A 115,343-nucleotide genomic window follows, 5' to 3' on the forward strand; every position below is an offset into this window, starting at 1 on the left:
GATCAACGTCAAGCTGTCCGATGAAGAGCTCGAACGCCGGAAAGCGAACTGGAAAGGCTTTGAACCAAAAGTGAAAACCGGGTATCTCGCCCGCTACTCGAAACACGTCACATCGGCGAGCACGGGGGGGATTATGAAGATTTAGCGGATTTCTGTAAGAGCGTTGTCCCCTTCCAAGCGCGCGAGGGACGCCATTAGACGATCAGGATCAAAAGAGGCGGTTTTTCCGCCTCTTTCATTTATTTTGGAAAGGAGCGTCCATCGCCTCCTTTTTTTACAGCTTTGTCGGTCTGAAAATATGTTGACATTTTCAAATATTTAGCCTATTTTAAAATTAGATATCATGATAAAACTATATAACGTTTGTATAACGTTATATAGTTTTGTATTTTCCATTTTTATGAAAGCGCTTTAAAAGAGGGGGCGGAAACGATGATTTTGCATGACATTGAGACGGCCGCACGCAGCGAACTGGAGGCGATCCAGCTTGTGAGGCTGCGGGCGACGGCGGAGCGTGTGTATGAGCGGGTGCCGTTTTACCGGCAACGGTTTGATGAAAAGGGAGTGAAGCCGGAGGATATTCGCACGCTTGAGGATGTACGCAAACTCCCGTTTACGACAAAGCGGGATTTGCGGGACCATTATCCGTTTGGTTTGCTCGCGGTCGATCTTTCCCAATGCGTCCGTGTGCACGCTTCAAGCGGCACAAGCGGCAAACCGACGGTGGTCGCTTACACGAAGCAGGACATTGAGCGCTGGGCCGACATTGTGGCGCGGGCGATTGTCATCGCCGGCGGGAAACCGGGAGATGTGATTCACAACGCTTATGGATACGGGCTGTTTACCGGCGGGCTCGGGCTGCATTATGGCAGCGAGCGGCTTGGGGCGGTGACGGTGCCGGTATCCGGAGGCAACACCGACCGGCAAGTGATGATCATTGAAGACTTTCAGCCGACCGTCATTTGCGCCACGCCGTCCTATGTATTGAACATTGCCGAGCGGATGAAAGAACTGGGCAAAGATCCGCGGCAAACATCGCTGAAATACGGCATCTTCGGTGCGGAACCGTGGTCCGAGGAAATGCGGCGCACGCTTGAAGAGACGTTTGATATGAAGGCATGTGATATTTACGGACTGAGTGAAGTGATCGGCCCGGGGGTGGCGATGGAGTGCCATGAAGCGCAAAACGGCCTCCATATCGCCGAGGACCATTTCCTTGTCGAAGTGATCGACCCGAAAACGCTCGAGCCGGTGGCGGAAGGGGAAGAAGGAGAGCTTGTTTTTACGAGCTTGACGAAAGAGGCGTTCCCGGTCATCCGCTACCGGACAGGCGATATCGCTTCCGTGACGAGAGAGCGTTGTGCTTGCGGGCGGACGACGGCGCGCATGTCGCGGGTCAAGGGGCGGGTTGATGATATGATCATCATCCGCGGCGTCAATGTGTTCCCGTCGGAAATTGAGCACCATCTGCTTCGCGTCTCGGAACTGGCTCCGCACTATCAGCTGCATCGTCTCCGCCACGGCCATTTGGAAGCGCTCGAGCTGCATGCGGAAGTGACCGATCGTTTTTACAGCGAGGTCGGCGGAGATTTGCAAAGCGAGCAGGCCGCTCTGCTTGCCCGGCGCATTCAGTCATTGTTGAAAACGCACTGTCTCATTTCGATTGACGTCCGTCTCCATTCGCCGAAAACGCTCCCGCGCTCGGAAGGGAAAGCGGTTCGCATCGTTGACCGCCGCCATCTTGAAGCGCCGCAATCCATCTGATAGAGAAAAAAACGATTGCAAAATATATGACATTAAAATATAATAACGTTAAACAAACGTTATATATTTTAAACGAGAGGTGGATGGGGGATGGCGGCTATGATGACGTTCACCCGCCTGTCAGATGAGGAGAAATACGAACGGTTTATGCAGCGCATCGAGGCGGGGGAAAAAATCGAAGCCGATGACTGGATGCCGGATGAGTATCGGGTGACGCTGATCAAGCTCATTGCGATGCATGCGGTGAGTGAAATTATGGGAGCGCTTCCGGAAAAAGAATGGGTGCCGAAAGCGCCGTCGCTGCGCCGCAAGCTTGGCATCATGGCGAAAGTGCAGGATGAGATGGGGCACGGCCAGCTGCTGCTTCGGGTGGCGGAAGATTTGATGGCCCCGCTCGGCAAAACGCGGGAAGATATTATCGAAGATTTATTGAACGAACGGTTGAAGTTTCATAACGTGTTTCATATGCCAGCGCCGACATGGGCGGACGCCGGGTTGATCGGCTGGCTCGTCGACGGAGCGGCGATTATGACGCAGACGAACATGCTGGATGCCTCATACGGACCGTACGCGCGGGCGCTGAAGCGCATTTGCGCCGAGGAAGTGTTTCACGCCCAGCACGGCGAGTCCATCATTTTGGCGCTCGCCGAAGGGACGAAGGAGCAGAAAGAGATGCTGCAAGAGGCGCTCAACCGTTGGTGGGAGGCGTTGCTCATGTTTTTTGGCCCGCCGACGGCCGATACGACGGGAACTTCGAAGCAAGACATCACGATCAAATACCGCATCCGCACGAAAACGAATGAACAACTGCGCCAAGACTTCTTTACGAAATATGTGCCGCGCATTTGGGCGCTCGGACTGAAGATTCCTGATGAGACAATGCATTTTGACAAAGAGAAGGGTCAATGGATTTACCGGCAGCCGGATTGGGAGCGGTTTAAAGAAATCATCCGCAACAACGGGCCGAAGTCGCAGGAGCGGCTTGAGCTTCGGCGGACGGCGTATAAGCAGAACGCGTGGGTGCGGGAGGCGCTCAGCGCCGTACGGACGGCCGGATGAGGAGGGATGGCCATGGCGGGGAAAGAACAAGGATTTTATCAAGTGTTTGAAGTGTTCAGCCGCAAAGCGCCGGATGCGCCGATGCAGCATCAATTCAGTCTGCTTGCCCCCAATGAGGAGATCGCGCTCGTGATGGCGCAGGAAAACTTTATGCGCCGCGAGCCGGTCGCGGACCTTTGGGTCGTGAAGCGGGACTATATCCGGCGAATGAGTGAGGAGGAAAAAGCAGCGCTCAAGCGGCTTGACAACAAAGATTACCGGTTGACGCGAGGATATGGGGATTTAAAGAAACGATGGCGCAAATATGAGCAAAACGTGCTTGACGAGAAGGAAATTTTGTCATGGAAAGGCGAGATTCGGCGATGAGCGAAAAACCGATTCACTTCCATCCAGACGGTCAAGAGGCGCTTGTCGAGCTATTGTTTCAGCTCGCGGATGATGATTTTTTGCTTGCCTACCGCGGCTCGGAATGGCTTGGGTTGGCGCCGCATATCGAGGAGGATATTGCGTTTTCTTCCATCAGCCAAGATACGATGGGGCATGCGGCCATGTATTATCAGCTGCTTGAAGATCTTGGCTGTGGATCAGCCGACGAACTGGCGCACGCACGTCCGGCTTCGGCCCGGCGCAATGCGGTTTTGCTCGAACGGGCGAACGGCCCGGGGCATTATTTGCGTGAGCCTCGCTATGATTGGGCGTTTACCGTTGTTCGCCAATATTTTTATACGCAGGCGAAGCGCGTCCGTCTCGAGTCGCTGACCAAAAGCAGCTATGCCCCGCTCGCGGAAGTGGCAGCGAAAATTCAAGTAGAGCTGCACTACCATTTGCTTCATTGGCATACGTGGTTTGTCCAGCTGACGAATGCCCCTTTGGAAGCGCGGACGCGAATGACCAAAGCCATTCAGGATGTGGCCGCTGATTTTGCCGGCGTATTGACGCTCGGGGCGAAAGGAACGGAAATGGTGCGGTGGGGGCTGATTGATGAGGAAAAGGTGCTGACGGAAAACACGATTGCCGCGCTGGCGCCGGCGTTTGCCGAAGTGGGGCTTGATTGGCCGATGCCGTTTGGCATGAAACATGGCAACGGCCGCAACGGCGAACATACGCCGGATTTGGACGAAGCGCTGGCGACGTTGTCAGAAGTATACCGCGCCGTCCCGCATGCGATATGGTAATGTCCGCGCCGCTGTTGGCCAACGTGCGGCGTTGGGCATGACGCCTCTTTGTGACGGCGAAGTGTTTGTTGAAGGAGCAAAACGGCGCAGCATTGGCGGCACTAGGCAGCCCAAGCGGGAAAACGGCAGCGGGTTGGAAACTGTGAGGGAGAACCATGACAAATGAAGAGGTTTGGAAAGCGTTAGAAACGGTGAAAGACCCAGAAATTCATTCGATTAGCATTGTCGATCTTGGGATGGTGGAACAGGTTGACGTTCGGGATGGAGCGGTCTCGGTCTGTCTGCTGCCGACGTTTCTCGGGTGTCCGGCGCTTGATATCATCCGCACTCGGGTTGAGGAAGCGGTGAAGCAAGCAGGGGCCTCGGCGGTGACGGTTGAGTTTCTCCGCCATCCGCCGTGGACGTCCGACCGGATCAGCGAAGCCGGACGGGAGCGGCTGAAGCAGTTTGGCATCGCTCCGCCGCCGCGGCAAATGCCGTCAGGGGCATGGCAAGTGGCGTGTCCATATTGCGGGGCGGAGCGGACCGTCATGGAAAATTTGTTTGGCCCGACCGCCTGCCGCAGCATTTTCTACTGCAAACAATGCAAAAATCCGTTTGAGGCGATGAAGCCCGTATTAATTTCAGGATAAGAAAAGGGAAAGGGGACGTTCGTGATGTTTAAAATGATCGCCTTGTACAAACAGCCGAAAGATAAGGAGCAGTTTGACGCCCATTATTATGGGACGCATGTGCCGTTGACGGAAAAAATTCCTGGCCTCCGAAAAATCAAGGTGACGAAAATTACGGGGACTCCGATGGGGACGGAAAGCGAGTATTATTTGTTGTGTGAAATGTATTACGATAGTCAAGAGGCGTTTCAAGAGGCGATGAAAACGAAAGAAGCGAAGGCATCGGCAAAAGATGTCATGTCATTTGCCGGCGACCTCGTCACCTTTATGGTCGGTGAGGAAGTGGAACATGAGTGAGTTTGTTTCCATTGCGGCGCGTCAAGAGGGAGCGGTCGGCATCATCGAGCTCGCCCGTCCTGATGTATTGAATGCGCTGAGCCGTCAAATGGTGGCGGAAATCGTTGCGGCAGTGGAAGCGTTTGATCGGAATGAGAAGGTGCGTGTCATTGTGTTGACCGGGCGTGGACGGGCGTTTGCGGCTGGGGCGGATATTCAAGAGATGGCAAAAGATGACCCCATTCGTCTTGAGTGGCTGAACCAGTTTGCCGATTGGGATCGCCTGTCCATCGTGAAAACGCCGATGATCGCCGCTGTGAACGGGTTGGCGCTAGGGGGAGGTTTTGAGCTGGCGCTTTCGTGCGACTTGATTGTCGCGTCGTCGGCGGCCGAATTTGGCTTTCCAGAAGTGAACCTTGGCGTCATGCCAGGTGCGGGAGGCACGCAGCGGCTGACAAAGCTCATCGGTCCGAAGCGGGCGCTCGAGTGGCTTTGGACTGGGGCGCGTATGTCGGCGAAAGAAGCCGAGCAGCTGGGGATTGTCAACCGCGTCGTCAGCCCGGAGCTTTTAATGGAAGAAACGATGAGGCTGGCCGGGCGTCTCGCTGAACAGCCGCCTTTGGCTCTCCGGCTGATCAAAGAGGCGGTGCAGAAAGCGGTCGACTATCCGCTGTATGAAGGCATGCAATTTGAGCGGAAAAACTTTTACCTATTGTTCGCCTCGGAAGACCAAAAAGAAGGAATGGCGGCATTCCTCGAAAAACGAAAGCCGCGCTTCCAAGGAAAATAAGGGGGGCGTTCGATGTACGAAACGATCCGTTATGAAGTGAAGGGACAAGTCGCCTGGCTGACGCTCAACCGCCCTGATCAGCTCAATGCGTTTACGGAGCAGATGAATGCGGAAGTGACAAAGGCGCTAAAACAAGCAGGGGCGGATCCAAACGTCCGCTGCGTGGTGATCACAGGCGCCGGCCGGGCGTTTTGTGCGGGGGAAGATTTGAGCGGCGTGACGGAAGAAATGGACCATGGCGACGTGTTGCGCTCCCGATACGCGCCGATGATGAAAACGCTTCATCATCTTGAAAAACCGGTTGTCGCAGCGGTGAACGGGGCGGCGGCCGGCGCGGGCATGAGCTTGGCGCTGGCGTGTGATTTCCGGCTTCTCTCGGAAAAGGCGAGTTTCGCTCCCGCGTTTATTCACGTCGGTCTTGTGCCGGACGCGGGCCATCTCTACTATTTGCCGCGTCTTGTCGGGAGGGCGAAGGCGCTTGAGCTTGCGGTGCTCGGGGAAAAAGTGACCGCCGAGGAAGCAGCTGCGCTCGGACTGGCGACAAAGGTGATTCCTCTCTCTGATTGGGAGGAGGAAGTAAAGCAGTTTGCCGAGCGGCTCTCTGCCATGCCAACGAAGGCGATTGGACTCATCAAACGGCTGCTTCGCGAAAGCGAGGAAACGACGTTTGACCGCTACCTCGAACGGGAAGCGGAATGCCAGCGCATTGCGGGATTGACATCCGACCACCGCGAAGGCGTCAAGGCGTTCTTTGAAAAACGAAAACCTCTATTCCAAGGAAACTAAGCAAGGGGGAAAAAACGATGGCGACTGTCAAACAAAAGAAAATGGAACCGATGCCGACCAAACGTGATTTCTATCATTTGATTGTGAACGGGGAGCGGGTCGAAAGCGCCTCGGGCGAAACATTTGTGGTGACCAATCCGGCCACTGGCGAACCGGTCGCCCGCGTCGCCAAAGGGACGCGCGAGGATGCCGAACGGGCGGTGCAGGCGGCAAGGCAAGCGTTTGACCGTGGGAAATGGCGTCATTTTCCGGTGCAAAAACGGGCGCGCATCTTGTACCAAATTGCGGCCATCATGCGCGAACGTTTTAATGAATTGGTGGAATTGGAAATTTTGAATACCGGCAAAGCGTTGTCGGCTGCTCAAGGGCAAGTGATGCAGGCGATTGAAGACTTTGAATTTTTCGCCGGGGCGATCATTGGGCACCGCGGGGCGGTCAACCCGATGCCGGGCGCGTTTCACAACTATACAGAAAAAGAGCCTGTCGGTGTGTGCGCCCAAATCATTCCTTGGAACTATCCGCTCATGATGGCGGCTTGGAAAATCGCGCCTGCCATTGCCGCTGGATGCTCGGTCGTCGTTAAACCGGCGTCGCTGACGCCGCTCACCTGCCTTGTGCTGGCGGAAATTTGCCATGAGGCCGGCGTGCCGGAAGGGGTCGTCAATGTGGTGACGGGCGCCGGAGCGGAAGTTGGGGACTATTTGGTCGAACATCCGCTCGTCGACAAAGTGGCGTTTACCGGATCGACGCCGGTGGGGAAGGAAATTATGGAGAAGGCGTCGAAAACATTAAAACGGGTGACGCTCGAGCTGGGGGGCAAATCGCCAAGCCTTGTGTTTGCGGACGCTGATTTAGAAGCCGCTGTCGCCGGCTCATTGTTCGGCATTTTCTACAACAGCGGCCAATCGTGCGAGGCGCGTTCCCGCTTGTATGTGCATGAAAGCATCTATGACGCGTTTATGGAAGCGTTCGTGGCCAAAACGAAGCAGCTGAAACTCGGCGACCCGTTTGATGCCGGCACGCATGTTGGGGCGATCATCAGCCGCGGGCAGCTGGAAGTGATTGACGAATACGTGCAATCGGCTGTCGCCGACGGAGCGACGGTCGCCGCCGGGGGAAAAGAGGCAGTTGTCGCTGGGTTTGAAAACGGTTACTGGTATGAACCGACGATTTTGACGAACGTGAACCATCAAATGAAAGCGGTTCGTGAAGAAATTTTTGGACCGGTTGTCGTCGTGATGAAATTCCGCGATGAAGCCGAAGCCATTGAATTGGCGAACGACAGCGACTATGGACTGGCCGCCGCGATTTGGACGAAAGATCATGGCCGCGCCGTTCGCGTAGCGAAACAGCTGCGCTCCGGCATTGTCATGGTCAACAGCCCATTCTCCGCTTTCCCAGGCACGCCGTTTGGCGGCTACAAACAGTCCGGATTTGGGCGTGAGCTGTCTGTCGAGGCGCTTGATTTGTACACAGAAACGAAAAGCGTGCTGTCGTATTACGGTCCGCGTCCGCTTAATCCGTTTGGCGTCTAAGATTTTCTCCGTTTTGCGTTTGCTACTATACGAGAGCGGGTCGCGTCCTTGGAAGCAACGTTCAGTTTGCCGCCCTTGAAGGCAAGAGCCGGTTAGGGCAAGCGTGGAGAGACACGCCCGCTCGTTTGCCGAGCACCCCGTCGCTCGTGATGGGGTGCCCATTCATTTGACGGCGTCCGCTGCTTGGCGAAAGGCACGCCGGCTTGATGCATCAGCCGTCATATGCGAAAGCAGGAGAGGGGGAAGACGATGATCGAACGCCTTGTTGTCGTCGGCAGCGGCGTGATGGGGAGAGGCATTGCTTATGTCGGCGCTGTCGGCGGGTTCCAGACGACCTTAGTGGACATTAAGCAAGAACAATTGGAGAGCGCCCAGAAGGAGATTGCTTCGATTTTTGAACAAGCGGTCGCTCGAGGGAAATTGACCGACAGCGAGCGGCAAGAAGCCGAGGCGCGCCTGTCGTATTCACTTGATTTGGCGGCCGCTGTGCGCGATGCCGATTTGGTGATCGAGGCGGTGCCGGAAAAGCTTGAATTGAAAAAGCAAGTGTTCGAGACGATTGACGCCCATGCACCGGCGTCGTGCTATTTTGCGACGAATACATCCACCATGAGTCCGACCGAAATCGGTTCGTTCACGAAGCGGCCGGAGCGGGTGATCGCCATGCATTTTTTCAATCCGGTTCATAAAATGAAGCTTGTGGAAATCATCCGTGGCCTTGAGACGAGCGACGAAACGGCGCAAGTGGCCAAAGAAGCGGCCGAGCGAATGGGAAAAGAGACAGTGGTTGTCAATGAATTTCCTGGATTTGTCACGAGCCGGATCAGCGCCCTTGTCGGCAATGAAGCGTTTTACATGCTGCAAGAAGGGGTCGGGACGCCCGAAGAGATCGACAAGGCGATCAAGCTCGGCCTCAATTTCCCGATGGGGCCGTTTGAGCTCGCTGATTTAGTTGGGCTTGATACGAGATTGAACAACTTAAAATATTTGCACGAAAAACTCGGAGAAAAATACCGCCCGGCGCCGCTTTTGGAGCAATACGTCAAAGCGGGGCGGCTTGGCCGCAAAACCGGCCGCGGCGTCTATGACTATACGAATCGGGAAAACAGCTGATTCGCTAGAAAAGGAAGGGAGAGAACATGGGCAGAGAAGTCGTGATTGTGGATGCGGTGCGCACACCGATTGGCCGCTACAAGGGCGCGCTAAAAGAAGTCAGGCCGGATGATTTGGCGGCTGTTGTCATTCGAGCGCTCATCGAGCGAAATCCGAATGTGCCGGTCGAGCAAATTGATGACGTTGTCTTTGGAAACGCCAACCAAGCCGGCGAGGACAACCGAAACGTCGCCCGCATGGCGGCGCTGTTGGCCGGGCTGCCGATTGAGGTCGCAGGGGTGACGGTCAATCGGCTGTGCGGTTCAGGGCTTGATGCGGTCAATTATGCGGCGCGGGCGATTTTGGCCAATGAGGCCGATATCATGATCGCCGGCGGCGTGGAAAGCATGACGCGCGCCCCGTTTGTCATGGCCAAACCGTCAAGCGATTTTCCGCGCGGCAACATCGAGATGTATGACACAACGATCGGTTGGCGCTTTATCAATCCGAAAATGCACGAAATGTATGGCACCGACAGCATGCCGCAAACGGCGGAAAATGTGGCGAAGCGATTCGGCATTACGCGCGAGGCGCAAGATGAGTTTGCTTACGAAAGCCAAATGAAAGCGAAACAAGCGATCGAAACGAATCGGTTTGCCGATGAACTCGTGCCGGTCGTTTATCACGATCGAAAAGGCAACCGCGTTGTCGTCGATAAAGACGAGCATCCGCGTCCGGATACGACGCTTGAGAAACTGGCGAAGCTGCCCCCATTGTTTGAAAACGGCACGGTGACGGCCGGCAACTCTTCCGGCGTCAACGACGGGGCGGCGGCGCTGCTAGTCATGAGCGCAGAGAAGGCGAAGGAACTCGGCCTCAAGCCGCTGGCGGTTTATGTCACTTCGGCTGTCGCCGGCGTCGAACCGGCGGTGATGGGGATAGGCCCGATTTTTGCGACACGCAAAGCGTTGCGCCGCGCAGGGTTGTCGCTTGACGACATCGGACTTGTCGAGCTGAACGAGGCGTTTGCCTCGCAAGCGCTGGAATGCATCCGGCAGCTTGAGCTCGATCGGGCGAAAGTGAACGTCAACGGGGGAGCGATTGCCCTTGGCCATCCGCTTGGCGCGAGCGGCGCCCGCATTTTGACGACATTGATTTACGAAATGCGAAAACGCGGCGTCACCTATGGCTTGGCAACGATGTGCATCGGCGTCGGCCAAGGAATCGCGACGATTGTGAAAAACGCGGACGAACGGTGAGAGCGCCTTGTCTTCGTTCGGCGGAAAGGATGGTTATGTTCAGACGACGGCCCGTCATACAGCCGGTCTGGTTGAATGACGTCTGCCTAAGTTGATGAAGCTGCCGAAGCTGCGGCCGCATGTTTGCATGCCGTTGAGAGCCGCCTGCTTTTTTAGCGGTGCGGCTCTTTTTTATTCCTTTTGTTTTTTCGTCCGTCTTGCCAGCGTGATAAAAGTTTGTTACGATTATATTTCGAAAACAAGATAAAGGGAGCCCATTCACAATGAACACACGCTCAATGATCTTTACGATTTACGGCGACTACATCCGCCATTACGGCGGTGAAATTTGGATCGGGAGCCTAATCCGCCTCCTCCGCGAGTTCGGCCATAACGACCAGGCGGTGCGGGCGGCGGTGTCGCGCATGAGCAAACAAGGCTGGATTCGCGCGGAAAAACGCGGCAATAAAAGCTACTATTCGCTCACGGAACGCGGCGTCAAGCGGATGGAAGAAGCGGCGCGGCGCATTTACAAAACGCGCCCCGAGCATTGGGACGGGAAATGGCGCATTCTCATCTATACGATTCCTGAGGATAAGCGGCATTTGCGCGATGAACTGCGAAAGGAGCTTGTTTGGAGCGGTTTCGGCACGATTTCCAACAGCTGCTGGATTTCACCGAATAATTTGGAGCAACAAGTGTACGACTTGATCGACAAGTATGACATCCGCCCGTATGTCGACTTCTTTCTTGCCGAATACGATGGACCGCATACGAATAAGCAGCTTGTGGAAAAGTGCTGGAACTTAGAAGAGATCAACCAAAAATACGAGCAGTTTATTGCGGTCTACAGTCAAAAATATGTGATTGACAAACATAAAATCGAGCGCGGCGAAATGTCGGACGCGGAATGTTTTGTCGAGCGGACGAAGCTCGTCCATGAATACCGAAAATTTTTGTTCATCGACCCCGGCTTGCCGGAAGAGCTGTTGCCGAATGAGTGGATGGGAAGCCATGCGGCCGCCTTGTTCAACGACTATTATCAACAACTCGCGGCACCGGCCAGCCGTTTCTTTGAAGCGGTGTCTCAAGAAGGGGCAGAGCTTGACAAAAAAGAAGAGGAAGAGATATCGGTGGAATGAACCGGGATGCACGGCGCAACAACAGCTGTGCATCCTGTTTGACGTTCATGGAACGTTCGGTACGGCAACGTGGAAGAAGCATGTTGTCGTCCAAACGATCATCATTGGTGTGGACGCCCACCAATCGTTGTCGATTTTTCATCGCTGTGGGGCGCGGTGTTGACTTACGGCAGTCTTCACTGGTGAAAATAGGCTTCAAAGGAAATTCATACGGTTTAATTGGTGTTCGTTTTTTCTTCGTTATATAAATCAACCATTCGCATCTTCTAAAAAATATGGTATCGTTTATATATAACGTATTTTTCACGGGGTGTGAATATAATGAATGATGTTTGTCGTTTGCTTGATCTTCGTTATCCGATCATTCAAGGGGGGATGGGCAACATCAGCAACGCCGAGCTGGCGAGCGCCGTATCGGAAGCGGGGGGCTTGGAACGATCGGAGCCGGAACGATGACGCCCGATGAGGTGGAGGCGCTGATTATTGAAACGAAGCGGCGCACCAACCGTCCGTTTGCTGTGAACATCCCGCTGCAGGTGACGCCGCACGCCGCGGAGATCGCCGAACTTGTCATCCGCCATCAAGTGCCGGTCGTTTCGCTTTCAGCTGGCAATCCGGCGCCGTGGATTCCACGTTTTGCGGAACATGGCATCAAGGTGATCGTCGTCGTCGCCTCGGTCAGCCAAGCGAAAAAAGCGGAAGCGGCTGGAGCGGATCTCGTCGTCGCTGAGGGGTATGAGGCGGCGGGAATCAACTCGCCGCTCGAGCTGACGACGATGACGCTCATTCCGCAAGTCGTCAGCGCCGTCCGCATTCCTGTCATCGCTGCCGGCGGCATCGGCGATGGGCGCGGGCTGCTTGCCGCGCTGGCTCTCGGCGCCCAAGGGGTGCAGCTCGGCACCAGGCTTGTGGCCACGAAGGAAGCGCCGTTTCATGAAGCGTATAAACAGCGGCTTGTCGAGGCAAAGGAAAATGAAACGGTCATTGTCGGCCGTTCGGTCGGGCGCATCCGCCGCGTCATGCGCACGCCGTATGTCGAGAAGCTGCTGGAGTATGAACAGCAAGGCATGCCGCTCGAGCAGTTTCAAGAATATACATCGGAGGATCGTCATCGCCGCGGCGCCCTCCTCGGCGATTTCCATGAAGGATTTATCAACGCGGGGCAAATCGCTGGCCTCATCGATGGCGTGCCAACGGTGGCCGAGCTGTTTGAACAAATGATGACAGAAGCCAAAACGCAGTGGCAATCATTATCCACACTATTTCGCTGATCGAACGAAGACGCCTGTCAAACGGCGTCTTTTTTTGGCGATGAAAAATTGGTTGATAGAGGATTGATACTAACAATGGACATCGTTACTATAAAAATAGTATTACGTTATTTTAACGTGATAATATTTTTTGTTATATTAACTTGAAAACGCTTTCAAGCGGTGAAGCAAAGGAGAGGGGAAGCGATGAATGTCATGCTATCGCCAAACATGTCACAAAGATTGGATTTGTTTTTCCAAATGCGTGAACATGAACAGGTGGTGTTTTGTCTCGATGAAGCGACCGGCCTAAGGGCGATCATCGCCATTCATAGCACGGCTCTTGGGCCGGCGCTCGGCGGCTGTCGGATGCATCCGTATGCCACGACGGAAGAGGCGCTCGCCGATGCGCTTCGGCTGTCGAAAGGGATGACGTATAAATGCTTGGCTGCCGATGTCGATTTTGGCGGCGGCAAGGCGGTGATCATCGGCGATCCGCGCAAAGACAAATCGCCGGAATTGTTTCGCGCTTTCGGCCAGTTCGTGGAGTCATTAGGCGGCCGGTTTTACACGGGCACGGATATGGGGACGACGCCGGACGATTTTGTGCACGCGCTGAAAGAGACGAATTGCATCGTCGGCGTTCCGGAAGCGTATGGCGGAAGCGGCGACTCATCCGTGCCGACCGCCGAGGGCGTTGTTTACGGCATTCAGGCGACGAACGATGTTGTGTTTGGCAGCAAGCATTTGCATGGCAAAACGTATGCGGTGCAAGGGCTCGGAAAAGTCGGAAAAAAAGTGGCGCTTCGTTTGCTTGAAGAAGGGGCGGATCTGTATGTGTGCGATTTGAACGAAGCGGCAGTCAAAGAGGTCGTGGCGTACGGCAAGCAAATCGGGGCGTCCGTCAAGCCGGTGAACGGAACGGATATTTATCGCGTCGAAGCCGATGTGTTCGTCCCGTGCGCATTTGGCGGCGTCATCAACGATGAAACGATCGCCGAGCTGCGAGTGAAAGCGGTCGTCGGTTCGGCGAACAATCAGCTGGCTGACAAACGCCACGCCCGTATGTTGAAAGAAAAGGGCATCATGTATGCCCCCGATTATATCGTCAACGCCGGCGGCCTCATTCAAGTGGCCGATGAACTGTACGGAGCGAACAAAGAGCGGGTGTTGGCGAAAACGAAAGCGATTTATGATACGCTGCTCGCCATTTATGCGCGGGCTGAATCGGAAGGAATAACGACGATCGAGGCAGCCGATCAATTTTGCGAAGAGCGGCTCGAGAAACGCAAACGCCGCAATCATTTTTTCACGCACCAAAAGCGGCCGAAGTGGGATATTCGACGTTAATGCCGAGTCTATCCATATGAAAAAATGTCTGAAAATACGTAATATAATACCTTATTTTTTAATTCAGAGAAAAACCCTTTTGGAAAGCAGCGATCAAAGAGGCGAGGAGGAATCATTCATGAAACAAGCGATCAAACGATTCGCGATACCGGTCGTTTTCGGAGTTTTGGCGCTCTCAGGCTGTGGGGGAGAAGAGAAGGCCGCGACGAACGGTGCGAAAGAAGATGGAAAGCAGAAAACGTTTACGATTGGCGTCACCCAAATCATTCAACATCCATCGTTAGATGCTGCCTTCAATGGATTTAAAAAGGCGCTCGAAGACGGGGGATTTAAAGAGGGGAAAAATGTTCGGTACAATATCCAAAATGCCCAAGGCGACATGAACAACAGCCAAACGATCGCCAATAACTTTGTATCGGATGGGGTTGACCTCATTTTTGCCAACTCGACTCCGAGCGCGCAAAGTGCGCTCAATGCGACGAAAGACATTCCCATTGTGTTTACATCCGTGACGGATCCGGTCGGCGCCGGTTTAGTTCCATCGATGGACAAGGCAGGGGAAAACATCACGGGAACAACGGACAGCCATCCCGATGCGATTCGCAAAACGATTCAATTCATCGATGAGCAAACGGATGCGAAAACCGTTGGGCTTATTTATAACGCGGGCGAACAAAACTCGTTGGCGCAAATTGAAAAAGTGAAGGAAGCGGCGAAACATACGGATTTGAAGTTGGTGGAAGCCTCCGTTTCGACCACAGCCGAGGTGAAACAGGCGGCAGAGTCGTTAGTTGGCAAGGCAGATGTGTTTTACATCGTGACGGACAACACCGTTGTATCTGCCATTGAATCGGTTGTCAGCGTTGCCAACGAGAAAAAAATCCCTGTTTTTACGGGAGAGCTCGATTCATTAAAACGAGGCTGTTTTGCGGCGTATGGGTTTGATTACTACGATATCGGCTATCAAGCGGGGCAAATGGCAGTCGCCATTTTAAAAGGAGAAGCCAAACCATCAGAGATCAAACCAGAATATCCGAAAAAATTAAAATTGGTGATCAATAAACAAGCAGCGGAAAAACAAGGAATCAAACTGAAGCCTGAATGGGATCAAATGGCGGAATACATCGAATGAAAGGATGAGTGCTGTTGCTGGCGTCCATCACGGGAGCAGTGGAATCGGGACTGATTTACGCCATTATGGCGCTGGGAGTGTATTTGTCGTTTCGTGTGTTGGATTTCCCTGATTTAACCGTGGACGGCAGCTTTGTGACAGGAGCTGCTGTGGCGGCGACGTTGATTGTCAACGGGATCAATCCGTTTGTGGCGACGTGTCTGGCGCTTTTCGTTGGATTCGCTGCCGGGTGTATGACCGGGCTTCTTCATACAGCAGGGAAGGTCAATCCGCTTTTGTCGGGCATTTTAATGATGATTGCGCTTTATTCGATCAATCTTCGCATCATGGGGCGTTCGAACGTGCCGCTTTTGAATGAGAAGACGGTTTTTACAACCATTCAAGAATGGGGGACGAAAATCGGACTTGACTCGGCCGCGGCGAAAACATGGGGAATTCTCCTGTCGATGACGTTGCTTGCTCTTTTGTTTAAATGGTTCACAGACTGGTTTTTACAGACGGAAATTGGGCTTGCGATTCGGGCGACGGGCGATAATCCGCGCATGATTCGCAGCCTGTCGGCGAACACCAATTTGCTCATTGTCTTAGGGTTGGGCCTTTCCAATGCCATGGTCGCGTTCTCGGGGGCGCTTGTTGCCCAGTACGGCGCGTTTGCCGATGTCGGGATGGGAATTGGCATGATCATTATCGGTCTGGCTTCTGTCATTATCGGCGAAGCGGTATTTGGAACGAAAACGATCGCGCGAGCCACGCTTGCCGTGATCGGTGGAGCGATCATTTACCGCATTGTTGTGAGTCTCGCTTTGCGCGTCCAATTTCTCGAAACAGGGGATGTGAAGCTCATTACGGCATGCATTGTCATTTTGGCGCTCGTTGTTCCGCAAATGGTTCGTCAACAAAAAGAGAAAAAACGCAAAGAAGAAAAAAGATGGAATCGAGCGCAGGTGATGGACGTTGCCGCAACGGGAAAGGGTGAGGCGGATGTTGCAGTTAAAAGGGATTTATAAAGTGTTTCATGAGGGAACGCCTGACGAAAAGATCGCGCTCCAAAACATTCATTTAACGCTTCGAAAAGGAGATTTTGTCACTGTGATCGGCAGCAACGGAGCAGGAAAATCAACCTTGATGAATTTGATTTCAGGAGTGTTGTTTCCTGATGAAGGGACGATTTGGATTGACGGTCAAGATGTCACCATGATGCCGGAATACGTCCGCTCCCGCTATATCGGAAGGGTGTTTCAAGATCCGATGGCCGGAACGGCGCCAAACATGACGATTGAGGAGAATTTGGCGATGGCGTATACACGCAATCAAAAGCGCACGCTCCGCCGCGGAGTGACGAAAAAACGGCGCGATGATTTTCGCGAGTTGCTCTCCACCCTTCATCTCGGTTTAGAAAACCGTCTTCAGGCGAAAGTCGGCTTGCTCTCGGGCGGAGAGCGGCAGGCGTTGTCTTTGCTTATGGCGACCTTCACCGAACCTGCCATTTTGCTGCTCGATGAACATACAGCGGCTCTCGATCCAGCCAGAGCGGAGTTGATCACCAACTTAACAAAAGAGATTGTGGAGCGATATCGATTGACGACCTTGATGGTCACCCATAATATGCAGCAGGCCATCGATTTAGGAAACCGCCTCATCATGATGGATAAAGGGCAGATCATTTTCGAAGTGGATGAGAATGAAAAGAAAAGCTTAACGGTAGAAAAGTTGCTCGCAGAATTCCAACGCATTCGCGGGGAACAGCTCGCAAGCGATCGTGCGGTATTGAGCTGATCGATCAGCCATTCAAATACCATGGGGAGGAGGAATGGCATGGAACTCGATTTTCCGATTGTGCAAGTATTGAATGAAGAAGGAACGATTGTGCAGCCTGAATATCGTGAACAAATCACGAAAGAATTGACGATGACGATGTACCGCCATCTGATTCGCACGAGAATGGTTGACCGAAAATGTATCAGCCTGCAGCGGCAAGGGCGCATCGGGACGTATGTGCCGTACGAAGGGCAAGAGGCGTGTCAAGTCGGAAGCGCGCTTGCACTCAACGATGGTGATTGGATGTTTCCGACCTATCGCGATCATGGGGCGATGATGACATTCGGCCGTTCCTTAACGCAAACGCTTTTATACTGGAAAGGGCGGACGGAAGGGTGTGTTCCACCTGAGGGAAAAAAAATCGTTCCGCCGAGCGTTCCGATTGCCACGCAACTCCCTCATGCAGCGGGGGCGGCGTGCGCCGAAAAATGGAAGGGGACGAAAAATGCGGTGATTGTGTACTTCGGTGATGGAGCGACATCAGAAGGAGATTTCCATGAGGGATTGAATTTCGCGAGCGTTTTTGACGCACCTGTCGTCTTTTTCAACCAAAACAACCAATATGCGATTTCCGTTCCGATCACCCGTCAGATGAAGACAAAAACGATCGCGCAAAAAGCGTTGGCGTACGATATTCCCGGTCTTCGCATCGATGGAAATGACGTGTTTGCCGTGTATTTCAAAACAACTGAGGCGCTCGAGCGGGCGAGAAACGGAGGGGGGCCGACGTTAATCGAAGCGGTGACATGGCGTTATGGCGCCCATACGACGTCGGATGACCCGTCCAGATATCGCGACCAGGAGGAAAGCAAGAAACGGCGCGAAACGACCGATCCGATCAAGCGGGTCGAGCGGTTGATGCAGCGGGAAGGCTGGTGGGATGAAGAGTGGGCAAATCAAGTGCAAGCGGAAGTGGACGCGGAAATCGAGCAGGCGGTTGTGGAAATGGAGAGCTATCCAAAAGCGAATGTATCTGACATGTTTGACTTTGTGTTCGCCCAACCGACATGGACGATTGCGGAGCAGAAAGAAGCGTATCTTCAGTGGAAGCGGGGGATGGAAAGGTGATCACCAAAGTAGGCGTCAAATCGCTCACCATCGTGCAAGCGGTCAATGATGCGCTTCGTACCATGCTAAAAGAGCATGAAGATGTCATCCTGCTCGGGGAAGATATTGGAAAAAATGGTGGTGTGTTTCGCGCCACCGAAGGATTGCTTGAGGAATTTGGTGAGGAGAGGGTGATGGACACGCCGTTAAGCGAGGCAGGATTTACTGGTGCAGCGATTGGAATGGCGCTTGGTGGATTTCGTCCTGTCGTAGAAATTCAGTTTTTAGGTTTTATCTATCCAGCCTATGAACAAATCATGACCCATGCGGCACGCATGCGTGCGCGGACGAGAGGGCATTTTACCGTGCCCTTGGTCATTCGCGCCCCGTACGGCGCAGGGGTGCGGGCCCCGGAAATTCATTCCGACAGCACGGAAGCGCTGTTTACCCATATGCCAGGCATCAAAGTCGTCTGTCCCGCGTCGCCGTATGACGCCAAAGGGTTGCTCATCGCCGCGATTGAAGACCCGGACCCTGTTCTCTTCTTAGAACCGATGCGCAGTTATCGTGCGTTTCGCGAAGACGTTCCGGAAGGAAAATATACGATTGAAATTGGCAAAGGGAAAAAACTACGTGAAGGGGACGACGTGACCGTCATTGCATGGGGAGCCATGGTGCCGGTCGCCATAAAGGCGGCGGAAGAAGCGAAGAAAAAAGGGATTGATGCCGATGTCATCGACTTGCGTACGCTTTACCCGCTTGACAAGGACATCATCGCCGAGTCGGTGCAAAAGACAGGGAGAACCGTGATCGTTCAGGAAGCGCATGCGACGGGTGGATTGGCCAATGATATTCTCGCTGTCATCAACGATACTTCGTTTTTCTATCAAAAAGCGCCGGTCGAACGGGTGACGGGATTTGACGTTCCTGTGCCGTTTTTCGCTTATGAAGACGATTATTTGCCAACGCCAGCGCGCGTTTTGCATGCCATCGAAAAAGTGATGAATTTCTAGCGGCGCGAGAGGAAGACATGAAATTCCCTTTTTGTCCGCACCCAAGCAGCAACGAATGTTTGTTAGAAGCGGTAGAAGCATTGAGATCAGGAATCATTCATCTTTTGCCAATGAAACAGAAAGCAAGTTCGGAAAACACCGCCTCGCCGCATTGAAACGGTTTTTCGAGTGTGGAAGATGATTGTGCAAAACACGGATGAATCATAAACGAAGAGCCATGCCCTCTGGCTGGCTCTTTTTCTTTTAAAAGCTGTACGAACAGATGGCCGCGAATATCGTTTTTTCGTGCAACCATCTGTTCTCTGATGATTTTGTTTTGATCATCTCGCGCCGAGAAGCCCCCCCACTTGAAGTGGGCGGGGATGGCTTGGTTAACAGCTTGCTGTGAGGCGGGTGTTCTCAAGAATCTCCCACCTTTAAGCGTTTAGCGTAGGTGGGAGAGCGTTCAAGGCGTTATTACCGATGATTGGCCAGCTGTTCGCGATACTCTTTTCCTTTTTGCACGTATGTATCAATCGACAGCTGGATGAGCTCAAGGTCTTTGTCCGTCAGTTCACGCACCACTTTTCCAGGCGAGCCAATGACGAGTGAGCGGGGCGGAATCTTTTTGCCGGACGGAATCAACGTGTTGGCGCCGATGATGCATTCTTCACCGATTTCGGCCCCATCCAAAATCGTCGACCCCATGCCGATGATCGAGCGCCGGCGGATCGTGCAGCCGTGAAGGATCACATTATGCCCGACCGTCACTTCATCTTCAACAATGAGCGGCGACCCTTCGTACAAATGGCAGGTCGTATTGTCTTGAATGCTCGTTCGAGCGCCGATCGTAATCGGTCCTTCATCGCCGCGCAGCACGGCATTGAACCAAATGGTCGATTCCGGACCGACGGTGACGTCTCCGATCAAATAGGCTCCCGGGGCAATGAATGCGGTTTCATGAACATTCGGACGTTTTCCGTTATACGGGTATAGCATCCCCACATCCCCCTTCATTTTATGTGTCATGATCAGTATAACACATTTTGCACGGGGGAGAAAATGGACGGAATGAACAATGTCTTTTCCCATCATCAATAAGCATAGATTCATGCACAATGCCTCGCGGAGCGAAAGCGGCAATGAGGCGGGCATCAGCCTTTGAGGGCAAGGCGAAGATCTGAAATTGCCGCTTCATGTTCAAGCGACCGGCGGCATAACATATCGATGATCCGCTCTTGGCGCAGCAATAGTTGCATTTGTTGCTCTTGATTCTGTTCAAGCCGTTTCACGATCACATCGATTTCCCGAATGGCTTGATGAACAGCGGCAACTCCTTTTTGCCATTTCAGCTTTGACTTCATTCAGCTCTGCTTTTGTCGCCGCATTGGTTTTGATGTCCTCGAGCTCCTGCTTGGTCGCCAGATTGTTTCTCATCTCTGACATTTCTTGCTGTATGACCCAATCTTGTCCAAAACAAGACGCCACGGTTCGCTCATTGGCAACATCCGTTCTGAATTGGCAATGAAGATAAGGAATTTGCGGTGGGCGCAAAGATGCAGGTGAAATGGAAGAGAGGAAATGGTGCTGTTGCGGAAGCGACGATTCCCTGTCATTGATTATACATGAATCAACAAGACGCGGAAAAGATTTTTTCTGTACGATGAAAAGATGTATTTTTTATTTGAATAATATTATTTTTCTTAATGTTTCTTTATTATAACCCGTGGTGCTAGATAAAACTCAGACAAGCATAAAAATAGCCCTTGCTGGCGGATCTCCAGTAGAATGAAAGTGTCACCCAACATTCGAAAGGAGAGATCCCCCATGCAAGAGCACTTTCATTTTACTACAGATCCAGCCAAACTTCAAAAACAATATGCCGCTATTTTCTATTTTGTTTCTGCCCAACTGTCGTTGATTCAAATGTATCTTCATCGCCGCAACCGTCACTTGGTCAAGCAAGAAGACGAAGTGGTCATGGCGGTTCACCTTTTGGGGAAGCTGCTGGGCTTTTCTTCCGAACGAGCCTGGCATCGTTTTGTCACGGGAAATTTGTTCACAAACGGCTCGTTTCTTGAACGCTCCCGATACAACCGCCGCTGCCGAGCGCTTGGTTTCGCCATCAAATGGATCCGTCATGAGCTGGCGAAACGTGGCCAACACCATGCTTATGCGGTCGTCGACAGCTTGCCTCTTCCGTTGTGCCATCCCGCAAGAATGCAGCGCGTCAAGCGGTTTCGAGGGATCGCGGATATGGGGTATTGTGCTTCCAAAAAGCAATGGTACTACGGTTTCAAGCTGCATCTTCAAGTGACCAATCAAGGGCTGGCCATGGGCTATGTCGTGACGGAAGCGTCCTGCCACGACGTCAAAGCCGCTGAAACGGTGATGACTCAAATCCCTCATCCCTACAACTTTGGGGACAAAGGGTACATCAGCCACGCTCTTCGAGAAAAGCTGTACGAAGAACACCAAGCCGCGTTCTGGACACCGTCTCGACACAATCAAAAGCACGGCCCATCCAAGGCATGGGAAGAATGGATCAGGAAAAAACGCAAAGTCATCGAGACGGTGTTTTCGATTCTCGTAGACCAATACCGGATCACCGACATTCGAGCGAATTCCATGGCCGGGTTTGAAGTGGCACTCGATGGCATCTTGTTGGCTTATTCCTTGGTCACACTAGGGCTGGTTGAGCGCTGACGCTCAACTAGCACCACGGGTTATTATAATATGAAATTATGAATCATGCAAAATTTTTTTGACAATATAAACATAATGAATTATTATATTAAAAGAATTTAAAGGAGGTAAGTAGTGGTTATGTCATCCATTGACAAGCAACAAATCGCTGCCAGCGTTCCCCAGCGCGGCTTTTTCGGCCATCCGAAAGGGTTGTTTACGCTCTTTTTCACGGAATTTTGGGAACGCTTTTCGTATTACGGTATGCGCGCCATTTTAGTGTATTACATGTATTATGAAGTATCGAAAGGCGGGCTCGGGCTTGATGAGCATCTGGCGCTCGCGATTATGTCGATTTATGGGGCGCTGGTGTACATGTCCGGAATCATTGGCGGTTGGCTTGCTGACCGGGTGTTTGGCACGTCGCGCGCGGTCTTTTACGGCGGCCTTCTCATTATGGCCGGTCATATCGCCTTGGCGATTCCAGGCGGGGTGGCGGCGCTGTTTGTGTCCATGGCGCTCATTGTCTTGGGAACTGGGTTGTTAAAACCGAACGTTTCGAGCATTGTCGGCGATATGTACAAGCCTGGCGATGACCGCCGCGACGCCGGATTCAGCATTTTTTACATGGGGATTAACCTTGGCGCCTTTTTGGCTCCGCTTGTTGTCGGTACCGCGGGGATGAAGTATAACTTCCACCTCGGCTTCGGACTTGCGGCCGTCGGGATGTTTCTCGGATTGATTGTCTTCATCGCGACAAGAAAGAAAAACCTCGGGTTGGCCGGGACGTATGTGCCGAATCCATTGACGCCAGCGGAAAAGAAAAAAGCGGCTTCCATCATGGCCGTAGGGGCGGTCGTGATTGCCGTGCTGCTAGCCATCTTGATTCCAAACGGCTGGTTCACTGTGGAAACGTTTATTTCTCTTGTCGGCATCTTAGGCATCATCATCCCGATCATCTATTTTGTCGTCATGTACCGCAGCCCGAAAACGACGGCTGAAGAGCGGTCGCGCGTGATCGCGTACATTCCGTTGTTCATCGCTTCAGCGATGTTTTGGGCCATTCAAGAACAAGGATCGACCATTTTGGCGAACTATGCGGACAAGCGGACACAGCTGGATGTCGCCGGCATTCACCTTTCACCGGCTTGGTTCCAATCGCTGAACCCGTTGTTTATCATCCTCTTAGCGCCGGTGTTCGCGTGGATGTGGGTGAAGCTTGGCAAACGGCAGCCGACGATCCCGCAAAAATTCGCGCTCGGCTTGTTGTTCGCCGGCCTGTCGTTCATCGTTATCCTCGTGCCGGGCCATTTAAGCGGCGGAGGGCTCGTCCATCCGATCTGGCTTGTGTTAAGCTATTTCATCGTCGTGCTTGGTGAACTTTGCCTGTCCCCGGTCGGCCTGTCGGCGACGACGAAACTTGCGCCTGCGGCCTTCTCAGCGCAAACGATGAGCCTTTGGTTTCTATCGAACGCCGCCGCGCAAGCGATCAACGCTCAGCTTGTGCGCTTCTATACGCCCGAAAACGAAACGGCCTATTTCGGCACGATCGGCGGGGCGGCGGTTGTGTTAAGCGTCATCTTGTTTTTGCTCGCCCCGAGCATTCAGCGGCTCATGAAGGGCGTTCGTTAATATCACGCTGATGTTTGTATCAACAGGGAAAACAGATGATCCAAAAGATTACAAATCTGTGACAGGATGCTCTGCGTTGGCAGAGCTTCTTTTTTTATTCAAAAAATATTTACATAAATCAAAAAATAAGTTCAGATGGTGTTTACAAAAATGGATTACGATGGAATAGAAAAAGAGGAAAGGGGAGAAAAGCGGATGGCGTTTCTTGAGCTGGTTGAGGTGACGAAATCGTATGGAGGCAAAAAGAGCGCGGTCGAGAATGTGAATGTCGCGATTGAATCAGGGGAGTTTTTTGTTCTTGTCGGCCCATCGGGATGCGGCAAAAGCACGATTTTGCGGCTGATCGCTGGCCTTGAGCCGCTGACATCAGGATATGTATTGATCGATGGACAAGTGGCGAATGATTGGCCCCCTCACGCCCGCCGGTTATCGATGGTCTTTCAAAATTATGCGCTATATCCCCATTTGACGGTGGAGCAAAATATGCGGATTGTCTTGCAGGCGCAAAAGGTGCCGAAAGAAGAACAAGTGAAACGTTGCATGGAAGCGGCGGAATTGCTTGGATTGACCGATGTGCTACATAGGAAGCCGCGGGAATTGTCAGGGGGGCAGCGTCAACGCGTCGCCTTAGGGCGGGCGATCGTGGCGAGAACGCCGCTTTGTTTGATGGATGAACCGCTCTCCAATTTAGATGCCAAGCTGCGTGCGAAAATGAGGAGCGAGCTTCGACGCTTGCAGCGTCAGCTCGGCATGACCGTTATTTATGTCACTCACGATCAAACGGAAGCGATGACCATGGCTGATCGGATGATGATTTTGCATGACGGCCGTCCGCAACAAATCGGCAGTCCGCTTGATGTATACAATAGCCCAGATAACACGTTTGTCGCTTCATTTATTGGAACACCGCCGATGAATTTGGCGGAAGCGCATGTGCTGGAACATTCGCTCTTATTGCAAAACGAGCGGCCCATCCGTCTTCTGCGTCGTTCTTTGCCGAAGGCTGAACGGGTGATCGTCGGACTGCGGCCGGAACATATTGAGCCGGCGGAATCAGGAGAAGAATCTATGGCCGTCAAAGTCAGCCATGTCGAGTGGCTCGGCAATGAAACGTTAGTGACGTTTGAGTTGGCAAAAAATCTTTATTGGACAGCACGATGGAATGGACAATGGCGCATCCGTTTGGGAGAAGTGGTGCCATTGACGTTTGATGAGCAGGATTTCCTGTTTTTCGATGCGTCTGGAAAGCGAATTGGAGCCCCGTCCATCAAGCGGGAGGAGGTGTGGGTTCACCAATGAATGAGCGTGTTTCAACGGTTCCCTCCCCAGCGCCATGGTCGGTCCGGACGAAGCGGGAGGCGCGGCAGGCCGCAATAAAATCGTGGTTGGAAGGGATGGTGTATCTTTGTCCTTCGCTCCTACTGTTTGGCGTGTTTCTCTTTTACCCGTTGGGGAGAACGATGTATTTAAGCGTGTTTCACACCGATTATCAAGGGCACCCGACGGAATTTGTCGGTTTGGCGCATTTTGTTGCTCTTCTTCAAGATGCATCGTTTTGGCATAGTTTGAAGGCGACGGTTCTATTTGCGGCGCTCACTGTCCCGACGACGGTCGCCGTTTCGTTCGGTTTAGCGTTGCTCGCTCATGAAACACGGAAAGGAATCGGGATCTTTCGGACGATTTTTGCCTCTACGATGGGGATGAGCGTGGGAGTCGCTTCGGTGATTTGGATGTTTATGTACAATCCGGCGATCGGGATCATCAATCGTTTGGTGTCCGCGATCGGCGGGACTCCTGTTTCATGGCTTCTTGACCAGGACACGGCATTGTATGCGGTGGCGGCGGCGACGATCTGGATGAATATCGGACTGACCTTTTTATTGTTGCTGGCCGGTCTGCAAAACATCGATCCATCCTTGTACGAAAGCGCCCGCATCGCTGGAATGAGCTATTGGCGCCAGCTGTGGACAGTGACTGTGCCGCTGTTGTCGCCAACGTTGTTTTTTGTCACGACGGTCTCGCTTATTCAAGCGCTGCAAACGTTTGGACAAATTGACTTTTTAACGAAAGGCGGGCCGGTGGAGGCTACGAATGTGTTCGTTTACGCGATTTACCGGGAAGCGTTCGTCAACTATCAGTTTGGTTCCGCGAGCGCGCAAGCCCTTGTCCTTTTTCTCATCATCGCCATCGTCACGTTTTTGCAGTTTCGGTTTGCTGAGAGGAAGGTGCACTACCAATGAAAATAGCGCGGGCAACGGCTCACTATGTGTTGTTATGCCTATGCTCGGTTGTAATCTTGTTTCCAGTGGCTTATGCTCTTCTGATGAGTTTGATGGATGGAGCCGCTATTTTGTCAGGACGCCTATGGCCTGAGAAGGGGACATTGGTCAATTATGAGGCCGCGTTTCAACAGGCTCCGCTTGGGAGATATTTATGGAACAGCTTTTTTGTGGCTTTCATGATTACAGTGGGGCGCCTCATCGTGTCAAGTCTCGCCGCTTTCGCTTTTGTGTTTCTCCGCTTTCCCGGTCGGGATCGGTGGTTTTACGTGTGCATTGCCACGATGCTCGTTCCGTGGGAAGCGACTGTGATCCCAAATTTTTTGACCATCCAAGCGCTTGGCTGGACAAACCATTACGCAGGACTCATCGTGCCGTTTTGGGCGATGGCGTTTGGCATCTTTTTATTGCGGCAACAGTTTAAGCAAATTCCGCACGAGCTGTATGAGGCGGCGCAGTTATCTGGGATGGGGAATTTCCGCTTTTTTTGCCGCGTCGTGCTGCCGCTTTCAAAAACGAGTTTGGTGACGCTGGCTGTTTACAGTTTTTTGGACGCTTGGAATATGTATTTATGGCCGCTGCTCGTTACAAACGATGACCGCGTCCGCACCGTGCAGATCGGGCTCAAGCAGCTGCAGACGCAAGAGATCGCCAGCAGCTGGGGCGTCGTTATGGCAGCGGCGGTTATCGCGATGCTTCCAACTTTGTTGCTGTTGTTTGCTGGACAGAAGCAATTGCGAAAAGGGCTTATGCAAGGAGCGATTCAATAGCGAGGAGGAGAAACAAGATGAGAAAGGTTTTAGCCAGTTTCTTAGCTTTAATGTTTATTGGATTTGCCGCGGGATGCTCAAGCGAAGATGCGGGCGAAGCGGCGGGAGGCAAAACAGAAGTGGTGTTTTGGCATTCGATGAGCGGGGATTTGGAGCCGGTCTTAAATGACATTGTCGCTGATTTTAACCAAACCCATCCAGAGATTGAGGTGAAGCCAGTATTTCAAGGCACCTATGAGGAGGCGCTGACGAAATGGAATGCGGCAGCAGGGACAAAAGACGCCCCGACGATCATGCAGACGTTTGAAGTCGGAACAAAGCATATGATCGACAGTGGAAAGATTGTTCCAGTGCAAACGTGGATCGATAAAGACAAGTATGATGTCTCACAATGGGAGAAAAACATTGTCAATTATTATACCGTGAACGGGCGGATTTACTCGATGCCATTTAACTCATCCACCCCTGTACTCATTTATAACAAAGATGCGTTCCGAGAAGCCGGGCTTGATCCGGAAAAACCGCCTCTCACCTATAGCGAGTTGAAGGAAGCGGCGAAAAAGCTGACAAAGAAAAAAGGAAAAGAAACCGAACGGTACGGATTCTCGATTTTGAACTACGGCTGGTTTTTTGAAGAAATGGTGGCCGTACAAGGCGGACTGTATGTGAACAACAACAATGGACGGAGCAGTGATGCGACAAAAGCAGTATTCAATGGAGATGAGGGGAAGCGCGTATTTGAGCTGATCAGCGACATGTACCGAGACGGCACGTTTTACAACGCCGGTCAAAACTGGGACGACATGCGCGCCGCCTTCCAAGCAGGAAAAATCGCCATGTATTTGGATTCGTCCGCTGGTGTAAAAACGTTGATCGATAACTCGCCATTTGACGTTGGCGTTTCGTATTTGCCTGTCCCGGATGGCGTGGAACGTCAAGGCGTCGTAATTGGCGGCGCTTCGCTCTGGATGATGAAAGGAAGCAGCGAAAAGGAGCAAAAAGCGGCGTGGGAGTTCATGAAATACTTGACAACCGCTCCTGTCCAAGCTGAGTGGCATGTGCGCACAGGGTATTTTGCCATTAACCCGGCTGCGTACGATGAGCCGCTCGTCAAAGAGGAGTGGGCGAAATACCCACAATTAAAAGTGACGGTGGATCAGCTGCATGAAACAAAATCAACCCCTGCTACCCAAGGGGCGCTCATCACCGTCTTCCCTGAATCTCGGCAACATGTCGTGAAAGCGATGGAACGGTTGTACGAAGGAATCGATCCGCAAAACGCGCTCGATCAGGCGGCGGAAGAGACAAATCGGGTGTTGCAGGAGGCCGGAAACTGACCTGACCAACCGGACAAGCGTCCAGGTGGAGCTGCCGGATAGGCAAATCCAATGCTCGTTCGGGAAACCGATCTCCTTAATCAGTGAAGGGTTCTGCAAGGACCAGGCATGGAGGTACCGTCAAGAATTTTGTGTAATGTAAGATAGATAGGGTATCTCTGAAATGGATTTGGAATGGATAGGGAACCGGTTTCCTTCACACAAGAGACTGAATATTCAGTCTCTTGTGTGGAAAGGGAAAATCCCCTTATTTTGTTTATTTACAATATTTGGTTAACAATAACGTTCTTCAAACATTCGTTGAAGGGCTTCTTGCGCTTCGGCAAATCCTCGCAACTTTCGCCCTGCCCATTTCTCGTTAAAGTCCTGTATCGTCAAATATACGACTTTTTCAGCGGCTTCTAAACTGCTCAAACTGTTCATCGGTTTTAGGCGTTTCCGAATCTCCTTGATCGTTCGTTCGATGGCATTGGTCGTATAAATCACACTTCGAATACTGCTTGGATAGTCCATAAAGGTGAGAAGGACATCCAACTCATTTGCCCAAGATTGGACTTCCCTTGGGTATTTGTGAGACCATTTGGATTGAAACTGTTGAAACATCTCCAATGCGATTTCTTTATTCGGAGAACGATAAATGAGTTTCAGGTCCTCCGCCATTTCGAATTGATCTTTTTTCCGAACACGGCTGAGGGTGTTGCGGACTTTGTGCACGACACAGCGCTGCACATCGGCTTTCGGATACACCGCCTTAAAGGCTTCCTCCAACCCCGGAAGGCCATCGAAGACGCCAAGAAGCACTTCCTTGACGCCTCTTTTGTAGAGCTGTTGGAGAATCTCCTGCCATACATAGGCGCTTTCTTGTCCTCCTACGAAGAAATCAAGAATTTCACGATACCCTTCTTCGTTCACCCCCAATACCACATAAATAACTTCTTTCTCTACCGTATCCCGGCGAAGTTTCACGTACAAGCCGTCCAAATATAAGACCGAATAACGCTGGTGTAGTGGACGAGCGTGCCATTTCTCGATGTCTTCCTTCACGACATCGGTAATCCGGCTGATCGTCGCAGGAGAATAGGTGCTTCCTAGAATTCGTTCGATAAACTTGCCAATTTCACGCGTGCTCATGCCACTTTGGTACATCCTAATGATTGCTTCCTCCAGCCAGCCCGTGTGCCGTTGGTAAGGGGCAAACAACTGTGTTTGAAATTCCCCGTTTCGGTCTCTTGGAACCAAAAGACCCTCAATCCGGCCATATTGTGTATCTAGATTTCGCTGATAGTAGCCGTTTCTCATATTCGGCGTTCCAGCCTGTTCGATTTCGAGGAAATTTTTGATTTCTTCCCGCATAATCAGTTCTAATTTTTCTTTTACAAACTGACGAATGGCATTTTCCAGTTGATTTGCCCAGTCGACATTCGGTATACTTCTTTTAGACATAGGTAGGGTACTCCTTTCTCTGGAATGTGTTGTGGTCCAAATCAGAGAATACCCTACCTTTTTTCTTTTGTTCTAGCAAAATGCTTTACACAAAATTTTATACATCATCGGCATGGACAAGGGCATTTACGTGTAATGTCATACGGAACGATTAGCGATGGCAAAAAAGATTGCCATCGCTAATCGTGTTGATCGGAAAGTTATTCTAAAAAATCAAATAAATAATTTTTTCCAAACTGTAGGGTGCGAAATGTAAGTTGTATCGATTTTATTTTCTTAAATATTGCTTTTTTATTGAGTATGTTATAATCCAAAAAACACAAGGGGTATACACAAATAAAAATACATTATAGGCTATTTCAGGCTCCCCTATATATATTATTTTATCTACTCCAAAATTGATCACCCAATATATTATTACGATAATAAAATAGGCTATAGCATGCAGGAGAAATGATATAGGAGGATTCATTTGATTTATTCTTTGTAATACGTAGTCTATCAATAAGGAGATTGGTATACCGAACAAAATAACTAGCGGAAGTACACATATTATAGAGTAGAGTAAGGACTTGACAAGAACTTCTAATAGTCCCTCTAAAATATTTAATTCCTTTGATACAGTGACACCTTTGGATTCAATTAGATAATATAAAAAACCTGAATTAATTGAAGTTAGTATCCCTGATATCAATTTTATCTTTATATCCCTAAACAATGAAATCCTCCCTCTAGAAATGTTTCCTTGATGAAAAGTCGTTAACGTCGTCTTCTTTTATCGTATCAACAGTTTGCGACTATTGTAAAGATGTTTTGTCACGGATTTAGGGAAGATATTGAAGATATTAAAGCGCCAAAATCATAGAGTTTTCTTCGTGATACACCGGTGGCTATGTCGTTGACAATGGTGCTGTTATTTTTTGTCGTTGCTCCGTTTGCCGGAAAATCGTTTATCGAGAAGGAGTTAAGCGGCGGTGTCAATTTTCTTGTCTTCTCTCTTATGCAAGGAATCACGTTTGCTGCAGGAGTCTATGTCGTACTAGCAGGCGCACTGGTCACAGGTGCGCCGCCCATGGGGTACATCCTAACCCGATGGGACGGGGTGATGACACCCCCCTAAACTTGGGCGTTGTCCGAACCAGAAATGGATGAGGACGCAAACGATCCAAGAATCCCATGCCTTTAAGCGTGTGGAGTGTCAATCTACTTTCTTCAGCAAATACATCTCCTCCTCCACTTTCGCGATGCGGCTAAGTTGATAATCAAGCCGCTGATGAATGAGGGAGATGTCTTCTTTTGTCGCCATTTGCTCGCGAAGGCGGGAAAGATCGTCTTTTGTTGCCATCTGCTCGCGAATGCCGGCCATTTCTCCGCGGAGGTTGGCGATTTCATGGCGCATGCCGTCTTGAATGCTGCGCTGTTCGAGTTGATTGTCGCGGATCGCTTTGATCATGTCCGTGTTTTCTTTCATCTGCTCTTTCAGCCAGCGCAACTCTTCTTCCTGCTTGTCCATCCGCTGTTCCAGTTTGTCCATTCGTTGTTCAAGTTGGCCCAATTTTTGCTTCACCGTTTGCATGTCTTGCTTCAGGACGGACATGTCATCGACAAGTCCTTGAACAAGTGTGGTTAACTGCCGCAACAGCTCTTCCGTCAACTACCCCCACTTAGCTAACGCTTGAAGTGGGGGCTTGCAACTCCCCAGAAGTACAAGCGGACTTCGTCCTCCTTCCTTGACTTGGGGTTGCATCAGGGCAGGTTGACAACTACCCAACGACGCAGGTCATGCCTGCATCGTTACCGATTCTCTCGGTGTGTCTGTTGGCAGTACTTGGCTTCCACACACAACAGACGGATCTACGCTCGATGTTTTACGGTTACAACGTTTCCTGTAACCAACTCCATACATCGAGTAGCAGTTATTGGAGTGCCTTTATTAAACGGTTTTCTCCACGCCTTTATTATATCATACACAAAAGAAAAGGGGAACGCGCATTCCTCTCCCACTTACTCCCTTTGGTCGTTGAAGTGGGAGTCTCCTGCGCGAAATAGGATGAAGAAACCTCCCTATCGAGAGGGGATTTTGCTTGGGGCGTTTCAACCATGAAACGTGAGGAGTCCGAGATGTGGAAATAGGAGAGGAAACGCCTACAAGCTCATTATATCATGGCTTGGCTAGGCCATCATTCCTAAATTGAGGGAAAGAAAAGGGATAAAGAGGGGGTGTGTTGAATACGTCATTAGCAGAAGTTTTGGCAGTTTGAAGAAAATAGATGGATGGGAGAGGGAGCATGAACGCATGGATCAAGGGAAGAAATGCGGCGCTTCTGTGTATGGCGTCGATCTTTTTATTTTCCTGCGGCAACGCAGCTGATCGCGGCGTCGAGGAAGTGCTGGCAGCGCCAAACGAACTGGCGGGGCAAACAATCGAGCATCCGCCGCTGCCGAGTGCGGCTGACAAAGCGGCGATGGCGCTCGCTGCAAGGAAACAAGCGGCGCCGAAACCGAGCGAGGTGCGCATCACCATCAGCGCAGCGGGGGATGTGACGCTCGGGCGCGATGAAAATTATGGCTATGCGTATTCGTTTGATGAAGAAGCAAAGAAGCACGGCTTGCGCTATTTTACGAAATACATTGAGCCGATCTTCAAAAAGGACGATTTTACGACCGTCAATTTGGAAACGACGCTGACGACCTCGACGCGCAAGGCAAGCAAGACATTTCGTTTCCGCGGCCACCCGAGTTATGCGAAAATCTTAACTTATGGCGGCATTGAGGCGGTGAATCTGGCCAATAATCATACATACGATTATTTGCAAAAAGGATATAACGATACGATCGCCAGTCTAAAAAAAGAAAAGATCGGTTATTTCGGCCGTACGCTTCGGCTCATGAAAACGGTCAAAGGCATTCAAGTCGGGGCGCTCGGCTATGAAGGTTGGAGCAATACCAGCACGTTGCGCAAGCAAATCGCCAACGATATTCGCACGCTTCGGAAACAAGGAGCCGACATCATTCTAGTCCATTTCCATTGGGGAGTGGAACGAAGCTATGTGCCAAACAGCACGCAAAAGGTGCTCGGCCGCTTTGCGATTGACAGCGGCGCCGATTTGGTCGTCGGCCATCACCCGCACGTCGTGCAAGGGATCGAGGAGTACAAAGGCAAATTTATTGTCTACAGTTTAGGGAATTTTATGTTTGGCGGAAACAAAAACCCGAGCGACAAAGATACGTTTGTTTTCCAGCAGGTGTTTTCTTTTCAAAACGGCAAGCGGACGGCCAAAAAAGAAATCCGCGTCATCCCGTTTCGCATTTCATCGGTGACGACAAGGAACAACTACCAGCCGGTGCCGTTAGCGGGAGGGGAAGCAGCCCGAGTGAAACGGAAAATTGTTTCGCTGTCGGCGAAAATCAAAAAGCCGACTTGGACCGCGTACGAAGTGAAGTAAAAAAGGATGGCCCTTGTTTCGGCCATCCTTTCGCTTTTTGCAAGGTTAAGAGCGATCATTGATTAAGTTGGCGACGAGCACGTACCGCTGCGGAGCAGGGCCGACGTAGCGGAACGGATAGCACGTGGAAACGGTGAGTGTCGCTTTCGGCTTTGGAACGATGACCGTCCGGTCGTCGGCGTCGACGATGCGCACTTTGCGCACTTTATAGGTGAATGTGCCGGCGGACGTACGGACGATCAAGATATCGCCTTGGCCGACTTCGCCAAGACGGCGGAAGACCGTGTCGCGATGGCCAGAAAGCACGCAGTTGTCCGCCTCTCCTGGCAGGACACTGCCGGCGTAATGGCCGACCCCTTTTTTCAACTCGTCTTCATCTGTACCGTGGTAAATCGCTAGGCTCATGTTGAGCTTCGGGATGATGAGTTCGCCGATTTGTTCGCCGATTTTGGGCTGTTTTGGGTAGAGTGAACTTTGGATTTGCATCGGCGCAGCGCCTGTTTGTCTCTCTATTTCAACAGACAGCGGCTTGACCGCTTCCAAGCCGTTTTTCCACTTCAAGCCGCTAACGGCGGCTACGGCGATTCCTGCTGCGATCAAGCTTGCTCCAAAAAAGCGCACGAGCCGTTTCCGGTTCATTTATTTCGCCTCGGCTCCTTGGCGGAAGCGGACAAGGAATGCGCCGGCACCGATTAAGGTCAAACCAAAAAGCATATAAGCGGCATACGGGGATGCCGTCTTCGGCAGTTTCGCTCCGGCTTCGGTCCGCTTCAGCGGTTTCGGCGGCGCCGGTTTCACCACTTTTTCGATTTTCGCTGCCTGGCCGCTCTGTTGCAAGTCTTCGCCGATTTCATCGAATATGTCGGAGGCAAACATCTCTTCGGTCACGACAAAATCAGCCAGCAGCTCGCCTTCGGTGCTGTAAATTTCAACAAGCAAATCGTAGCCGTTCGCTGATTCCATTGTCAGCAGCGTCGACAGGCTGAGCGGCTTTTTCTCGCCACCTTTTGTCAAATAAAACTTCGCTTCCAGCTGAAATGTGGAAAGCAGGTCGGTCCATACATTGGCGATCTCAGCGATTTGCGTTGGCGATAGCTCCGTCACGCTCGTAAAATCGTACGCACCGATCGCCTCAAGCCGTTGGCCGATTTCTTCCATTTTCTCGGCGAATTGCGGATCTTCCATATTAAGCGATTCAAAATGGTTATAGAGCTTTTCCAACTCTGCGTCCGTCAAACCAAGCTCGTCTAAATCCGGAAGCAAGTAGTCGATGACGGCCTCCGACAGTTCCTCGACCGTCGCATAATTGTCAAGCGAATCGCCGTTTTTAGACAGCAGTTTTTCCAATTGCGTTTTCGTCATGCCAATTTCTTGTAAAAATTTGTTTAATGTTTCTTCGGTCAACGGCGTCAAATTTCGATAATAATCGACGATATCTTTCAGCTCGCCGATCGAGTGGTAATCGGCCAACGATTCGCCGTGCCGATCAAGAAGGGCGATGAGCTCTTCCTTTGTCATTCCGCGTTCGTTTAGAAAGGCGGCCAGCGTTTCATCCGTGATTGGAACGGAGTAATCTTTAAACAGTTCGATATATTCTTCCAGATCATTGTAAAATAAAAACACATCAGTAATGGCCTGTGACTCTTCCATTTCTCCATTGTCGATGAGCATTTGTCGAAGCTGTTGTTCGGTCAATCCGTGTTTGGCGAGCAACTGAGCTAAATTTTCTTCCGTGAGCGGCTCGCCGAACTCACGGCGCATTTCGTCCACGCTGTCAAACTCATCGAGCGAATAGCCTTCATAGTCCAAATAATTTTCCAGCTCTTCGACTGTGATCCCTGCTTCATTTAAATACTGCTCTAAAGCTGGATCGTTGCGTTCAATGGCGAACGCTGAAGCTGGCCATACAGTGGCTATGGATGCGGCCAAGGCAAAAGGAACGATGTTTTTCATGTCGTGACCTCCGTTTGTTTGTATATACGAATTCAGTATATAGGAACATGAAAGGGACGAAAATAGTGAAATATATGGAAATTTTTATATAGAACACCCTCCCTGTTTACATCTAATGTTTTCCACGTATGACTTTTTAGAGGCAACGTATGCTAACCGTTGAACGGGAGCTGTCGAGCAAAAGGAGGTGGAGGTACAATGGATCGCTTATTCCGTCTGTTCCGCGTTCAGCGCGGCCGCGGGTTGTGGAATCCATGGTTGGGGGTTGTTAGACGGCGAAGAAACCATAACGCCATTTGGACGCTCGTCAGCGTAAGCTTAGGAGCGGTGGCAGCCGCGATGTTGGGGGCGAGACAAGGGAGACGCATGGCGCCGATGACGCAAGGACCGATGCGAAACGTGATTCGCGGCCTCAACCGCTGGATGAGCCGGCGGATGGGAACGATGCAGCCTGCTGCAATGGATTTTCCTGCAAAATCATCCAAAAGTAATGAGATGTAGCCGCTTGTGATAGTATTGGATGACCGATGGGATCATGGAAAAGGGTGTTCCAAAATGATGGATGGGCACCCTTTTGTTTTGTCCTAATGATTTTGAAGGTTGAAAAAGATAGAAGATTGTAGCATAATATTTTTATTAACTAAATATTCAGAAATATAAAATAAAAGTGAAGCGTTCTTGGTACATGAAAAAAGATTTGATGCAAAAAAGGGGGGAGAATGGATGACGCAGATCGAAATGGAGTGGATAGGAGATGAAATGTACCGCGTTCCAATCCCAGTTCCATTTCCGATGAAGTATGTCTATTGTTACGTAGGTCGGGAAGCGGATGGATGGAGCATTGTTGACGTCGGCTTTCGCTATCCAGAGGCGATTAGCGCTTGGGAAGCAGTGTTTCGGCAGCTTGGAATCAAACCGCGGCATGTTCAGGCCATTTACATCACTCACTTTCATCCGGATCATTTTGGCTTGGCTGGGTGGATGCAACAGCAGACGGAGGCGCCTGTCTGGATCAGCGAGCCGGATTATGCGATGGCGGAACGAGTGTGGGGGGAAGAGAGCGTTCAGGCGAGCGAAGTGGGTGCCATGTTTCGCCGCCATGGTGTGCCGGATGAGTTGGTAACGGACATTGAGGAGAGCATGTGGAAGCTGTCGTTGCGCGTTAGCCCGTTTCCGGTGCTAACCGTTTTGGATCGTTCGGAAATTGTGCTGGGGCAGCGGCGATGGGCGGTCATCCCGGTCCCGGGGCACAGCGATGGATTGATCAGCTTTTATCAGCCGGAATCGCGCCAGTTGCTTGCATCGGACCATGTGCTTGACCGCATCACTCCGAACATTAGTGTATGGCCGGGCGCCCATCCGAACCCGCTCGAGCAATATTTTGCCTCGCTTCGCAAAGTGGAGGAACTGGAGGTGGATGTGGCTCTGCCTGCCCATGGCGCGGTCATTCGCCAATTTCGCGAGCGGATCGGTGATCTTTTCCGCCACCACGAACAACGGTTGCAAAAAATGAAAGCGCTAGCAGGAACGGGGCGCACCGCCTATGAAGTCGCCCATTGTGTGTTCGGCCATAAGCCGCTGACCGTGCACCAATGGCGGTTTGCAGTGGCTGAGACATTGGCGCATTTGGAATATTTGGTGTCTGTCGGTGAATTGCAAAAAGAGGAGCATCGACATGCAATCGTTTATCGGCAATGACCGATGTCCAGCTGCTAGAGAGTTGGAATCTTTTTGTATTATTGTGTGGCGCATGGACGAACAAAGAAAGGCTTGAACGGATGGAAAAAGCAATGACTGGGCTGTATGATGTGAAGCGAGGCGATGTCGTTTTGTTGCTGAATGGTGAGGGGGAAAAGCAGCGAAATAGCCTAAGGAGCTGGCTGGTCAACCGTTGTCCATCGGTTTCATGAAAATTTGTCGCTCCAATGGGGCGATTACGGTGTATAATGGGGGAGGTGTAGGCATAGCAAAAGAGCCCTTGAATGGTGAGACAGGGAGATGAAACCGATGTGGCAATCGATCAACCGTCGGCTTGAGAAGGCGCTGCCGTTTCTTACGCCGGCGAGCGTGGCGGCCGGCATCTGGCTGGCGGACGAACTGCACGGCTATGCCGCGCTTGTGCCGTGGCTGTTTGCGTTGATGACGTTTAGCGGCAGTTTGCGCTTGCGTTTGGCCAATTTGAAAGAGGCGCTCATTCACCCTGGCCCGATCGCTGCGGCGCTATGTCTGCTCCATTTCATCATCCCGCTGTGGGCGTTTGGGCTTGGACATCTGTTTTTTGGCAGCGACCGTTGGACGGTGATCGGGTTTGTGTTGGCGGCCGCTATTCCGACCGGGGTGACAAGCTTTATCTGGGTGTCGCTCGGCCGCGGAAACTTGGCGCTTGCCCTTTCTGTCATTTTGATTGATACGTTTTTATCGCCCATCGTTGTGCCGCTGACGTTGCTTGTATTGGCCGGAAGCGTGGTCGAGCTCGACGTGGGCCAGATGATGCTCGGCTTGTTTTTTATGATTATTTTGCCGTCACTAGCCGGCATGTTCGTGGGCGAACGGCTGTCTGCTCAAGCGAACGAGCAGCTGGCGGTGGTGCTGTCCCCGTTTTCCAAGCTGGCGCTGGCGCTTGTCGTCATGATCAACAGCGCAGTCGTCGCCCCGTATTTTGGCCGTGTTGACGCCCGGCTGTTTTTCATGGCGCTGCTTGTCTTGGCGATCGCGAGCTCCGGCTATTTTCTTTCTTGGATGGCGGCCCGATGGCTCAGGTTTGCCCCGTCGGATATTATTGCGTTAACGTTTACCGGCGGGATGCGCAACATCAGCGCCGGCGCGGTGCTTGCCATGACCTATTTTCCGCCGCCAGTGAGCGTGCCGGTCGTGCTCGGCATGCTGTTTCAGCAAGTGCTCGCGTCCCTATACCACCGCTTGTTGAACAAAACGTACCATTCACCAACGAGCGGCAGAGCGCCATACGCCGGAAGAGCCCGGTAGGGATGGAAAGGGCAGGCGGTATGCAGCGCCTGGCGGGAGCAAAAAGCGAAAAAACGCCCGTCCTAGGCGGGCGGGCAGGTGCGGGGAAAGCAAGCGGGGTGCTCGACGTCACGGCGTTTCGTCGCTGAGGCGGTCTCGTATAGGTTCTCGTTTCGGTGAACGGATGAGGTGGCGGCGGAGGGGGAGGTTGAGCTCCATAATCCCCTCGACGACTAGCCGGGCGATTTCTTTCGCTCCTCGTTTGTGAAAATGCGTGTTGTCTTCGATTCCGTGCGGATAATTTGCATGCTCGCCGGGCGCAAGCCATAGAAACAGCTGTTTCGTCTGTTCCGGGCCGAGCTGTTCAAACCGTTGTCTGCTTTTTGCCGTCAAATCGATGACGGGAACGTGCTCTCTCTCCCCAAGCGCCTTCATGGCCGCAGGATAAAGTCCATGCGAGTTGAGCGCTCGTCCGTCGGCAGAAAAGCGCCGCCGCTCGACCGGAGTGATGAGGACAGGGGTTGCTCCTTTCGTGCGGGCGCCGTCAATATACCGTTTCAAGTATGATTGGTAGGAGGTGAATGGTTCGGTGTAGCGTGCCGGATCGTTCACCTTTTCATCGTTGTGACCGAATTGGATGAACAAGTAATCCCCTTTTTTCATTTCCCGCAAAATGCGGGAGAGCCGTCCTTCTTCGACAAAACTTTTCGCGCTGCGGCCGGAAGCGGCCATATTTTTCACCATGACGTTGTCATCAAACCAATCATCGAGCATTTCACCCCATCCGGCCCGGGGAGCGCGGGAGCGGGGGGCGGCGGCGACGGTCGAATCGCCTGCCAAGTAGATCGTTATGACGGCCCGTCCGCCCGTTTTGGATGCTTTTCCATCCGTGTCCGGTTGGGCGATGAGGGCAACGCTGGCGGCGATGACAGCCAAGCAAAGGAATGCGGCTTTTTTTCTTCTCAATCGGATTCCTCCTATCCGGCAGCTGCTCGTCTTTTCGGTTTGTTCCCCGTTATCGTTGCTCGCTGCCATTGCCTTTATGCGCTATTCGTGCTAGTCCACCGTTTGGAATCGGCGGTAAAATTCCCATATTATTGAAAGAAAAAGACCGTAACCGGCAACTGAATACCAATGGCTCCATTCGGCCGTGTGGGTGAACAAACCGTACGTCTCGGCTTTGGCCTCCAATGCGGCCGCCAATGCCGACAATGCAGCGATGAGCCCCATGCGCCCAAGGCGGCTAAGCCGCTCCATGAGGGCAAGAAAGAAGACGGTGCCGAGCGGAAGAACGACGGCCGTAAAGAAAATATCGATCGAAAAGACAGAAGGAAAGGGCCGTTTCGGGAACGCATACAGCCCTTTTCCCACGAAATACAAATCCAAATACGTCCCCGTCCAAGACGCAAGCAGCGCTGAAGCCACGTAGGCGCGGCGGCTAGCGCGCATGAAAGAAGAATAGCCAACCGTCCGTACGAGGCGGTGATGGAACGCTGCCATGACATAGTGCATCACCCTCTCGCTGTCGGCGAGAAACGAAATATGACGGCACAAAAGTGCATTTTTCTCTTTCCCTCATCAGAAAACCCGACAATTGCCGGGATTGAATAGCCTGGTTATTTAGTATAGAATATTCAGGTAATTCGGAATAAAGGGGTTCAGTCGATTCGAGGGGAGGAGAAGGAGAGCGTGATGAAATGCTGTCGGGTTATGTTTGTGTTGCTCGGATTATGGCTTGTATTCGGCCTATCGGTCCCGGGAGGGCGAGCTGAAGCGGCAGCTTCACGCGCCAACGATGCACCCATCGTGCTTCTCCATGGTTTTACCGGCTGGGGAAGAGAAGAAATGTTTGGGTTCAAGTACTGGGGCGGCGTGCGCGGCGATATCGAACAATGGCTGAACGACAACGGTTATCGAACTTATACGCTGGCGGTCGGACCGCTCTCGAGCAACTGGGACCGGGCGTGTGAAGCGTATGCTCAGCTTGTCGGCGGGACGGTCGATTATGGGGCAGCCCATGCGGCAAAGCACGGCCATGCGCGGTTTGGCCGCACGTATCCGGGGTTGCTGCCGGAATTGAAAAGAGGAGGCCGCGTCCATATCATCGCCCACAGCCAAGGAGGGCAGACGGCCCGTATGCTTGTCTCGCTCCTAGAGAACGGAAGCCAAGAAGAGCGGGAGTACGCCAAGGAGCACAACGTGTCGTTGTCGCCGTTGTTTGAAGGCGGACATCGTTTTGTGTTGAGCGTGACGACCATCGCCACTCCTCATGACGGGACGACGCTTGTCAACATGGTTGATTTCACCGATCGCTTTTTTGACTTGCAAAAAGCGGTGTTGGAAGCGGCGGCTGTCGCCAGCAACGTGCCGTACACGAGTCAAGTATACGATTTTAAGCTCGACCAATGGGGACTGCGCCGCCAGCCGGGTGAATCGTTCGACCATTATTTTGAACGGCTCAAGCGCTCCCCTGTCTGGACATCGACAGATACCGCCCGCTACGATTTATCCGTTTCCGGAGCTGAGAAGTTGAATCAATGGGTGCAAGCAAGCCCGAATACGTATTATTTGAGCTTTTCTACCGAACGGACGTATCGCGGAGCGCTCACAGGCAACTATTATCCCGAACTCGGAATGAATGCATTCAGCGCGGTCGTATGCGCTCCGTTTCTCGGTTCGTACCGCAATCCGACGCTCGGCATTGACGACCGCTGGCTTGAAAACGATGGTATTGTCAATACGGTTTCCATGAACGGTCCAAAGCGTGGATCAAGCGATCGGATCGTACCGTATGACGGGGCGTTGAAAAAAGGGGTTTGGAATGACATGGGAACGTACAATGTCGACCATTTGGAAATCATCGGCGTTGACCCGAATCCGTCATTTGATATTCGCGCCTTTTATTTGCGGCTTGCCGAGCAACTGGCGAGCTTGCGGCCTTAAAACGAGTATTTTGCGAAAAAGCCATCTCGATCGGATGGCTCTTTTTTGAGGAGCAAGCTCTTGAGTTGTATGACGGCCGCGGATGTCCGATGGTATAATAGGGGCAAAGCAAGCGGGTGGGGGAATGGACGTGAAGCCGACCGAGCGGCAAAAGGAACGGTATACGTATCAAGATTATGTCAAGTGGGACGGACGGTGGGAGCTGATCAACGGCGTACCTTACAACATGGCACCGGCCCCTTCATTTGTCTACCAGTCGATCGTCGGTGAATGGTATGTCGCTTTGCGGGCATTTTTTCGTGAAAAAGGATGCACGGTTGTCATGGCGCCATTTGATGTACGCCTTGATGAGCAGGCGGACTATGAACAGGCGAAGCATGTCGTGCAGCCAGACATCTCGGTCATTTGCGATCAAAGCAAAATCGGCAGCCGAGGCTGCGATGGTCCGCCTGACTTGGTGGTGGAAGTGCTTTCGCCGAGCACTGCGCTGAAAGATCGAAACGAAAAGTATATGTTGTACGAACAGTTTGGCGTCAAGGAATATTGGATCGTGGATCCGCTGCATCGAACGGTGGAAGTGTACGGCCGCGGCGAAAAAGGGTATGAGAAGCGGAGCGTCTTTGGCGAAGGCGATGTGCTCGTCTCGTTTTTGTTCGCTGATTTGACGGTTTCGCTGGCTGGCATATTTCAAAATATAGAGGGTGAGGGATAACGGTGCGGTTAACGGAAGAGGAAGTGCAAGCACTGCTTGAAAAAGCGGACGGCTGGAAGCTGGTCGATGAGCGGTGGATTGTGAAAAAATACCGTTTTCAAGACTACTTGCAAGGAATCGAGTTTGTCCGGCGAATCGCCGCGATTTCGGAAAACACAAACCACCACCCGTTCATTTCGATCGACTACAAGCTCATTACAGTGAAACTGTCCTCATGGCGGGCGAAAGGGCTGACGAAGCTCGATTTTGACTTGGCGAAGCAGTATGATGAGGTGTATAACCAGATGAAGCAGGGGGAAGGGGAATGATGGCGCATCGCACAGCCCTCGTCACCGGAGCGGCGCGGGGGATCGGTTATGAAGTAGCGAAAACGTTGGCAACCAACGGCGTGAACGTCGTGCTTGCCGACTTGAAGCAGGAAGAGGTGGAACAGGCGGCAGAGTCGTTGCGGCAGCTAGGCTGCGAGGCCGTCGGCGTCAAGTGTGATGTGACGGCGGAAGAAGAGGTGAAACAAACGATCCATGAAGCGGTCAAACGGTGGGAGCGTCTCGATATTGTCGTGAACAACGCCGGTTTGCAATATGTCGCCAATATTGAAGACTTTCCGACCGAGAAGTTCGAGCAGTTGATCCGCGTCATGCTCGTCGGCCCGTTTTTGGCCATTAAGCATGCGTTTCCGCTGATGAAGGAGCAGCGCTACGGCCGCATTATCAACATGGCGTCGATTAACGGATTGATCGGGTTTGCCGGAAAAGCCGCCTACAACAGCGCAAAACACGGGGTGATCGGCTTAACGAAAGTGGCGGCGCTAGAAGGGGCACCGTACGGCATTACGGTGAACGCACTTTGTCCGGGGTATGTCGACACAGAACTCGTCCGCAATCAGCTCGCTGATTTGGCGGCGACGAGAAAGGTGCCGCTTGAGAAGGTGCTCGAGGAAGTGATTTACCCGCTCGTGCCGCAGCGGCGGCTCTTGTCCGTTGAAGAAGTCGCCCATTATGTTCTCTTTTTGGCAGGCGAACAAGCGAAAGGAATCACCGGCCAGGCGGTCGTGATCGATGGCGGGTATACGGCGCAATGAAGCGCAATAAGCCCTTAGCCTCGCAAATGGCTAAGGGCTTGTTGCTTGGTCGTTCAGCTGAGAGCGAATTCAAAGCTCGCGAGGATTTTGACTTCTTTCCCGACGAGGAATCCGCCGGTTTCGAGCGCGACGTTCCATACCAACCCGTAGTCTTCGCGGTTGATCGTTCCTTCGACATCAAAACCGACCGAGATGCCGCCGGTGAGCGGGTTTTTCACTTGGCCGTTGTATTCGACTTTGAACGTTTCCGTTCTCGTCACGCCGCGGATCGTCAGCTTCCCGGTCACTTCATATTCCGTGTCGGAAAGCTTGCGCACGGACTCACTGACAAACGTAATGGTTGGATAGTTCTCGACATCGAAAAAGTCGGCCGAGCGGAGATGATTGTCGCGGTCGGCGTTTTTCGTATCGATCGAGGCGGCGTCGATCGTCGCTTTCACGTTCAGCGACTCGAGTTCGTTGATGTCGCCTTGCACCTCAACGTCAAAGTTGGTGAATTCCCCTTTCGCTTTGGAGATCATCATATGTCTCACTTGGAAGGCGACAGAGCTGTGCGCTTTGTCGAGTTGAAAGGTCGTCATGGTTCTCCTCCTCTTGTTCACGTAATGATCACATCATTATCATAGCAGATATATATCTTGAATTCAAACATTTTTTATTCAAGTTTTTTGTAGTGTAGAGTCCAAAGGGATATCCGTGATAAGATGGGGATAGCAACAGCGGCCGGAAAGGATGGGATCCATGATGAATGAAATAGGGATCTTAGCGAAAATCGAACAGCAGCTCGAGCAATTGTCGCCAGCGGAACAAAAAGTGGCTGCCTATCTTCTTCGCCATGCCGAGCTGATTCCAACGATGACCACCAAAGAACTGGCGCGGGCGGCTGATACAAGCGAGGCGAGTGTCGTTCGCTTTTGCAAGGCGATCGGCATCGGCAGCTTTCCAGGATTGAAGCTGGCGCTTGTTCGCGAGTTGGCGATGGCGGATATGAACATTAACGATTTTTCCATCATTGACAAGCCGAATGCGCCGTATGAGCTGTTTATGAAAGTGACCTATGTGAATAAGGCGGCCATTGAGGCAACGACGACAACACTCGATAAGCGCGAGTTAGAAAAAGCCGCTGAGGCGATGATCAAAGCCAAGAAGGTGGTTTTTTACGGAGTAGGCGGCTCGGCAGCGGCAGCGGTGGATGCTAGTTATAAGTTTACGAAACTTGGCTACATGGCGGCAACATCGCCTGATTTTCATATGATGCTGCCACTGGTGGCCCATTTGAAAGAAGGAGATGTGTTCGTGGCCATATCGACGTCAGGGCGGACGAAAGATGTATTGGAGATTGCCCGGTTTGCAAAAAAGCAGCAGGCGACAGTCATTGCCATTACAAAGCTTGATCCTTCATCACCGTTATATAAGGAAGCGGATATTCGACTTGCGCTGCCGGATGTTGAGCAAGACCATCGCATTGGCAGTATGGCATCGAGAATGGTGCAGCTCAACGTGATCGATGCCTTGTATTTGATTACGTTCCATCGAGTGGGAAGCCGGATCATTGAACGATTTCATCAAACAAGAGAAGAAGTGGTGCGGTTGCGGAGGTAAAGCGGGCCTGTGACGGGCCCGCTTTTTTGTAGGAATGTTTCAAACAAAAAAGAATAGATTGATATTTTATTTCATAAATTTATAATATAATTATGAAATATAATTTCTTAAAACATGCAAAGAGGTGACAAAATTGCTTGAACATCTTGCGACAGAGCAACGAAACGAAAAGACGAAACATTTGGATGGAATGACGACAAGAGAAATTTTAGACGTCATGAATGAAGAAGACCAGGCTGCGGTCATTGCAGTATCCAAGCAACTGGATTGTATTGAAAAAGTCGTCCATCTTGTCATCGCCGCATTTCGGCGTGGGGGGCGGTTGATTTACGTCGGGGCGGGGACGAGCGGCCGGCTCGGATTGCTTGATGCGGTCGAATGCCCGCCGACGTTTGGAACCGAACCGTCCATGGTGCAGGCGATTCTTGCCGGAGGACTGGAAGCGATTGCGAAGGCGGTGGAAGGAGCGGAAGATGATGAAGAGGCTGCTGTTCGCGATCTGCAGGCAGTCGGCTTGACGGAAAACGATGTCGTTATTGGCATTGCAGCGAGCGGTCGAACGCCATATGTCGTTAGCGCCCTTCGTTACGCCAAACAAATCGGGGCATCGACCGGAAGCATCGCCTGCAATAAAGGAGCCGTCATTAGCGAGTATGCCGATGCGGCGGTGGAAATCGAAACAGGGCCGGAAGTGTTGGCCGGTTCAACGAGGTTAAAAGCTGGGACAGCACAAAAAATGGTGCTCAACATGATTTCTACGGCAGCGATGGTCGGGATCGGCAAAGTGTATGGGAACTGGATGGTCGATGTACAAGCGACAAATGAAAAGTTAAAAGAGCGGGCAAAGCGCATTTTAATAGAGGCGACAGGAGTCAGCGCCGAAGAGGCGTCCCGTTATTATGAACAGGCTAAAGGGGAGGTGAAAACAGCGATCGTGATGATTTTGCGCCAATGCGGTTATGAAGAGGCAAAAAAACGACTGCAGCAAGCCGAAGGGTTTGTGCGTAAAGCGCTTGAATAACGAAATAAGGGGGAGAGAAATATCATGACTCGAGAACAACAAATAGCAATATCGATACTTCAGTACGTTGGGGGAAAAGAAAACATCACCCGCGTTGCCCATTGCATGACGCGGGTGCGCGTGTCGTTGCGCGATCCGGGCAAAGCGAACATGGACGCCTTAACACAGATCGAAGGGGTCATGGGAGTCATTGAGGATGAGACTTTGCAAATCGTTGTTGGCCCGGGCGTTGTCAATAAAGTAGCGGCTGCGTTATGCGAGCTTGCCGGTTTAGAACTTGGGGAAGTAATTGAAGATGGGATGGAGGATATCGCGGAGCGGACAAAAGCGGAAGTCAAAGCGCGTCAGCAAACGCCGCTAAAGCGATTGCTTCGTAAAATCGGCAGCATCTTCATTCCGCTTATTCCTGGGTTGGTTGCATCGGGGATTATTAACGGAATCGCCAACTTTGCGAAAAACGCCGGCGTTGATCCGCAGACGACGTGGCTGCAGCTGTTATTGTTGATAGGCGGGGGGATTTTTGCCTCACTTGGCGTGTTAGTCGGATATAATACAGCGAAAGAGTTTGGCGGCACTCCTGTATTAGGAGCGATTGCCGGTATTCTCGTCTTCAACCCGGCATTGGCTGATATAAAACTATTTGGGGAAGCGCTTACACCTGGGAGGGGAGGACTGTTTGCCGTTTTGCTTGCCGCTTGGCTCATGGCGGCGGTCGAAAAACGGGTGCGTTCGTTTGTGCCGAATACGGTCGACATTATTGTCACGCCGCTCGTTACCGTATTAATCGTCTGTCTATTCACTTTGATCGCGGTACAGCCGCTTGCCGGTTGGTTGTCGTTAGCGATTACAAGCGGGCTGAAAGCGGTGCTTGACATCGGTGGAGTAGTCGCTGGCGCTGTGTTGGCCGGAACGTTTTTGCCGCTCGTGATGGTCGGACTGCATCACGGATTAACCCCGATTCATATGGAATTGATTCAAAAATTAGGCTCGACACCGCTACTGCCGGTATTGGCGATGGCTGGAGCCGGTCAAGTTGGAGCAGCGATGGCCGTGTATGTCAAAACAAAAAACAAGCGGCTTCGCAACATTATCAAAGGGGCATTGCCGGTTGGATTTTTAGGCATCGGGGAGCCGCTGTTGTACGGGGTGACATTGCCGCTTGGGCGGCCGTTTGTTACCGCGTGCTTGGGAGCGGCGGTCGGCGGTGCATTTCAAGCGGTGATGAAAACAGCGGCGCTTGGCATCGGCGTGTCTGGGCTGTCATTGATTCCGCTCATTGCTGATGCGAAATATATGACGTATTTCATCGGATTGGTCATTTCCTATGCGTTTGGGTTCCTGTTTACCTATTGGTTCGGGTTTAAAGAGGAAATGGCAGAAAATATATAGAGAGGGATGGCGATGCTTTCCTTTTCCTTTTATCTTTTTCAACCGTTTGAACAAATCGAAGAAGCGTTTCGGAAAGCGGCGAGTTGTGGAGCGAGGGAACTGTTTACTTCGCTGCACCTTTTGAAGGGAAAAGAACTAGGCGAGCAAGAGAAGTTGGAATGGATCGGCCGGCTCGCCCGCCACTACGGGGTGGGGGTGGTAGCAGACGCCACCCCCGCCGTGCTTTCGTACTTGCCAACCGGCGTTGGCGTTGCCAGGGCGCTCAACGAGTGGGGGATGGTCGGGCTGCGGCTTGACGACGGCTTCTCGTGGGACGAAACGGTGCAGCTTTCCAAGCAGATGAAAGTCGTATTGAACGCCAGTACGATCACAGAAAGCGAAATTCAGGAGTTGACATCGCGACAAATCGACTGGGCGGGTGTGGAAGCATGGCATAACTTTTACCCGCGCCCGGAAACTGGTCTTTCGGGCGACACGCTCATGAAACAAAACCGAATGTTGCGCCAATGCGGCATAGCATCAATCGGCACCTTTGTCCCTGGCAATGCCCAAAAGCGCGGTCCGCTTTACAAAGGGCTGCCAACGTTAGAGGATCATCGGGAAGCTGATCCGGTCTACGCCTATATCGAGTCGATCAAAACGTATAAGGTGGAAAAAGTGTTTGTTGGAGACTTATCGGTGTCGGACGATGTGCTTAGGCGAATGGAGTGGGTGCGGCAAGAAATCATTCCCATTCGCTACCGGCCAATCGTATCAGCCCGCTGGCTGTCTCTTATCGAAACAGTGCACACGAATCGGCGTGACGCTGCCCGTGATGTGATTCGCTCAGTTGAATCTCGCTGCACCCTTGCATGGCCGCAGGAAGCGTTGCATTCCATCGATCCGGCGCCGCGGCCGATCGGAAGCGTGACGATTGACAACGAACGCTACGGTCGTTATGCTGGGGAACTGCAAATCACCTTAACGGATCTTCCCGCTGATGACAAAGTCAACGTCATCGGCAGGGTGATTAAGGAAGATGTGCCGCTGCTTCAGCACATCCATGGCGGCCGTCCGTTTTGTCTCATTCGTTGCTAGCGAAGAGCGGCGCAGTTGGCATAAGGAATGAAAAAGGTTGACCTGTCCTAAAGGCAGCCCCATCATCATGTAGAAGACTGGCCATTTAACAGGAAACGCAACTTCATCATCCCGAGTTCCAAGTTTTTCGCATTTGCGGGTCGTGAAGTGAAGGGGATGGTGGATTCCCCACCCCTAGAAGCCTAGTGAAAAACGGGGCGTCGCGCGCAAATCAACGGCGTTGGATCAGAATCGCAAGTCCGTCCGGCAAGGTTTCTCTAATTGAAAAATAGGCGGGGCCATCAGCCTTCTTCACTAAATCACCAGCTTTCTAGACGCGCTTCAGCTCGAGAAAAAAAGCCGTTAAAAACTTCCGCACATTCATCCGGCATTCCGTCTCAGCTTGGCCGCGTTCGAGCTCTTTCATCCGTCGACGGATGTCACCGAAATCAAACAGCCTAGGTGCGAAATGCTCAAACGTCGGGTTCGTGTAGTCAGTCAGGCCGAGGGAAGCGAGATGGGTGAACGCCTGCAAGACGAGCCGACGGATGCGCTGTTCCATCGCCCGCGCTTCCTTGGCCGTTTCAGTCGGGGACAGGCCGTATTCCCGCTGGACGAGTCCTGCATACAGTTCTTTCAGCGGCGGCAGTTCGCGGACGGGAAGGCCTTTTGCTTCTTGCTCGGCCAACCAGCGCACCACGAGAAGCACATCCGCGCTGCCCGCCTCGCCGGCGACGCCAAGAAGAAGCAGAAGCTGTTGCGCCTGTTGCTCAATGGCGGACGGTTTGGAGACGGCGGCATCGGCCGTTTGCGTCTCAAACCCTTTGAGCACCTGGCGGATCGACTCGAGCGAGCGGACGGCGGACATGTGATCGGCGACGCGTTTCAGCACGGACAGCACTTCATAGCGGTTGATCGGTTTTTGAATGTACGTGTCAATGCCATGCAAATAGGCTTGGCCGATCATTTCTTTGTTTTCAACTTGAGAAATCATGATAAAGGTTCCGGCAAATCCTTCTTCCCGCAACGCCTTGATCGTCTGAATGCCATCACGCCCCGGCATTAACAAGTCAATGAGCACCACATCCACGTGAAGCAAGTCGGCCGCGCGAACGTGCAGTCCATCTTCGGCACAGCCGACCACCTCGCCAAGTTCGGATTCATCAATTAACTTTTCCAACATCTTCCTTACGGCGGGATCGTCTTCGATGAGAAAAAAGCGAAGCCCCATGTCCTTTGTTCTCTCCTTTCTTTGGAAGTTCCAGAATGGGTGCCATTGCCTACATCACGGCATTTTCTTGCTGGTCAGCCTCGTGATCGGACATTTCGGCTGTGATCGGCGTGCTTTGCAGGAGGTGGGCTGTCGGCACGGCAAGACGAAACACCGTCTGCCCCGGCTCGCTTTTGACGAGCTGTAGATGCCCCCCAAGTGTTTGGGCGATATCGCGTGCATGGGTAAGACCGATGCCTGTTGACGGATTGCCTTGGCGGTCGTATTTTGTTGTGAATCCGGGCTGAAAAATCCAAGTGATGTCATCAGCCGCAATGCCGGGGCCGGTATCCTCCACTTCGATGATTAACTCGTTTCCGCGAAGACGTGCATGCAAAGTGACGGCGCCCGTTTTCTCAATCGCCTCGACGGCATTCGATACCAAGTTGTTAAGCACGGAAAGAAGCGGATACAGTTGGTCGGTCATGAGATCGATATGGCCGTTGTACAAAAATGTGATCGTTTTTCCGGATAAGTTGGCGTATTTTTCATTGGCGCGAATGACCATGGCGCACAGTTCGGCAATCGAAATGCGCCCGCGCACCGATTGGCGGCCGATAAGCTTAGAAAGGCCGGCGAAAATGCGTTGCATATCTTTTTTCGTCTCGTGAATATGTTCGGCAAGCTCCAGGGCGACGCGCGGTTCAACGTGTTTTCTTTCGATCAGCCGCGAGTAAAGGTCATAGCTTTGGCGCGTCATGTCTTCCATGAGAGCCATTGATTTTTGCAAGTAAAACATTTCTTCGTATAATCCGCTGCTCACCATAATGAGACGCTCGAGTTCTTGCTTTCTCGCTTCAGCGAGCGAGCGGACATGCTTCGTCACCCACATATTGTAAACGCCAATCACGCAGAAACTGCGCAAAATGGCGAATAACCATAAGACGATGACTGTTTGGCCGCTGAAGGCAAACGGCTCCCCCATCCAATACCGGATCCCTAGTTCACAGGCGTTAGCAAAAAAGTCGAGCGCCGCTCCAACCACTCCAGCTCGAATCGGTGCGGCCATTCGATGGCGAAAACGAACGGCAGCCGCCATCGCTGAAAAGCTGATATAATACCCGGCTGCCGGAATGTGGGTCAGCACACTTTCTGAAGCGGACATTTCGCCCGTCAATGAGTCAAGAAAGACGCGAAACCCAACGACCACCGCTCCGGTGCTTGCGCCGATGACAAGCGGGGGCAGGGAAGTAAAAGCGACAAGCCCGAGAAAAAAGACGGCGCTGCCGAGTGAGACGCGAAACGGGCTGTCAAACGGATTCATTTTCATTTCGCCCAGAAACGCAGTAGCAGAAAGCAAAAGCAAAAGAAGCCAAAGCGGTTCTTTTTTCGTTTGGAACAGTGGACGTCACCGCCTTTGTGAAAGTCATGGCCTAATCTATAATTCTATTATATAACAGGGAAGCGAAAACAACGGATCTTTTTTAACGAAAAGAGATGGCAAGAAAAAACCGTATGCCCCGGCTGAAGAAGGGGATACGGTTCCATCATCGCTGACGGTATTCCAACCGGCGAGATAATAACGACAGCGAATAGTTGACGATAAAGTACATGAACGCCACAAGAATGAAGATCGGGATGACAAAATTGACGTTGCGGCCGTTAATGATTTGCGCATGGTTCATCAATTCCGGCAAGGAAATGACAATGGCCAGCGACGTATCTTTCAATAAGGAAATAAACTGGCTGACGATCGGCGGCACCATGCGCCGCAATGCTTGCGGCAAAATGATGTACCATAGCGTCTGCCCATACGTAAGCCCTGATGAGCGAGCCGCTTCGATTTGCCCTTTATCGATCGACTGCAGGCCGCTGCGGACGATTTCTGACAACATGGCCGATTCAAAAATGACCAAGGCCGAAATGGCGGCGTATAGTTTATCAAGCTTTAATCCGACTTCCGGAAGGGCGAAATACGTAAAGAAAATGATTAATAACAGCGGCAAATTCCGGATCGTTTCGACCAGCACGGCCAGCAATTGGGAAAGCACCGGGATTTTCGTATAGCGAATGACTCCGATGATAATGCCAAAGACAAAACTCAAGACAATCGAAATGAACGCCACTTCCAATGTGACGAGAAACCCTTGAAGCAAAAACTTCAAATGGGCGGGCGCGTAAGCACCGGCAAAATCCATCATTTGGCCTCCTTTCCTACCGCGCCTTGAGCAGCCGGCGCTCTAAGTAGCCGACGCCAAGGCTGAGCGGGATCGTTAAGACGAGGTAAAACAAGGCGACGAAAATATAAACGTCAAAGGTGACGAACGTTTTCGAGGAAATCAAGTCGCCGTAATACATTAAATCCAATCCGGCGATGACGCCAAGCACCGAAGAGTTTTTCACCAAGTTGATGAACTGGTTGCCAAGCGGCGGAATGACGATTTTCACCGCCTGCGGCAAGATGACGTAACGCATCGCCTGTAAGTAGGTCAACCCGGAGGAACGGGCCGCTTCCATTTGTCCTTTCGGAACGGCTTGAATGCCCGAGCGGATCGCTTCGGCGATAAAAGCAGCGGTATACACCATCAGTCCGAGCGTTCCGGCGGTAAACGAGTCAAACCGGATGCCGACGGCGGGCAAGCCCATAAAAAAAACAAAGACGATCAACACAAGCGGGATGTTGCGGATAAATTCCACGTACGCCGTTCCGATCCAATTGAGCGGGCGAATCGGCGCGATGCGGAAAATGGCGATGATAGTCCCCAGGGCCAAGCTGCCGATCAGCGCCAGCACGCTGGCCTTGATCGTATGGCCAAACCCTTGCATGTACAAATCCCAATGTTCAACTAAAATAGAATAGCGCAACAAGGCTAAACGCCTCCTTTCCTCGCTGACTCATGGCCTGTCCTTTGGGCAAACAGGTGGGCGGATATTGTTCCGCCCACCGTTTCGCCTGTTATTGTTGCGGCTTTTTGCCGATCCATTTTTCGTAGATCTTATCGTATTCGCCGTTTTCTTTAATTTCTTTCAAGTATTCGTTGATGACTTGCAGCAGTTCTTTGTCTCCTTTGCGGACGGCGATGCCGTACGGTTCTTCGGTGAACGTTTCATCAAGGACGCGATAGTTCGGATCTTGTTTGGCCATCCCCCAAAGCAGCGCGTTGTCGGTCGTAAGCGCATCGCCTTGGCCGGCTTTCAATGCGGTAAACGCTTCCGCGTAGTTTTCAAATTCAAGCACGTTGACTTGCGGCGCGACTTTGCGGATGTTTTCCGCCGATGTCGATCCTTTCGCTGTCAGAACGGTCATGCCTTTTTTCAAGTCTTTCACGCTGTTGATCGGGCTGTCTTTTTTGACGAGCAGCGATTGCCCGGCCATAAAGTACACATCCGAGAAATCCACTTCTTTTTTCCGTTCCTCGGTGATCGTCATGGTGGCGATAATGGCGTCAATTTCCCCGTTGTTCAGCATCGGGATGCGCGTTTTTGACGTCACTTCTTTCAATTCAATTTTGTTTTCATCGCCGAGAATTTTTTTCGCCAACCCTTTGGCAATATCAATGTCAAATCCTTCGACTTTTCCGGTTTCCGGGTTTTTCAACCCGAATAAGTTCAAATCATATTTGACGCCAACGATGAGTTTGCCGCGTTGTTTAATTTTTTCAAGCGTATTGGTCGCTTTGGCGGTTTCTGACGATGTTCCGCCTTCTCCTTTGTCCGTTGTGCTGCAGCCCGTTAAAGCAACAGCGCTCAATAAGGCCGTCAAGGCGACGGCGATCCACCATTTCCATGCTTTCTTTCTCATGAACAAAACCCCCTTTGATTGACCGGAATTAATGGTTTAAAATGCGGCTTAAAAAGACGCGCGCCCGTTCTTCTTTCGGGGCCGCGAAAAACTCCTCAGGCGGCGCTTCCTCTAAAATGCGCCCTTGATCCATAAAGACGATGCGATCGGCCACCTCGCGGGCAAACCCCATCTCGTGGGTGACGACAACCATCGTCATCCCTTCTTTCGCCAGCTGCTTCATGACATCGAGCACTTCGCCGATCGTTTCCGGGTCAAGTGCTGATGTCGGCTCGTCAAACAGCATGATTTTCGGTTTCATCGCCAATCCGCGGGCGATGGCGACGCGCTGCTGCTGGCCGCCGGACAGCGCGGACGGATAGGCGTTCGCTTTGTCCGGAATGCCGACTTTCTCCAAGTAATACATGGCGATCTCGTTCGCTTCTTTTTCAGACATGCCGAGCACTTTGCGCGGCGCCAACGTGATGTTTTGCAAGACGGTCATGTGCGGGTATAAGTTGAAATGTTGAAACACCATGCCGATATTGCGCCGCAGTTCGTTAATGTTGATGTGTTTGTCGTTCACTTTGATGCCGTCTACGATCAATTCGCCGCTTGAGATCGTCTCGAGCCGGTTGATGCAGCGCACGAGCGTACTTTTGCCCGAACCGGATGGCCCGATAATGACGACGACTTCCCCTTGGTTGATCGTCAAGTTAATGTCTTTCAACACATGAAAATCGCCGTAGTATTTGTTGACTTGGTGGAAATAAATCAATAGCCCCCCTCCTTTGTGACAAATTTGTGAATGTTTTTCGAATTGATTGTAAATGCGCATCTACGAAAATCTACGGAAATCTACAAAAATTTTGTGAATCGATTGAAAAAGACGATGATGGACGCAAAGAAGGGGAAGTCATTTTTTGAATAGTAAGGCAAATCTCTTTGCAAATCAGCGATCGAGGATTATAATGAGGACATGAAGAATTTGGCATTGATTGCCGTCAAAAGGAGAGGGGAGCGAAGGTGAAGTATCGAAAACTCGGCCGCACGGGGCTGAAAGTCAGTGAGATTAGTTTAGGCAGCTGGCTTACATATGGAAATTCGGTGGAAAAAGAAACCGCGATCCGCGTCATTGACAAGGCGTACGAACTTGGCATCAACTCGTTTGACACAGCGAACGTCTACGCGCGCGGGGAAGCGGAAAAAATCGTCGGCGAGGCGCTGCGCAAATATCCGCGCGAATCGTATGTCATCGCGACGAAAGTGTTTTGGCCGATGGGCGACGGCCCGAACGACCGCGGCCTGTCGCGCAAGCATGTGTTTGAGCAGCTCCATGCGAGCTTAAAGCGGCTGCAACTGGATTATGTCGATATCTACTACTGCCACCGCTATGACAAAGAAACGCCGGTCGATGAGACGTTGCGTACGATCGATGATCTCGTCCGCCAAGGAAAAGTGCTGTATGTCGGCGTGAGCGAATGGACGGCCCAGCAAATTCAAGAGGCGCTCGGCGTGGCCGACCGCTACTTGCTCGATCGGATCGTCGTCAATCAGCCGCAATACAACATGTTTCACCGTTATATTGAAAAGGAAGTCATCCCGGTGTGCGAACAAAACGGCATCAGTCAAATCGTCTTTTCGCCGCTCGCCCAAGGGGTGCTGACCGGCAAATACAAACGAGGTCAAGCGTTGCCGGCTGACAGCCGCGCCGCTGATCCAAGAGCGAATACGTTTATCCAAGGATTGCTCAATGACGAAGTGTTAACGAAAGTGGAACAACTCGAAAAAATCGCGGCTGAGCTTGGCATTACGTTGTCCCAGCTTGCCCTCGCTTGGGTGCTGCGCCAGCCGAACGTCGCCAGCGCCTTAATCGGCGCCAGCCGCCCGGAACAAGTCGAAGAGAACGTCAAAGCGGTCGATGTCGTGCTCAGCGAAGATGTGCTCGAGAAAATTGAGGGGATTTTGGCGTAAAAGAGGTGAGGGTGTCCCAAAAGGATCGGGACACCCTTTCTTATTTACTTTTACCGCATATAAGGTATAAAACAAATCATTAAGAAACAATATGTTGTGTTTTGTTTAAGGAAAATTACCCTTTTGGGTCAGCCCCATTTTTTGTCATTGGTACGTGTTTCCCTAGAAGGCTGGTGAAAATCAGCCATTTTTCCTAAATCAACGGTTCTCGAGTGAAGAGAAAGATAGCCTTTTATGGAGCTTTCTAATTTGAGAAATCCCATTGTTGAGCCGTATTTCCTGTTCAATCACCATCCTTCTACAGCATTTCCAAGGAAGGAACAGAAGGATTTTTTCACGCCAACGGCGAACGGTACGGAAAGAGGGAAGAACGAAAGGGGAATGGGGAATGGCGAGTGATTGCAGTGCTTTGCCAACCGTCGTTTGTCGCCAAACGTTGCAAGAAGTCATGCAACGGATGGCGGCTCGTGGGCTTGAGTCGGTGAACGTGATCGATGAGCATGGCCGGACGGTGGGGCGGTGCACGTGGCGGATGATGCTGCGGGCGGCGGCGGATGGGCTCGATCGTTCCATGCCGATAGGGGAAGTATTGATGGCATTTTCCGACAAGTGGGAAACGAAACAGGAAGGCGTCTGCGCTGCAATGCCAATGTCCGAAAGCGATTCCAAAGCAACGAATGAGCTCGAGCGACTGCAGCGTGAGTTGGAGGAAACGCACCGTCTGGCTGAGACGATGAAAACGGTGCTGGATGCGGCGTACGAAGGGGTGGTTGTCGTCGATGAGGACGGCGTGGTTCGTGAAATCAACCGGGCGTATTGCCAGTTTCTCGGCATTCGCCGGGAAGAAGCGATCGGAAAACATGTGACGGAAGTGATCGAAAACACCCGTCTGCACATTTGTGTTCAATCGGGCATTCCAGAAAGAGGATATATTCAAAAAATTTACGGCCAGCCGATGGTTGTGCACCGCATCCCGATTTGGCGGGACGGCAAGGTGATCGGGGCGATCGGGATGCTTATTTTCCAAGGGGTATCGGAAGTATATGAAATTTTCCGGCGCCTGCAGGAGCTGTCGCGTGAGGCAAGCCGGAAGGAGAAGAAAGAAGCGAAACCACAGGAGACGGCCGCTTCCGCCCCGAAAGGAATCGAGCGGATCATTGGCCGCCACCCGTCGATCGCCGCTGTGAAGCAGATGATTCGTCGGGCGGCGCGCGTGCCGTCGACGGTGCTCATTACCGGTGAAAGCGGAACGGGGAAAGAGGTGGTGGCGCGGGCGATCCATGAAGCTGGGCCGCATGCGGACGGACCGTTTGTCAGCGTGAATTGCGCCGCCATCCCTGAGTCGTTGTTGGAAGCGGAACTGTTCGGCTATGAAGATGGGGCGTTCACCGGTGCGAAAAAAGGGGGCAAGCCCGGCAAGTTTCAACTCGCCCATGGAGGGACGCTGTTTTTGGATGAAATCGGCGATATGCCGCTTGCCATGCAGGCGAAAATTTTGCGCGTCTTGGAAGAAAAGAAAGTGGAAAAAGTCGGCGGACTATACGAAACCAAGGTGGACGTGCGCATTATTGCCGCGACGAACAAGCCGCTCGAGGAGATGGTGCGGAATGGAACCTTTCGCGAAGATTTGTTTTATCGGTTGAATATCATTCGCATTCATCTTCCGCTATTGCGCGAGCGGAAAACGGATATTCCCGCGCTGTTGGCTTACCATATGGATCGGATGTGCCGGCAGTTTGGCGTCGCGTTGAAGTCGTTTACCAAAGAGGCCATGGAAGTGCTTGTCCACTATTCATGGCCGGGGAACGTCCGCGAGCTGGTCAACGTCGTCGAGTGGCTCATTAGTATGGTGGAAGGGGAGAACATTGAGCGCGAACATTTGCCTGCCTATTTGTCCGCCATTCAGCCGATGGCGGCATCTATGCAATATGGCGGTGTGAACATCGCCGACCGGTGGAAAGAAATGGTCTACCAATCCGAACGCGAACGCATCGCTGCCGCCCTTGTCGCGGCGAACGGCAATAAGGCGGAAGCAGCGAGGAGACTCGGCATTCACCGATCTACATTATATGAGAAATTAAAAAAGTATGGATTTTGAACGCTCCCCGCTGAGAAGGAGGGCTTCTCGTCCGTGATGATCAACAACGGCAGACTGACCGTTGTTTCTTTTTTTGTTGAGGGGAAAAGGATGTCGGGAGAATGTCGGATAATGTAGGGGATATGTAGGTGAAGTGTAGGGGGCATTCCGTTAAAGAGATGGAAAATTCGTAATTGTAACGCTTTTCTAGTTTGGCACAAAGTTTGCATATAGAAGATATTGAAAACGGTATCAAATGAAAAGGGAGGCGGAATGATGTACGAGTTGTTGGTGCCGAGTCGGGTCATTTATGGGCGCGAAACGTTTCGTGAAGTCGGCAGGCAAGCGAAAGCGCTTGGGTCGAAAGCGCTCATTGTGAGCGACCCGGTGATGGAGAACATCCGCCTTGTCGCCCGGTGTGAACACTATTTGCAAGAGGCGGGGGTGCCATTTGCCAAGTACACAGGGGTCGACAAGGAACCGACGGATGTTCATGTAAAAGAAGCGCTTGACGTCTGCCGGAGTGAGCAATGCGATGTCATCATCGCTCTTGGCGGCGGCAGCAGCATCGATGCCGCGAAGGCGGTGGCAGTGATGATGACGAATGAGGGAACGATCAGCGACTATGTTGGCAACGCTAGGATGTTCACGGAAAAACCGGTGCCGCTCATCGCCATTCCGACGACGGCCGGCACCGGTTCCGAAGTGACGAAAGTGACGGTCATTATTGATACGAAGACAGACGTCAAAATGATGATTTCCCAGCCGGCGCTCCTTCCGGCCGTGGCGATCGTTGACCCGCTTCTTACTGTCTCATGCCCGCCATCCGTTACCGCGGCAACCGGTGTCGATGCGCTTTGTCACGCGATCGAAGCGTATATTTCCCGACGCGCCCATCCCGTGACCGATGTGCTGGCGCTATCCGCCATTGAGGCGATCATCGGCCATTTGCGCCGGGCGTACGAAAACGGTCAAGACATCGAAGCGCGGGAGAAAATGGCGATCGCGGCCATGAAGGCCGGCATGGCGTTCTCGAATGCCTCGGTAACACTTGTGCACGGCATGTCGCGGCCGATCGGAGCGCTCTTCCACGTGCCGCACGGCGTGTCCAATGCGATGCTGTTGCCAGGGGTGCTTGAATTTACAAAAGACAGCGCCGGAGAACGATTGGCAGTGATTGCCCGGCTCATCAACCCGCAGCTGAAGGACGTTTCCGATGCCGAAGCGGCCGATGCGCTTGTTGAAGAAGTGAAACAGCTTTGCCGTGATTTGCACATCCCGAATATGAAAACATGGGGCATTGACAAAGCGGCATTCGACAAAGCAGTCGATAAAATGGCGGCTGATGCGCTGGCAAGCGGCAGTCCGGCGAATAACCCAAGGGTGCCGACTCATGAGGAAATTGTCGCGCTGTATCATATTTGTTACGACTATCAGTATGGCACCAATACGGTCAGCCGTTAAATGAAGCAACGGTCAAAAGAGGGGGAAAAGTATGCTGGGGATGATTGGTTTATTGGCCTCATTGGGATTGTTGATCTTTTTGACAATGAGGGGGATCAATATCATTATTGCCGCGTTGATCAGTTCTGTTCTTGTTGCGCTGACAGGCGGATTAAACTTGGAAAAAGCTTTGATGGAAAGCTATATGACGGGCTTTACCGGCTATTTCGCCAGCTGGTTTCTTATCTTCTTAGCCGGGGCGATTTTTGGCAAAGTGATGGAGGACACCGGGTCAGCTGACTCCATCGCTCATTGGGTAAAAGAAAAGTTTGGCGCTAAACATGCTGTATTGGCGGTCGTTGCTGCCTGCGCCATTATGACATACGGCGGTGTCAGCTTGTTTGTCGTCGGCTTTTCTGTTTACCCGATCGCCGTGTCACTGTTCCGTCAGTCGAATACGCCGCATCGTTTTATTCCGGCCGCCATGGTGTTCGGCTCGGTTTCGTTTACAATGACATCTCCGTATTCACCGGAGATTCAAAACATCATTCCAACGCAATTTTTCCATACAACGCCGGGGGCTGGGGGATGGGTAGGCATTTTCGTCGGCGCAACGATTGCTGTGGCTGGTTCCCTCTATTTAACGCGTGTTGTCCAAAAAGCGAAACAAAACGGCGAAACGTTTTCCTTGCCATACCGAACCGGCGACGTTTCCGGTGCGGTGAGTGAAATTGCTGCTTCGCTCGAGCGCGGCGCCGGCCGTCCGCTGCCGAACATTGTTTGTGCCATCCTTCCGTTAGTGGCGGTGATTGTTTCATTAAACATTTTGGCAAAATTCATTTCTTCGACTTCAGCAGGGGTCTTGTCACTTGTCCTTGGTATTGTGCTTTGCTGGGTGTTAAATGCGAAATTCGTCCGCAAATTTTGGGAGGCCATGGCGTCCGGCGCCCAAGATGCGTTAGTCGCTGCCGCTAATACGTGCGCCGTCGTCGGCTTCGGAGCGGTGGCGAAAAATGTGCCGGCCTTTCAAAAAGCGGTTGACGTCCTTGTGAACATTCCTGGACCGGAACTGCTCGGATTGGGGTTGGCCGTCACGATTATTTGCGGCATGACCGGATCGGCTTCCGGCGGTCTCGGTATTGCCTTGCCAATCCTAGCGCCGATTTATCTGGCGAAAGGGCTTGACCCCGGCGCCATGCATCGGGTAGCAACGCTTGCTTCCGGTGGCCTTGATTCGCTGCCGCACAACGGATACATTGTGACGACGATTCGCGCCGTCTGCCATGAAACGCACGAGCGGACGTATAAGCCGATATTCGTTCTGTCGGTTATCATTCCGCTTGCCGGCATGTTCTTAGCCATTCTCTTATACTCGATTTTCTAGAAAGGTGGTTTCATTCATGAGCTCTGTAACCGAAACAAAAACATTGAAAAACTTTATTGGCGGCCAATGGGTCGCCTCGACATCCGGAAAAGAAGAAATCGTGCCGAACCCGGCAACGGGGGAAGTATTGGCGAAAGTGCCGCTCTCCTCGCGCGAGGAGCTGGATGCGGCGGTGGCGGCCGCGAAAGAAGCGTTCCGCGAATGGCGCAAAGTCCCGGTTCCGCGTCGCGCCCGCATTTTGTTCCGCTACCAGCAGCTGCTTGTCGAGCATTGGGAAGAACTTGCCCGTCTCGTGACATTGGAAAACGGCAAAGTGTACGAGGACGCCTACGGTGAAGTGCAGCGCGGCATTGAATGCGTCGAGTTTGCAGCGGGGATTCCGACGCTCATGATGGGGCAGCAGCTGCCCGATATTGCGACGAATATCGAATCGGGGATGTACCGCTACCCGCTCGGTGTCGTCGCCGGGATTACGCCGTTTAACTTCCCGATGATGGTGCCGTGCTGGATGTTCCCGCTCGCCATCGCTTGCGGCAATACGTTCGTGCTGAAGCCGTCTGAGCGGACGCCCATGCTCGCCAACCGCTTGGCTGAACTGTTCACCGAAGCCGGACTGCCTGCAGGAGTGTTGAATATTGTTCACGGAGCGCACGAGGTCGTGAACGGCATTTTAGAACATAAAGATATTAAAGCCGTTTCGTTCGTCGGCTCGCAGCCGGTCGCCGAGTATGTATACAAAACAGCCGCCGCCCACGGCAAGCGGGTGCAGGCGCTCGCCGGTGCGAAAAACCATTCGATCGTCATGCCGGACGCCGACCTCGATATGGCGGTGACGAACATCATCAACGCCGCGTTCGGTTCGGCGGGCGAGCGGTGCATGGCGTGCTCGGTCGTCGTTGCAGTCGGCGATATCGCCGATGAGTTGGTCGAACGGCTCAAAGAAGCCGCCGACCGCATCCAAATTGGCAATGGGCTCGACAAAGGCGTCTTTTTAGGCCCGGTCATCCGCGAGTCGCATAAAGAGCGGACGATCAAATACATCGAAATCGGCGAAAAAGAGGGGGCGCTCCTTGTCCGCGACGGACGCCGCGACTCGGCGACAAGCGGAAAAGGGTATTTCATCGGTCCAACGATTTTTGACCATGTCAAGCCGGGCATGGCGATTTGGACGGATGAAATTTTCGCCCCGGTCTTGTCGGTCGTCCGCGCCCGAGACTTGGACGAAGCGATTGAGATCGCCAACCGGTCGGAGTTTGCCAACGGCGCCTGCATTTACACCGACAGCGCCAAAGCGATCCGCCAGTTCCGCGAAGAAATCGACGCCGGCATGCTTGGCGTCAACGTCGCCGTCCCGGCGCCGATGGCCTTCTTCCCGTTCTCGGGCTACAAAAACTCGTTCTATGGCGACCTTCATGCCAACGGCCGCGACGGCGTCGAATTTTACACGAGAAAGAAAATGGTGACGGCGAGATACCAATAGAATAGAATGGACTGAAAAGCAGCCCGTTTAGACAAGGGCTGCTTTTTATCTTAATTAGGCGAGAAGACTCCCACTTCAACGAAGCGAAGCGGAGTAAGTGGGAAATGAATCGCCTTAACTATATTTTGCTGAAAATAGGATAGATTCAGTAAAATATAGTATCATATAGTTAGATGGGAGGTGAAAACATGTATTTTTGTATCAAACAACAGCTAAATGGTTTGACCAAAGAAGAATACTTGACTCTTCGAGAACTGTGCCATATTGCCAAGAACATGTACAACGTCGGATTGTACAATGTCAGACAATACTATTTTGAACACAAGGAATTTCTTAATTATGAGAAAAATTATCATCTTGCCAAAACTAACGAAAACTATAAGCTGTTAAACAGCAACATGGCACAGCAAATTTTAAAAAAGGTCAATGAAGCCTTTAAATCTTTCTTTGGTTTGATCAGTCTTGCCAAACAAGGAAAATATGACCACAAGGCTATCAGTATTCCAAAATATCTTAAAAAAGATGGCTTTCATTCACTGATCATTGGCCAGATTCGTATAGACGGCAACAAATTCACGATACCGTATTCTCGCCTATTTAAAAAGACTCACAAGCCTATCACGATAACGATTCCGCCTGTGTTACTGGACAAAAAGATTAAGCAGATTGAAATCATTCCTAAGCATCATGCCAGGTTCTTTGAGATTCAGTACAAATATGAAATGCCTGAAGATCAAAGAGAATTAAATGACCAAAAAGCACTGGCAATTGATTTAGGATTAAACAATTTTGCCACTTGTGTCACATCAGACGGCAGATCATTCATCATTGATGGGCGGAGATTAAAAAGTATAAATCAATGGTTTAACAAAGAAAATGCCAGACTTCAAAGCATAAAAGATAAGCAAAAAATCAAAGGCACCACTCGTAAACAGGCTTTGCTTGCTATGAATCGCAATAATAAAGTGAATGATTATATCAACAAGACTTGCCGTTACATCATTAACTACTGTATTGAAAATCAAATTGGCAAACTTGTCATTGGCTATGCGGAAACATGGCAACGCAATATTAATCTAGGAAAAAAGACAAATCAAAACTTTGTCAATATTCCTCTCGGTAACATAAAAGAAAAACTAGAATATCTTTGTGAATTTTACGGCATTGAATTCTTGAAACAGGAAGAATCCTATACGTCTCAAGCCAGCTTTTTTGACGGCGATGAGATTCCTGAATATAATGCCGACAATCCAAAAGAATATAAGTTCAGCGGCAAACGTATTAAGCGCGGCTTGTATCGAACAAAGTCTGGCAAACTAATTAATGCTGATGTCAATGGCGCATTAAACATCTTAAAGAAAAGTAAAGCTGTAGACCTGAGTGTCTTATGCTCTAGCGGCGAAGTGGACACGCCTCAAAGAATAAGGATTGCTTGAAGCAGTCAAACTTCTTTGGAAGCCCCCACTTCAAATTTTCGCTAGAAAATTAAGTGGGGGTAGTTCACCACCTCGAACCGAGAATCCCTTCACTTCCAAGTAGGAACATAAGTAGGGATGAACCGGCGTCTGCCACTAACATCTTCCTCTTGTGCCAAAAAAACAATGGAAGGGTTTCGATTGCGATCGTTTTGAGGAAGTTCAAAGGTGGATGCACAGGGATGGCTTAGCTGACAGCTTACCGTAGAGGTTGTTTCCAATAACCCCCTAATTCTCTACGTGAGCGCGGGTGGGGAATGTTCAGTTGAGTCGGTTTCATTTCCAGCTTGTTGAGCGTGTAGTAAAAATTTAGGGGATACTATTCGTTCTGTGACAGCATCCAAAAGGCGCGAAGTGTGATAGAATAAAATAAAAAAGGGTGTGAGTTCAATGGCCATGGACTACTTTCAGGTGAACTTGCCGAAAGAGTTTTTGCCCGCCATTAATGAATTGGAAGGCAACACAGTTGAGGCAAAAATAAAGCTTTCATTGGCGATTGGTTTGTTTGTTGGGAAACAGGTGACGCTGGCGAAAGCGGCTGAATTGGCAGGAAAATCCTTAGGGGAATTTATCGATGTATTGCGTTCGAAGGCGATTCCTTGGATGGAATATACGGAGGAACACATCAAAGATGATTGGGACACGGTGCAAAAATTGAGCAAAGAAAATAGGGATCACAATGAGTAGGGTTACGGTTAATTCTACACCGATTATAGGTCTGTCGATCGTTGGTCAATTGACTCTTTTGTCTGAACTATTTGATGAAGTATATGTTCCGGAAGCTGTCTATCAAGAAATTGTTCATAACCATGCCCCACGCCATTATGGAAAAGAGGAGCTCAAACGATTGGTCAGCGAGGGGGTGTTTAGGCTATACCATGTAAAAAATCGCAGCCTTGTTGAAAGTTTATATGGAAAATTCCATGCCGGGGAGTTAGAAGTTATTATTGGAGCGAAAGAACTTGGTGCTCAAGTCGTTGTGATTGATGAGCATGCTGCCAGATCCTTGTCGAAACAATTCCTTTTACGGCCTATCGGTACAATCGGAGTTTTGATTCTGGGAAAGAAAAACAGGAAAATAGCGGAAGTCAAGCCGCTGTTAGACACTTTGCTTGAAAATGGATTTTATCTTTCCCGACGTCTTTATCAAGAGGCTTTGTTACTAGCGGAAGAAACGCTGTAGCCCTGCCCGCCATGCTGGGCTTTTTTCTTTTTTAAAACCTGTCAACAACCCCCTTGACAAAATCGCGTTTACTTATCATTGAAGGGCCGGTTGTAAGCGTTTTAAGATAAAGGTACAGTCAAGCAAAAGGAGGAACAGACTTATGACGCATACAACCGGAAATGAAACAGGTTTCCGTGTGAAGATTCAACGGTTTGGCAGTTATTTGAGCGGCATGATTATGCCAAACATCGGAGCGTTTATCGCTTGGGGGCTGATTACGGCGTTATTTATTCCGACCGGCTGGCTGCCGAATGAGACGTTTGCCAAGCTTGTCGGACCGATGATTACGTACTTGTTGCCGCTATTGATCGGGTATACGGGCGGCAAAATGATTTATGACGTCCGCGGTGGCGTCGTCGGGGCGACGGCGACGATGGGGGTCATCGTCGGTTCGGACATTCCGATGTTTTTAGGCGCGATGATCATGGGGCCGCTTGGCGGTTATGTGATCAAAAAGGTAGACGGGCTCTTCCAAGGAAAAGTGAAACAAGGGTTTGAGATGCTCGTCAACAACTTTTCGGCCGGGATCGTCGGCGGCGTGTTGACGCTGCTCGCCTTTAAAGGAGTCGGCCCGGTCATTTCTGTGATCAGTAAAACGTTAGCGGCAGGAGTGGAAAAAATCATTGATTGGCACTTGTTGCCGCTGGCGAACTTGTTCATCGAGCCGGGGAAAGTGCTGTTCTTGAACAATGCGATCAACCATGGAATTTTAAGCCCGCTTGGCGTCGAACAAGCGGCGAAAACCGGGAAATCGATTTTGTTCTTGCTGGAAACGAACCCTGGTCCAGGGTTGGGGATTTTGCTGGCGTATTGGCTGTTTGGCAAGGGGATGGCGAAACAATCGGCGCCGGGGGCAGTCATTATCCACTTCCTTGGCGGGATTCATGAAATTTACTTCCCGTACATTCTCATGCGACCGATTTTGATTTTGGCAGCCATGGCGGGCGGCGTGAGCGGCGTGTTCACGTTTACGGTGCTCCATGCCGGGCTGGTGGCGGTGCCGTCGCCGGGAAGCATTTTCGCCTTGCTGGCGATGACGCCGAAAGGGAATTATTTCGGCGTGCTAGCCGGCGTGTTCGTCGCTGCAGCGGTGTCGTTCCTCGTCGCTTCGATTTTCTTAAAAGCGGCGAAACAATCTGAAGAGGAAGAAGAGTTGACGAAAGCAACGGAAAAAATGGAACAGCTGAAAGGAAAAAAGAGCCAAGTGGCTGCCGCATTGCAACAGAAAGAAGCCGCTTCGGCAACTGTGGCCCAAGCGGTTCCTGGCCGCGTGAAGAAAATTGTGTTCGCGTGTGATGCGGGAATGGGCTCGAGCGCGATGGGAGCATCGATTTTGCGCAACAAAGTACAAAAGGCCGGGCTCGATATCGAAGTGACGAATACAGCGATCAACCAGCTTCCGGCCGACGCCGACATCGTCGTCACCCATCAAAACTTGACCGACCGGGCGAAGGCGAAGTTGCCCAATGCGTACCATGTATCGGTCGAAAACTTCTTAAACAGCCCGAAATACGATGAATTGATCGAGCAATTGAAAAAGAACGCGTAAATCGGCATGAGACGCAGGGGAAATGGCGTTCCCCCTGCGTTTTGCTTTGTGATTTCCCGTTTACCTCGACGGCTAGGGGCACTTTCCTCCGCTCCCATCCGCATGGATGTGCCCGACCGCGGTGAACTTCGTCAAACGACGAAAGAGAAAAATACATGCAAAATTAAAATCTGTCAACAATAACAATGACGAAAACGAAACATCTATTCATTGTCAAATCAAGAAAAAAGCCCTTACAATAAGGATGGAAGAGGCAAAGATTTATTTCAAAAATGTCAATAATGCTGTTCCGTGATGGGAGGTGAACGGCGATGTACGTATCGGCACGGGAGCGGAAGTTGCTTGAACGGTTGTTGGCGGACGATAGGGACATAACAGTCGGCGAATTGGCGGAGGAACTGAATGTCAGCGCCCGCACGGTTCATCGTGATTTGCAAGGTTTGGAATCGGTCTTCCGCCGCTATGGGCTTAAGCTCGCGAAAAGAGCAGGAGTCGGCATCCGCCTCGTCGGGGAAGAGGAAAAGAAGCAGGCGCTGGCCGCAGAGCTGTTTCGCCTTTCTCATCATGAATACACCCCCGAAGAGCGGCAGCTCATGATTTTAATTGCGCTGTTGGAAGCCAACGAGCCAGTGAAACTCGTCACATTGGCCCATGACTTGAACGTCACGGTCGCCACTGTCAGCTTGGATTTGGACAAATTGGAACAAACGGTAGAAGCGTACGGGCTTTCGCTCATCCGCAAGCGTGGATACGGGGTGGAGCTTGCCGGTTCGGAATCGGTGAAACGGCGCTTGATGAGCGACTTGTTGTTCCGCCATGTTGATGAACACGAATTTTTGGCATTGATGAAAGAGACGATCCAAAAACGGACGGACGCTCCGCTTGACACCGTGGCGGAGAAGCTGCTCGGGCTTGTGGACAGAAAAAAGCTCGCTGTCATTGAGCAGCAAATCGAGCAAGTGAAAGAAAAGCTTCCGTTTACGATGGCCGACAGCTCGTACATCGCCTTCGTCGTCCATTTGGCGCTCGCCATGGAGCGCATCAAGCGGGGAGAAGCGATCCACTTCGATCCGCGGGATCTGCAGGCGTTGCAAGCGACGAAAGAATATGAGATCGCGCATGAGCTCGCTGAATCGTTAGAAAAAGTCTTTGACGTTGACATCCCTAACGAAGAAGTCGGCTATATGACGATGCACTTGATGGGAGCGAAATGGCGCAGCCGCCAAGGAATGGTGATGGAGGAGCCGAGTTTGGCCGTCGGCATGAAGGCGCAACAACTCATCCGCTTTGTCAGTGATAAGCTCGGCGTTGATTTATCCGCCGACCGTACGTTATACGAAGACCTTGTCGTCCATTTAAAGCCGGCTCTGTATCGCCTCGAACACGGAATGGGGGTCGCCAATCCGCTGCTTGATCCAATCAAACAAGACTATGCGGAGCTGTTCGCCATTGTCTCAGATGGGGCGCGGCAGCTGTTTGGCGGCATTCCGATCCCGGATGAGGAGATTGGCTATTTGGTGCTCCATTTTGCGGCCGCGCTCATGCGGGAGAAAAAAGGCTGGCGGGTGTTAGTCATTTGTTCGAGCGGGCTTGGGACGGCGAAAATTTTAGCGACGAGGCTGAAAAAAGAGATTCCGGACATTGTTTCGCTGGAACAAGCTTCCGCGTTTGAATGGAAAGGAAAAGATGTCAGCGCGTACGATCTCGTCATCTCGACCGTGCCGCTTCCTGAGGAGTATGGGCCGCATATCGTCGTCAGCCCGATGCTGACCGAGGAGGAAGCGCGGAAGATTCGCGAGTGTTTAGAGCGAAAATCGGCCGCTGAAAAGCGGATGAGGAAAGAGTCAACCGCACGGCGAAACAGGCCAGCCATCGACACGATGAAGGCGGTTCGGCGCATCAGCGAGACGATCGTCCACATTTTGGACGGTTTTTCCCTCGAGGTGGTCAAGAGGCGCTCTGTTCATGAAATATTGACGGACGCGTGCCGCCGCCTCGAACGAAGTGGCGTCGTTGTCGATGCCGATGTCGTCATCGAGGAGCTGCGGCGCCGCGAGTCGCTTGGCGGGCTTGGCGTCCCTGGCACGACGCTGGCGCTTTACCACGCTCGAAGCTTCGCTGTCCTTCGTCCGTCTCTGACGATGTACCGACTTGATTCGCCGCAAACGGTGGCGGGGATGGACGGGGAGCCGATGGAGATCAACACGGTCGTGTTGCTTCTCGGTCCTGCTGATGCGGATGAAGAGGTGCTTTCAGTATTAAGCCATGTGAGCACGTTGCTCGTAAAGAACGAGCAAAGCGCGGCCACGTTGGCTTATGGCGGCGAAGACGAAGTGTATTCGCTTATTAGCGGCCATTTGGAACAATTTTTCGATGATTATTGGATATCGATGAAGGAGTGACACGGATGTTGACCCATTCGATTTTAAACAAAGAAAACATTGTGCTCAATGCGCAACCAAAAACGAAAGAAGAGGCGATCCGCCTCGCCGGCGAGGTGTTGGTCAAGCAAGGATATGTCGCCCCGGCATATGTTGATGCGATGCTTGAACGGGAAGAACTGACATCAACGTATATCGGCAACAACGTCGCCATTCCGCACGGAACGGAAGCGGCAAAAGCGCTCGTGAAACAGTCCGGCATTTCGATCGTGCAAGTTCCGGACGGCGTCGATTTTGGAGGCGGCAACATGGCCACGATCGTCATCGGCATTGCCGGCAAAGACGGGGAACATTTGGATATTCTTTCGAAACTCGCACTCGTCTGCGCCGAAGCAGACAATGTGGCCGCCATGGCGAACGCCAAAACGGCCGAGGAAATTCTTGCGCTGCTCCATGAGGTGAACGGCTGATGAGGGCCGTCCACTTTGGCGCCGGCAACATCGGCCGCGGCTTTATCGGCAGCCTGCTGGCGGCGTCGGGATATGACGTCGTGTTCGTTGATGTCAATGAACAAATCGTCCGTTTGCTGAAAGAGCGGGGGGAGTATCGCGTCATTGTTGCCGGCGAGCGGCGCGAAGAACAATGGGTGCGCGGCGTTTCGGCCCTGAACAGCCAAACGGAGCGGGAAGCGGTCATCGAGGCGATCGCAGACGCTGATTTGGTGACGACCGCGGTCGGCCCGCACATTTTGCCGGCTATTGCGCCAGTCATCGCCGCTGGGCTTGAGCGGCGCTTCACGGTTCATCAGAAGCCGCTTCACGTCATTGCCTGTGAAAACATGATCGGCGGCACGGAAACGCTGAAAACGCACGTCTTTGCCCATCTTTCCACGGCTGGGCAGCAGCTGGCAGATGAAAACGTTGGTTTTCTCAACTGCGCGGTCGACCGTATCGTGCCGAATCAGACGAATGACGATCCACTCGCTGTCACGGTGGAACCGTTTTTCGAATGGACGATTGAAACGCGAAACGTCATCGGCACTGTTCCGCCGATTCAAGGGGCTCATTTTGTCGCTGACTTAGAGCCGTATATCGAGCGCAAATTGTTTACGGTCAATACCGGCCATGCGTTGGCCGCTTACTTAGGGTATCTGCGAAACTACAAAACCGTCCAGGAAGCGATGAACGATGAAGGTATTCGATTGAATGTCGAGCAAGCGCTCAGTGAGTCGGGAGCCGTCTTATTGAAAAAGCACGGATGGCATGAGGAAGAGCACCGTTCCTATATCAAAACGACGATCGGGCGTTTCACCAACCCGTCCCTTTCCGACGATATCGTCCGTGTCGCCCGTTCGCCGATCCGCAAGCTCGGGCCGAACGACCGGCTCATCGCTCCGGCGACGCAATACTGCACACTATTTGGCAGCGTTCCTGCTGGTCTCGCCAAAGGAATTGCCGCGCTGTTGCGCTTTGATGATGCGAGCGATGCAGAAGCCGCCGCTCTGCAACAAACGATCGCACACCACGGAATCGAAGGAGCGCTTCGGCAATACGCGGGGCTTGAGAGTGCGCACCCGCTTGTGGCCGCGGTGAGGGAAGAGTACGGGAGAATGGAGAAAAACAAAAGCTGACCGCCTTTCAAATGTCGTCGACCTCCAATCGTGCAAAAACCCCGGGGGATCGACGACAATATTTTTTTTGCGTCAAAATCCTACAACCAACACGGCTCAACAGTATTGACAGAATTTTTGAAACGTGATATTCTGAAAACAGTCAAAAGGGGAAAAGCTTGATTTTATGCGAATGGTTTGGGTTTTTATCGTACCTATGAGGGATTGAAACAGTGAAAAAATTGGCTATGCAGCTGCCAGTCGACTGCGTTTTTATCGTACCTATGAGGGATTGAAACACAAGTTATCAATGTAGTTGAGTTGCTTCTCGCTCGGTTTTTATCGTACCTATGAGGGATTGAAACTCAACCGAGACCCTAGCGAAATCGAAGCGGAGATGGGTTTTTATCGTACCTATGAGGGATTGAAACTCAAGTCAATACGTCACGATTGTGGTGGATGATCGTTTTTATCGTACCTATGAGGGATTGAAACAAAAATGTTTTTTGCCATATCAATCGCCAACTTCATTGAGTTTTTATCGTACCTATGAGGGATTGAAACGACGACGAGTTCCGCAAACGAGATGTGGAACTTGTGTTTTTATCGTACCTATGAGGGATTGAAACGCAATATCGCTAGCATTGAAGTCACCTTCTCCGACGTTTTTATCGTACCTATGAGGGATTGAAACACCAAAAATGAACGGATTTCCACCGAGGAAAAGAGTTTTTATCGTACCTATGAGGGATTGAAACAGTTGTGAATATGCGTCAAGGCCATTCCTGTGCATGGAGTGAATCCTTTGACACATAGTACGATGACTGGCTTTTCATAGAAGAAGAAACAAGAATGCTTCTTCTTTACGCCAAAATAAAGGTTTTTATCGTACCTATGAGGGATTGAAACTATGCAGAAACTCAGCGCATAAATCAGAGTGATTAGTTTTTATCGTACCTATGAGGGATTGAAACATCTGTTCAACAGTTAAATCACGTGGTACAGGAATACGTTTTTATCGTACCTGTGGGGGACTGAAGCGCTATACAGTACGGTACAACTTTTTCTGTCCCCGATGCAGGATTTTCACCCCCTGCTTGCGAATGGATAGAATTGAACACGTTCAAAGAGGGGTGATGGAATGGCTATTGACCACGACCGGTTGTTTAAAGAACTGATCCAAACGTTCTTCGAAGAGTTTCTTCTCCTCTTTTTTCCCGACATGCATGAACACATTGATTTCAGCCATTTGTCCTTTCTGTCCGAAGAACTGTTTACCGATGTCACGGCAGGTGAAAAATACCGCGTCGATCTATTAGTCGAGACGAAGCTGAAAGGGGAGGATGGGCTGATCATCGTTCATGTGGAGAATCAAAGCTACGTGCAACCATCGTTTCCAGAGCGCATGTTTATCTATTTCAGCCGTTTGTTTGAAAAATACCGCACCCGCATCGTTCCGATCGCTGTCTTCAGCCATGACACCCTCCGCGAAGAACCGTCCGTGTTCTCAATCGAGTTTCCCTTTGGCGACGTGCTGCAGTTTCGCTTTTTCCCGGTGGAGTTGCGCAAGAAACATTGGAGAGACTATATCCGGCATGACAATCCGATTGCGGCTGCCCTCCTTGGCAAAATGGGGTATACTGAAAGTGAGAAAATTGAGTTGAAAAAAGAGTTTTTGCGCATGTTGGTGCGATTGGAGCTGGATGAAGCGAGGCAACGGCTCTTGTTGGGCTTTTTTGAAACGTATGTGAAGCTGTCGGAGGAGGAAGAGCAACAACTGCAAAGAGAGGTGAAGGAGATGGAAACGACAGAAAAAGAGAAAATGTTGGAGCTGATCATTTCCTATGAGCAAAGGGGAAGAAAACAGGGGTTGGAAGAAGGAATTAAACGCGGGATTGAACAAGGGATCAAACAGGGAATGAAACAAGGAATGAAGCAAGGAATGAAGCAAGGAATGAAACAACTGATCCGCAACATGGCGCGCAAAGGAATGAAGGTGGAAGATATTGCTCGGTTGGTGGATCTTCCAGAGCAAGATGTTCGGGAATTGCTTGAAGAGCAGGGAAATTAAACACAAGAGGCGGCTATCTAACGAGGACGGTTGGCGGCGACAAAAGAGGCAGATGAAATCATTGATTCGTAAGTGATAGATTGTAAAAAAACGGATGATTGTCCTGTCACATAAAATATGTACTGTACCAAAGTTTTATCTTAATTAGGCGAGAAGACTCCCACTTCAACGAAGCGAAGCGGAGTAAGTGGGAAATGAATCGCCTTAACTATATTTTGCTGAAAATAGGATAGATTCAGTAAAATATAGTATCATATAGTTAGATGGGAGGTGAAAACATGTATTTTTGTATCAAACAACAGCTAAATGGTTTGACCAAAGAAGAATACTTGACTCTTCGAGAACTGTGCCATATTGCCAAGAACATGTACAACGTCGGATTGTACAATGTCAGACAATACTATTTTGAACACAAGGAATTTCTTAATTATGAGAAAAATTATCATCTTGCCAAAACTAACGAAAACTATAAGCTGTTAAACAGCAACATGGCACAGCAAATTTTAAAAAAGGTCAATGAAGCCTTTAAATCTTTCTTTGGTTTGATCAGTCTTGCCAAACAAGGAAAATATGACCACAAGGCTATCAGTATTCCAAAATATCTTAAAAAAGATGGCTTTCATTCACTGATCATTGGCCAGATTCGTATAGACGGCAACAAATTCACGATACCGTATTCTCGCCTATTTAAAAAGACTCACAAGCCTATCACGATAACGATTCCGCCTGTGTTACTGGACAAAAAGATTAAGCAGATTGAAATCATTCCTAAGCATCATGCCAGGTTCTTTGAGATTCAGTACAAATATGAAATGCCTGAAGATCAAAGAGAATTAAATGACCAAAAAGCACTGGCAATTGATTTAGGATTAAACAATTTTGCCACTTGTGTCACATCAGACGGCAGATCATTCATCATTGATGGGCGGAGATTAAAAAGTATAAATCAATGGTTTAACAAAGAAAATGCCAGACTTCAAAGCATAAAAGATAAGCAAAAAATCAAAGGCACCACTCGTAAACAGGCTTTGCTTGCTATGAATCGCAATAATAAAGTGAATGATTATATCAACAAGACTTGCCGTTACATCATTAACTACTGTATTGAAAATCAAATTGGCAAACTTGTCATTGGCTATGCGGAAACATGGCAACGCAATATTAATCTAGGAAAAAAGACAAATCAAAACTTTGTCAATATTCCTCTCGGTAACATAAAAGAAAAACTAGAATATCTTTGTGAATTTTACGGCATTGAATTCTTGAAACAGGAAGAATCCTATACGTCTCAAGCCAGCTTTTTTGACGGCGATGAGATTCCTGAATATAATGCCGACAATCCAAAAGAATATAAGTTCAGCGGCAAACGTATTAAGCGCGGCTTGTATCGAACAAAGTCTGGCAAACTAATTAATGCTGATGTCAATGGCGCATTAAACATCTTAAAGAAAAGTAAAGCTGTAGACCTGAGTGTCTTATGCTCTAGCGGCGAAGTGGACACGCCTCAAAGAATAAGGATTGCTTGAAGCAGTCAAACTTCTTTGGAAGCCCCCACTTCAAATTTTCGCTAGAAAATTAAGTGGGGGTAGTTCACGTACCGTCTGCTTTGAAGGCTGGCGGTCTTTTTTTGCTTTGAGACTCCAGCGTTCCGCTAGGTGCTTGATATCAGGTCTGATTATACCTCCATGAACAAAATGCACAAAATTCATTTTATTTTCAAAAACTTCACGCTCATCCCGCGGCATGGTAAGGTTGTGATTGAAAACGTTATCAAAAAACAAGGGGGCAAGGGAGAAATGAAGAAAACGAAATGGTGGGGATTGCTCGCCGCAGGGATGATGACACTGGCTTTGGCGGCCTGTGGGGGCAATGAATCGGCGGGGTCGAAATCATCCGGTTCGAACTCTGGCTCATCGGCCTCAAACTATCCGACGAAGCCGATTACGATTGTTGCTCCGTCTGGGGCGGGCGGCGGTTGGGATTTAACGGCCCGCGCGATTACGAAGGTGTTGGATGAGACGGGGCTCGTCAAACAGACCATGACGGTTGAAAACAAACCAGGCGGCGGCGGGGCGGTCTTTATGGCCGAATACGCCACCCAAGATGTGAAAAACGATTACAAACTATTTGTCAACTCCCCGCCAATTATTATCAACAACTTGAAAAAAGAAGGGAACAGCCCGTTTGGCTACAAAGACACGACACCGCTCGCCCAGTTGACGAAGGACTTTGGCGCGATTGTTGTGAAGGCGGATTCGAAATTTCAAACGTTAACCGACTTGCTTAATACCATTAAACAAGATCCGAAATCGGTCACGGTAGCCGGGGGATCGGCGCCAGGTTCGATGGATCATTTAGTCGCGATTTTGCCGATCTATAAGTCGGGCATCGATCCGAAATCAGTCAAGTATGTTTCGTACGATGGCGGCGGGGAAGCGATGGCTGCGCTGCTTGGCGGCAATGCCGATGTGATTGCAACGGATGCCTCTTCTGTTGGCGAATATCTCAAAGCCGGCAAAGTGCGGGTGTTGGCGGTTTCCGCTCCAGAACGCCTCGGCGGAGTGCTGAAAGACGTGCCGACGTTGAAAGAGCTTGGCATTGATGCGGAATTTACGATTTGGCGCGGGGTTTTTGGGCCGAAGCAAATGTCCCGAGAGGCAAAAGCGTTTTGGGAAGAAACATTGAAAAAGTTGTCTGAACACGAGAAGTGGAAAGAAGAACTGCAAAAACAAGGCTGGGCGGCGGAATATCGCAATTCGGACGAATTTACGAAGTTTTTGCAAGAGCAGGAGCAGCAAATCGGCGACCTTCTGAAGTCGCTTGGCATGCATAAATGAAGCAAGGGGGAAGAACATTCTTCCCCTTTTTTGTAAAGAACAGGAGGAAGAACCATGAACAAAACGGCTGATCGTATCGCGGCGGTGGCATTCTTGGCGGTTGGTTCCTTGTTTATGGCGGAAAGCTTGCGCCTATCGAAAAGCGCCTACGGCAGTGCGGTAGGACCGAACGTATTTCCGTTTTTGCTTGGACTTGTTCTGGCATTATTAAGCATCAAGCTGTTGTTTGAAACGAGAGGCTATAAGGATTATAAGGATTCAGTGGGAGAGAAGCCGCCGCGGCAGTACAAAAAGTTTCTCATCATTTTCATTGCTGCTGTTTTCTATGCGACGTTGCTTGAAACGGTTGGGTATGTAATCACGACGTTTCTGTTTCTTGTTATCGGCTTTCAAACGATGGAAAGAGGGGCGCTATGGAAGTCGATCGCCATTGCGGCTGGCTTTTCGCTTGGCGTATATGGCCTTTATGTGAAGCTGCTGCAAGGAACATTGCCAAGCTGGCCGATTTGGTTCCAATGAAGGGAGGGGCATCATGAGCACACTATCGTTTTTGCTTGACGGATTTCAGACAGCGCTTCAGCCGCATAACTTGCTGTTTGCCTTTATCGGGGTGTTGATCGGCACAGCGGTCGGTGTGCTTCCTGGGATTGGCCCGATGAGCGGGGTGGCGTTGCTTATTCCGGTGACGGCGTCGATGACGTCCGGCCTTAGTTCGGAACAGGCGGCAGCCAGTTCGATTATTTTGCTCGCCGGCGTGTATTACGGGGCGATGTATGGCGGTTCGACGACATCGATTTTGTTAAATACGCCTGGGGAATCGTCATCGGTTGTCACGACACTGGACGGTTATCAAATGGCCCGGCAAGGAAGGGCGGGGGCGGCGCTTGCCATTGCCGCGATCGGTTCCTTTGTCGCCGGAATTGTTTCGCTAATCGGCCTCGTCTTATTGGCCCAACCGTTGTCGAATGTGGCGCTGAAGTTCGGCCCGGCTGAATATTTTTCACTCATGCTGCTCGGGTTGGCGGCGGTGAGCGGACTGGCCGGCAAATCGATGACAAAAGCGTGGATCATGACCGTGTTCGGTTTGTTGCTTTCTACGATTGGGCTCGACAACGTTTCCGGCGTGGCCCGCTTTACGTACGACATTTCCTATTTATATGGAGGTCTCGAGTTTTTAACCGTAGCGGTCGGGCTATTTGCGTTAGGAGAGGTATTCAAGTCTATTCTCTGTAATGAGACGAACGACGGGGACATCGCTAAAATCGGGCGCGTGTTGCCGACGAAAGCGGATTTGAAAGAAAGCGCGGGGCCGATCGCCCGTGGGTCGCTGCTCGGTTTTTTCATCGGGGTGCTGCCGGGAGCCGGGGCCACGTTGGCATCGTTTTTCTCCTATATTCTTGAAAAGAAAGTGAGCAAACATCCGGAAAAGTTCGGGCAAGGGACGATCGCCGGTGTGGCGGCGCCGGAGTCGGCGAACAACGGGGCTTCTGGGGGCGCAATGATTCCGCTTTTGACGCTGGGCATTCCTGGTTCAGGGACGACAGCGATCCTCATGGGTGCACTCATTATGTACAACGTCCAGCCAGGTCCACTGTTGTTCGATGAGCATCCAGCTGTCGCCTGGGGATTGATCGCCAGCATGTTTATCGGCAACGTCATGTTGCTCATTCTCAACATGCCGCTCGTCAAAGTGTTCGCGAAAATTATTCAGACGCCGACGAAATATTTGTTGCCGCTTATTATTGCCATTTCCGTGTTCGGTGTGTATGCGGTGCAAGTGACGACGTTTGATGTGTTCCTGCTGTTGGCGTTTGGTCTGCTTGGCTACTGGCTTGCAGAGCACGACTATCCATTGGCACCGCTCGTGCTAGGGCTTGTTCTCGGGCCGATGATTGAAAACAATATGCGTCGGGCCTTGACGGCATCGAATGGCGATTATCTCGTTTTCGTTGAAAAGCCGATTTCGCTCGTCTTGTTGGTCATTGCCTTTTTATGGATTGCCGTGCCGTTTGTCATGAAACTAAGAGGAAAATCGGTCGTCATCAACGAAGATATGTAATAATAGAAAGAAAGACGTTCCGCCTAACAGGCGGACTGTCTTTCTTTATTTGCTGTTTGGGGAGCGAGCCCTATGAAGCTTCAGACACGGTTAATGGTCATTATTTGTTCATTGTTGCTGCTGGTGATCGTGGTTTTAACGTTTTTGTTTCAGCATATGTTTGCGACGACGCTCAAACAACAAATTGGCATGCGAGCGCTGAATGTGGCCGAGACGGTCGCGTCGACTCCGCTCGTGCGCGAGGCGTTCCGCGACCCGAATCCGTCAGTGCGCTTGCAGCCGTTTGCCGAACATATTCGCCGAAAGACAGGGGCGGAGTACGTAGTGATTGGCAACCGTAAGGGAATCCGCTACGCTCACCCACTGCCAGATCGGATTGGAAAGCATATGGTAGGGGGCGACAACGGCGAAGTGCTGAAAGGCAAAGCGATTATTTCCGAGGCGGTCGGTTCGCTTGGTCCGGCGATCCGGGGAAAAGCGCCGATTTTTGATGAAAACGGACATGTGATCGGCATTGTTTCGGTTGGTTTTTTGCTAGAGGATATTCAGCGTACAGTATGGTCGTATCGTATGAAGATGTTTCTCTTCTCCGTTTTTGCCCTCTTTCTCGGAGCGGTGGGTGCAATGGCGATCGCCAGCACGGTGAAAAAATCGATTCATGGTCTTGAACCGGAAGAAATCGGTTTGCTCTACCAAGAAAAGCAGGCGATTTTAGAAGCGATTCGCGAAGGAATTGTGGCCATCAATCAAGAGGGAACGATTACAATGGTCAATCAAACCGCGTTGAAGTTGCTTGGGTATGAGAACGAACGCGGTGTATTGGGAATGCCTATCTTACAGCTTATTCCCCACTCGAGGTTGCCTGAAGTCATTCGGACGGGACAGGCGGAATTTGACGATGAAATGGTGTTAGGTGAAGAAACGGTCATTGCGAACCGAATCCCGATTAAGGATAAAACTGGGCGCGTCATTGGAGCGGTATCGACGTTTCGCAACAAATCGGAGCTGTATCGCCTCACAAAAGAGCTGTCCCAGCTCCGGGTGTACGCGGATGCGCTGCGGGCGCAAACACATGAATTTTCCAATAAGCTGTATTTGATCTCTGGGTTGATTCAACTTGAGTCGTATGAAGAAGCGCTTGAGCTTATTACGAAAGAAACGAACTTACAACAAAATATCATTCGTTTTGTCATGAAAGAAATCCCGGATCCGATCATCGGCGGGCTGCTGATTGGCAAGTTCAACCGCGCCCATGAGCTGAAAATCACCTTTGAAATTGATCGGGAAAGCAGTTTTCGCGATGTGCCGCCATGGATCGATCGCGACCATTTGGTGACGATTATCGGGAATTTGTTGGATAACGCCATGGAAGCGGTCCTCCACAACGGAAAAGAAGAGAAACGAGTGACCATTTTTTTGACCGACCTCGGCGATGACTTGATTATTGAGGTCGAGGATAACGGATTAGGCGTTGATCCGGATGTGGCGGAACGGATATACGACCGCGGCTTTTCGACCAAAGCCAACGGCCTCCGTGGGTATGGGCTTGATCTTGTCAAGAAGGCGCTGGCGATGCTTGGTGGGCAAATCACCTACCAGTCGAAACAAGGAGAGGGAACGGTGTTTACCGTCATTATTCCGAAGCGGTCGGGCCGTGCCAACCCATGCTGAAAGAAAGCATTTCCCATAAAAGGCCTCTACACCTTTATGCATCAATATTTCGGAGGGAGGGAAGCAGGGGGGATGATTCGTGTACTTATTATTGAAGACGACCGCCGCATCGCTGAAATTAATCGGCGCTTTGTCGAGAAAGTGAATGGGTATGAAGTGGTCGGCATTGCCACGAACGCCGAAGAGGCAAGGGAATTGACAGAGGTGCTGCAACCCGACGTGTTGTTGCTTGATGTCTATTTTCCGGATATGAACGGCCTCTCTTTTTTAAAATGGGTTCGGGAACACTTTTCCAATATCGATATTATTATGATCACAGCAGCACGAGAAGTGGATGCCTTGAAACAAGCGCTGCATGGCGGGGTGTTTGATTATATTATCAAGCCGATTATGTTTGATCGATTTGCCGAAACCTTGCATCGATATAAAGAATATTATGATAAAATGCAGCAGTGGATGAAAGAAAAAGAGTGGATCGATCAAGAGGATGTCGACAAACTGATCGGGCGGGAGGCCCCGGTTAGGGATCAGCCTATGCTTCCAAAAGGCATCCAACCGCTAACCCTTGAAAAAGTGCTGATGGTTGTGAAACGGTGTCAAGATGGTGTGACGGCGGAAGAAGTGGGACGGCAAATCGGCACAAGCCGGACGACCGCCCGTCGATATTTAGAATACCTTGTCTCCACGGGACAAGTGCTAGCCGATATTGTCTATGGATCGGTCGGACGTCCAGAGCGGATCTATAAGAAAAGAGCATTCCCGTTAGGAGCTTTTCCGGGGACTTGATCAAAAAAAGCCCTCTTGGTATGATGCAGGGGTGTCAACCACATCACTCACCATACCAAGGAGGACTTCAGATGAATTGTACACAAAACTATAAAATTGATCAAGTAACCGAACAAACGCTTGTCGTGGGTATTGATATCGCGAAACGAACCCACTACGCCTGCTTCGTGGATGACCGGGGGCGCGTGCTTCGCAAATCGTTCCCGATCTTCCAGTCGAAAGAGGGGTTTCAACAGCTGTATAAAGCGATTCAGGGGGCGATGCAAGCGTTCGGGAAGTCAGAGGTGATCGTCGCCGTGGAGCCGACCGGGCACTACTGGTTGAACCTGGCCTACTTCCTCGAGGAGCACGGGATCCCGTTGGTCATGGTCAACCCGGCGCATGTGTGCCGGTCGAAAGAACTTGATGACAACCTGCCGACGAAACACGACGCCAAAGACGCCCTGGTCATTGCCAGACTGGCAAAAGACGGACGATTCCTCGTTCCCCGGCTGCTGCACGAGATTGAAGCCGATTTGCGCGTGGGGAGCACGCTCAAAGAGAAGCTCCGCAAGGAACAGACGGCGGTGAAAAACGCGATCGTCCGCTGGACGGATCGGTATTTTCCAGAGTTTTGGACCGTGTTTCGTGACTTGGGGAAAACGGCGCTTTCGGTGTTGGAGTGGACGCCGCTTCCGGCTGATATGGCCGGCCGGACGGTGGAGGAGCTTCTTGAGGTGTACCGGCAAAGCGAAGGGATGAAATGCCCGCAGAAGGCCAAAATTCAGGCGTTGATCAACACCGCGAAGGACTCGATTGGGGTGACGGAAGGGACAGCGATGGCCCGGTTTGAGATCGCCGCGCTCGTCCGCCGATACCGCCAATTGGAGGCGGAGATCGCTGCACTGGACGCCGAGTTGAAGGCATTGGTTCAAACGACGATGGAGTACCAATGGTTGAAAACGGTCGACGGGTTGGGAGACGCCACGATCATCGATCTGCTGGCGGAGATCGGCAGCTTCGCCCATTATCGGGACCCGCGCCAATTGGTGAAGTTGGCGGGCCTGACGCTCAAGGAGAACTCCTCCGGCCAGCGCAAAGGGCAAAAGCACATCTCCAAACGGGGACGGAAACGGTTGCGCTCGGTGCTGTTTCGGGCGATGATTCCGCTGATTCGGCATAACGAGGCGTTTCGCGAGCTGCATGAGTATTATACGACCCGATCCGTCAATCCGCTGACCGGAAAGCAGTCCATCGTCGCCTTGTGCCGGAAGCTGTTGAATGTGCTGTTTGCGATTTGTACGAAGAAACAAGCGTTTGACGCGGAGCGAATGAAACAGGACGTCTTGTCCCAGGTGCAACGGGCGGCCTAAGGCCTCCCCCCTGCGAACGGAAGAATCGTTGGACAACGAGATGACACCGGAGAAGCTGGCGTGATTTCATCCATTCGACCTTGAGTCCCTAAAGGAGCTTGGCCGGCCTCCGCCTGATGACGAGACCGAACGAGGGAATGTTGGCGCGAAGACGCCCGGAGACATGGGAGGGTTCGTCCTCATCAGCGACGCGGAGATCCAAAGGGTGCATCGAATATGCTTCCCCCCGCGGCAGGAAAATATAACCAGCCGTGGCCGCGAAGCGCACCCTAGGTCTGTAAGATATCCACAAAACTGAAAAAGGATGTAAGGGATTTTGTCGAAAAATATTTTTTGGACACCCCTGAGAGGCCGAAAAGCCTTGATAGATCAACATTTCTAGAGGGAGGATGAGCGAGATCCGTTTCAGAGAATAGCGGCTTCCGTATGCATAAAGAAAGCGGGGGAAAACATCTTGTACATTTTTGTGAGTATCTTGCTTCAAGTCATGATTCCGATGTTGCTGATCGTCGGCTTGGGAGCAGGGCTTCACCGTTTCTTTCGTCTTGACCTCAATACATTATCCAAATTGAACATGTATGTCCTGCTGCCGGCAGTCGCATTCATCAACGTGTACGACAGTGAGTTGAATGGAAAGGTGTTAGCGGCTATCTTAGGGTTTCTTCTGTTGCAAAACGGCGGGCTGATGGTTTTGAGTAGGATCATGGCGAAACTATTCAAACTGGAGCGAAGTATGGCAGCGGTGTTTCAAAATACGGTTGTGCTGAACAATTCTGGCAACTTCGGCATTCCTGTCAGCCAGCTGGTGTTTCACCAACATCCGCTCGGGGCGACGATTCAAATCATCGTGACCATTTTTCAAAACTTCTTGACCAATACATATGGAGTGTATCAGTTCGTGTCAGGAAACGGGAAAAGTGGGAAATGGGCTGCTGAGATATGGAAAAATCCCGTTCTTCACGCGCTGTTGTTCGGTGTGGTCTGCCGATGGCTTCACGTCCCAATCCCATCATTTTTATGGACGCCGCTTCGGCGGGTTGCCGACGCGTTTTTAGCCATCGCCCTCTTTACGTTGGGAGCGCAAATCGCCTACACCCGTTTTAACGCCTTGCCGCCGCTTGTGTATGCAAGTGTGTTTGGGCGTCTCGTTTTGTCGCCGCTGTTGGCTGCGTCTTTGATCTTTCTATTAGGAATTGATGGAGTGACGGCTCAGGCGTTGCTCATTGCTAGTTCCTATCCGTGCTCGCGCAATACGGCGCTGTATGCACTCGAGTATGACTGCCACCCAGATTACGCCGCCCAAGCGGTGTTGGTGTCGACCTTGTTGAGCGCCATTACCGTTACAGGCGTTGTGTATGCGGCCCGGCTGTTGTTTCCGATCGCTGGATGAAAACGAGGGCAAGCTGTCGTCGACTCCCAATCATGCAAAAATCATGGGGGGATCGACGACAATGTGCTTTCGTGTCAAAACCCTACAGCTTACATTGCAGGTTCAGTTAGAAACAGCTACCATACTTTAATGGGCAGGTGCAAGTACATCTTTTGGTGATGAACCAATATCGGCTCTTCACCACAAGTTGTACTTGAGATTTTAAGATAGGTATGCATAGGAAAAATAGAGGGTGCAAAAAATGCGAATGTTCCTGTATGGTAAAGGTGACCAAACCAACCCATTGGAGGAACATTCGCATGTATTCTCCGTTTATCAAAGAACTCATCGATTGACCAGACGTTTTGATTCAAAAGGTGCGAAAACGAAGAAGAACATTGGATTTTCGAACTTTCTCTGACGCTTTAGGATTTCAATCCAAAACTATTGTAAACCGCTTTCACTTGGTTTATAATAAAGCTAAACCGGTTTATGAAAACGCTTTGAACTAAATCGATTTAGTACGAGAGAGGGATCCCTTTTGAAAAAAGTAACGATGGCCGATGTCGCGAAATTGGCCAACGTTTCGAAAAGCACCGTGTCGCAATACTTAAATAAGCGCTATGAATATATGAGCGAGGAGACGAGAAAACGCATCGCCGAGGCGATTGAAGAGCTTGGGTATCAGCCGAACATCATCGCCCGCAGTTTGAAGCAAAAGACGACAGCGACCATTGGCGTGATTGTTTTTAATATGCTTCATATGATGACAACGCAAGTGCTGCACGCCATTGAAGAGGAATGCCAAAAGCGCGGGTTTCAAGTCATTGTCTGCAATTCCGGCGATGATCCGGATAAGGAAAAAACATATGTTGATACGCTGCTGGCGAAGCAAGTGGACGGGTTGATCGTGTTTCCAACAGGGAAGAACGAGGACGTCTATCGCCGTCTTGTCGAGGAACGGTTTCCACTTGTGTTTGTCGACCGGATGGTGCCGGGAGTGGAGGCAGACAGCGTGCTACTTGATAATGCAGGTGCAGCGGAAATGGCGGTTCAGTATTTCGCTTCCCAGGGCCGCGATCGGATTGCGATTGTCACCCCGCCGCTTGTCTCTTACAACGTGCCGCGGATGGAGCGGTTGGAAGGGTTTCGGGCGGCCATGGAGAAAAGGGGATTTGAAGTCGGCGATCAAAACGTCATCGCCGCTGAACCTGCCGCGCTGCCTGGGGAGCTGAAGAAGCGGTTCATGGAATCGGAGCGGCCGAACGCCTTGTTTGCGATTAACGACTTGACGTTAATGGGCGTTTTGCGGTTTGTGAAGGAGACGGGCATCCGTATGCCGGATGAACTGGCGATCATCAATATTGACGATGTGCCGTTTGCCGATATTTATACACCGGCGTTGACGACGATCGCCCAGCCAACGTTTGCGATGGGAAAAAAAGCGGCGGAGCGCGTGTTTGAACAAATGGATTCGAATCATGCCGACAGCCCGCGCGTGTTTCGTTTCTCCCCGGTGTTGATGGAAAGGACAGCGATCAGACGGGAGAAGGCATGAGGAAGGGAGGAGAAACGATGGCGATTCATGAGGACGTCGTCATTGGAATTGATATTGGAACGACAAGCACAAAAGCGGTTGTGTTTGACGGGCGGGGGAAGGTGCTGGCTTCTCACGCCGTCGACTATCCGATCATCCAGCCGCATCCGGGGTTTGCCGAGCAGGATCCCGATGAACTGTTCGCGGCGGTCATTCAAGTGGTCGGAGCGGTGATAGTCCGGTATGGCATCCACCCTAAGCAAGTGAAAGCTATGGGTTTAAGCGCGGCGATGCACTCGATCATGGCGCTTGACGAGTCGGGGCGGCCGCTCACCCGCCTCCTCATCTGGGCGGACAACCGAAGCGTGGCTCAAACGGAGCGGCTGTGGAAAGAGCAAAACGGGCTTGCCATTTACCGGCGGACGGGGACGCCGATCCATCCGATGTCGCCGCTATCGAAATTGCTTTGGCTCAAGGAAGAGCAGCCGGACGTATTTCAGCAAGCACGGCGGTTTGTGTCGGTGAAAGATTACGTGTTGCACCGTCTGTATGGCGACTATGTCGCTGACCATTCCATGGCATCGGCGACGGGTTTATTCCGATTGGACACGCTCGATTGGGACGAGGAGGCGCTCGCCCTTGTCGGCATCCGCCGCGACCAGCTGCCGCGGCTCGTTCCCGCCACGCATATCATGACTGGCATGAAAAGAGAATGGGCGGAAAAAATGGGAGTCGCTCCGGATGTGCCTGTTGTCGTCGGAGCAAGCGACGGCGTGCTCGCCAACGTCGGCGTCGGGGCGGTGCTCCCAGGTGAAGCGGCCATCACGATCGGAACGAGCGGGGCGGTGCGGACGATTGCGGCAAAACCGACGACCGATGAAAAAGGGCGGACGTTTTGTTATGCGTTGACGCCCGGCTATTGGGTCGTCGGCGGACCGACGAACAACGGCGGCATTTTGCTTCGCTGGCTGCGCGACGAGTTCGGCGCCCACGAGCGGGAAGTGGCGAAAAAGCTCGGCATGGATCCGTATGACTTGTTGACGAAATACGCGGAACGCGTCCCGCCGGGGGCGGAAGGGCTTGTGTTTTTGCCGTTTTTGTCGGGCGAGCGGGCGCCGTACTGGAATGCGAACGCGCGTGGGACGTTTTTTGGCCTTGGCCTTCATCATAAGCGCGAGCATTTCATCCGCGCTGTCATGGAAGGCGTCTGCTTCAGCATTCTCTCGGTCGCTTTAGCCATTCGCGATGTCACGGGGCCGATGTCGGAAATCCGCGTCTCGGGCGGATTCGCCAAGTCGCCGTTTTGGCGGCAAATGCTTTCTGATATGCTCGGCAAACCGCTCATCGTGCCGCAGACGCACGAGGCGTCGGCGCTGGGGGCGGCTGCGGTGGCGCTTTACGCGTTAGGCGAGCTGCCGTCGCTGGAAACGGTGAAAACGTGGATCGACACAACGGCCCGCCATGAGCCGAAGGAAGAACATACGCTCATTTACGCTGAACTGTTTGATTTGTATGCCCGCTTGTATGAGCGATTGAAAGAGGAATTTGACATCATCGCTGCGTTTCAGCGGCGGAGTGGGGAAAGGGAGGAAGACTAAATCGATTTAGCTGGCTATGATCGGGCGCTAAATCGATTTAGCCCTTTCCTTCAAAGATCTGAAAACGTTTGCTTTGTTCACTAAATCGATTTATCTCAAAGATAAAGGGGGAGCTTGTGATGGAAATCGCCATTGTTGTTGCTGCTATTATCGTGTTATTATTGCTCATTAGCTTGTGCAGCATAAAGAAGCACGTGAGCTTCCTGGCTTTGGCAATACGCTGTTCACGATTTTGCTTCCGGTCATTTTGATGTTGATTGCCTCTGTGGCAAACGTGACGCTTGATCAAAAGTCAGAAGCGGCGAAAGTGTTGCGCTTTATCGGCGACCCGATTGTTGCGCTCTTGATCGCGACGGTTTATTCGTTCTTCAGCTTAGGCTACGCCCGCGGCTTCAACCGCGACGCTGTCTTGAAATTTGCCAACGACTGCCTCGGCCCGGTCGCGAACATCCTGCTTGTCATCGGGGCGGGCGGCGCATTCAACAAAGTGCTGCTTGATTCCGGCATCGGCGAACAAATCGCGGAAGTGGCGAAACACTCGCACTTCTCTCCGCTCCTGTTAGGCTGGGGCATTGCGGCGCTCATTCGCGTAGCGACGGGATCGGCGACCGTCTCGATGATGACCGCTGCCGGCATCGTTGCCCCCATCGCGGCTACCATGCCGGGAACGAATATGGAACTGCTTGTCTTGGCGACCGGCGCGGGTTCGTTGATCTTGTCGCACGTCAATGACTCCGGCTTCTGGATGATCAAAGAATATTTCGGCATGACGGTGAAAGAAACGCTCATGACATGGACAGTCATGGAAACGATTATTTCGGTGGTGGCGTTTGTCTTCATTTTGTTATTGAATATGGTTCTCTAGCCTTTTCCAGGCAAGACGCTCGTTTTTAGAAGAACGGGCGTCTTATTTTTATATGTCCTTTTGTTATATTTTATATTATAATTATGTAATAAAAAATGACATAAGGAGTGACGCCTGTTGATTTTTGCGAGACGTGCGGAACGAAAAATAAAGCGCGAACTGGATCAGCCTCGACGTGAGGAAACGCAGGGAGGACCGCAACAAATTGCAAGGCAAATTGTTGTGGCGGTTGATCAGCTCAAAGCAGCGATGGAACAGATGAAGATGGCGGCACTTTCGCTGAATGACATTTCCGATTCAAGCCGGAATAGTGCGGCAGAGCTGATGGACCATAGCGAGAAAACGGTGGAGTATACGGAAAAAGTGGCGAACAAAATGCGAACAATCGAGGAGGCGGCTAGGGAAATCGCTGCATCTTCGCGTGATATGTATGCGAGCAGCCAGCAGTTTTCCGAACATTGGCTGCATTCATGGAATTCATTGGAGACGTTGCAAAAAGAAATTCGAACACTGCGCTCCCACCATGAAACGTTATTGGAACAAATGGACCATCTCGTTCATCATTCGCGACGCATCAATGAAATTATATCAGCGATCGGCGAGATTTCGCAGAAAACGAAAATTTTGTCGCTCAATGCCAATATTGAGGCGGCTCGTGCGGGAGAACATGGGCGCGGGTTTGCGGTCGTCGCGCGCGAAATCGGCATGCTGGCGAGCCAAACGTCCGAAGCCGTCCAGCAAACGCAAGACATTTTGTCGCTCATTCAACGCGAAATCGCAGCGACGACCGATATCGTTCGCGAAGAAACAAAGCAAATCGATGTCGAAGAAAAAGAGATGGAAGCGATTATGGCGTTCCTTCATTCGTTGCAGCGGCAGCTGAATGATATGACGGACCTCGTCTCCTCTTCTGTCCAGTCGGCGTCTGGACAGTCGGACAGCGTGAAAGAAATCGCCGGCCTGCTTGAAGAAATCGTGCAATTGAGCCGGGAAAATCAACGGTTTGTCGAGCGAGTGACTGCGGATATGAACGAACAGCACGAGAGCGTCGGACAGATTTTACGCATTAACGAAGCGTTGCAAAAGACAGCGGAGGAGCTGCAACAAACGGTCGGGCGTGATTGGATGAGGGAAACGATTTCTGTAGATGATGCGGTGGTGAAAAACACGATTCATAAATTATCGGCTTTGCTTCAGTCAGCTCCGTTGGAACAAATGGATGAGGCCATGCACCGACGAGTGTTGGACCAATTTTTATCCCAGAACGGAGAAATTGAGGCCGTCTGGTCGAATCGTCTTGATGGCACGTTTGTGTATTCGAACCCGCCAGCCGGATTGGTCAACGCCAAAGTCCGGTCGTGGTTTCAGGAAGCTTGTAGAGGAACAGTGTATGTTTCCGATCCGTATGTATCGGCATTGACGAAACATCTTTGCGTCACGGTGTCCGCTCCCATTAGGGATCATAACGGTCAAATTGTCGGGGTCATTGGAGTGGATTTGTCGCTTGTGAAATGAACGCTGCCCCAAAAAGGTGCATGTGTGCCTTTTTGGGGCATGTTTTGTTTTTCGAGCTGGCTGATTGGTCGAAAGATGATTGATAATAAATATAACAAAAATATGTAATAAAATATGACAAATATGTTGAGTCCGTGAAACGTGGGCCTTATACTGCTAATCAAGAACAAATCCTCAACGTGGAGAACATGCATCGCTTTTGAGGAACAAGGGAGGGATGCGCTCTTTTAGATGAACGAGGGGCAGGAATTCATCGATGTTTCAAATGAATAGGGGGAAGGGTGTGCGAATGAAACCAGCATTCATGTGGAAATTATGGCTGCTTTTATGCGTCAGTGTTTTTGCTCTTGGGGGATGTGCGGCGTCATCAGCAGTGGATCAAGCCAAAAACGAGAATCAAAATGATTCATCTTCGGCTGGCAAAGAAGGGGATGTGGTCAAAGTAGGAATCCTTCACTCGTTAAGCGGGACGATGGCCATCAGTGAAGTGTCGCTGCGCGATGCCGAGTTAATGGCCATTGAGGAAATCAATGCATCGGGCGGGCTGCTCGGCAAGAAGATTGAACCGGTTGTGGAAGATGGGGCGTCGGACTGGCCGACGTTTGCCGAAAAGGCGAAAAAACTGCTGCAAAAAGATCAAGTGGCCGCCATTTTCGGCGGTTGGACATCGGCGAGCCGCAAAGCGATGCTTCCGGTTGTGGAGCAAAACAACGGGCTGCTTTGGTATCCGGTGCAATATGAAGGGATGGAGTCGTCTCCGAACATCTTTTACACTGGAGCGACGACGAATCAACAAATCGTTCCAGCGGTCAGCTGGCTCTTGAAAAACCGCGGCAAGACGTTTTTCTTGCTTGGATCGGATTACGTCTTTCCGCGGACAGCGAACAAAATCATCAAGGCCCAGTTGAAGGCCGAAGGTGGGCAAGTGGTCGGGGAAGAATATACGCCGCTCGGCCATACCGATTATAGCACCATTATCAGCAAAATCAAACAAGTGAAACCGGCTGTCGTCTTCAATACGCTCAACGGCGATAGCAATGTCGCCTTTTTCAAACAGTTGAAAGACGCTGGCATCACACCGAAAGACGTGACGGTGATGTCCGTCAGTATCGCGGAAGAAGAAATACGCGGGATCGGGCCGGATGTGTTGGCTGGTCACTTGGCTGTGTGGAACTATTTTCAGACGACCGATACACCGGAAAATAAGGCGTTTGTACAAAAGTATAAAGAAAAGTATGGACAAGACCGCGTGACCGATGATCCGATTGAAGCGGCGTATACAGCCGTTCATTTATGGGCCGAAGCAGTGAAAAAAGCCGGCTCCTTTGATGTGGATCAAGTGAAAAAAGCGGCGGCCGGCCTTGAATACAAGGCGCCGGAAGGAACGGTGAAAATTGACGGGGAAACGCAGCATTTATGGAAAACGGTGCGCATTGGTGAAATCCAAGCGGACGGACAATTCAAAGAGTTATGGAATTCCGGTCAGCCGGTGAAGCCGGATCCGTATTTAAAGAGCTACCCATGGGGGAAAGGATTAAGTGAATAGTTGCATGGGGAGGAAGGCATGTCCTTCCTTCTCGCCCAGCGGACATGAGAGGGGGGACGGCGATGTTTATTGACCAATTATTCAACGGGCTGAGCGTCGGTTCGATTTTGCTTTTGATCGCCATTGGGTTGGCGATCACCTTTGGATTGATGGGCGTCATCAATATGGCGCACGGTGAACTGATGATGGTCGGAGCGTATACGACCTATGTCATCCAGCAATGGTTCACTAGCCATATGCCGCACTCGGCAGGGCTGTATTTTGTCGCCGCCATTCCATTGTCATTTTTGGCAGCCGCTCTGCTTGGATGGGGGCTGGAAAAAAGTTTGATCCGCCATTTGTATCGCCGTCCGTTGGACAGTTTGTTGGCTACATGGGGGATCAGTTTGATTTTGCAACAGACCGCCCGTCTCATCTTTGGGGCGCCCAACGTGGCGGTTGTGCCGCCAAGCTGGCTGGATGGCGGAATCCGCTTGTTTGGGGCAGTGTTTCCGTATAAACGGTTGTTTATTCTTTGCCTTGTGTTGGCGATCGTTTTCTTTCTCTATATGTATTTAATGAAAACACGAGCTGGCCGACGCATTCAGGCTGTCACCATGAACCGGTCGATGGCAGCCTGCCTCGGCATTGCCACGCAAAAGGTCGATGCTTACTCGTTTGCGATCGGTTCAGGATTGGCGGGGGTGGCGGGATGTGCGTTGACCTTGCTTGGGCCGATTGGGCCGACGATCGGCACGTACTATATTGTCGATGCGTTTATGGTCGTCATTTTAGGGGGAGTGGGAAAACTGGCTGGGACGATGCTGGGAGCGTTTGGCATTGGTTTGATTTCGACGTTCGTCGAATATTCCACAAGCGCCACCATCGCCAAAGTCATTGTGTTCGTTCTCATTATTGCGTTCTTGCAATGGAAACCGTCCGGTCTTCTTAGCGTGAGAACGCGGTCGCTCGATTGAGGGGAGGGAGCATCGTGAACAAACGTTGGGGATACTGGCTGTTTTTCGCCGCTTTGTTTTTGGCGCCATTTTATTTAACGGAGTTTCGCCTGTCTTTGCTTGGCAAATTTCTTTGCTTTGCCATCGTGGCGGTCGGCATTTCTCTCATTTGGGGCTATACCGGCATTTTGAGCCTCGGCCATGGGGTGTATTTTGGATTGGGTGCTTATTGCATGGCGATGTATTTGAAGCTCGAAGCTTCGCAAGGGCATTTGCCTGATTTTATGGAATGGAGCGGCGTGCGCGAACTGCCGTGGTTTTGGAAGCCGTTTGCGCATCCGATGGTGGCCATCGCCGCCGCGATCGCTCTTCCTACGTTGCTCGCTGCGCTATTAAGCTATTTCACGTTTAAAAATCGGATTCAAGGCGTCTATTTTTCTCTCCTTTCCCAGGCGGTTGTTGTCGTGTTTGTTACGTTGTTTATCGGCAAGCAAGAATGGACGGGTGGAACGAACGGCTTGACCAATTTTTCGACCGTGTTTGGTTTTTCGCTGTCATCGCCGCTCACCCAAATCGTTTTGTATTGGCTGACAACGGCCTGTCTCGCTCTCATTTTCGTCGCGGCGCGCCGCTTGACGTCCGGACGGTTGGGGAAGGTGCTCATCGCGATTCGCGACGCGGAAAACCGAGTTCGTTTTTTAGGATTCAATCCGACCGTCTATAAAGTGTTTGTGTATAGTTTGTCAGCCGCCTTTGCCGGAGTGGCTGGGGCGTTGTTTGTCCTGCAAGTCGGGCTCATTTCCCCGGAGATGATGGGGATTATTCCTTCGATCGAAATGGTGTTATGGGCCGCTGTCGGCGGACGCCAATCGCTCATGGGCGCGATTATGGGCGCGATTGTCATGAACACGGCGAAAAGCTTTTTAAGCGAAAATTATCCGGATCTATGGCTGCTTTTGTTAGGCGCCTTGTTTGTCGTTGTTGTGCTGTTTGTTCCGAAAGGATTGGCGGGCATTTATGAATCGCTCGCTGCCGTTCGCATCAAAGCAAAAAGGGGGCATGAACGTGAAGCCCGTGTTGATGTGTCGTGACGTCGTCGTTGACTTCGATGGATTTCGTGCTTTGCAAGGTGTTGATCTCGCGGTTTACCCTCATGAAGTGCGGTTTTTGATCGGCCCGAACGGAGCGGGAAAAACGACGCTGCTCGATGTCATTTGCGGGCGGACGAGAGCGACGGACGGCCGAGTGCTGTTTTTCTCCCATGACATCACGCAACGGCCGGAATACGAGATCGTGCAAATAGGCATCGCCCGGAAGTTTCAAAGCCCTTCCATTTTTCCGTTTTTGACGGTATGGGAAAATATGGAGTTAGCCATGCGACAAGATCGGCGTCTGCGTTCCGTTTTGCGGGCGAAGTTGACCGGAGAAGAGAAAGAAATGATGGCAGCACAGCTAGAGAAAATTGGATTGCTCGATGAACGTCATCGCTTAGCGGGCTCACTGTCTCATGGCCAAAAGCAGTGGTTGGAAATCGGCATGCAGCTCATTCAGCGTCCGCAGCTCCTCCTATTGGATGAGCCGATCGCCGGCATGAGTGCGGCGGAGCGGGAGCGCACGGGGGAATGGCTGCACGAAATCGCCAAACATTGTGCGGTGATCATTGTGGAGCATGATATGGACTTTGTCCGCCGTTATTCGAAGCAAGTGACGGTCATGCATGAAGGAAAAGTATTGTGCGAAGGCTCGATTGATGAGGTGCAGCAAAACGAACAAGTCATCGATGTGTATCTTGGAAGGAGGAAAAACGCGTGTTATGCCTCCGGAATGTAACCGCTGGCTATGACGAAAGCGTTGTGCTCGATCAAGTTCGCATGGACATTCCTCTCAGCCGGGTGACGGCGGTGTTGGGCAGAAACGGAGTCGGCAAAACGACGTTGATGAAAACGATCATCGGGTTGATTCGCCCGATGTCAGGCGTCGTCGAATGGGAGGGGGAAGATATCACGCGATGGCCGCCGGAGCGGCGGGCGCGAGCGGGGATCGGCTATGTGCCGCAAGGGAGGGAAATTTTCTCCGCGCTGACAGTGGAAGAAAATATCCTTCTCGGGTTGGAAGCGCAGGCCGAGAACGTCCGTCCTCAGCCGATCCTTGAGGAAATGTATGCATTATTTCCAGTCCTAAAAGAGATGCGCCAGCGAAAAGGAGGGGATTTAAGCGGTGGACAGCAGCAACAGCTGGCCATCGCCCGCGCGTTGGCCGGCCGGCCGAAACTGCTCTTGCTTGATGAACCGATGGAAGGCATTCAGCCATCGATCGTTGAGTTGATTCATGATGTGATTATGAAAATCGCCGAAGAAAAACAGGTTGGCATCGTATTGGTCGAACATAACGTGGAGCTGGCGTTTTCTTGTGCCGATCGTTTCTATATTTTGGATCGCGGCACTGTCGTGGCGAAGGGGGATGTCGATGGGGCTGATTTGACTTATATTCAATCATTTCTTGCTGTTTAAGCCACAGGCCGCGGGTTAGCGATGAGAGATTTCTTGAACCTGCGAGTATAGGTGGGAGCATTCAAGAGGGGGAGAGATGAGTGAAACTGACTCCGCGCGAACAGGAAAAGCTGTTGATCGTCGTGGCCGCCGATTTGGCGCGCCGCCGGAAAGAACGAGGATTGAAACTGAATTATCCGGAAGCGGTGGCGCTCATTACGTATGAGCTGTTGGAAGGCGCCCGCGACGGGCGGACGGTGGCGGAGTTGATGCAATACGGCGCGACGATTTTGACACGCGATGATGTGATGGAAGGCGTCGCTGACATGATCGACGAGATTCAAGTCGAGGCGACGTTTCCGGACGGCACGAAACTCGTCACTGTCCACCAGCCGATCCGGTCGTAACGGCGCTGGACGATTTCATGACTGCGGACAGAGGAGTGATGATATGATCCCAGGAGAATACCGATTGCGTGAGGAACCGATTGTGTGCAATCGACAAAAATCGGCCACGAAACTGACGGTTGTAAACCGCGGCGACCGCCCGGTGCAGGTTGGTTCCCATTTTCACTTTTTTGAAGTCAACGCATTTCTTGAATTTGACCGGCAGGCGGCGTACGGAAAACATTTGAACATTCCAGCCGGGACAGCGGTTCGTTTTGAGCCCGGAGATGCGAAGCAAGTAGAGCTTGTTCCGTTCTCCGGCGAGCGCCGGGTGTACGGATTAAACAATATGGTCAACGGTCCGCTTGATGGCAGCAAGAAGGGAGAGTAAGAGAATGAGTTTTTCCATGTCAAGACGGCAATACGCGGATATGTTTGGGCCGACGACTGGGGACTGCATCCGGTTGGCGGATACGGACTTATGGGTTGAAATTGAGCATGACTATACGGTTTACGGCGATGAAGTGAAATTCGGCGGTGGGAAGGTGATTCGCGACGGGATGGGGCAACATCCGCTCGCAACCCGCGACGAAGCGGTCGATTTAGTGCTGACGAATGCCGTCATCGTTGATTACACCGGCATTTACAAAGCCGATATCGGGATCAAAGATGGAAACATCGCCGCCATCGGCAAGGCTGGGAATCCGCTGTTAATGGATGGCGTCAATATTGTCATCGGCGCCTCAACGGAAGTGATCGCGGCGGAAGGAAAAATCGTGACAGCCGGCGGGGTCGACGCCCATATCCATTTCATTTGCCCGCAGCAAATCGAAACTGCTCTATCATCGGGCATTACGACGATGATCGGCGGCGGGACCGGGCCGGCGACCGGAACGAATGCCACGACGTGCACGCCGGGAGAGTGGAACATTTACCGGATGCTTGAAGCCGCCGAAGCGTTCCCGATGAATATCGGTTTTTTAGGAAAAGGCAACGCATCGGCGAAAGAGCCGATCGCTGAGCAAGTCCGCGCCGGAGCGATTGGACTCAAACTTCATGAAGACTGGGGAACGACGGCGGCGGCGATTGATGCGTGCTTGCGAGTGGCGGATGAGTACGATGTGCAAGTCGCCATTCATACCGATACATTGAATGAAGGCGGGTTTGTCGAGCATACACTGAAGGCCATTAACGGGCGCGTCATTCATACATACCATACGGAAGGAGCCGGAGGGGGGCATGCGCCCGATATTATGAAAGTCGCCAGCTTCCCGAACATTTTGCCTTCTTCCACGAATCCGACGCGGCCGTATACGAAAAACACGCTTGATGAGCATTTAGATATGTTAATGGTGTGCCATCATTTAGATCCGTCCGTTCCGGAAGACATTGCCTTTGCCGATTCGCGCATCCGCAAAGAAACGATTGCTGCTGAAGATATTTTGCACGACATCGGCGCGTTCAGCATGATCAGTTCCGACTCGCAAGCGATGGGGCGCGTCGGTGAAGTCATTTTACGCACGTGGCAAACGGCCGACAAAATGAAAAAACAGTTTGGCCGCTTGCCGGAGGAAACGGGGCGGGGCGATAATGTTCGCGTCAAACGGTATGTAGCCAAATACACGATCAATCCAGCCATTACGCATGGGATTGCCGAATATGTCGGCTCGGTGGAAGTCGGAAAATTCGCGGATTTGGTCGTTTGGCATCCCGCTTTTTTCGGGGTCAAGCCTGAGCTCGTCATCAAAGGCGGGATGATCGCCTACAGCGTGATGGGCGACCCGAACGCCAGCATTCCGACGCCGCAACCCGCGCTGTACCGCCCGATGTTCGCCAGCTATGGCGCCGCCATCGCGAAAACGTCCATCACCTTTTTATCCAAAGCGGCGTTCGAGCGCGGCATTCCGGACAAGCTGGGGCTGCACAAAATCGTCAAGCCGGTTGGAAACATTCGCTCTTTGACTAAACACGATATGGTATTCAACAACGCCATGCCCCAAATCGATGTCGATCCGCAGACGTATGAAGTGAAGGTCGACGGGCGGCTCATTACGTGCGAGCCGGCCGAAGTGGTGGCCATGGCGCAACGATATTTTCTTTTTTGAGGTGATGATGATGATTATTGAAACGATTATCGGCAATATTCAAACCCTCCCTTCTCTCCCCCCGCACATCGAACGGGTGTACATGGCAAGCGACGATTTAGTGAAACGAATCCAGCGGGTCGTGACCGATCACGGGCGGGAACTTGGCATTCGCCTAAAGGAAGCTAAAGAATTGGCGGATGGAGATGTATTGTGGATGGATGACCATAACGCGATCGTTGTTTCCGTTCTTCCCGAGGATTTGCTTGTTATAAAGCCGGTTTCGTTGAAACAAATGGGGGAGATCGCTCATCAGCTCGGCAACCGCCATTTGCCCGCCCAATTCGAGGAAGGGGAAATGCTCGTCCAATATGACTATTTAGTCGAAGAGCTGCTTCAGCAGCTCGCCATCCCGTACAAGCGGGAAAAACGGAAAGTAAAACAAGCGTTTCGCCATATCGGCCACCGCCATGACTGACCAACAGCTGTTGTGGCTGCTGCAGCTCTCAGATTCGAATTTTCCGTCTGGAGCATTTTCCCATTCCTTTGGGTTTGAAACATACATGTACAATGAACAAATTTGCGATGCCAAAACGTTTCGTGAAGCGCTTGTCGTTTATATCCAGACCCAGCTGACGTATACGGATGGATTAGCGTGCCGGATCGCCTATGAGCAGTTGGAAGCCAACAGCATGGAAGGACTGCAGCGGCTGAACGAAACGCTGTTTGCCCTCTGCCTGGCGAAGGAAACGCGAGAAGGAACGAGAATGATCGGGGAGCGCTTATGGAAACTGTGCCGCCACATTTATTCGGTCGATGAACTCGATGAGATCGTGCAAACGAAGCAGTCCATTCATCCGGCCATCGTGTTTGCGGCGGTTGGCCGCAAAATCGAAGCGTCGAAGCGAACGACCGTGTTGACATATTTATTTACCGCCGTGCAAACGATGGTGCAAAACGCGGTCCGAGGCATTCCCCTCGGCCAAACGGACGGGCAAAAGCTGCTCGTCATGGTGCAGCCATATTTGATTCATGCCGCAAGCATCATCGAGGCGCTCGACGAAGAGGAGCTTGGGACGGCAGCCGTTGGTCTGGAAATCGCGCAAATGCAACATGAACGCCTTCCCGTCCGGTTGTTTATGTCGTAATGTTGGACAAACAAAACAGCGCCTATTTGGGTTTGAATGGAAAACGAAGAAGGGGGAATATCATGATGGAACCCGTACGAATCGGCATTGGCGGCCCGGTCGGCGCCGGCAAAACGATGCTTGTCGAGAAGCTGACGCGGGCGATGCATCGCCGTTTTAGCATTGCGGTCATCACGAACGATATTTATACAAAAGAAGACGCTCAGTTTTTAATCAAACATAGCGTCTTGCCGGAAGATCGGATTATCGGCGTCGAAACGGGCGGATGCCCGCATACGGCCATTCGCGAAGATGCATCAATGAATTTTGCCGCCATCGACGAATTGAAGCGGTGCCATCCAGATGTGGAACTCATTTTTATCGAGAGCGGCGGCGATAACTTGGCGGCGACCTTCAGCCCGGAGTTGGTTGATTTCTCCATTTACGTCATCGACGTCGCCCAAGGGGAGAAAATTCCGCGCAAAGGCGGGCAAGGGATGATTAAGTCGGATTTGCTCGTGATTAATAAGATTGATTTGGCTCCTTACGTCGGCGCCAGCCTGGAAGTGATGGAGCGGGACGCCAAAGCGGCGCGAGGGGCGAAACCGGTCATTTTTACGAATTTAAAAGAAGAGATCGGGCTTTTTGACGTTGTGGATTGGATCGAAAAACAGGTGCTGCTGGCAGGGCTGGAAGAATGAGCTGGACCGGGCGTTTGCAATGTACAGCGTCCTTCAGAAACGGCCGCACCGTCATTTTGGACAGCTATAATGAAGGAGCGCTGAAACTGATGCGCCCTGTTTATCTCGATCCTGCTCATCCGACGTTATATCTTGTCCACGTTGGGGGAGGGTACGTCGATGGAGACCGCTACGAGATCAATATGAAGCTGGAGCCTCACGCTAGACTGATGATGACGACGCAAGCGGCGACAAAAGTGTACAAAACTCCGCATGCGCCTGTTTGGCAATATACGCAATTTTCCTTGGGGGACGAAAGTGTTCTCGAATATTTTCCCGATCCTCTCATTGCCTACGAGCAAGCCCGTTTTATCCAGGAGACGGTCGTCTATATAACAAACCGTTCGACGTTTATGTACGGGGAGATCATCACGCCAGGTTGGGCGGAGAGCGGACAGCTGTTCCGCTACGATTGGATTCGTTCGAAACTGAAGGTGTATCAAGACGAAGTGCTCGTTCTGTTTGATCATCTGTACTTGGATTCGCGGCAGCACTTAATGAGCATGCTGCAGCTTGGCGGCTATACGCATGTCGGATCATTGGTGGCTCTTTCTCCGTTCATCACAAAGGAAGTGTTAGAACAGTTCAACCAATTAATGGAAGAGATGCCGCAAGAGGTTCGCTGCGGTTTTTCAGCGGCAGCCGTTCCAGGCTTTTCTGTACGTATATTGGCGTATGAAACATCGGCCATCGAAGCGATATTTCAACGCGTCCAACAGTTTATTCGCCAACAATGCGGTGAGGAAGCGCTGGTCTGTTGGCGGAAATATTAATGACAAGGGAGAGGAATGGGACAATGGGAGCGATATGGCCTGTACTCTTGTTTGGATTGTTGCTAGGAATGAAACATGCGACGGAACCGGATCATGTGATTGCTGTTTCCACGATCGTCAGTCGGACGAAAAAGCTCTCTCTTTCGTCACTGGCCGGCATGTTTTGGGGAATCGGCCATACGTTGACGCTGCTCGTTGTCGGGATGGTGATGATCGCCTTTGAGCGGCAAATTCCTGAACAGGTTGCTTCTTACCTTGAAATGACCGTTGGCGTAATGATCGTCATTTTAGGAATCGCCAGTTTTCGCTCGACAATGAGCATGGATCACCATCACCATGACGATATTCATCATTTACATATCAAATCGACATTGATCGGCATTATCCATGGATTGGCCGGAAGCGCTGGGATGGTGTTGTTGACGATGACGACGGTCAAAGGAACTTGGATGGCGCTTTCCTTTATTTTGATTTTTGGTTTAGGGACGGTCATCGGCATGATGTTATTCACGACATTCCTTGGCGTTCCGTTCGTTTGGATGAAAGCGAGACAGCAAGCCATGAACCAATGGATGGTGAAAACCGTTTCCCTCATCAGCATCGCCTATGGGGTATATTACATTTATCATATCGCCACCGAAATTTGACACTCCTCACGGCTAGCGTCATAGGTGGAGGAGTGTTCAAAAAATTGAAAGAAGCACCGGTCTCGGGAGGAGGCCGATGCTTCTTTTCCAATACGGCGTCATCATCACATCGTGTCACGCCAGTGGTTTCACCAGCAATAACTCATCCCGAATTGGAATGCCGTCAGGACTTGTTTTCGGAATGCTTGGCTTGATTCGCCGCGCCTTGTCGACAGCGTTCGGAAAGACATTCACAATTTGGTAGCCGCGCTTTTGGTAGAAACGAAGCGCATGCAAGTTGTCGTTGGTGGTGATCAGTTGAACAGCGGTGCACCTTTGTTGTCTCGCCCATGTCTCCGCCTCATGCAAAAGGGTGCTGCCGACGCCGCGGTTTTCCATTATGCTGTCTAGCGAGATGATCTCGCATTCGTTTCCGCGAATCACAAACGTAATGAGCCCGATGATCCGCTGTCCATTCTCGACAGCCGCAAATCCATCCAGTTCGCTGCAGTTATAGATGCCGGTCGAGACAACCATTTGCGGACTTCCCCAATGGTTGGTGAAAAACTGGTTGACCATGGCGCGGTTCAATTGTTTGATTGGAACGATGTTCAAAGCATTCCTCCTCCTTTTATCCATAAGACTTGCACTTGCGTGTGTAGCGGGTCACCCCCATCCCCTCTTGAATCAAAGGGACGTGTCTTTTTGCATCATCGCGCGTTGGAACGATTGAAAAACGGAAAAGGAAATGAATGTAAGCGCAATTCCTGCCGCATATGGCAAACTGGGCTTTAAGGTGAACAGCCAGCCGGCGATCGCCGGACCGCCAATGCGGCCGAGCGAATCGAACGAGGATAAAACGCCTGTCGCACTTCCTTGGCCATCCGCTGTATGCTTCGTTAACAAGGCGGAGACGCACGGGCGGATGACGCCGTTGCCAATGCCGAAAATCGTTAAATAGAGCGCGGCTGTCCAAAAGCTGTGAACGAATAAAATGAGAAAAAAGCCAACTGCTGACAAGAACAGCCCGACACGAATGACAGCTCCTTCCCCGAATGAGCGGATCAGTTTTCCAAGCAGCCCTCCTTGGACGATGGCCCCTGCAAGCCCCATGATCATAAAGATGTAGCCAAGTTCCGTCGACGAAAGCCCCGCTCGTTCAGCGGCAAAATAGGCGAACGTCGCTTCAAGTCCAGCGAGGGAAAACGTTGTGATCAGCTGCAGTAAGTATAGGCGCGCTACAGGCCCTTGGAGGGCGGCCGCAAGCGATGGCCGCTTTGTTCGTATATTCATTCGTTTTTCTCTCGGAAGCGACTCATGCAAGAAAACGAAAACGAATATAGCTGTCAGCAGCGCCAAGCTGCCTGCAATCCAAAACGGAGCGGTCAAGCTCGTTTTGGAAAATATGCCGCCGATCCCCGGTCCGAAAATAAATCCAAGCCCGACGGCCGCTCCGATCATCCCCATTCCTTTGCCCCGGTCTTCTTCGGTTGTCACATCTGCGACATATGCCATAGCGGTCGGCATCGTGGCGGCAGATAAACATCCCCCGATGATGCGAGCGGCAAACAACATCCAAAGTTTTGTCGCGACGGCGAGCAAGAAAAACGAAAGGGCCAAACCGAAAATGCCGACAAGCAGCATCGGTTTTCGTCCATATCGGTCCGATAAATTCCCCCACATCGGCGCAAATAAAAATTGCATGAGCGAATAAACGGCCATCAACCAGCCGAGTTGTGTCGGGGAAGCGCCGATTTTTTCTGCGTAAAATGGAAGGACAGGGATAATGATGCCAAACCCGGCCATGACCAAAAACATCACAAGAAACAAAAGCGATAAATCACGGCGATTGCCCATGATCATCATCTCCACGATATGGTTTGCCTCTTTCATCATAATGGAAAGACAGGCGTTTTTCAAAGCAGATCGCACCTTGCTTGGCCGTTCCGACGAGGCTGGGGATCACTCCTGAATGTCGCCCACAAACCATTTTCCTTCCTCCCCATTGACAATGGAAGCGGTTTTCGCGAGACTGGAGGTAAACGGTTCGACAAACAATGAAGCGGACTTTGGACCGGCATCCGCCCAGGGTGCGAAACGACAAACACGCATGGGAGAGAATGGTGCATGATGACCAAAAACGAAATCCAAAAGTGGATAAAGGAATTCCCGCTGCTTAAAACGATCATGGCGGCCGAAGAGGTGTTTTGGCGCAATCCAAAATATCACGCGTTTGCGCAAGCTATTCGAACGATTCCTTTACGCGAACGCGATGTCAAGGAGGCGGAAGAACGATTGCGCCGCTTTGCCCCCTACATCGCGAAAGTTTTTCCCGAGACGCGAACGGCCTATGGCATCATCGAATCCCCTTTAGTGCGAATTCCGAACATGAAACAGCGTTTGGAAAAGATGTTTCAGACCAACATTGAAGGGGAGCTGTTGCTGAAATGTGACAGCCATCTTCCCATCTCCGGATCGATCAAGGCGAGAGGGGGAATCTACGAGGTTCTGAAACATGCGGAAGAACTCGCTCTGGCAAACCATATGATCACCATGGGGGATGACTATGCGGTGATGGACAGTGAGGAATTCAGACAGTTCTTTTCCCGCTATTCGCTTGTCGTTGGTTCGACGGGAAATTTAGGCTTGAGCATCGGCATCATCGGGGCGAAGCTTGGGTTCCGCGTTACCGTTCATATGTCAGCCGATGCGAAACAATGGAAAAAAGACTTATTGCGAAGCAAAGGGGTCACCGTCATCGAACATCTCACTGATTACAACAAAGTGGTGGAAGAGGCGCGAAGACAGTCCGCCGAGGATCCAACGTCGTATTTTATCGATGATGAGAACTCGATCCATCTGTTTTTAGGCTATGCGGTGGCGGCGTTTCGGCTGAAAAAGCAATTAGAGGACATGAACATCACGGTTGATGAAAACCACCCGCTCTTTGTATATCTTCCTTGCGGCGTCGGCGGCGGTCCGGGTGGGGTGACGTTTGGCCTAAAGCTCGTGTACGGCGATCATGTCCATTGCTTTTTCGCCGAGCCGACGCATTCGCCTTGCATGTTGCTCGGCCTGATGACAGGACAGCACGATCGCGTGTCGGTGCAAGATTTTGGCCTCGATAACAAGACGGAAGCCGACGGGCTGGCGGTGGGCCGGCCGTCGCGGCTGGTGGGAAACATGCTTGAGAACGTCATCAGCGGCGTCTATACGGTGGACGATTCGACGCTTTATCGCCTGCTTGCGGCCATGGCTGATGCAGAAGGAATCTATTTAGAGCCGTCCGCATTGGCGGGAGTGGAGGGGCCTGTTCGGTTGTTTCAAGACCCCGCAGGGCAAAAGTATTTGGAGGAACATCATCTGAAAGAAAAAATGGAAAACGCCGTCCATATTTGCTGGGCTACCGGTGGAAGCATGGTGCCAAAGGGTGTGATGGAGGCCTATTATCGGGAAGGCGTGCGCATCGAAACGATGACAGGGAACGGTTTTTCTGAAGGACGATAAGATCATTCCATGGAGTTTTGAAACGAATGCATAAAGTGTTGGACGGATTCGATGAAAACCGAAAAAGAAAAAGATGTTGGCGGGGCAATGGTACAACCCCGCCGACCCGGAGCTCGTCAAGGAGCGGGCGCGGCGGCTCGTTCGTTTGTATAATGAAACCGCCAACGCGGTCGTCGGCGGGAACCCGGCGAAAGTGATCAAATGGATTAACTATATAAGTTGCAATAAAGAATTTCCGAATTTTTCGTTTCCGTTTTCATCTCGATACGAGCTGATACGGTGTAGCATGGCGGGGAATCAGTTGGATGTAAAACAAAATTTCAACTTATATAGCCAAAGGAAGTGCGCCCCGCATCAAAGCATGTGCGGAGCGTTTGGTTGCATCATCCTTCTTCGTTACGCCCACTGCACCGCCACCGCCCGAACGGGCGAACCGTCGCAGCCAGGCAAGGAAAGGGGGAGGGCAATAATATACGGGTCATCAAAATCGATCTGATCGAAGTTCGCGAAATTTTCCCCGATCACCCCGTTGGCGCCAAGAATGAGCTCGTGAGCGCGGAACGAAGAGCCGTCGGGCGGGTCGATGTTGAGCGCGTCGATGAAAAACGTCCGCACGCCCCGCTCCAGCATTGCTTCAATCACATCCGGCGCGACGTACGGATGATGGAAATACCGCTTTGTTCCGGCGTATTGCGACCAGCCGGTATGAAACAACACAATGGTTCCCGGCGACAGCTTCGGGATATACGGAGCGGTATCGGCCATCGTCACCGCTTCGCCTTCCGCTTTTCCGGTGGCATTGATCACGACGCCGCGGCCAAGAAAATACGTGAGCGGCACGTCATCGAGCCGCCAACCGTGTTCGCAAAAGTGAAACGGCGCATCCACATGCGTGCCGCTGTGCGACCCAAGCACAAGGCGGCTGACGTGGTAGCCGTCTTGGGCGAACGTCGCCGCCGGTTCGATTTTCGGCTTCGGATCCCCCGGGTACACCGGAGTTTGGGCCGTGATCGGCATGGTGAGGTCGATGATTTTTTTGATGATCATTTCTCGGTATCCTTTCAAGAAAATATTGGCTGCATCCATCATATAACGAAAACATATGGGAAAGAAAGATAGACTCCCATGACCAAAAATTTCGTCACCATCGGAGGAATGAAAATATCCCTATGTTGAACGCTGCCACTTTACGCATTTTGGAGTTCGGGTATTTTCAGGATAGAGAATTGGTTGATGTCGGGCGGAAGAAAAAATAATTGCCCTGTGTTGCAACATTGGGAGCTCATCCGGTGAACAGTAGAACCGGTATGGTGAACCTATTCACTGTTTTTGTCGACCAATGGCCTACTTAGTTGTGCTGTCTACAAGCCATTGTTCTTGACCAGGTGTAGCCTCTTCTTGTTTGAACATTGTCACAAGCGAGGAAATACATCACCATCAGCAAGCATTTTGCGGTAAAGTGAGCCTTACAGACTTTAGAATGAGACTGCCGTTTGCGCTTGCCATGATGGCACAAAAAATGCTTAAAAATGTAACAGCAGGTTCAATCATCATCTATTGAAATAAGAGGAAAAAGAAGGATTTTTGGGCATGATGGCGAATGAAACAAATAAGCAGGGCGTGTGGGATATATAACAAAGGGGGATGCGTTGGCTAAAGCTGCATGCCCAAAATAAGGAAAGGGTGAAATAGATGGAAACAGCGGTGCAGAAACAGAAGCTATACATCAACGGCGAATGGCGGGAAGGGAAGTCTTACACTGAACTGAAATCACCGTATTCACGCGAGACGATCGCCGAGATCCCGGCTGCATCGGAAGAAGAAGTTGACGAAGCGATCGCGGCGGCGTACGCCGCGCGGCAAACGATGGCGGCCATGCCAGCGCATGAACGAGCCGCCATTTTAGAGCGGGTCGTCGAGCAGCTGAAAGAGCGGCAGGAAGAAGCGGCAAGGTTGATCGCACTGGAAGCAGCCAAACCGATCACCACGGCGAAAGGGGAAGTCGCCCGCACGATCCAAACGTACAAATTCGCCGCCGAAGAAGCGAAGCGCATTCATGGGGAAACGCTGCCGCTTGACGCCGCGCCGGGCGGGGAACATCGCATCGCCTTGACGGTCCGCGAGCCGATCGGCATCATCGGGGCGATTACGCCGTTTAACTTCCCGATGAACTTGGTGGCCCATAAACTTGGCCCGGCCATCGCCTCGGGCAACACAGTTGTGTTAAAACCAGCCAGCCAAACGCCGCTGTCCGCCTACTTTATTGCCGAACTGTTCGAAAAAGCCGGTTTGCCGAAAGGGGCGCTCAACGTCGTCACGGGAAGCGGCCGCACGGTCGGCGACAAAATCGTCACCGACCCGCGCATCAGCATGATCACCTTCACCGGCAGCCCGGAAGTCGGCATCGCGATCCGCAATAAGGCGGGCTTAAAGCGGGTGACGTTGGAGCTTGGCTCGAACTCGGCCGTGATCGTCGATGAACAGGTCGATCTTGACCGCATCATCCCGCGCTGCGTGTTCGGTGCGTTCACGTTCCAAGGGCAGGTGTGCATTTCACTCCAGCGCATTTACGTGCATGAGAATTGTTATGACGAATTCGTTGAGAAATTTGTCACGGCGGCCAAACAATTGAAGACGGGTGACCCGCTCGATCCGAATACCGATGTGTCGGCCTTAATTACGCCAAATGACGTCGATCGGGCGCTCTCTTGGATCGAAGAGGCGAAACAAGGCGGCGCCAACGTTGTTCTTGGCGGCGAACGCGACGGCAATATCTTGCTTCCGACGGTCATTGTGGACGCCGAACCGACGATGAAAGTGTCGTGCCAAGAAGTGTTCGCCCCGATCGTCTTGATCAACCGCGTCCGTTCGATCGATGAAGCCATTGAACTTGTCAATGACTCGCGCTACGGCTTGCAGGCGGGCATCTACACCGACAACGTCCATACCGCGTGGAAAGCGGCGAAGCAGTTGCACGTCGGCGGCGTGTTGATCAACGACATCCCGACGTTCCGCGTTGACCATATGCCGTACGGCGGCGTGAAAGAAAGCGGGTTTGGCCGCGAAGGAGTTCGCTATGCGATTGAGGAAATGACGGAGTTGAAGTTGATTATTTTCAACGAAAATTGAAGCAACGAGAAATTGAATTTCGACAGAGGACGTTCTTGGCGAAAAAGAGCGTCCATTTTTTCGTGCGGAAACAGGAGTTTTCCTCTTTGGAAGGAAATAAATAAATGAATCATCATTCAGAGGGGGAGAGCGATGGAAACGATCGTACTGACATTTGACCAAAACAAAGCGATTTTGGAGCTGAACCGCCCGCAGGCGCTCAATGCGATGGATGTACAAATGTTGCATGAGCTCGTCGACGCGCTGCGGAAAATCAAGGAAAGCGACGCTTCCGTTGTCGTCATTCGCGGCAGAGGAAGAGGATTTTCGGCTGGGGGCGACATTAAGACGATGCTCGCTGTCGATGATCCAAACCAGTTTCAGACGGTGATGAATACGATTCGGGAGATGATCATGCTCTTGTATACGATGCCGAAAATCACCGTTTCCCTCATCCATGGCCCAGCGGCTGGCCTTGGATTCAGCTTCGCCTTGGCAAGCGATTATCTTATCGCCACGAAAGAAGCGCGCCTGGCGATGAATTTCATCGGCATCGGCCTCATCCCTGATGGCGGCGGGCATTTCTTCCTGGCGCAGCGGGTCGGCAAGGCGAAAGCGAAACACATCATCTGGGAAGGAAAACCGATGAGCGCGGACGAAGCGCAGCAGCTTGGGCTCGTTGACTTCGTTGTCGAAAACGAGGAGCAGGCCGAACCATTCATCGCTTCCTTGCAGGAAAAACCGCTCCAAGCCATGATCGCCACGAAAATGTTGTACGTCGAACAAACAAAAGAAGATTTGCTTCGCGTGCTCGAACTCGAAACCGACGCCCAACAGCGCATGCGGCAAACCGAAGACCACCGCGAAGGCGTCCGCGCCTTTTTAGAAAAGCGGAAGCCGGTGTTTCGGGGGAGGTAGGAAAAGACAAAAAAGCAGGAAATGCCCCTCTGTTTTTTTAGTCTAAAGGGGCTGACCCAAAAGGCCGTCTGTCTTCAGGATAGACACAAAATATAGTGGGGAAGAAGCGGTTAGTTCATAGCGGTTAGTTCGTAGACGAAAGGGGGTGTCCGATCTTTTGGGCCCCCCATTTTTATGTATAATCTAACTCTCAATTGATGGATGTCAAATTGATTTGAATGACTAGTGTAAATCATGGTAAATTGTTGTATATCAATTTTATTGATACGTACAATTACAGCGATTAAGATATCATTTGTATAAAAAATAGAACGCCAAAGGCGAGGGGATAAGCAATGAAAATAAGAACTTTAATTGCAATGTATGCATGTTTGTTATCCATCTTTATCGCGTATGCCTACTATTATCAACAAGATATATCCCGCATTCGTTCTCTTCAGGATGAGATTTCTTCTCTCCACGGCAAGCCTGATGAAAAATATGTCATGGTCACCTTCCAATCAGGCATGGATTATTGGAAACGCTGTCTCAAAGGATTTGAAGACGCAGCGGAGGCGTTGAACGTTTCCGTAGAATATCGAGGGGCGACTCAATATGACGTCAATGAGCAAGTGACAGTGCTCGAACAAGTGATCGCGAGAAAACCAGCTGGGATTGCGGTTTCTGCCATTAATCCGACTGCGCTGACGAAGACAATCAATAAAGCAGTCGAGGAAGGGATTCCAGTTGTATTATTTGACTCGAACGCTTCGGGAAGCAAGGCGTTTTCATTTCTAGGGACGAATAATTATAGCGCTGGAGTGACGGCGGCTCACGAAATGGCTAAACTGCTGAAGAATGAGGGGAAAGTCGCGATCATTACTTCCCCTCATCAACTCAATCATCAAGAGAGGACGAGAGGATTTGTTGAGACGATCTATCAAAAATATCCGCGAATGCAAGTGGTGGCCGTAAAGAATGGAAAAGGGGACGCTATGGCCTCAAAACAGGCGGCAATGGAGATTTTAAAGGATTATCCGGATGTGCAAGGGATCTTTGCAACAGAAGCGAACGGGGGAGTTGGCATGGCAGAAGCAGTCAAAGAGCTAAATAAGAAAGAGATTAAGCTCATTAGTTTCGATACAGAAAAACAAACGTTAGATTTAGTGAAGGGGGGCGTTATTGCTGCGACGTTGGCGCAAGGAACGTGGAATATGGGATATTGGTCGCTCCAATTTTTATTTCATCTTCATCATCATCTCACATCTCCATCCCGGTCAGGAGATTCACCGTTGCCAACGTATGTTGATACAGGAATTACGGTCGTTACGCGGGAAAATGTGGATCATTTTTATGCCAAATGACTACATAGAGAAATGAGTGATTGAGGTTGCGAATGATGAAGCGTTGGCGGGTTAGCCATTGGCCGATACGATACAAGTTTGTTTCGTTGTTACTCATCTCTATGATTGTGCCTGCACTCTGTTTAGGAAGCTTGGTAGGGTGGACGGTTGATCGAATTATCGAACGACAAGTAAATGAAAATACATTGCAATTGATTAGCCAAGTCAATCAGACATTAGAGTTTTATGCCAATAATATGCAAAACGCAACGTATCTCATTGCCTTTAATCCACAAATGAAAGCGTTTTTGGATCGTAGAGCGCCTCGCAATGATTATGAAATGCGTCAATTTTTGCAAGGAATCACTACGTTGTATCCCGAGATTGCGGGGATTTTAGTTGTTAACGAATATGGCGACTATATAAGTAATGAAATGTACAGCCGTTCTTCCGCGCCATTGACAAAGGAATGGTGGTATCGTGAGGCTGTGAAAAATAAAGGGATTTTTAAAATGCTCGGTCATCCTATCGGACGAAATGTTATTTCTCATGCCCATTATACAAGTGCAGAAGTCGTATCTGCAGTTCGAGCCATTATGGATCCCGAGACACAAAAAGTGAAAGGGGTTGTACTGGTTGATTTAAAGTTGAGAGTGATTGCGGAAGCTACTAAAAATATCCGTCTTGGAAAATGGGGATATTTATTGGTGATGGATGAGCAGGGGAAAAGCATCTATACTCCGAGCCGTTCTACAGTGACAGCTGTCCCATTGCGCTGGATCAAAGGAAATAGCGGTGCATTTTCCAAGAACATCAATGGACAACATGTTCAGTTTATTTACCAGCGCTCTCCATTTACGAATTGGACAACAATCGGGGTGTTCCCCAGCGATGAATCGGCATTAGAAGTGAAAGAGATCCATTTTTATATTGTCAGTTTTATTTTTTTCGTCTGTTTTATTGCAATTGGTGCTTCCTATTACCTGTCGTTTTCATTATCTCGTCCGATCAGCCAGTTGACGGCATTTATGAAAAAAGCGCAAGCAGGCGATTTAACGATTCGTTATCATGGTGAGCGTACGGATGAAATTGGGATGTTGGGTCGAAGTTTCAACCACATGTTGGATCAAATGCAGCGTTTTATTTCTTTGGCCGAATGGCAGGAGCGGCAGCGATGGGAGGCAGAGTTGCGGGGGTTGCAAGCACAAATTAAACCGCACTTCCTTTACAATACATTAGATACCATTCAATGGATGGCACGCAAAAAAGGGGCTGATGATGTTGCTGAATTGGTCGGCACACTGGCAAAGCTGTTCCGCATCGGATTAAGCAAGGGGAAGGATATGATTCTTTTGGCTGAGGAAGTAGAGCATATTAAAAGTTATTTACGTATCCAGGAAGTTCGCTATAAAGATAAGTTAGACTACACATTTGACATTCCGGAATATCTGCAACAATTTTATGTGTTAAAGTTGCTGTTGCAGCCGATTGTGGAGAACGCGATTTATCATGGCATTAAACAGCGGAAAGGACCAGGACATATTTGGATTCAAGCGCGAGAACATAAAGGAGTAATGTATATTCGTGTAAAAGATGATGGCGTCGGAATGTCCCGGGAGCGGCTGGAAGAGTTGAGGAAAAGTTTAGACATTGATTTTACATCAGGAGACCAGGAAGGCAGAATGCGAAAGGTGAAAGGATATGGAATGATGAACGTACAAGCTCGCTTACAATTAACATTTGGCCCGTCCTACCGGTTGCATATCGATAGTGAGGAAGGAAAAGGAACAACCGTGACGATTGTGCATCCAATCATCACCCATCTTCCTTAGGAGGGATGGATTCATGTGGAAGGTGCTGATTGCAGATGACGAAGCGATCATTCGTGAAGGGATTCGGGAGTCGATCGATTGGAATGAATTTAACATGGAAGTTGTTGCAGAAGCAGAAGATGGGGAAGAGGCGTTGGAATTAGCTTTACGGCATCGAGTGAATGTATTGTTTGTCGATTTAAGCATGCCGATCATGGACGGGCTTACGCTGATGAGACATGTGCGGGAGAAGTTGCCCAACTGCCATATGATTGTAATTACCGGTTATGATGAGTTTTCGTATGCACAGGAGGCGATTCGCCTTCAAGTGGATGATTATTTATTAAAGCCAACCGATCCGCAACGATTGCGCGAAGTAGTCGCAAAAGTGAAAGAGAAGCTCGAACAGGAGCAAAAGGAAAAACAATATAGGGAATTGTTAACGAACCAAGTACAAAAGCATATTCACGTGCTTCGCCAGCAATTCGGGATGGAATGGGTGGCAGGGCGACTGACGGAGGAGGATATCATGGGACAACTGTCATTGCTCGGACTTTCACGGTCTTGTCCTGCGCAAGTCGTGGTGATTCAATGGTTTTCATTTAAAAATCAACCCATTGTGAGCGATCGGGATCGGCAGTTGCTTTTATTTGCCATTGAAAAGGCCGTCTCTGAATTATTGGGGGATGGTGAAAAAATTGTTTTTCGTGATTCAAACGAGTTCATCGTTGTGATCAGCTGGAAACCGATCAGTGAAGAACAGCGTAGGCAGATTGAAACGGCACTGAAACAACATTTGCACATCAGGGCCAGTGTATATATAGAAACGGTGGAAGGAGGAATGACCGGGGTGATGGCGGCATATGAAAAATGCAAAGAGCAAATGGCGGAAGAAAGCCGCCTTTCTCCGATTGTCCGCCGCGCTAGGCAGTATATACAGAAACACTTTAGCCAGCCGGATTTGACGCTTGAGTCCGTTGCACAGTTTCTCAATGTCTCTCCGGTTTATTTAAGTCGAATTATCAAGCAAGAGCTCGGTATTTCGTTCATCCATTTGTTGGCGAAAACTCGGATGGAGAAGGCGGCGGAATTGCTTTTGTCTACCGAACTGCCGATCCATGAAATTGCTGAACGTGTCGGTTATGATACGCAACATTATTTCAGCACTGCTTTTAAAAAGGCGATGGGAGTATCTCCAAATCAATACCGGAGAATGCACATAACAAACGATAGCTCCTAAGATAAGGAAGGAAACGAGTGTTAATGCGACGGGACGGTCTTTTGAAAAGATCGTTCTTCTTTTTTTGAAAACGCTTCAACAAAGTTGAATTTTTATAAAAACAGTTAATTAATTAAAAAGACGGACAATTTGTTCGATGATATAGTAAAATCAGAAATTAAATATACGTACAAATTTAAAAGGGGGTAAAAAAATGAAAAGGCTTTTATCTGTACTGACGTTATTGGTGTTTGTACTGTCATTGTCCGCCTGTGGAGGACTCGGAGCGAATGGTGGAAAAGACGCCGGATTTGTTGGTATTTCAATGCCGACAAAATCATCGGAACGCTGGATTCGTGACGGGGAAAACATGGTGAAAGAATTTAAGAAGCTCGGATATAAGACGGATTTGCAATATGCCGAGGACGTAGTCGAGAACCAAGTATCGCAAATTGAAAACATGATCACCAAAGGGGTCAATGTGTTAGTGATTGCTCCGATTGACGCGGAAGCGTTAACGGATGTGTTGGAAAAAGCGCATAAACAAGGAATTAAGATCATTTCGTACGATCGTTTGATCAAAAACAGCAAGTACGTCGACTATTATGCAACGTTTGATAACTTTAAAGTTGGTGTGCTGCAAGGCCAGTACATCGAACAAAAGCTCGGATTGAAAGAAGGAAAAGGACCGTTCAACATTGAGTTGTTTGCCGGTTCTCCAGATGACAATAACGCCTATTTCTTCTTTGATGGAGCGATGTCGGTGTTAAAACCGTACATTGATTCCGGAAAATTAGTGGTGAGAAGCGGCCAAACGAAGTTTGACCAAGTAGCGACATTGCGTTGGGATGGAGCTACGGCTCAAGCGCGTATGGATAACTTGTTGAGCGCGCATTATACGAATGCTCGCGTTGATGCGGTTTTGTCCCCGTACGATGGCATTAGCATTGGCATCATTTCTTCCTTAAAAGGGGTTGGCTACGGAACTCCGAGCAAGCCGATGCCGGTGATTACTGGGCAAGATGCGGAATTGGCTTCGGTGAAATCGATTATCGCAGGGGAACAAACGCAAACGGTATTTAAAGACACAAGAGAATTGGCGAAAAAAGCGGTTGAGATGGTTGATGCGGTGTTGAAAGGGAAAAAGCCGGAAGTGAACGATACGAAAACGTATAATAACGGGGTCAAAGTTGTCCCAGCGTACTTGTTGGAACCGGTTTCGGTTGATAAATCCAATTATGAAAAAGTGTTGATTGACAGCGGTTATTACAAAAAAGAAGATTTAGAAAAGTAGAAGATGCCAAAAAGACGGATATAAGGGATGTACCTGTACCCCCTTATATCCGTAACTCTCTTACAAGGGGGGCAGCGGGAGATGTCTGAGTTTATTTTAGAAATGAGAGGGATTACGAAACAATTCCCTGGAGTGAAAGCACTTGATAATGTGAATTTAAAAATACGGGAAGGGGAAATTCACGCGCTTTGTGGAGAGAATGGAGCAGGAAAATCGACATTAATGAAAGTCTTGAGCGGCGTTTATCCGTACGGCACGTATGACGGAGAAATTTTATTTAAGGGCGAAGTATGTAGATTTAAAGATATTAAACAGAGCGAACAGTTAGGAATTGTTATCATTCATCAAGAGCTGGCCTTGATTCCCTATTTATCCATTGCCGAAAATATTTTTTTAGGGAATGAACGGGCGAAAAGAGGCATCATTAACTGGAATGAAACGATCGCTCAAACAAAAAAGCTGTTGCAGAAAGTCGGATTAGAGGAGTCGCCGCATACATTGGTCGGCCAACTTGGCGTCGGCAAGCAGCAACTTGTAGAAATCGCGAAGGCGTTGGCTAAAGATGTGAAATTGCTTATTTTGGATGAGCCGACCGCAGCGTTGAATGAAGATGACAGCGAAAATTTGCTGAATTTGCTTTTGGAATTGAAAAAACAGGGGTTATCGGCCATTATTATTTCCCATAAATTAAATGAAATTACGAAAGTCGCTGATTCGATCACGATTTTACGAGATGGAAAAACAATTGAAACGTTGGATATGAAACATGATGAGGTGACCGAAGACCGGATTATCCGTGGAATGGTCGGACGCGATTTAACGAATCGCTATCCTTCAAGAACACCGAAGATAGGCGAAATCATATTCGAGGTCAGGAATTGGACAGTATATCACCCTGTTTATTCGGAGCGCAAAGTGCTTGATAATATCAATCTGTCGATTCGCAGAGGAGAAATTGTGGGGATCGCCGGCCTTATGGGGGCGGGACGAACCGAATTGGCCATGAGCATCTTTGGTCGGTCATACGGAAAGAAAATTAGCGGAGAAATATGGAAAAACGGGGTCAAAATCGATGTCAGCGATGTCAGCAAGGCCATTGCCAACGGGATTGCCTATGTAACAGAAGATCGAAAAGGAAATGGCCTCATCCTAATGGAAGACATTCGGAAAAATATTACACTTTCCCGCTTAGGGAAAATCTCAAATCATTTTGTGGTCGATGAAAATCAAGAAATTGTTGAATCGGAGCGATTCCGTGACCAATTCAAAATTAAAACGCCAAGCGTATTTCAAAAAGTAGAAGCCCTTAGTGGCGGGAATCAACAAAAAGTGGTGTTAAGCAAATGGATTTTTGCTGAGCCAGATATTTTGATTCTCGACGAACCAACACGGGGGATTGACGTCGGAGCGAAATATGAAATTTACACGATCATTCAGCAGCTAGCCGATGCAGGAAAAGGTATTTTAATGATTTCGTCCGAACTCCCAGAAATTCTTGGCATGTGCGATCGAATTTATGTGATGAGTGAAGGGATAATCACTGGAGAGGTGTCGCGGGAAGAAGCGACACAGGAAAAACTAATGAGGCTTATGACGAAAACAGCGATTCAGGAGGGGGCATAAGATGGGAGCACTAATGCAAAAAACAGCACAACATTCTCCAAAGCGGTCTACAGAAAGTCAGCAGTTATCGTTGAAGCAGATGATCAAAAACAATATGAGAAGTTACAGTATGGTCATCGCTCTCATTTTGATTATGTTATTGTTCCAAGTGTTAACTGGAGGCATTTTGTTGCGGCCATTAAATATTACAAACTTGATTTTGCAAAACAGTTATATTTTGGTGCTGGCTGTTGGCATGATGCTTGTCATTATCACCGGACATATTGATTTGTCCGTCGGATCGGTGGCAGCTTTTGTCGGGGCATTGGCCGGCATTCTGATGGTTCAGCACCATGCATCAGTATGGTTGACGGTGCTCATTTGTTTATTGCTCGGAGCCTTGATTGGCGCATGGCAAGGATTTTGGGTGGCGTACGTAAAAATTCCATCATTCATTGTTACATTAGCAGGGATGTTGCTGTTCCGAGGATTGACGATGGTTATTTTGGAAGGACAGTCGATCGCCCCGTTTCCGAAAACATTCCAAAATATGAGTTCTGGGTTTCTCCCTGACGTATTTCATGGAGGAGAGATCCATCTGTTCACCATTGTGATCGGTTTCGCCGCTTCTCTCTTATTTGTTGTACTGGAATGGAGAAAACGAAACAGTCAGAAAAAATATGGGTTTGCGGTCACCCCTGCGGCGATGTTTGCCTTGAAGCTGGCTGTGATTGCCGCTGTGATCATGATTTTTACTTATATTTTAGCGACGTATGAAGGAATTCCGACGATTCTAGTGATTTTGGTTGCGTTGATCATTGCTTATTCCTTTGTGGCGAACCGGACGGTCGTCGGCCGCCATATTTATGCGATTGGTGGTAATGAGAAGGCTGCGCAATTGTCCGGGATTAAAACGAAACGTGTCACGTTTTGGGTGTTTGTCAACATGGGCGTGTTGGCCGCTTTGTCCGGATTGATTTTTGCCGCTCGCCTCAACGCTGCGACGCCGAAAGCGGGGAACTTGTTTGAGCTCGATGCCATTGCGGCGTGCTTTATTGGAGGCGCATCCGCTTATGGAGGAATCGGCACGATTAGCGGAGCGATCATCGGCGGTCTAGTCATGGGCGTAATGAATAACGGGATGTCCTTGCTGGGGCTCGGTATTGACTGGCAACAGGCCATCAAAGGGCTTGTATTGCTTATTGCTGTGGCTTTTGATATTTACAACAAAAATAAAGCTGCTTAATGCGAAAGCGAAGGGCCAAGCGCATTGCTTGGCTTTTTTGTCAAATGGTCAAAAGATGGATGCAAGACTTTATGCTCGGAAAGAGTGCGATCGGTTCTATGATCCATATGCCGAGTCGTATTTCAAGTGGTTTTGGAGACTGAAGCGTTTTCTCCATCGTTCCCTTTCACTCGAAAAAGAGCGTGTACAAGTTCCCTCATGTTTCATTCTTTCCGCTGCTTGCTTTTAGAATAATGATACGGACAAATAAAAACTGTTATAATAAAACCCGTGGTGCTAGTTGAGCGTCAGCGCTCAACCAGCCCTAGTGTGACCAAGGAATAAGCCAACAAGATGCCATCGAGTGCCACTTCAAACCCGGCCATGGAATTCGCTCGAATGTCGGTGATCCGGTATTGGTCTACGAGAATCGAAAACACCGTCTCGATGACTTTGCGTTTTTTTTGGATCCATTCTTCCCATGCCTTGGATGGGCCGTGCTTTTGATTGTGTCGAGACGGTGTCCAGAACGCGACTTGGTGTTCTTCGTACAGCTTTTCTCGAAGAGCGTGGCTGATGTACCCTTTGTCCCCAAAGTTGTAGGGATGAGGGATTTGAGTCATCACCGTTTCAGCGGCTTTGACGTCGTGGCAGGACGCTTCCGTCACGACATAGCCCATGGCCAGCCCTTGATTGGTCACTTGAAGATGCAGCTTGAAACCGTAGTACCATTGCTTTTTGGAAGCACAATACCCCATATCCGCGATCCCTCGAAATCGCTTGACGCGCTGCATTCTCACGGGATGGCACAACGGAAGAGGCAAGCTGTCGACGACCGCATAAGCATGGTGTTGGCCACGTTTCGCCAGCTCATGACGGATCCATTTGATGGCGAAACCAAGCGCCCGGCAGCGGCGGTTGTATCGGGAGCGTTCAAGAAACGAGCCATTTGTGAACAAATTTCCCGTGACAAAACGATGCCAGGCTCGTTCGGAAGAAAAGCCCAGCAGCTTCCCCAAAAGGTGAACCGCCATGACCACTTCGTCTTCTTGCTTGACCAAGTGACGGTTGCGGCGATGAAGATACATTTGAATCAACGACAGTTGGGCAGAAACAAAACAGAAAATAGCGGCATATTGTTTTTGAAGTTTGGCTGGATCTGTAGTAAAATGAAAGTGCTCTTGCATGGGGGATCTCTCCTTTCGAATGTTGGGTGACACTTTCATTCTACTGGAGATCCGCCAGCAAGGGCTATTTTTATGCTTGATCAAGTTTATCTAGCACCACGGGTATAATAAAATTAATTTGTATCTCATTATTTTATCGTTGAGGTGGACTATGAAGGAGAAAACGCTGCCTAAATATCTGCAATTAAAACAAGAAATTTTATCTTGGATCATTTCCGGACAAATGAAGCCGGATGAGAAAATTCCAACCGAGCACGAAATCGCCAACCAGTTTCAACTAAGCCGACATACGGTTCGGCAGGCGCTAGGGGAACTCGAGAAGGAAGGATGGCTGTACAAAATCCAAGGGAGCGGCACATTTGTGTCCCGGCCGAAGCCGAAAGAACAGGTGGATACGAAAACGATCGGGATCGTGACGACCTATATTTCCGATTATATTTTTCCCCATATCGTCCGAGGGGCGGAGGAGACGCTGCGGGAGAAAGGATACCGTCTTTTGCTTGCCAGCACGAATAACGATAAACAGAGAGAGAAAGAGCAGCTTGAGGAGATGATTCGGGAGCCATTAAGCGGACTGATCATCGAACCGACAAAAAGCGCGCAAGGAAATCCAAATTTGGGCTACTACTTGTCGCTCAATAACCTCCATATTCCGTACGTGATGATCAATGCCCGCTATTTGGAAGTGAGCTGTCCATGCGTCAAAATGGACGACGAGCAGGGAGGATTTTTATTGACCGACCATCTCATTCGTTTAGGGCACCGC

The 115,343-nt window shown here is 50.8% G+C and carries 105 protein-coding genes, 3 pseudogenes and 1 CRISPR repeat array (2 of these 109 cut by a window edge); of the genes and pseudogenes, 88 read left to right on the forward strand and 20 right to left on the reverse strand.

Going from position 1 to position 115,343, the window contains the following annotated elements; genetic code table 11:
- The 20 genes and pseudogenes from ilvD to ACVX3G_RS10455 form a co-directional block, all read left to right on the forward strand.
- Nucleotides 1-145, forward strand: the 3' portion of a protein-coding gene (gene ilvD / locus ACVX3G_RS10360) for a dihydroxy-acid dehydratase (protein ID WP_023633537.1). The gene continues 1,535 nt to the left of window position 1, outside the view; the window shows 145 of its 1,680 coding nt (coding positions 1,536-1,680); the start codon falls outside the window, past its left edge; it ends in the stop codon at nucleotides 143-145.
- Nucleotides 146-432: 287 nt separating this feature from the next.
- On the forward strand, nucleotides 433-1,764 hold the full coding sequence (paaK, locus tag ACVX3G_RS10365; protein WP_456307829.1) for a phenylacetate--CoA ligase PaaK: 1,332 nt from the start codon (nucleotides 433-435) through the stop codon (nucleotides 1,762-1,764).
- Nucleotides 1,765-1,854: 90 nt separating this feature from the next.
- A complete protein-coding gene (gene paaA, locus ACVX3G_RS10370; protein ID WP_011231530.1) occupies nucleotides 1,855-2,823 on the forward strand; it encodes a 1,2-phenylacetyl-CoA epoxidase subunit PaaA in 969 nt (322 codons plus the stop codon).
- Nucleotides 2,824-2,835: 12 nt separating this feature from the next.
- Complete coding sequence (paaB, locus tag ACVX3G_RS10375; RefSeq protein WP_011231529.1) at nucleotides 2,836-3,189, forward strand: 1,2-phenylacetyl-CoA epoxidase subunit PaaB; 354 nt, start codon at nucleotides 2,836-2,838, stop codon at nucleotides 3,187-3,189.
- Nucleotides 3,165-3,998: a 1,2-phenylacetyl-CoA epoxidase subunit PaaC gene (gene paaC, locus ACVX3G_RS10380; RefSeq protein WP_011231528.1), complete on the forward strand. Its 834-nt coding sequence runs from the start codon at nucleotides 3,165-3,167 to the stop codon at nucleotides 3,996-3,998. The genes paaB and paaC overlap by 25 nt, the downstream gene beginning before the upstream one ends.
- A 155-nt stretch (nucleotides 3,999-4,153) precedes the next feature.
- Nucleotides 4,154-4,630 carry a 1,2-phenylacetyl-CoA epoxidase subunit PaaD gene (gene paaD, locus ACVX3G_RS10385; RefSeq protein ID WP_011231527.1) on the forward strand — a complete coding sequence of 159 codons (477 nt, stop codon included), beginning with the start codon at nucleotides 4,154-4,156 and terminating at the stop codon, nucleotides 4,628-4,630.
- 24 nt (nucleotides 4,631-4,654) lie between these two features.
- Nucleotides 4,655-4,966 (forward strand): EthD family reductase, encoded by a 312-nt coding sequence (locus ACVX3G_RS10390; protein ID WP_011231526.1) that lies wholly within the window; start codon nucleotides 4,655-4,657, stop codon nucleotides 4,964-4,966.
- Nucleotides 4,959-5,735, forward strand: coding sequence for an enoyl-CoA hydratase/isomerase family protein (locus ACVX3G_RS10395; RefSeq protein ID WP_011231525.1), 777 nt, complete (start codon nucleotides 4,959-4,961; stop codon nucleotides 5,733-5,735). Before ACVX3G_RS10390 ends, ACVX3G_RS10395 begins: the two co-directional genes overlap by 8 nt.
- Nucleotides 5,736-5,747: 12 nt before the next feature.
- On the forward strand, nucleotides 5,748-6,521 hold the full coding sequence (locus ACVX3G_RS10400) for an enoyl-CoA hydratase-related protein (protein ID WP_074043191.1): 774 nt from the start codon (nucleotides 5,748-5,750) through the stop codon (nucleotides 6,519-6,521).
- 17 nt (nucleotides 6,522-6,538) lie between these two features.
- Nucleotides 6,539-8,056 carry an aldehyde dehydrogenase family protein gene (locus ACVX3G_RS10405; protein WP_011231523.1) on the forward strand — a complete coding sequence of 506 codons (1,518 nt, stop codon included), beginning with the start codon at nucleotides 6,539-6,541 and terminating at the stop codon, nucleotides 8,054-8,056.
- 249 nt (nucleotides 8,057-8,305) lie between these two features.
- Complete coding sequence (locus ACVX3G_RS10410; protein ID WP_021321741.1) at nucleotides 8,306-9,169, forward strand: 3-hydroxyacyl-CoA dehydrogenase; 864 nt, start codon at nucleotides 8,306-8,308, stop codon at nucleotides 9,167-9,169.
- 26 nt (nucleotides 9,170-9,195) lie between these two features.
- A complete protein-coding gene (locus ACVX3G_RS10415; protein ID WP_011231521.1) occupies nucleotides 9,196-10,407 on the forward strand; it encodes an acetyl-CoA C-acyltransferase in 1,212 nt (403 codons plus the stop codon).
- A 263-nt stretch (nucleotides 10,408-10,670) separates the two neighbouring features.
- Nucleotides 10,671-11,528, forward strand: coding sequence for a phenylacetic acid degradation operon negative regulatory protein PaaX (paaX, locus tag ACVX3G_RS10420; protein WP_025039180.1), 858 nt, complete (start codon nucleotides 10,671-10,673; stop codon nucleotides 11,526-11,528).
- Nucleotides 11,529-11,849: 321 nt separating this feature from the next.
- Nucleotides 11,850-12,799 (forward strand): annotated as a pseudogene (locus ACVX3G_RS10425) (NAD(P)H-dependent flavin oxidoreductase).
- 186 nt (nucleotides 12,800-12,985) lie between these two features.
- Nucleotides 12,986-14,128: a Leu/Phe/Val dehydrogenase gene (locus tag ACVX3G_RS10430; protein WP_014196077.1), complete on the forward strand. Its 1,143-nt coding sequence runs from the start codon at nucleotides 12,986-12,988 to the stop codon at nucleotides 14,126-14,128.
- A gap of 118 nt (nucleotides 14,129-14,246) precedes the next feature.
- Nucleotides 14,247-15,260 (forward strand): ABC transporter substrate-binding protein, encoded by a 1,014-nt coding sequence (locus tag ACVX3G_RS10435; RefSeq protein ID WP_014196076.1) that lies wholly within the window; start codon nucleotides 14,247-14,249, stop codon nucleotides 15,258-15,260.
- A gap of 14 nt (nucleotides 15,261-15,274) precedes the next feature.
- Nucleotides 15,275-16,267 carry an ABC transporter permease gene (locus ACVX3G_RS10440; RefSeq protein ID WP_023633546.1) on the forward strand — a complete coding sequence of 331 codons (993 nt, stop codon included), beginning with the start codon at nucleotides 15,275-15,277 and terminating at the stop codon, nucleotides 16,265-16,267.
- Nucleotides 16,242-17,036 (forward strand): ABC transporter ATP-binding protein, encoded by a 795-nt coding sequence (locus ACVX3G_RS10445; protein ID WP_020278618.1) that lies wholly within the window; start codon nucleotides 16,242-16,244, stop codon nucleotides 17,034-17,036. The genes ACVX3G_RS10440 and ACVX3G_RS10445 overlap by 26 nt, the downstream gene beginning before the upstream one ends.
- Before the next feature lie 39 nt (nucleotides 17,037-17,075).
- On the forward strand, nucleotides 17,076-18,146 hold the full coding sequence (gene pdhA, locus ACVX3G_RS10450; protein ID WP_479454536.1) for a pyruvate dehydrogenase (acetyl-transferring) E1 component subunit alpha: 1,071 nt from the start codon (nucleotides 17,076-17,078) through the stop codon (nucleotides 18,144-18,146).
- Nucleotides 18,143-19,138, forward strand: a complete 996-nt coding sequence (locus ACVX3G_RS10455) for an alpha-ketoacid dehydrogenase subunit beta (RefSeq protein WP_479454537.1) — start codon at nucleotides 18,143-18,145, stop codon at nucleotides 19,136-19,138. Before pdhA ends, ACVX3G_RS10455 begins: the two co-directional genes overlap by 4 nt.
- Before the next feature lie 97 nt (nucleotides 19,139-19,235).
- Here the strand turns inward: ACVX3G_RS10455 and ACVX3G_RS10460 are convergent, their stop codons facing one another.
- From ACVX3G_RS10460 to ACVX3G_RS10470, 3 genes are all read right to left on the reverse strand, one after another.
- Nucleotides 19,236-19,541, reverse strand: a complete 306-nt coding sequence (locus ACVX3G_RS10460) for a hypothetical protein (RefSeq protein WP_131872219.1) — start codon at nucleotides 19,539-19,541, stop codon at nucleotides 19,236-19,238.
- 53 nt (nucleotides 19,542-19,594) lie between these two features.
- Nucleotides 19,595-20,116, reverse strand: coding sequence for a gamma carbonic anhydrase family protein (locus ACVX3G_RS10465; protein WP_013523996.1), 522 nt, complete (start codon nucleotides 20,114-20,116; stop codon nucleotides 19,595-19,597).
- A gap of 155 nt (nucleotides 20,117-20,271) precedes the next feature.
- Nucleotides 20,272-20,481 (reverse strand): hypothetical protein, encoded by a 210-nt coding sequence (locus tag ACVX3G_RS10470; protein ID WP_014196070.1) that lies wholly within the window; start codon nucleotides 20,479-20,481, stop codon nucleotides 20,272-20,274.
- Nucleotides 20,482-20,944: 463 nt separating this feature from the next.
- Between ACVX3G_RS10470 and ACVX3G_RS10475 the strand changes: the two genes are divergently transcribed.
- From ACVX3G_RS10475 to ACVX3G_RS10500, 6 genes are all read left to right on the forward strand, one after another.
- Nucleotides 20,945-21,823 (forward strand): IS982-like element ISGsp1 family transposase, encoded by an 879-nt coding sequence (locus ACVX3G_RS10475; RefSeq protein WP_014195149.1) that lies wholly within the window; start codon nucleotides 20,945-20,947, stop codon nucleotides 21,821-21,823.
- Nucleotides 21,824-21,943: 120 nt separating this feature from the next.
- Nucleotides 21,944-23,434, forward strand: a complete 1,491-nt coding sequence (locus ACVX3G_RS10480; protein WP_021322411.1) for a peptide MFS transporter — start codon at nucleotides 21,944-21,946, stop codon at nucleotides 23,432-23,434.
- A gap of 195 nt (nucleotides 23,435-23,629) precedes the next feature.
- A complete protein-coding gene (locus tag ACVX3G_RS10485; RefSeq protein WP_021322412.1) occupies nucleotides 23,630-24,733 on the forward strand; it encodes an ABC transporter ATP-binding protein in 1,104 nt (367 codons plus the stop codon).
- A complete protein-coding gene (locus ACVX3G_RS10490) occupies nucleotides 24,730-25,674 on the forward strand; it encodes a carbohydrate ABC transporter permease (protein ID WP_021322413.1) in 945 nt (314 codons plus the stop codon). Before ACVX3G_RS10485 ends, ACVX3G_RS10490 begins: the two co-directional genes overlap by 4 nt.
- Nucleotides 25,671-26,483 carry a carbohydrate ABC transporter permease gene (locus tag ACVX3G_RS10495; protein WP_025039051.1) on the forward strand — a complete coding sequence of 271 codons (813 nt, stop codon included), beginning with the start codon at nucleotides 25,671-25,673 and terminating at the stop codon, nucleotides 26,481-26,483. Before ACVX3G_RS10490 ends, ACVX3G_RS10495 begins: the two co-directional genes overlap by 4 nt.
- Nucleotides 26,484-26,500: 17 nt before the next feature.
- Entirely contained in the window at nucleotides 26,501-27,820 is a 1,320-nt protein-coding gene (locus tag ACVX3G_RS10500) for an ABC transporter substrate-binding protein (RefSeq protein ID WP_014196063.1), read from the forward strand.
- 273 nt (nucleotides 27,821-28,093) lie between these two features.
- Here ACVX3G_RS10500 and ACVX3G_RS10505 read toward each other — a convergent pair whose 3' ends face one another.
- A complete protein-coding gene (locus ACVX3G_RS10505; RefSeq protein WP_008880572.1) occupies nucleotides 28,094-29,263 on the reverse strand; it encodes an IS256 family transposase in 1,170 nt (389 codons plus the stop codon).
- Nucleotides 29,264-30,101: 838 nt separating this feature from the next.
- Between ACVX3G_RS10505 and ACVX3G_RS10510 the strand changes: the two are divergent.
- Nucleotides 30,102-30,311: pseudogene (locus ACVX3G_RS10510) on the forward strand (PTS transporter subunit IIC); the annotation flags it as partial.
- A gap of 150 nt (nucleotides 30,312-30,461) precedes the next feature.
- Here the strand turns inward: ACVX3G_RS10510 and ACVX3G_RS10515 are convergent.
- Nucleotides 30,462-30,860: a hypothetical protein gene (locus tag ACVX3G_RS10515; protein WP_479454606.1), complete on the reverse strand. Its 399-nt coding sequence runs from the start codon at nucleotides 30,858-30,860 to the stop codon at nucleotides 30,462-30,464.
- Nucleotides 30,861-31,551: 691 nt separating this feature from the next.
- Between ACVX3G_RS10515 and ACVX3G_RS10520 the strand changes: the two genes are divergently transcribed.
- Nucleotides 31,552-32,709 (forward strand): CapA family protein, encoded by a 1,158-nt coding sequence (locus ACVX3G_RS10520; protein ID WP_479454538.1) that lies wholly within the window; start codon nucleotides 31,552-31,554, stop codon nucleotides 32,707-32,709.
- Nucleotides 32,710-32,754: 45 nt separating this feature from the next.
- Here the strand turns inward: ACVX3G_RS10520 and ACVX3G_RS10525 are convergent, their stop codons facing one another.
- Together ACVX3G_RS10525 and ACVX3G_RS10530 are read right to left on the reverse strand one after the other, a co-directional pair.
- Entirely contained in the window at nucleotides 32,755-33,348 is a 594-nt protein-coding gene (locus tag ACVX3G_RS10525) for a class D sortase (protein WP_081130712.1), read from the reverse strand.
- Entirely contained in the window at nucleotides 33,349-34,662 is a 1,314-nt protein-coding gene (locus ACVX3G_RS10530) for a processed acidic surface protein (protein WP_479454539.1), read from the reverse strand.
- Between the two features lie 198 nt (nucleotides 34,663-34,860).
- On the opposite strand from ACVX3G_RS10530, the gene ACVX3G_RS10535 reads away from it, so the two are divergent.
- From ACVX3G_RS10535 to ACVX3G_RS10545, 3 genes are all read left to right on the forward strand, one after another.
- Nucleotides 34,861-35,163, forward strand: coding sequence for a hypothetical protein (locus ACVX3G_RS10535; RefSeq protein ID WP_014196056.1), 303 nt, complete (start codon nucleotides 34,861-34,863; stop codon nucleotides 35,161-35,163).
- 222 nt (nucleotides 35,164-35,385) lie between these two features.
- Nucleotides 35,386-36,360 carry an MBL fold metallo-hydrolase gene (locus ACVX3G_RS10540; protein WP_014196055.1) on the forward strand — a complete coding sequence of 325 codons (975 nt, stop codon included), beginning with the start codon at nucleotides 35,386-35,388 and terminating at the stop codon, nucleotides 36,358-36,360.
- A 309-nt stretch (nucleotides 36,361-36,669) separates the two neighbouring features.
- Nucleotides 36,670-37,647 carry a bile acid:sodium symporter family protein gene (locus tag ACVX3G_RS10545; protein ID WP_014196053.1) on the forward strand — a complete coding sequence of 326 codons (978 nt, stop codon included), beginning with the start codon at nucleotides 36,670-36,672 and terminating at the stop codon, nucleotides 37,645-37,647.
- A 108-nt stretch (nucleotides 37,648-37,755) separates the two neighbouring features.
- On the opposite strand, the gene ACVX3G_RS10550 is transcribed toward ACVX3G_RS10545, so the two are convergent.
- A complete protein-coding gene (locus tag ACVX3G_RS10550) occupies nucleotides 37,756-38,592 on the reverse strand; it encodes a rhamnogalacturonan acetylesterase (protein ID WP_014196052.1) in 837 nt (278 codons plus the stop codon).
- Nucleotides 38,593-38,682: 90 nt separating this feature from the next.
- Nucleotides 38,683-39,126, reverse strand: a complete 444-nt coding sequence (locus tag ACVX3G_RS10555) for a CBO0543 family protein (RefSeq protein WP_235046463.1) — start codon at nucleotides 39,124-39,126, stop codon at nucleotides 38,683-38,685.
- 192 nt (nucleotides 39,127-39,318) lie between these two features.
- Between ACVX3G_RS10555 and ACVX3G_RS10560 the strand changes: the two genes are divergently transcribed.
- The 4 genes from ACVX3G_RS10560 (at nucleotide 39,319) to ACVX3G_RS10575 (ending at nucleotide 42,362) form a co-directional block, all read left to right on the forward strand.
- The gene (locus ACVX3G_RS10560) at nucleotides 39,319-40,569 is read left to right on the forward strand and encodes an esterase/lipase family protein (protein WP_014196049.1); all 1,251 of its coding nucleotides are present in this window, start codon (nucleotides 39,319-39,321) and stop codon (nucleotides 40,567-40,569) included.
- Nucleotides 40,570-40,693: 124 nt separating this feature from the next.
- Nucleotides 40,694-41,281: a Uma2 family endonuclease gene (locus ACVX3G_RS10565; RefSeq protein ID WP_014196048.1), complete on the forward strand. Its 588-nt coding sequence runs from the start codon at nucleotides 40,694-40,696 to the stop codon at nucleotides 41,279-41,281.
- A gap of 2 nt (nucleotides 41,282-41,283) precedes the next feature.
- Complete coding sequence (locus tag ACVX3G_RS10570) at nucleotides 41,284-41,589, forward strand: 4a-hydroxytetrahydrobiopterin dehydratase (protein ID WP_014196047.1); 306 nt, start codon at nucleotides 41,284-41,286, stop codon at nucleotides 41,587-41,589.
- Nucleotides 41,586-42,362 carry a 3-hydroxybutyrate dehydrogenase gene (locus ACVX3G_RS10575; protein WP_021322426.1) on the forward strand — a complete coding sequence of 259 codons (777 nt, stop codon included), beginning with the start codon at nucleotides 41,586-41,588 and terminating at the stop codon, nucleotides 42,360-42,362. The genes ACVX3G_RS10570 and ACVX3G_RS10575 overlap by 4 nt, the downstream gene beginning before the upstream one ends.
- A 53-nt stretch (nucleotides 42,363-42,415) precedes the next feature.
- On the opposite strand, the gene ACVX3G_RS10580 is transcribed toward ACVX3G_RS10575, so the two are convergent.
- Entirely contained in the window at nucleotides 42,416-42,943 is a 528-nt protein-coding gene (locus ACVX3G_RS10580) for a YceI family protein (protein WP_014196045.1), read from the reverse strand.
- Nucleotides 42,944-43,106: 163 nt separating this feature from the next.
- On the opposite strand from ACVX3G_RS10580, the gene ACVX3G_RS10585 reads away from it, so the two are divergent.
- The 4 genes from ACVX3G_RS10585 to ACVX3G_RS10600 all read left to right on the forward strand — a co-directional run bounded on the left by ACVX3G_RS10585 (nucleotide 43,107) and on the right by ACVX3G_RS10600 (nucleotide 47,451).
- Nucleotides 43,107-43,964, forward strand: a complete 858-nt coding sequence (locus ACVX3G_RS10585) for a MurR/RpiR family transcriptional regulator (RefSeq protein ID WP_025039049.1) — start codon at nucleotides 43,107-43,109, stop codon at nucleotides 43,962-43,964.
- Between the two features lie 133 nt (nucleotides 43,965-44,097).
- Nucleotides 44,098-44,985: an N-acetylmuramic acid 6-phosphate etherase gene (gene murQ, locus ACVX3G_RS10590; protein ID WP_014196043.1), complete on the forward strand. Its 888-nt coding sequence runs from the start codon at nucleotides 44,098-44,100 to the stop codon at nucleotides 44,983-44,985.
- 24 nt (nucleotides 44,986-45,009) lie between these two features.
- Nucleotides 45,010-46,374 (forward strand): PTS transporter subunit EIIC, encoded by a 1,365-nt coding sequence (locus tag ACVX3G_RS10595; RefSeq protein WP_014196042.1) that lies wholly within the window; start codon nucleotides 45,010-45,012, stop codon nucleotides 46,372-46,374.
- Nucleotides 46,375-46,386: 12 nt separating this feature from the next.
- Nucleotides 46,387-47,451 (forward strand): MupG family TIM beta-alpha barrel fold protein, encoded by a 1,065-nt coding sequence (locus ACVX3G_RS10600; RefSeq protein WP_033845415.1) that lies wholly within the window; start codon nucleotides 46,387-46,389, stop codon nucleotides 47,449-47,451.
- A gap of 310 nt (nucleotides 47,452-47,761) precedes the next feature.
- Here ACVX3G_RS10600 and ACVX3G_RS10605 read toward each other — a convergent pair whose 3' ends face one another.
- From ACVX3G_RS10605 to ACVX3G_RS10630, 6 genes are all read right to left on the reverse strand, one after another.
- On the reverse strand, nucleotides 47,762-48,661 hold the full coding sequence (locus tag ACVX3G_RS10605) for a response regulator (protein WP_014196040.1): 900 nt from the start codon (nucleotides 48,659-48,661) through the stop codon (nucleotides 47,762-47,764).
- A 49-nt stretch (nucleotides 48,662-48,710) separates the two neighbouring features.
- The gene (locus ACVX3G_RS10610) at nucleotides 48,711-49,964 is read right to left on the reverse strand and encodes a sensor histidine kinase (RefSeq protein WP_068895666.1); all 1,254 of its coding nucleotides are present in this window, start codon (nucleotides 49,962-49,964) and stop codon (nucleotides 48,711-48,713) included.
- A 223-nt stretch (nucleotides 49,965-50,187) separates the two neighbouring features.
- Entirely contained in the window at nucleotides 50,188-50,838 is a 651-nt protein-coding gene (locus ACVX3G_RS10615) for an amino acid ABC transporter permease (RefSeq protein WP_023633758.1), read from the reverse strand.
- Between the two features lie 16 nt (nucleotides 50,839-50,854).
- Nucleotides 50,855-51,508, reverse strand: coding sequence for an amino acid ABC transporter permease (locus tag ACVX3G_RS10620; RefSeq protein WP_014196037.1), 654 nt, complete (start codon nucleotides 51,506-51,508; stop codon nucleotides 50,855-50,857).
- A gap of 88 nt (nucleotides 51,509-51,596) precedes the next feature.
- Nucleotides 51,597-52,442, reverse strand: a complete 846-nt coding sequence (locus ACVX3G_RS10625) for a glutamate ABC transporter substrate-binding protein (RefSeq protein ID WP_011231463.1) — start codon at nucleotides 52,440-52,442, stop codon at nucleotides 51,597-51,599.
- 28 nt (nucleotides 52,443-52,470) lie between these two features.
- The gene (locus tag ACVX3G_RS10630; protein WP_013145090.1) at nucleotides 52,471-53,199 is read right to left on the reverse strand and encodes an amino acid ABC transporter ATP-binding protein; all 729 of its coding nucleotides are present in this window, start codon (nucleotides 53,197-53,199) and stop codon (nucleotides 52,471-52,473) included.
- Nucleotides 53,200-53,447: 248 nt separating this feature from the next.
- Here ACVX3G_RS10630 and ACVX3G_RS10635 point away from each other — a divergent pair, with 248 nt between their 5' ends.
- From ACVX3G_RS10635 to ACVX3G_RS10820, 38 genes and pseudogenes are all read left to right on the forward strand, one after another.
- A complete protein-coding gene (locus tag ACVX3G_RS10635; RefSeq protein ID WP_013523972.1) occupies nucleotides 53,448-54,395 on the forward strand; it encodes an aldo/keto reductase family protein in 948 nt (315 codons plus the stop codon).
- 388 nt (nucleotides 54,396-54,783) lie between these two features.
- A complete protein-coding gene (locus ACVX3G_RS10640; protein ID WP_081130713.1) occupies nucleotides 54,784-56,493 on the forward strand; it encodes a sigma 54-interacting transcriptional regulator in 1,710 nt (569 codons plus the stop codon).
- 255 nt (nucleotides 56,494-56,748) lie between these two features.
- The gene (locus tag ACVX3G_RS10645; RefSeq protein ID WP_068895648.1) at nucleotides 56,749-57,936 is read left to right on the forward strand and encodes an iron-containing alcohol dehydrogenase; all 1,188 of its coding nucleotides are present in this window, start codon (nucleotides 56,749-56,751) and stop codon (nucleotides 57,934-57,936) included.
- A gap of 31 nt (nucleotides 57,937-57,967) precedes the next feature.
- A complete protein-coding gene (locus tag ACVX3G_RS10650; RefSeq protein ID WP_047757960.1) occupies nucleotides 57,968-59,299 on the forward strand; it encodes a GntP family permease in 1,332 nt (443 codons plus the stop codon).
- Between the two features lie 16 nt (nucleotides 59,300-59,315).
- Entirely contained in the window at nucleotides 59,316-60,779 is a 1,464-nt protein-coding gene (locus ACVX3G_RS10655) for a CoA-acylating methylmalonate-semialdehyde dehydrogenase (protein ID WP_047757959.1), read from the forward strand.
- Nucleotides 60,780-60,967: 188 nt separating this feature from the next.
- Complete coding sequence (locus ACVX3G_RS10660; RefSeq protein WP_014195799.1) at nucleotides 60,968-62,215, forward strand: RNA-guided endonuclease InsQ/TnpB family protein; 1,248 nt, start codon at nucleotides 60,968-60,970, stop codon at nucleotides 62,213-62,215.
- A 450-nt stretch (nucleotides 62,216-62,665) separates the two neighbouring features.
- Entirely contained in the window at nucleotides 62,666-62,941 is a 276-nt protein-coding gene (locus ACVX3G_RS10665) for a UPF0175 family protein (protein ID WP_223813678.1), read from the forward strand.
- Nucleotides 62,934-63,437 carry a PIN domain-containing protein gene (locus ACVX3G_RS10670; RefSeq protein ID WP_068896074.1) on the forward strand — a complete coding sequence of 168 codons (504 nt, stop codon included), beginning with the start codon at nucleotides 62,934-62,936 and terminating at the stop codon, nucleotides 63,435-63,437. The genes ACVX3G_RS10665 and ACVX3G_RS10670 overlap by 8 nt, the downstream gene beginning before the upstream one ends.
- A 142-nt stretch (nucleotides 63,438-63,579) precedes the next feature.
- Complete coding sequence (locus tag ACVX3G_RS10675) at nucleotides 63,580-65,028, forward strand: PTS mannitol transporter subunit IIBC (protein WP_068896076.1); 1,449 nt, start codon at nucleotides 63,580-63,582, stop codon at nucleotides 65,026-65,028.
- Between the two features lie 311 nt (nucleotides 65,029-65,339).
- The gene (locus tag ACVX3G_RS10680) at nucleotides 65,340-67,430 is read left to right on the forward strand and encodes a BglG family transcription antiterminator (RefSeq protein WP_014196026.1); all 2,091 of its coding nucleotides are present in this window, start codon (nucleotides 65,340-65,342) and stop codon (nucleotides 67,428-67,430) included.
- A 5-nt stretch (nucleotides 67,431-67,435) separates the two neighbouring features.
- On the forward strand, nucleotides 67,436-67,879 hold the full coding sequence (locus tag ACVX3G_RS10685) for a PTS mannitol transporter subunit IIA (protein ID WP_014196025.1): 444 nt from the start codon (nucleotides 67,436-67,438) through the stop codon (nucleotides 67,877-67,879).
- Nucleotides 67,879-69,039, forward strand: a complete 1,161-nt coding sequence (locus ACVX3G_RS10690) for a mannitol-1-phosphate 5-dehydrogenase (protein ID WP_025039292.1) — start codon at nucleotides 67,879-67,881, stop codon at nucleotides 69,037-69,039. Before ACVX3G_RS10685 ends, ACVX3G_RS10690 begins: the two co-directional genes overlap by 1 nt.
- 181 nt (nucleotides 69,040-69,220) lie before the next feature.
- A CRISPR array of direct repeats spans nucleotides 69,221-69,777; the repeat unit is 30 nt; unit sequence GTTTTTATCGTACCTATGAGGGATTGAAAC.
- Between the two features lie 382 nt (nucleotides 69,778-70,159).
- Nucleotides 70,160-71,089, forward strand: a complete 930-nt coding sequence (locus ACVX3G_RS10695; protein WP_025039293.1) for an Rpn family recombination-promoting nuclease/putative transposase — start codon at nucleotides 70,160-70,162, stop codon at nucleotides 71,087-71,089.
- Nucleotides 71,090-71,367: 278 nt separating this feature from the next.
- Nucleotides 71,368-72,615 carry an RNA-guided endonuclease InsQ/TnpB family protein gene (locus tag ACVX3G_RS10700; RefSeq protein WP_014195799.1) on the forward strand — a complete coding sequence of 416 codons (1,248 nt, stop codon included), beginning with the start codon at nucleotides 71,368-71,370 and terminating at the stop codon, nucleotides 72,613-72,615.
- A gap of 270 nt (nucleotides 72,616-72,885) precedes the next feature.
- Nucleotides 72,886-73,926 carry a Bug family tripartite tricarboxylate transporter substrate binding protein gene (locus tag ACVX3G_RS10705; RefSeq protein ID WP_025039006.1) on the forward strand — a complete coding sequence of 347 codons (1,041 nt, stop codon included), beginning with the start codon at nucleotides 72,886-72,888 and terminating at the stop codon, nucleotides 73,924-73,926.
- Nucleotides 73,927-73,980: 54 nt separating this feature from the next.
- The gene (locus ACVX3G_RS10710) at nucleotides 73,981-74,445 is read left to right on the forward strand and encodes a tripartite tricarboxylate transporter TctB family protein (protein WP_020279064.1); all 465 of its coding nucleotides are present in this window, start codon (nucleotides 73,981-73,983) and stop codon (nucleotides 74,443-74,445) included.
- Between the two features lie 13 nt (nucleotides 74,446-74,458).
- The gene (locus ACVX3G_RS10715; RefSeq protein ID WP_479454540.1) at nucleotides 74,459-75,985 is read left to right on the forward strand and encodes a tripartite tricarboxylate transporter permease; all 1,527 of its coding nucleotides are present in this window, start codon (nucleotides 74,459-74,461) and stop codon (nucleotides 75,983-75,985) included.
- A gap of 72 nt (nucleotides 75,986-76,057) precedes the next feature.
- A complete protein-coding gene (locus ACVX3G_RS10720; RefSeq protein WP_025039008.1) occupies nucleotides 76,058-77,656 on the forward strand; it encodes an ATP-binding protein in 1,599 nt (532 codons plus the stop codon).
- 72 nt (nucleotides 77,657-77,728) lie between these two features.
- Nucleotides 77,729-78,442 carry a response regulator gene (locus ACVX3G_RS10725; protein WP_479454541.1) on the forward strand — a complete coding sequence of 238 codons (714 nt, stop codon included), beginning with the start codon at nucleotides 77,729-77,731 and terminating at the stop codon, nucleotides 78,440-78,442.
- Nucleotides 78,443-78,513: 71 nt separating this feature from the next.
- A complete protein-coding gene (locus ACVX3G_RS10730) occupies nucleotides 78,514-79,794 on the forward strand; it encodes an IS110 family RNA-guided transposase (protein WP_012749092.1) in 1,281 nt (426 codons plus the stop codon).
- Between the two features lie 454 nt (nucleotides 79,795-80,248).
- The gene (locus ACVX3G_RS10735) at nucleotides 80,249-81,184 is read left to right on the forward strand and encodes an AEC family transporter (RefSeq protein WP_047758647.1); all 936 of its coding nucleotides are present in this window, start codon (nucleotides 80,249-80,251) and stop codon (nucleotides 81,182-81,184) included.
- Nucleotides 81,185-81,704: 520 nt separating this feature from the next.
- Nucleotides 81,705-82,721, forward strand: a complete 1,017-nt coding sequence (locus ACVX3G_RS10740) for a LacI family DNA-binding transcriptional regulator (protein WP_110107746.1) — start codon at nucleotides 81,705-81,707, stop codon at nucleotides 82,719-82,721.
- Nucleotides 82,722-82,738: 17 nt separating this feature from the next.
- Complete coding sequence (gene gntK / locus ACVX3G_RS10745; RefSeq protein WP_110107748.1) at nucleotides 82,739-84,298, forward strand: gluconokinase; 1,560 nt, start codon at nucleotides 82,739-82,741, stop codon at nucleotides 84,296-84,298.
- Between the two features lie 193 nt (nucleotides 84,299-84,491).
- Nucleotides 84,492-85,163, forward strand: a pseudogene (locus ACVX3G_RS10750) (GntT/GntP/DsdX family permease); the annotation flags it as partial.
- 117 nt (nucleotides 85,164-85,280) lie between these two features.
- Nucleotides 85,281-86,678: a methyl-accepting chemotaxis protein gene (locus tag ACVX3G_RS10755; protein WP_033845417.1), complete on the forward strand. Its 1,398-nt coding sequence runs from the start codon at nucleotides 85,281-85,283 to the stop codon at nucleotides 86,676-86,678.
- A gap of 289 nt (nucleotides 86,679-86,967) precedes the next feature.
- A complete protein-coding gene (gene urtA / locus ACVX3G_RS10760) occupies nucleotides 86,968-88,224 on the forward strand; it encodes an urea ABC transporter substrate-binding protein (RefSeq protein ID WP_025039014.1) in 1,257 nt (418 codons plus the stop codon).
- Between the two features lie 62 nt (nucleotides 88,225-88,286).
- Complete coding sequence (urtB, locus tag ACVX3G_RS10765) at nucleotides 88,287-89,180, forward strand: urea ABC transporter permease subunit UrtB (protein WP_318549970.1); 894 nt, start codon at nucleotides 88,287-88,289, stop codon at nucleotides 89,178-89,180.
- Nucleotides 89,181-89,191: 11 nt separating this feature from the next.
- A complete protein-coding gene (urtC, locus tag ACVX3G_RS10770; protein WP_025039016.1) occupies nucleotides 89,192-90,250 on the forward strand; it encodes an urea ABC transporter permease subunit UrtC in 1,059 nt (352 codons plus the stop codon).
- Nucleotides 90,225-90,989, forward strand: coding sequence for an urea ABC transporter ATP-binding protein UrtD (gene urtD / locus ACVX3G_RS10775; RefSeq protein WP_479454542.1), 765 nt, complete (start codon nucleotides 90,225-90,227; stop codon nucleotides 90,987-90,989). The genes urtC and urtD overlap by 26 nt, the downstream gene beginning before the upstream one ends.
- A complete protein-coding gene (urtE, locus tag ACVX3G_RS10780; protein WP_479454543.1) occupies nucleotides 90,968-91,669 on the forward strand; it encodes an urea ABC transporter ATP-binding subunit UrtE in 702 nt (233 codons plus the stop codon). The genes urtD and urtE overlap by 22 nt, the downstream gene beginning before the upstream one ends.
- 80 nt (nucleotides 91,670-91,749) lie before the next feature.
- The gene (locus ACVX3G_RS10785; protein ID WP_011231418.1) at nucleotides 91,750-92,055 is read left to right on the forward strand and encodes an urease subunit gamma; all 306 of its coding nucleotides are present in this window, start codon (nucleotides 91,750-91,752) and stop codon (nucleotides 92,053-92,055) included.
- Between the two features lie 43 nt (nucleotides 92,056-92,098).
- The gene (locus ACVX3G_RS10790; RefSeq protein WP_021321540.1) at nucleotides 92,099-92,425 is read left to right on the forward strand and encodes an urease subunit beta; all 327 of its coding nucleotides are present in this window, start codon (nucleotides 92,099-92,101) and stop codon (nucleotides 92,423-92,425) included.
- A 4-nt stretch (nucleotides 92,426-92,429) separates the two neighbouring features.
- Nucleotides 92,430-94,139, forward strand: coding sequence for an urease subunit alpha (ureC, locus tag ACVX3G_RS10795; protein ID WP_023633743.1), 1,710 nt, complete (start codon nucleotides 92,430-92,432; stop codon nucleotides 94,137-94,139).
- A 10-nt stretch (nucleotides 94,140-94,149) separates the two neighbouring features.
- Nucleotides 94,150-94,596 (forward strand): urease accessory protein UreE, encoded by a 447-nt coding sequence (gene ureE, locus ACVX3G_RS10800; protein ID WP_021321542.1) that lies wholly within the window; start codon nucleotides 94,150-94,152, stop codon nucleotides 94,594-94,596.
- Nucleotides 94,589-95,266: an urease accessory protein UreF gene (locus tag ACVX3G_RS10805; RefSeq protein ID WP_021321543.1), complete on the forward strand. Its 678-nt coding sequence runs from the start codon at nucleotides 94,589-94,591 to the stop codon at nucleotides 95,264-95,266. Before ureE ends, ACVX3G_RS10805 begins: the two co-directional genes overlap by 8 nt.
- A 65-nt stretch (nucleotides 95,267-95,331) precedes the next feature.
- The gene (ureG, locus tag ACVX3G_RS10810; protein ID WP_025039018.1) at nucleotides 95,332-95,946 is read left to right on the forward strand and encodes an urease accessory protein UreG; all 615 of its coding nucleotides are present in this window, start codon (nucleotides 95,332-95,334) and stop codon (nucleotides 95,944-95,946) included.
- The gene (locus ACVX3G_RS10815) at nucleotides 95,943-96,758 is read left to right on the forward strand and encodes an urease accessory protein UreD (protein WP_025039019.1); all 816 of its coding nucleotides are present in this window, start codon (nucleotides 95,943-95,945) and stop codon (nucleotides 96,756-96,758) included. Before ureG ends, ACVX3G_RS10815 begins: the two co-directional genes overlap by 4 nt.
- Before the next feature lie 23 nt (nucleotides 96,759-96,781).
- On the forward strand, nucleotides 96,782-97,405 hold the full coding sequence (locus ACVX3G_RS10820) for an urease accessory protein UreH (protein WP_023633740.1): 624 nt from the start codon (nucleotides 96,782-96,784) through the stop codon (nucleotides 97,403-97,405).
- 114 nt (nucleotides 97,406-97,519) lie between these two features.
- Here the strand turns inward: ACVX3G_RS10820 and ACVX3G_RS10825 are convergent, their stop codons facing one another.
- A complete protein-coding gene (locus ACVX3G_RS10825) occupies nucleotides 97,520-97,999 on the reverse strand; it encodes a GNAT family N-acetyltransferase (RefSeq protein ID WP_023633739.1) in 480 nt (159 codons plus the stop codon).
- 72 nt (nucleotides 98,000-98,071) lie between these two features.
- On the reverse strand, nucleotides 98,072-99,241 hold the full coding sequence (locus tag ACVX3G_RS10830; protein ID WP_025039020.1) for a tetracycline resistance MFS efflux pump: 1,170 nt from the start codon (nucleotides 99,239-99,241) through the stop codon (nucleotides 98,072-98,074).
- 270 nt (nucleotides 99,242-99,511) lie between these two features.
- Here ACVX3G_RS10830 and ACVX3G_RS10835 point away from each other — a divergent pair, with 270 nt between their 5' ends.
- Nucleotides 99,512-100,891, forward strand: coding sequence for a D-serine ammonia-lyase (locus tag ACVX3G_RS10835; RefSeq protein WP_025039021.1), 1,380 nt, complete (start codon nucleotides 99,512-99,514; stop codon nucleotides 100,889-100,891).
- Between the two features lie 73 nt (nucleotides 100,892-100,964).
- A complete protein-coding gene (locus ACVX3G_RS10840) occupies nucleotides 100,965-101,387 on the forward strand; it encodes a maltose acetyltransferase domain-containing protein (protein WP_479454544.1) in 423 nt (140 codons plus the stop codon).
- Here ACVX3G_RS10840 and ACVX3G_RS10845 read toward each other — a convergent pair.
- Nucleotides 101,288-101,938: a cyclase family protein gene (locus ACVX3G_RS10845; protein WP_025039023.1), complete on the reverse strand. Its 651-nt coding sequence runs from the start codon at nucleotides 101,936-101,938 to the stop codon at nucleotides 101,288-101,290. The two genes, ACVX3G_RS10840 and ACVX3G_RS10845, sit on opposite strands and share 100 nt — an antisense overlap.
- Before the next feature lie 645 nt (nucleotides 101,939-102,583).
- Between ACVX3G_RS10845 and ACVX3G_RS10850 the strand changes: the two genes are divergently transcribed.
- The 8 genes from ACVX3G_RS10850 to mmsB all read left to right on the forward strand — a co-directional run bounded on the left by ACVX3G_RS10850 (nucleotide 102,584) and on the right by mmsB (nucleotide 113,411).
- Nucleotides 102,584-104,020, forward strand: coding sequence for an aldehyde dehydrogenase family protein (locus ACVX3G_RS10850; RefSeq protein WP_025039024.1), 1,437 nt, complete (start codon nucleotides 102,584-102,586; stop codon nucleotides 104,018-104,020).
- 132 nt (nucleotides 104,021-104,152) lie between these two features.
- The gene (locus ACVX3G_RS10855; protein ID WP_025039025.1) at nucleotides 104,153-104,917 is read left to right on the forward strand and encodes an enoyl-CoA hydratase; all 765 of its coding nucleotides are present in this window, start codon (nucleotides 104,153-104,155) and stop codon (nucleotides 104,915-104,917) included.
- Nucleotides 104,918-105,252: 335 nt separating this feature from the next.
- Nucleotides 105,253-106,260 carry a substrate-binding domain-containing protein gene (locus tag ACVX3G_RS10860; protein ID WP_050436454.1) on the forward strand — a complete coding sequence of 336 codons (1,008 nt, stop codon included), beginning with the start codon at nucleotides 105,253-105,255 and terminating at the stop codon, nucleotides 106,258-106,260.
- A 35-nt stretch (nucleotides 106,261-106,295) separates the two neighbouring features.
- Nucleotides 106,296-108,071 carry a cache domain-containing sensor histidine kinase gene (locus tag ACVX3G_RS10865; RefSeq protein WP_033007424.1) on the forward strand — a complete coding sequence of 592 codons (1,776 nt, stop codon included), beginning with the start codon at nucleotides 106,296-106,298 and terminating at the stop codon, nucleotides 108,069-108,071.
- 13 nt (nucleotides 108,072-108,084) lie between these two features.
- Nucleotides 108,085-109,290: a response regulator transcription factor gene (locus ACVX3G_RS10870; RefSeq protein ID WP_025039027.1), complete on the forward strand. Its 1,206-nt coding sequence runs from the start codon at nucleotides 108,085-108,087 to the stop codon at nucleotides 109,288-109,290.
- 193 nt (nucleotides 109,291-109,483) lie between these two features.
- Complete coding sequence (chvE, locus tag ACVX3G_RS10875) at nucleotides 109,484-110,563, forward strand: multiple monosaccharide ABC transporter substrate-binding protein (RefSeq protein ID WP_011231399.1); 1,080 nt, start codon at nucleotides 109,484-109,486, stop codon at nucleotides 110,561-110,563.
- A gap of 81 nt (nucleotides 110,564-110,644) precedes the next feature.
- Nucleotides 110,645-112,186, forward strand: a complete 1,542-nt coding sequence (gene mmsA / locus ACVX3G_RS10880) for a multiple monosaccharide ABC transporter ATP-binding protein (RefSeq protein ID WP_014195986.1) — start codon at nucleotides 110,645-110,647, stop codon at nucleotides 112,184-112,186.
- 1 nt (nucleotide 112,187) lies between these two features.
- Nucleotides 112,188-113,411, forward strand: a complete 1,224-nt coding sequence (mmsB, locus tag ACVX3G_RS10885) for a multiple monosaccharide ABC transporter permease (protein WP_014195985.1) — start codon at nucleotides 112,188-112,190, stop codon at nucleotides 113,409-113,411.
- A gap of 287 nt (nucleotides 113,412-113,698) precedes the next feature.
- Here the strand turns inward: mmsB and ACVX3G_RS10890 are convergent, their stop codons facing one another.
- Nucleotides 113,699-114,577, reverse strand: coding sequence for an IS982-like element ISGsp1 family transposase (locus ACVX3G_RS10890; protein ID WP_014195983.1), 879 nt, complete (start codon nucleotides 114,575-114,577; stop codon nucleotides 113,699-113,701).
- A gap of 151 nt (nucleotides 114,578-114,728) precedes the next feature.
- On the opposite strand from ACVX3G_RS10890, the gene ACVX3G_RS10895 reads away from it, so the two are divergent.
- Nucleotides 114,729-115,343 carry the 5' portion of a GntR family transcriptional regulator gene (locus ACVX3G_RS10895; protein WP_011231396.1) on the forward strand. Its footprint extends 480 nt past the window's final position, so the window shows 615 of its 1,095 coding nt (coding positions 1-615); the start codon lies at nucleotides 114,729-114,731; the stop codon falls past the right edge of the window.

It is taken from the genome of Geobacillus sp. PLS 41, from assembly GCF_056494105.1.

Bases quoted from the DNA above. Each gene is read 5' to 3' on its own strand.
- ACVX3G_RS10720 (WP_025039008.1), top strand. From the start codon at position 76,058: ATGAAGCTTCAGACACGGTTAATGGTCATTATTTGTTCATTGTTGCTG.
- ACVX3G_RS10685 (WP_014196025.1), top strand. From the start codon at position 67,436: ATGTTGACCCATTCGATTTTAAACAAAGAAAACATTGTGCTCAATGCG.
- ACVX3G_RS10605 (WP_014196040.1), bottom strand. From the start codon at position 48,661: ATGGGGCTTCGCTTTTTTCTCATCGAAGACGATCCCGCCGTAAGGAAG.
- ACVX3G_RS10485 (WP_021322412.1), top strand. From the start codon at position 23,630: ATGGCGTTTCTTGAGCTGGTTGAGGTGACGAAATCGTATGGAGGCAAA.
- ACVX3G_RS10435 (WP_014196076.1), top strand. From the start codon at position 14,247: ATGAAACAAGCGATCAAACGATTCGCGATACCGGTCGTTTTCGGAGTT.
- ACVX3G_RS10675 (WP_068896076.1), top strand. From the start codon at position 63,580: ATGACGCATACAACCGGAAATGAAACAGGTTTCCGTGTGAAGATTCAA.
- ACVX3G_RS10835 (WP_025039021.1), top strand. From the start codon at position 99,512: ATGATGACCAAAAACGAAATCCAAAAGTGGATAAAGGAATTCCCGCTG.
- ureE (WP_021321542.1), top strand. From the start codon at position 94,150: ATGATTATTGAAACGATTATCGGCAATATTCAAACCCTCCCTTCTCTC.
- ACVX3G_RS10490 (WP_021322413.1), top strand. From the start codon at position 24,730: ATGAATGAGCGTGTTTCAACGGTTCCCTCCCCAGCGCCATGGTCGGTC.
- ACVX3G_RS10560 (WP_014196049.1), top strand. From the start codon at position 39,319: ATGAAATGCTGTCGGGTTATGTTTGTGTTGCTCGGATTATGGCTTGTA.
- ACVX3G_RS10555 (WP_235046463.1), bottom strand. From the start codon at position 39,126: ATGGCAGCGTTCCATCACCGCCTCGTACGGACGGTTGGCTATTCTTCT.
- ACVX3G_RS10890 (WP_014195983.1), bottom strand. From the start codon at position 114,577: ATGCAAGAGCACTTTCATTTTACTACAGATCCAGCCAAACTTCAAAAA.
- ACVX3G_RS10535 (WP_014196056.1), top strand. From the start codon at position 34,861: ATGGATCGCTTATTCCGTCTGTTCCGCGTTCAGCGCGGCCGCGGGTTG.
- ACVX3G_RS10565 (WP_014196048.1), top strand. From the start codon at position 40,694: ATGGACGTGAAGCCGACCGAGCGGCAAAAGGAACGGTATACGTATCAA.
- ACVX3G_RS10390 (WP_011231526.1), top strand. From the start codon at position 4,655: ATGTTTAAAATGATCGCCTTGTACAAACAGCCGAAAGATAAGGAGCAG.
- ACVX3G_RS10395 (WP_011231525.1), top strand. From the start codon at position 4,959: ATGAGTGAGTTTGTTTCCATTGCGGCGCGTCAAGAGGGAGCGGTCGGC.
- ACVX3G_RS10430 (WP_014196077.1), top strand. From the start codon at position 12,986: ATGAATGTCATGCTATCGCCAAACATGTCACAAAGATTGGATTTGTTT.
- ACVX3G_RS10525 (WP_081130712.1), bottom strand. From the start codon at position 33,348: ATGAACCGGAAACGGCTCGTGCGCTTTTTTGGAGCAAGCTTGATCGCA.
- gntK (WP_110107748.1), top strand. From the start codon at position 82,739: ATGGCGATTCATGAGGACGTCGTCATTGGAATTGATATTGGAACGACA.
- ACVX3G_RS10860 (WP_050436454.1), top strand. From the start codon at position 105,253: ATGAAAATAAGAACTTTAATTGCAATGTATGCATGTTTGTTATCCATC.
- ACVX3G_RS10870 (WP_025039027.1), top strand. From the start codon at position 108,085: ATGTGGAAGGTGCTGATTGCAGATGACGAAGCGATCATTCGTGAAGGG.
- ureC (WP_023633743.1), top strand. From the start codon at position 92,430: ATGAGTTTTTCCATGTCAAGACGGCAATACGCGGATATGTTTGGGCCG.
- ACVX3G_RS10845 (WP_025039023.1), bottom strand. From the start codon at position 101,938: ATGATCATCAAAAAAATCATCGACCTCACCATGCCGATCACGGCCCAA.
- mmsB (WP_014195985.1), top strand. From the start codon at position 112,188: ATGGGAGCACTAATGCAAAAAACAGCACAACATTCTCCAAAGCGGTCT.
- ACVX3G_RS10670 (WP_068896074.1), top strand. From the start codon at position 62,934: ATGAGTAGGGTTACGGTTAATTCTACACCGATTATAGGTCTGTCGATC.
- ACVX3G_RS10575 (WP_021322426.1), top strand. From the start codon at position 41,586: ATGATGGCGCATCGCACAGCCCTCGTCACCGGAGCGGCGCGGGGGATC.
- ACVX3G_RS10500 (WP_014196063.1), top strand. From the start codon at position 26,501: ATGAGAAAGGTTTTAGCCAGTTTCTTAGCTTTAATGTTTATTGGATTT.
- ACVX3G_RS10515 (WP_479454606.1), bottom strand. From the start codon at position 30,860: ATGTCCGTCCTGAAGCAAGACATGCAAACGGTGAAGCAAAAATTGGGC.
- ACVX3G_RS10645 (WP_068895648.1), top strand. From the start codon at position 56,749: ATGTACGAGTTGTTGGTGCCGAGTCGGGTCATTTATGGGCGCGAAACG.
- ACVX3G_RS10700 (WP_014195799.1), top strand. From the start codon at position 71,368: ATGTATTTTTGTATCAAACAACAGCTAAATGGTTTGACCAAAGAAGAA.
- ACVX3G_RS10730 (WP_012749092.1), top strand. From the start codon at position 78,514: ATGAATTGTACACAAAACTATAAAATTGATCAAGTAACCGAACAAACG.
- ACVX3G_RS10600 (WP_033845415.1), top strand. From the start codon at position 46,387: ATGCTTTCCTTTTCCTTTTATCTTTTTCAACCGTTTGAACAAATCGAA.
- ACVX3G_RS10580 (WP_014196045.1), bottom strand. From the start codon at position 42,943: ATGACGACCTTTCAACTCGACAAAGCGCACAGCTCTGTCGCCTTCCAA.
- ACVX3G_RS10680 (WP_014196026.1), top strand. From the start codon at position 65,340: ATGTACGTATCGGCACGGGAGCGGAAGTTGCTTGAACGGTTGTTGGCG.
- ACVX3G_RS10405 (WP_011231523.1), top strand. From the start codon at position 6,539: ATGGCGACTGTCAAACAAAAGAAAATGGAACCGATGCCGACCAAACGT.
- ACVX3G_RS10710 (WP_020279064.1), top strand. From the start codon at position 73,981: ATGAACAAAACGGCTGATCGTATCGCGGCGGTGGCATTCTTGGCGGTT.
- ACVX3G_RS10530 (WP_479454539.1), bottom strand. From the start codon at position 34,662: ATGAAAAACATCGTTCCTTTTGCCTTGGCCGCATCCATAGCCACTGTA.
- ACVX3G_RS10445 (WP_020278618.1), top strand. From the start codon at position 16,242: ATGTTGCAGTTAAAAGGGATTTATAAAGTGTTTCATGAGGGAACGCCT.
- ACVX3G_RS10410 (WP_021321741.1), top strand. From the start codon at position 8,306: ATGATCGAACGCCTTGTTGTCGTCGGCAGCGGCGTGATGGGGAGAGGC.
- paaB (WP_011231529.1), top strand. From the start codon at position 2,836: ATGGCGGGGAAAGAACAAGGATTTTATCAAGTGTTTGAAGTGTTCAGC.
- ACVX3G_RS10495 (WP_025039051.1), top strand. From the start codon at position 25,671: ATGAAAATAGCGCGGGCAACGGCTCACTATGTGTTGTTATGCCTATGC.
- ureG (WP_025039018.1), top strand. From the start codon at position 95,332: ATGGAACCCGTACGAATCGGCATTGGCGGCCCGGTCGGCGCCGGCAAA.
- ACVX3G_RS10595 (WP_014196042.1), top strand. From the start codon at position 45,010: ATGACTCGAGAACAACAAATAGCAATATCGATACTTCAGTACGTTGGG.
- ACVX3G_RS10655 (WP_047757959.1), top strand. From the start codon at position 59,316: ATGAGCTCTGTAACCGAAACAAAAACATTGAAAAACTTTATTGGCGGC.
- ACVX3G_RS10610 (WP_068895666.1), bottom strand. From the start codon at position 49,964: ATGAATCCGTTTGACAGCCCGTTTCGCGTCTCACTCGGCAGCGCCGTC.
- mmsA (WP_014195986.1), top strand. From the start codon at position 110,645: ATGTCTGAGTTTATTTTAGAAATGAGAGGGATTACGAAACAATTCCCT.
- ACVX3G_RS10805 (WP_021321543.1), top strand. From the start codon at position 94,589: ATGACTGACCAACAGCTGTTGTGGCTGCTGCAGCTCTCAGATTCGAAT.
- ACVX3G_RS10865 (WP_033007424.1), top strand. From the start codon at position 106,296: ATGAAGCGTTGGCGGGTTAGCCATTGGCCGATACGATACAAGTTTGTT.
- ACVX3G_RS10585 (WP_025039049.1), top strand. From the start codon at position 43,107: ATGAATGAAATAGGGATCTTAGCGAAAATCGAACAGCAGCTCGAGCAA.
- ACVX3G_RS10465 (WP_013523996.1), bottom strand. From the start codon at position 20,116: ATGCTATACCCGTATAACGGAAAACGTCCGAATGTTCATGAAACCGCA.
- ACVX3G_RS10840 (WP_479454544.1), top strand. From the start codon at position 100,965: ATGTTGGCGGGGCAATGGTACAACCCCGCCGACCCGGAGCTCGTCAAG.
- pdhA (WP_479454536.1), top strand. From the start codon at position 17,076: ATGGAACTCGATTTTCCGATTGTGCAAGTATTGAATGAAGAAGGAACG.
- chvE (WP_011231399.1), top strand. From the start codon at position 109,484: ATGAAAAGGCTTTTATCTGTACTGACGTTATTGGTGTTTGTACTGTCA.
- ACVX3G_RS10715 (WP_479454540.1), top strand. From the start codon at position 74,459: ATGAGCACACTATCGTTTTTGCTTGACGGATTTCAGACAGCGCTTCAG.
- paaX (WP_025039180.1), top strand. From the start codon at position 10,671: ATGAACACACGCTCAATGATCTTTACGATTTACGGCGACTACATCCGC.
- ACVX3G_RS10650 (WP_047757960.1), top strand. From the start codon at position 57,968: ATGCTGGGGATGATTGGTTTATTGGCCTCATTGGGATTGTTGATCTTT.
- paaA (WP_011231530.1), top strand. From the start codon at position 1,855: ATGGCGGCTATGATGACGTTCACCCGCCTGTCAGATGAGGAGAAATAC.
- ACVX3G_RS10615 (WP_023633758.1), bottom strand. From the start codon at position 50,838: ATGGATTTTGCCGGTGCTTACGCGCCCGCCCATTTGAAGTTTTTGCTT.
- ACVX3G_RS10695 (WP_025039293.1), top strand. From the start codon at position 70,160: ATGGCTATTGACCACGACCGGTTGTTTAAAGAACTGATCCAAACGTTC.
- ACVX3G_RS10640 (WP_081130713.1), top strand. From the start codon at position 54,784: ATGGCGAGTGATTGCAGTGCTTTGCCAACCGTCGTTTGTCGCCAAACG.
- ACVX3G_RS10815 (WP_025039019.1), top strand. From the start codon at position 95,943: ATGAGCTGGACCGGGCGTTTGCAATGTACAGCGTCCTTCAGAAACGGC.
- ACVX3G_RS10415 (WP_011231521.1), top strand. From the start codon at position 9,196: ATGGGCAGAGAAGTCGTGATTGTGGATGCGGTGCGCACACCGATTGGC.
- paaD (WP_011231527.1), top strand. From the start codon at position 4,154: ATGACAAATGAAGAGGTTTGGAAAGCGTTAGAAACGGTGAAAGACCCA.
- ACVX3G_RS10480 (WP_021322411.1), top strand. From the start codon at position 21,944: ATGTCATCCATTGACAAGCAACAAATCGCTGCCAGCGTTCCCCAGCGC.
- ACVX3G_RS10475 (WP_014195149.1), top strand. From the start codon at position 20,945: ATGCAAGAGCACTTTCATTTTACTACAGATCCAGCCAAACTTCAAAAA.
- ACVX3G_RS10400 (WP_074043191.1), top strand. From the start codon at position 5,748: ATGTACGAAACGATCCGTTATGAAGTGAAGGGACAAGTCGCCTGGCTG.
- ACVX3G_RS10850 (WP_025039024.1), top strand. From the start codon at position 102,584: ATGGAAACAGCGGTGCAGAAACAGAAGCTATACATCAACGGCGAATGG.
- ACVX3G_RS10625 (WP_011231463.1), bottom strand. From the start codon at position 52,442: ATGAGAAAGAAAGCATGGAAATGGTGGATCGCCGTCGCCTTGACGGCC.
- paaC (WP_011231528.1), top strand. From the start codon at position 3,165: ATGGAAAGGCGAGATTCGGCGATGAGCGAAAAACCGATTCACTTCCAT.
- ACVX3G_RS10545 (WP_014196053.1), top strand. From the start codon at position 36,670: ATGTGGCAATCGATCAACCGTCGGCTTGAGAAGGCGCTGCCGTTTCTT.
- ACVX3G_RS10520 (WP_479454538.1), top strand. From the start codon at position 31,552: ATGAACGCATGGATCAAGGGAAGAAATGCGGCGCTTCTGTGTATGGCG.
- ACVX3G_RS10830 (WP_025039020.1), bottom strand. From the start codon at position 99,241: ATGGGCAATCGCCGTGATTTATCGCTTTTGTTTCTTGTGATGTTTTTG.
- ACVX3G_RS10660 (WP_014195799.1), top strand. From the start codon at position 60,968: ATGTATTTTTGTATCAAACAACAGCTAAATGGTTTGACCAAAGAAGAA.
- ACVX3G_RS10705 (WP_025039006.1), top strand. From the start codon at position 72,886: ATGAAGAAAACGAAATGGTGGGGATTGCTCGCCGCAGGGATGATGACA.
- urtA (WP_025039014.1), top strand. From the start codon at position 86,968: ATGAAACCAGCATTCATGTGGAAATTATGGCTGCTTTTATGCGTCAGT.
- ACVX3G_RS10725 (WP_479454541.1), top strand. From the start codon at position 77,729: ATGATTCGTGTACTTATTATTGAAGACGACCGCCGCATCGCTGAAATT.
- ACVX3G_RS10505 (WP_008880572.1), bottom strand. From the start codon at position 29,263: ATGTCTAAAAGAAGTATACCGAATGTCGACTGGGCAAATCAACTGGAA.
- ACVX3G_RS10790 (WP_021321540.1), top strand. From the start codon at position 92,099: ATGATCCCAGGAGAATACCGATTGCGTGAGGAACCGATTGTGTGCAAT.
- ACVX3G_RS10690 (WP_025039292.1), top strand. From the start codon at position 67,879: ATGAGGGCCGTCCACTTTGGCGCCGGCAACATCGGCCGCGGCTTTATC.
- ACVX3G_RS10540 (WP_014196055.1), top strand. From the start codon at position 35,386: ATGACGCAGATCGAAATGGAGTGGATAGGAGATGAAATGTACCGCGTT.
- ACVX3G_RS10820 (WP_023633740.1), top strand. From the start codon at position 96,782: ATGGGAGCGATATGGCCTGTACTCTTGTTTGGATTGTTGCTAGGAATG.
- urtB (WP_318549970.1), top strand. From the start codon at position 88,287: ATGTTTATTGACCAATTATTCAACGGGCTGAGCGTCGGTTCGATTTTG.
- ACVX3G_RS10855 (WP_025039025.1), top strand. From the start codon at position 104,153: ATGGAAACGATCGTACTGACATTTGACCAAAACAAAGCGATTTTGGAG.
- ACVX3G_RS10470 (WP_014196070.1), bottom strand. From the start codon at position 20,481: ATGAAGTCAAAGCTGAAATGGCAAAAAGGAGTTGCCGCTGTTCATCAA.
- paaK (WP_456307829.1), top strand. From the start codon at position 433: ATGATTTTGCATGACATTGAGACGGCCGCACGCAGCGAACTGGAGGCG.